The 82,977-nt window shown below is 70.9% G+C and carries 73 protein-coding genes, 3 pseudogenes and 2 riboswitches (1 of these 78 only partly in view); of the genes and pseudogenes, 35 read left to right on the top strand and 41 right to left on the bottom strand.

Translation table 11 applies throughout. From position 1 onward, the window contains the following. Positions 1-661: 661 nt before the first annotated feature. Both AB0O15_RS24870 and AB0O15_RS24865 read right to left on the bottom strand, forming a co-directional pair. Positions 662-1,282 (bottom strand): response regulator transcription factor, encoded by a 621-nt coding sequence (locus tag AB0O15_RS24870; protein WP_364322642.1) that lies wholly within the window; start codon positions 1,280-1,282, stop codon positions 662-664. Positions 1,283-1,348: 66 nt separating this feature from the next. Then, entirely contained in the window at positions 1,349-1,666 is a 318-nt protein-coding gene (locus AB0O15_RS24865; RefSeq protein WP_364322640.1) for a hypothetical protein, read from the bottom strand. A gap of 281 nt (positions 1,667-1,947) precedes the next feature. On the opposite strand from AB0O15_RS24865, the gene AB0O15_RS24860 reads away from it, so the two are divergent. The 5 genes from AB0O15_RS24860 to AB0O15_RS24840 all read left to right on the top strand — a co-directional run bounded on the left by AB0O15_RS24860 (position 1,948) and on the right by AB0O15_RS24840 (position 9,514). Further along, entirely contained in the window at positions 1,948-3,036 is a 1,089-nt protein-coding gene (locus AB0O15_RS24860) for an ABC transporter substrate-binding protein (RefSeq protein WP_364322638.1), read from the top strand. A gap of 180 nt (positions 3,037-3,216) precedes the next feature. Next, a complete protein-coding gene (locus tag AB0O15_RS24855) occupies positions 3,217-5,961 on the top strand; it encodes an AbfB domain-containing protein (protein ID WP_364322636.1) in 2,745 nt (914 codons plus the stop codon). A 57-nt stretch (positions 5,962-6,018) separates the two neighbouring features. Beyond that, positions 6,019-7,539 (top strand): sugar ABC transporter ATP-binding protein, encoded by a 1,521-nt coding sequence (locus AB0O15_RS24850; RefSeq protein ID WP_364322634.1) that lies wholly within the window; start codon positions 6,019-6,021, stop codon positions 7,537-7,539. Then, complete coding sequence (locus tag AB0O15_RS24845) at positions 7,536-8,501, top strand: ABC transporter permease (RefSeq protein WP_364322632.1); 966 nt, start codon at positions 7,536-7,538, stop codon at positions 8,499-8,501. Before AB0O15_RS24850 ends, AB0O15_RS24845 begins: the two co-directional genes overlap by 4 nt. Next, positions 8,498-9,514, top strand: a complete 1,017-nt coding sequence (locus tag AB0O15_RS24840; RefSeq protein WP_364322630.1) for an ABC transporter permease — start codon at positions 8,498-8,500, stop codon at positions 9,512-9,514. Before AB0O15_RS24845 ends, AB0O15_RS24840 begins: the two co-directional genes overlap by 4 nt. A gap of 306 nt (positions 9,515-9,820) precedes the next feature. Here the strand turns inward: AB0O15_RS24840 and AB0O15_RS24835 are convergent, their stop codons facing one another. Beyond that, positions 9,821-13,003 carry a DUF6531 domain-containing protein gene (locus tag AB0O15_RS24835; RefSeq protein ID WP_364322628.1) on the bottom strand — a complete coding sequence of 1,061 codons (3,183 nt, stop codon included), beginning with the start codon at positions 13,001-13,003 and terminating at the stop codon, positions 9,821-9,823. 146 nt (positions 13,004-13,149) lie between these two features. Between AB0O15_RS24835 and AB0O15_RS24830 the strand changes: the two genes are divergently transcribed. Next, entirely contained in the window at positions 13,150-13,380 is a 231-nt protein-coding gene (locus AB0O15_RS24830) for a hypothetical protein (protein WP_364322626.1), read from the top strand. Continuing rightward, positions 13,377-13,976 (top strand): hypothetical protein, encoded by a 600-nt coding sequence (locus tag AB0O15_RS24825; protein WP_364322624.1) that lies wholly within the window; start codon positions 13,377-13,379, stop codon positions 13,974-13,976. The genes AB0O15_RS24830 and AB0O15_RS24825 overlap by 4 nt, the downstream gene beginning before the upstream one ends. Before the next feature lie 37 nt (positions 13,977-14,013). On the opposite strand, the gene AB0O15_RS24820 is transcribed toward AB0O15_RS24825, so the two are convergent. Further along, positions 14,014-14,616 carry a response regulator transcription factor gene (locus AB0O15_RS24820; RefSeq protein WP_364322678.1) on the bottom strand — a complete coding sequence of 201 codons (603 nt, stop codon included), beginning with the start codon at positions 14,614-14,616 and terminating at the stop codon, positions 14,014-14,016. A gap of 189 nt (positions 14,617-14,805) precedes the next feature. Between AB0O15_RS24820 and AB0O15_RS24815 the strand changes: the two genes are divergently transcribed. Both AB0O15_RS24815 and AB0O15_RS24810 read left to right on the top strand, forming a co-directional pair. Further along, the gene (locus AB0O15_RS24815) at positions 14,806-18,102 is read left to right on the top strand and encodes a BTAD domain-containing putative transcriptional regulator (RefSeq protein WP_364322622.1); all 3,297 of its coding nucleotides are present in this window, start codon (positions 14,806-14,808) and stop codon (positions 18,100-18,102) included. A gap of 73 nt (positions 18,103-18,175) precedes the next feature. Further along, on the top strand, positions 18,176-21,487 hold the full coding sequence (locus tag AB0O15_RS24810; protein WP_364322620.1) for a BTAD domain-containing putative transcriptional regulator: 3,312 nt from the start codon (positions 18,176-18,178) through the stop codon (positions 21,485-21,487). 10 nt (positions 21,488-21,497) lie between these two features. On the opposite strand, the gene AB0O15_RS24805 is transcribed toward AB0O15_RS24810, so the two are convergent. From AB0O15_RS24805 to AB0O15_RS24795, 3 genes are all read right to left on the bottom strand, one after another. After that, the gene (locus tag AB0O15_RS24805; RefSeq protein WP_364322618.1) at positions 21,498-22,217 is read right to left on the bottom strand and encodes a zf-HC2 domain-containing protein; all 720 of its coding nucleotides are present in this window, start codon (positions 22,215-22,217) and stop codon (positions 21,498-21,500) included. Further along, entirely contained in the window at positions 22,214-22,723 is a 510-nt protein-coding gene (locus AB0O15_RS24800) for a sigma-70 family RNA polymerase sigma factor (protein ID WP_364322616.1), read from the bottom strand. Before AB0O15_RS24800 ends, AB0O15_RS24805 begins: the two co-directional genes overlap by 4 nt. A gap of 186 nt (positions 22,724-22,909) precedes the next feature. Next, entirely contained in the window at positions 22,910-23,938 is a 1,029-nt protein-coding gene (locus tag AB0O15_RS24795) for a neprosin family prolyl endopeptidase (RefSeq protein WP_364322614.1), read from the bottom strand. A gap of 357 nt (positions 23,939-24,295) precedes the next feature. Between AB0O15_RS24795 and AB0O15_RS24790 the strand changes: the two genes are divergently transcribed. The 5 genes from AB0O15_RS24790 to AB0O15_RS24770 all read left to right on the top strand — a co-directional run bounded on the left by AB0O15_RS24790 (position 24,296) and on the right by AB0O15_RS24770 (position 28,147). After that, on the top strand, positions 24,296-25,294 hold the full coding sequence (locus tag AB0O15_RS24790) for a magnesium transporter CorA family protein (RefSeq protein ID WP_364322612.1): 999 nt from the start codon (positions 24,296-24,298) through the stop codon (positions 25,292-25,294). Between the two features lie 40 nt (positions 25,295-25,334). After that, positions 25,335-26,669, top strand: a complete 1,335-nt coding sequence (locus AB0O15_RS24785; protein WP_364322609.1) for a serine/threonine-protein kinase — start codon at positions 25,335-25,337, stop codon at positions 26,667-26,669. Between the two features lie 140 nt (positions 26,670-26,809). After that, positions 26,810-27,280, top strand: coding sequence for a cysteine dioxygenase family protein (locus tag AB0O15_RS24780; RefSeq protein WP_364322607.1), 471 nt, complete (start codon positions 26,810-26,812; stop codon positions 27,278-27,280). Further along, a complete protein-coding gene (locus AB0O15_RS24775; RefSeq protein WP_364322605.1) occupies positions 27,277-27,714 on the top strand; it encodes a rhodanese-like domain-containing protein in 438 nt (145 codons plus the stop codon). Before AB0O15_RS24780 ends, AB0O15_RS24775 begins: the two co-directional genes overlap by 4 nt. Positions 27,715-27,778: 64 nt before the next feature. After that, entirely contained in the window at positions 27,779-28,147 is a 369-nt protein-coding gene (locus tag AB0O15_RS24770; protein WP_364322604.1) for a hypothetical protein, read from the top strand. Here AB0O15_RS24770 and AB0O15_RS24765 read toward each other — a convergent pair. Continuing rightward, entirely contained in the window at positions 28,061-29,722 is a 1,662-nt protein-coding gene (locus AB0O15_RS24765) for an MFS transporter (RefSeq protein WP_364322603.1), read from the bottom strand. The genes AB0O15_RS24770 and AB0O15_RS24765 overlap by 87 nt on opposite strands. Before the next feature lie 51 nt (positions 29,723-29,773). On the opposite strand from AB0O15_RS24765, the gene AB0O15_RS24760 reads away from it, so the two are divergent. After that, positions 29,774-30,508, top strand: coding sequence for a TetR/AcrR family transcriptional regulator (locus tag AB0O15_RS24760; RefSeq protein ID WP_364322602.1), 735 nt, complete (start codon positions 29,774-29,776; stop codon positions 30,506-30,508). On the opposite strand, the gene AB0O15_RS24755 is transcribed toward AB0O15_RS24760, so the two are convergent. Further along, positions 30,480-31,085, bottom strand: a complete 606-nt coding sequence (locus AB0O15_RS24755) for a flavodoxin family protein (protein ID WP_364322601.1) — start codon at positions 31,083-31,085, stop codon at positions 30,480-30,482. The genes AB0O15_RS24760 and AB0O15_RS24755 overlap by 29 nt on opposite strands. A 242-nt stretch (positions 31,086-31,327) precedes the next feature. Here AB0O15_RS24755 and AB0O15_RS24750 point away from each other — a divergent pair, with 242 nt between their 5' ends. Next, positions 31,328-32,902 carry a GGDEF domain-containing protein gene (locus tag AB0O15_RS24750; protein WP_364322600.1) on the top strand — a complete coding sequence of 525 codons (1,575 nt, stop codon included), beginning with the start codon at positions 31,328-31,330 and terminating at the stop codon, positions 32,900-32,902. Between the two features lie 3 nt (positions 32,903-32,905). Here the strand turns inward: AB0O15_RS24750 and AB0O15_RS24745 are convergent, their stop codons facing one another. Further along, complete coding sequence (locus AB0O15_RS24745; protein WP_364322599.1) at positions 32,906-33,487, bottom strand: hypothetical protein; 582 nt, start codon at positions 33,485-33,487, stop codon at positions 32,906-32,908. Positions 33,488-33,518: 31 nt separating this feature from the next. Continuing rightward, a complete protein-coding gene (locus tag AB0O15_RS24740) occupies positions 33,519-33,893 on the bottom strand; it encodes a hypothetical protein (protein WP_364322598.1) in 375 nt (124 codons plus the stop codon). A gap of 112 nt (positions 33,894-34,005) precedes the next feature. Here AB0O15_RS24740 and AB0O15_RS24735 point away from each other — a divergent pair, with 112 nt between their 5' ends. Beyond that, positions 34,006-35,448 (top strand): glycoside hydrolase family 76 protein, encoded by a 1,443-nt coding sequence (locus AB0O15_RS24735; protein ID WP_364322597.1) that lies wholly within the window; start codon positions 34,006-34,008, stop codon positions 35,446-35,448. 117 nt (positions 35,449-35,565) lie between these two features. Here the strand turns inward: AB0O15_RS24735 and AB0O15_RS24730 are convergent, their stop codons facing one another. After that, positions 35,566-36,171 (bottom strand): TetR/AcrR family transcriptional regulator, encoded by a 606-nt coding sequence (locus AB0O15_RS24730; protein WP_364322596.1) that lies wholly within the window; start codon positions 36,169-36,171, stop codon positions 35,566-35,568. Between the two features lie 172 nt (positions 36,172-36,343). Here AB0O15_RS24730 and AB0O15_RS24725 point away from each other — a divergent pair, with 172 nt between their 5' ends. Continuing rightward, a complete protein-coding gene (locus AB0O15_RS24725) occupies positions 36,344-37,243 on the top strand; it encodes an ABC transporter permease (protein WP_364322594.1) in 900 nt (299 codons plus the stop codon). After that, a complete protein-coding gene (locus AB0O15_RS24720; RefSeq protein ID WP_364322592.1) occupies positions 37,236-38,015 on the top strand; it encodes an ABC transporter ATP-binding protein in 780 nt (259 codons plus the stop codon). Before AB0O15_RS24725 ends, AB0O15_RS24720 begins: the two co-directional genes overlap by 8 nt. 30 nt (positions 38,016-38,045) lie before the next feature. Here the strand turns inward: AB0O15_RS24720 and AB0O15_RS24715 are convergent, their stop codons facing one another. Next, entirely contained in the window at positions 38,046-39,089 is a 1,044-nt protein-coding gene (locus AB0O15_RS24715; protein WP_364322590.1) for a hypothetical protein, read from the bottom strand. 2 nt (positions 39,090-39,091) lie between these two features. Next, a riboswitch (cyclic di-AMP (ydaO/yuaA leader) is annotated at positions 39,092-39,232 on the bottom strand. A gap of 263 nt (positions 39,233-39,495) precedes the next feature. Beyond that, positions 39,496-39,635: riboswitch (cyclic di-AMP (ydaO/yuaA leader) on the top strand. Between the two features lie 3 nt (positions 39,636-39,638). Between AB0O15_RS24715 and AB0O15_RS24710 the strand changes: the two genes are divergently transcribed. Then, a complete protein-coding gene (locus AB0O15_RS24710; RefSeq protein ID WP_364322588.1) occupies positions 39,639-40,679 on the top strand; it encodes a hypothetical protein in 1,041 nt (346 codons plus the stop codon). Between the two features lie 53 nt (positions 40,680-40,732). Here AB0O15_RS24710 and AB0O15_RS24705 read toward each other — a convergent pair whose 3' ends face one another. The 7 genes and pseudogenes from AB0O15_RS24705 to AB0O15_RS24675 all read right to left on the bottom strand — a co-directional run bounded on the left by AB0O15_RS24705 (position 40,733) and on the right by AB0O15_RS24675 (position 50,796). Further along, positions 40,733-43,102 carry a glycoside hydrolase family 65 protein gene (locus AB0O15_RS24705; RefSeq protein WP_364322586.1) on the bottom strand — a complete coding sequence of 790 codons (2,370 nt, stop codon included), beginning with the start codon at positions 43,100-43,102 and terminating at the stop codon, positions 40,733-40,735. Between the two features lie 55 nt (positions 43,103-43,157). Continuing rightward, positions 43,158-43,898, bottom strand: coding sequence for a beta-phosphoglucomutase family hydrolase (locus AB0O15_RS24700; protein ID WP_364322674.1), 741 nt, complete (start codon positions 43,896-43,898; stop codon positions 43,158-43,160). Positions 43,899-43,977: 79 nt separating this feature from the next. Continuing rightward, the gene (locus AB0O15_RS24695) at positions 43,978-44,496 is read right to left on the bottom strand and encodes an ATP-binding protein (protein WP_364322584.1); all 519 of its coding nucleotides are present in this window, start codon (positions 44,494-44,496) and stop codon (positions 43,978-43,980) included. A 46-nt stretch (positions 44,497-44,542) separates the two neighbouring features. Further along, positions 44,543-45,430 (bottom strand): hypothetical protein, encoded by an 888-nt coding sequence (locus tag AB0O15_RS24690; RefSeq protein WP_364322582.1) that lies wholly within the window; start codon positions 45,428-45,430, stop codon positions 44,543-44,545. Between the two features lie 132 nt (positions 45,431-45,562). Then, a complete protein-coding gene (locus AB0O15_RS24685; RefSeq protein ID WP_364322580.1) occupies positions 45,563-47,062 on the bottom strand; it encodes a hypothetical protein in 1,500 nt (499 codons plus the stop codon). A gap of 332 nt (positions 47,063-47,394) precedes the next feature. Further along, positions 47,395-48,693 carry an ATP-binding cassette domain-containing protein gene (locus tag AB0O15_RS24680; protein ID WP_364322578.1) on the bottom strand — a complete coding sequence of 433 codons (1,299 nt, stop codon included), beginning with the start codon at positions 48,691-48,693 and terminating at the stop codon, positions 47,395-47,397. A gap of 122 nt (positions 48,694-48,815) precedes the next feature. After that, positions 48,816-50,796: pseudogene (locus AB0O15_RS24675) on the bottom strand (CDP-glycerol glycerophosphotransferase family protein). Between the two features lie 146 nt (positions 50,797-50,942). On the opposite strand from AB0O15_RS24675, the gene AB0O15_RS24670 reads away from it, so the two are divergent. Then, positions 50,943-51,131: a PspC domain-containing protein gene (locus tag AB0O15_RS24670; RefSeq protein WP_364322576.1), complete on the top strand. Its 189-nt coding sequence runs from the start codon at positions 50,943-50,945 to the stop codon at positions 51,129-51,131. 16 nt (positions 51,132-51,147) lie between these two features. On the opposite strand, the gene AB0O15_RS24665 is transcribed toward AB0O15_RS24670, so the two are convergent. From AB0O15_RS24665 to pdxH, 7 genes are read right to left on the bottom strand one after another with little or no spacing between them, the layout of a single operon-like run. Continuing rightward, positions 51,148-51,864 carry a DUF4230 domain-containing protein gene (locus tag AB0O15_RS24665; protein WP_364322574.1) on the bottom strand — a complete coding sequence of 239 codons (717 nt, stop codon included), beginning with the start codon at positions 51,862-51,864 and terminating at the stop codon, positions 51,148-51,150. 28 nt (positions 51,865-51,892) lie between these two features. Then, positions 51,893-53,062, bottom strand: coding sequence for an acyl-CoA dehydrogenase family protein (locus tag AB0O15_RS24660; RefSeq protein WP_364322572.1), 1,170 nt, complete (start codon positions 53,060-53,062; stop codon positions 51,893-51,895). Beyond that, on the bottom strand, positions 53,059-53,352 hold the full coding sequence (locus AB0O15_RS24655; protein ID WP_364322570.1) for a type II toxin-antitoxin system VapB family antitoxin: 294 nt from the start codon (positions 53,350-53,352) through the stop codon (positions 53,059-53,061). Before AB0O15_RS24655 ends, AB0O15_RS24660 begins: the two co-directional genes overlap by 4 nt. Positions 53,353-53,388: 36 nt before the next feature. Continuing rightward, complete coding sequence (locus AB0O15_RS24650) at positions 53,389-53,994, bottom strand: nitroreductase family protein (protein ID WP_364322569.1); 606 nt, start codon at positions 53,992-53,994, stop codon at positions 53,389-53,391. Beyond that, positions 53,984-54,913, bottom strand: coding sequence for an aldose 1-epimerase family protein (locus tag AB0O15_RS24645; RefSeq protein ID WP_364322567.1), 930 nt, complete (start codon positions 54,911-54,913; stop codon positions 53,984-53,986). The genes AB0O15_RS24650 and AB0O15_RS24645 overlap by 11 nt, the downstream gene beginning before the upstream one ends. Positions 54,914-54,923: 10 nt before the next feature. Next, positions 54,924-56,243: an MFS transporter gene (locus AB0O15_RS24640; protein WP_364322565.1), complete on the bottom strand. Its 1,320-nt coding sequence runs from the start codon at positions 56,241-56,243 to the stop codon at positions 54,924-54,926. Next, entirely contained in the window at positions 56,240-56,863 is a 624-nt protein-coding gene (pdxH, locus tag AB0O15_RS24635; RefSeq protein ID WP_364322672.1) for a pyridoxamine 5'-phosphate oxidase, read from the bottom strand. Before pdxH ends, AB0O15_RS24640 begins: the two co-directional genes overlap by 4 nt. Before the next feature lie 185 nt (positions 56,864-57,048). Here pdxH and AB0O15_RS24630 point away from each other — a divergent pair, with 185 nt between their 5' ends. The 3 genes from AB0O15_RS24630 (at position 57,049) to sepH (ending at position 60,578) form a co-directional block, all read left to right on the top strand. Further along, positions 57,049-58,155, top strand: a complete 1,107-nt coding sequence (locus AB0O15_RS24630; protein ID WP_364322563.1) for a citrate synthase 2 — start codon at positions 57,049-57,051, stop codon at positions 58,153-58,155. 30 nt (positions 58,156-58,185) lie between these two features. Then, on the top strand, positions 58,186-59,307 hold the full coding sequence (gene serC / locus AB0O15_RS24625) for a phosphoserine transaminase (protein WP_364322561.1): 1,122 nt from the start codon (positions 58,186-58,188) through the stop codon (positions 59,305-59,307). 167 nt (positions 59,308-59,474) lie between these two features. Continuing rightward, positions 59,475-60,578 (top strand): septation protein SepH, encoded by a 1,104-nt coding sequence (gene sepH / locus AB0O15_RS24620; protein WP_364322559.1) that lies wholly within the window; start codon positions 59,475-59,477, stop codon positions 60,576-60,578. Positions 60,579-60,600: 22 nt separating this feature from the next. On the opposite strand, the gene thpR is transcribed toward sepH, so the two are convergent. Continuing rightward, complete coding sequence (gene thpR / locus AB0O15_RS24615; protein ID WP_364322557.1) at positions 60,601-61,119, bottom strand: RNA 2',3'-cyclic phosphodiesterase; 519 nt, start codon at positions 61,117-61,119, stop codon at positions 60,601-60,603. Positions 61,120-61,187: 68 nt separating this feature from the next. Between thpR and AB0O15_RS24610 the strand changes: the two genes are divergently transcribed. Continuing rightward, complete coding sequence (locus tag AB0O15_RS24610) at positions 61,188-62,375, top strand: erythromycin esterase family protein (protein WP_364322555.1); 1,188 nt, start codon at positions 61,188-61,190, stop codon at positions 62,373-62,375. Here AB0O15_RS24610 and AB0O15_RS24605 read toward each other — a convergent pair. After that, positions 62,353-63,147 carry a hypothetical protein gene (locus tag AB0O15_RS24605; RefSeq protein ID WP_364322553.1) on the bottom strand — a complete coding sequence of 265 codons (795 nt, stop codon included), beginning with the start codon at positions 63,145-63,147 and terminating at the stop codon, positions 62,353-62,355. The two genes, AB0O15_RS24610 and AB0O15_RS24605, sit on opposite strands and share 23 nt — an antisense overlap. Before the next feature lie 56 nt (positions 63,148-63,203). Between AB0O15_RS24605 and AB0O15_RS24600 the strand changes: the two genes are divergently transcribed. Beyond that, complete coding sequence (locus AB0O15_RS24600) at positions 63,204-63,551, top strand: MerR family transcriptional regulator (RefSeq protein ID WP_364322551.1); 348 nt, start codon at positions 63,204-63,206, stop codon at positions 63,549-63,551. Here the strand turns inward: AB0O15_RS24600 and AB0O15_RS24595 are convergent. The 4 genes from AB0O15_RS24595 to AB0O15_RS24580 form a co-directional block, all read right to left on the bottom strand. After that, positions 63,548-64,063 carry a hypothetical protein gene (locus tag AB0O15_RS24595; protein ID WP_364322549.1) on the bottom strand — a complete coding sequence of 172 codons (516 nt, stop codon included), beginning with the start codon at positions 64,061-64,063 and terminating at the stop codon, positions 63,548-63,550. The two genes, AB0O15_RS24600 and AB0O15_RS24595, sit on opposite strands and share 4 nt — an antisense overlap. A 160-nt stretch (positions 64,064-64,223) precedes the next feature. Beyond that, the gene (locus AB0O15_RS24590; RefSeq protein WP_364322547.1) at positions 64,224-65,555 is read right to left on the bottom strand and encodes an MFS transporter; all 1,332 of its coding nucleotides are present in this window, start codon (positions 65,553-65,555) and stop codon (positions 64,224-64,226) included. Positions 65,556-65,627: 72 nt separating this feature from the next. After that, the gene (locus AB0O15_RS24585) at positions 65,628-66,074 is read right to left on the bottom strand and encodes a MarR family transcriptional regulator (RefSeq protein ID WP_364322670.1); all 447 of its coding nucleotides are present in this window, start codon (positions 66,072-66,074) and stop codon (positions 65,628-65,630) included. Between the two features lie 117 nt (positions 66,075-66,191). Further along, on the bottom strand, positions 66,192-67,667 hold the full coding sequence (locus AB0O15_RS24580) for an NCS2 family permease (protein WP_364322545.1): 1,476 nt from the start codon (positions 67,665-67,667) through the stop codon (positions 66,192-66,194). Between the two features lie 114 nt (positions 67,668-67,781). Between AB0O15_RS24580 and AB0O15_RS24575 the strand changes: the two genes are divergently transcribed. Continuing rightward, a complete protein-coding gene (locus AB0O15_RS24575) occupies positions 67,782-67,988 on the top strand; it encodes a DUF2530 domain-containing protein (RefSeq protein ID WP_364322668.1) in 207 nt (68 codons plus the stop codon). A gap of 9 nt (positions 67,989-67,997) precedes the next feature. Here AB0O15_RS24575 and AB0O15_RS24570 read toward each other — a convergent pair whose 3' ends face one another. Next, a complete protein-coding gene (locus AB0O15_RS24570; RefSeq protein WP_364322543.1) occupies positions 67,998-68,828 on the bottom strand; it encodes a DUF3027 domain-containing protein in 831 nt (276 codons plus the stop codon). A 95-nt stretch (positions 68,829-68,923) separates the two neighbouring features. Between AB0O15_RS24570 and AB0O15_RS24565 the strand changes: the two genes are divergently transcribed. The 3 genes and pseudogenes from AB0O15_RS24565 (at position 68,924) to AB0O15_RS24555 (ending at position 72,287) form a co-directional block, all read left to right on the top strand. Then, entirely contained in the window at positions 68,924-70,732 is a 1,809-nt protein-coding gene (locus AB0O15_RS24565; RefSeq protein WP_364322541.1) for an MFS transporter, read from the top strand. Continuing rightward, positions 70,729-71,340 carry a futalosine hydrolase gene (locus AB0O15_RS24560; RefSeq protein WP_364322539.1) on the top strand — a complete coding sequence of 204 codons (612 nt, stop codon included), beginning with the start codon at positions 70,729-70,731 and terminating at the stop codon, positions 71,338-71,340. The genes AB0O15_RS24565 and AB0O15_RS24560 overlap by 4 nt, the downstream gene beginning before the upstream one ends. A 73-nt stretch (positions 71,341-71,413) precedes the next feature. Then, positions 71,414-72,287 (top strand): annotated as a pseudogene (locus tag AB0O15_RS24555) (1,4-dihydroxy-6-naphthoate synthase). Positions 72,288-72,430: 143 nt separating this feature from the next. Here AB0O15_RS24555 and AB0O15_RS24550 read toward each other — a convergent pair. The 3 genes and pseudogenes from AB0O15_RS24550 to AB0O15_RS24540 form a co-directional block, all read right to left on the bottom strand. Next, positions 72,431-72,586: pseudogene (locus tag AB0O15_RS24550) on the bottom strand (cold shock domain-containing protein); the annotation flags it as partial. A 57-nt stretch (positions 72,587-72,643) separates the two neighbouring features. Beyond that, positions 72,644-73,279: an HAD hydrolase-like protein gene (locus AB0O15_RS24545; protein ID WP_364322537.1), complete on the bottom strand. Its 636-nt coding sequence runs from the start codon at positions 73,277-73,279 to the stop codon at positions 72,644-72,646. Positions 73,280-73,376: 97 nt separating this feature from the next. Continuing rightward, positions 73,377-73,574, bottom strand: a complete 198-nt coding sequence (locus tag AB0O15_RS24540; RefSeq protein ID WP_364322535.1) for a hypothetical protein — start codon at positions 73,572-73,574, stop codon at positions 73,377-73,379. A gap of 79 nt (positions 73,575-73,653) precedes the next feature. Between AB0O15_RS24540 and AB0O15_RS24535 the strand changes: the two genes are divergently transcribed. Together AB0O15_RS24535 and AB0O15_RS24530 are read left to right on the top strand one after the other, a co-directional pair. Continuing rightward, complete coding sequence (locus tag AB0O15_RS24535) at positions 73,654-76,050, top strand: helicase-associated domain-containing protein (RefSeq protein ID WP_364322533.1); 2,397 nt, start codon at positions 73,654-73,656, stop codon at positions 76,048-76,050. A 95-nt stretch (positions 76,051-76,145) separates the two neighbouring features. Continuing rightward, complete coding sequence (locus AB0O15_RS24530) at positions 76,146-77,807, top strand: DNA repair helicase XPB (RefSeq protein WP_364322531.1); 1,662 nt, start codon at positions 76,146-76,148, stop codon at positions 77,805-77,807. A 3-nt stretch (positions 77,808-77,810) separates the two neighbouring features. Here the strand turns inward: AB0O15_RS24530 and AB0O15_RS24525 are convergent, their stop codons facing one another. From AB0O15_RS24525 to ligD (AB0O15_RS24510), 4 genes are read right to left on the bottom strand one after another with little or no spacing between them, the layout of a single operon-like run. Next, complete coding sequence (locus AB0O15_RS24525; protein WP_364322529.1) at positions 77,811-78,251, bottom strand: hypothetical protein; 441 nt, start codon at positions 78,249-78,251, stop codon at positions 77,811-77,813. Then, positions 78,248-78,589 (bottom strand): PadR family transcriptional regulator, encoded by a 342-nt coding sequence (locus tag AB0O15_RS24520; RefSeq protein WP_364322527.1) that lies wholly within the window; start codon positions 78,587-78,589, stop codon positions 78,248-78,250. Before AB0O15_RS24520 ends, AB0O15_RS24525 begins: the two co-directional genes overlap by 4 nt. Before the next feature lie 33 nt (positions 78,590-78,622). Then, positions 78,623-79,537 carry a non-homologous end-joining DNA ligase gene (ligD, locus tag AB0O15_RS24515; protein WP_364322525.1) on the bottom strand — a complete coding sequence of 305 codons (915 nt, stop codon included), beginning with the start codon at positions 79,535-79,537 and terminating at the stop codon, positions 78,623-78,625. Further along, complete coding sequence (ligD, locus tag AB0O15_RS24510; RefSeq protein ID WP_364322666.1) at positions 79,527-80,456, bottom strand: non-homologous end-joining DNA ligase; 930 nt, start codon at positions 80,454-80,456, stop codon at positions 79,527-79,529. The genes ligD (AB0O15_RS24515) and ligD (AB0O15_RS24510) overlap by 11 nt, the downstream gene beginning before the upstream one ends. Positions 80,457-80,558: 102 nt before the next feature. On the opposite strand from ligD (AB0O15_RS24510), the gene AB0O15_RS24505 reads away from it, so the two are divergent. The 3 genes in view from AB0O15_RS24505 to AB0O15_RS24495 are tightly spaced (at most 12 nt apart) and all read left to right on the top strand, a layout consistent with a single transcriptional unit that may run on beyond the window. After that, positions 80,559-81,437, top strand: coding sequence for a Ku protein (locus AB0O15_RS24505; protein WP_364322523.1), 879 nt, complete (start codon positions 80,559-80,561; stop codon positions 81,435-81,437). Between the two features lie 9 nt (positions 81,438-81,446). Further along, the gene (locus AB0O15_RS24500; protein ID WP_364322521.1) at positions 81,447-81,935 is read left to right on the top strand and encodes an NUDIX domain-containing protein; all 489 of its coding nucleotides are present in this window, start codon (positions 81,447-81,449) and stop codon (positions 81,933-81,935) included. Positions 81,936-81,947: 12 nt separating this feature from the next. Continuing rightward, positions 81,948-82,977, top strand: partial view of an MFS transporter gene (locus AB0O15_RS24495; protein WP_364322519.1) — the 5' portion only. Its footprint extends 239 nt past the window's final position; 1,030 of the gene's 1,269 nt are visible here — the first part of the coding sequence; it begins with the start codon at positions 81,948-81,950; the stop codon falls past the right edge of the window.

The raw sequence follows: 82,977 nt of genomic DNA, 5'->3' as shown, positions 1-82,977 counted from the left end.
CACGCTCACGCAGCTCATCGGGGTACTTCTTCGGTGCCGGCATAGCTGAATCTTCTCCCAGGTTTCGATGTCTCCATCAAACCCGGGGCGGAACAGACATTCACTCGAAAGCATGTGCGAAGTCCGGGTCTAGCCCGCAGGCGACCGGCCCATCCGGGCCGGCGAGAGCGCGAACACGGTCGACGCGGCCCAGCTCAGAATCGTGCACGCGCCCACCGTCCGATGTGGCCCGGCCGACGTGCGGTCGCCGAGGCCACATCAGGCCGTCATTCCGGAGCCGTCCACCTGATGGTTGGCACGAGTTCGCCGGCCATGAAGAGTGGCTCCATGACCTGCATCGTCGGGATCACGGATGGGCGGACCGTGACCATTGGTGGGGACTCGGCCGGAAGCGACGGGTGGCACGTCGCCGTGCGGTCGGATTCCAAGGTGTTCCAGGTGCGGCCGAGCTCACCGAGGGCGTGCGGCCACCCTTCGCCGTGGTGCAGTCGGAGTGACCTCGGGTTCATGCGCGGCTGGATGACGCCGACGCGGAGGGCACAGCCGGCACGGGTGAGTCGATCTTCTCCAGAGCAGGCTCGCTCATGCATGGCAGCGGATCTGCCGGCAAGGCGGCGCTCACGGCCCCGCTTGAGACATTGATCGAAGAATCACCGCGTGGCTAGATCACGCCGGCGCGGAGGGCGTAGGCGACGGCGTGGGAGCGGTTGCGGAGGTTGAGGCGGTGGGTCACGCCGTAGATGACGTTCTTGACGGTGCGCTCGGAGTAGCAGAGTTTGCCGGCGATCTCGTTGGTGTCGAGGCCGTCGGCCATCAGGCGGAGGACGTCGACCTCGCGGGAGGACAGGCCGCCGGCGCCGCCGGTCGGGTTCAGGACCTCGCGCTGCAGGCGCTCGACGTGCTTGATCAGCTCGCCGACCAGGGCCGGCGGCAGCACGCCACCACCGGTGACGGCGGCCTGGACGGCCCGGGTCAGGCGCTCGCCGGAGACCACGGCGCGGGGCAGCACGGCCACGACCCGGCACTCGACGGCGGTGAGCAGATCGGCCTCGGAGACCTCTTCGACGATCAGCACGACCGGCGCGGCGCTGTCGGCGGCGGAACGACGCAGCGCCGCCAGCGACTCGGGGCGCAGCCGCTCGGTCGCCACCACCCGGACGGACGCCTCGGTCCAGCGGTCCGCCGGCAGCAGGGTCAGCTCGGTGCACTCCTGGAGGTGGGTGAGCAGACCGGCGCGGGTGAGCGGGTCGGACGACTGGACGGCGACGCTGATCTTCTCCATGCCGACCAGTCAAAAGCTTGACGCTTCACGAATCCTTCAGAGTCGCTCCATAAATCTGGAGCGGGCCTAGAGGCGCCGCGCCTGGCGTAGAGCCGAGATGTATTTGGGCAGCTCATCGGCCGCCGCTTCGAGCCGGCCGGGCACTGTCTGGTCTTGGAAGACGGCGTCGGCGACCATCTGGGCGGCGGGGCCGGGCAGGCCGTCGAGAGTGGGCGTGTCGAGTTCGCGCCACAGCCGGATCACGCGCAGCCGTTCGCAGACCGCGGCGAGCGTGCACTCGAGCGCGGCCACCAGACGGTCGGCTTCCTCCGCCTCGATCGTCAGCCGGCCGTCGCCGGCGAGATCGAGGAAGACGTCGCCGGCGAAGGGCTGTTCCTCGGACATGACACAAGTTCATCAGTGTTGGACGCGCGGCGCGACCCCGTGATGCGTGGAGTGCCCGCCCGAGCAGGCACGTCTGCCCAAAAGACGCCATGCATCGAGGTCGATCATGCCCGCCCGCCGCAACCCGGCTCTGACCTGCGAGAGAGCGCTCCATCACGGACCCGTAAACGTTTGCGCGTGCGACCTTGACAACAAAAGTTCGATGGTGGGTGAATGTGTTTCCGGGTGATTACCCCCTGATGTCACTCAGTTCGACGAAAGCCCCTCGAAGGAGCTATGTCATGAGCGCTCGTTCCGGCCGCATGCGGCCGGCGATAGTCACTCTCAGCGTTGCCCTGCTGGCGATCAGTGCGTGTGCGAAGTCGGAGGACAACGGCTCCGGCAGCGGACCCACCACCGGATCGTCCGGAGGCGCCCAGGTCGTGGAGTCGGCCGCGCCCGGCGTCGCCAGCTGCACCCTGCAGCAGTACGGCGGCACCAAGGTGGACCTGAAGACCGCGAAGGTCGGCTTCTCCCAGTCCGAGAAGGAGGCCAACCCGTTCCGGACCGCGGAGACCAAGTCCATCCAGGACGAGGCGGCCAAGGTCGGCATCCCGTCCGGCAACCTGACCACCTCGAACGCCAACTCGCAGTTCAACAAGCAGATCAGCGACGTCGAGCAGATGATCGACTCGGGCGTGCAGCTGCTGATCATCGCGCCGCTGAACTCGGACGGCTGGGACTCGGTGTTCGCCAAGGCGGCGGCCAAGAAGGTCCCGATCATCACCATCGACCGCAAGATCAACGCGAAGTCCTGCACCGACTACCTGACCTTCATCGGGTCGGACTTCGAGAAGCAGGGTCAGCGCGCGGCCGACGAGATGGCCAAGGCGCTGGGCAACAAGGGCAAGGTCGCGATCCTGCTCGGCGCCCCGGGCAACAACGTGACCACGCTGCGGACCAAGGGCTTCAAGGACCAGATCGCCAAGGTCGCGCCGGATGTTCAGGTCACCTTCGAGCAGACCGGCAACTTCTCCCGCGAGGAGGGCCAGAAGGTCTCCGAGCAGCTGCTGCAGTCCAACGGCGACATCAACGGCATCTACGCCGAGAACGACGAGATGGCCCTGGGCGCGATCGTCGCGCTGAAGGGCGCCGGCAAGAAGGCCGGCGACGTGAAGATCGTGACGATCGACGGCACCAAGGGCGCCGTGCAGGCGGTCGCGGACGGCTGGGCCTCGGCGGTCATCGAGTCGAACCCGCGCTTCGGCCCGCTGGCCTTCGAGACGGCGACCAAGTTCTTCAACGGTGAGCCGATCCCGGAGGACATCATCATCTCCGACCGGCAGTACGACGCCAGCAACGCCAAGGCGGACCTGAACAGCGCCTACTGATCCGACCACGACGGGCGACGCCGCTTCCAGCACTCGGAGGCGGCGCCGCCGGTCGTGACCACGCCCGGTAAAGAATGTTTCCAGAAAAAGGCCACATAGACCGACGTCTATTGCCAGCGGATGTGTCCGCGGGACACGATGAGTTCCCCCAACAGCGCACTTTCTCGAAGGAGAGAGAACGTGACTGCACATCCCCGCTCTCGACGATGGCTCACCGGCCTGGCCGCGGCACTGATCGCCTCCACCGGGGCGGTCGTCGTGAACGCCGCGCCGGCCGCTGCCTTCGTACCCAAGACACCCCCGCTGACCACGCCCTGGACCGGCCAGGTCTCCACCACCAATCCCCTGCCGGAATATCCCCGCCCGCAGCTGACCCGCCCGGACTGGCAGAGCCTCAACGGCATCTGGCAGTTCGCCCGGGCGAGCAACACCAACACGCCACCGGTGGGCCAGACGCTGGCCGAGGAGGTGCTTGTCCCGTACCCGATTGAAAGCGCTCTCTCGGGGATCATGCGGCACGAGAACTTCATGTACTACCGGAAGAACTTCACCGTCCCGGCCGGCTGGTCGGGGCGCAACGTGCAGCTCAACTTCGGCGCCGTGGACTGGCAGTCGAAGGTCTGGGTCAACGGCACGCTGCTGGGTACGCACGAGGGCGGTTACGACAAGTTCTCGTACGACATCACCAGCGCCCTCCGGGCCGGCTCGAACGAGGTCATCGTCGGCGTCTGGGACCCGGTCGAGGGCCAGGACATCCCGGTCGGCAAGCAGCGCCTCAACCGCGGCGGCATCATGTACACGCCGTCCTCGGGCATCTGGCAGACGGTCTGGCTGGAGCCGACCACGGCCCAGCGCGTCACCCGGCTCGACACCACCCCGAACGTCGCCGCCGGCGGCCTCGACCTGGTCGTGCAGGGCACGCAGGCCGGCGCCGGCGTGACGGCCCAGGTGCTGAACGGCGCCACTGTGGTCGGCACGGCGACCGGCACGGTGGGCAGCAGCTTCCGCGTACCCGTACCCAACGCCCGGTTGTGGACCCCCGACGACCCGTTCCTCTACAACCTCAGGGTGACCATGGCCGGCGGCGACGCCGTCGGCGGCTATTTCGGCATGCGCTCGGTCGGCAAGGCGATGCTCGGCGGCACGCTGCGGCCCACCCTGAACGGCAAGTTCGTGTTTCAGCTGGGCACGCTCGACCAGGGCTTCTGGCCGGACGGCATCTACACCGCGCCGACCGACACCGCGCTCGCCTTCGACCTGGAACAGCAGAAGGCGCTCGGCTTCAACATGGTCCGCAAGCACATCAAGGTGGAGAACGACCGCTGGTTCTACCACGCCGACCGGCTCGGCCTGATGGTCTGGCAGGACATGCCGGCGCTGGCCAGCGGCCGCGAGCCGTCGACCGTCGGCCGGCAGCGGTTCGAGCGTGAGCTGCGCGAGATGATCGACGAGCACAAGGGCATCACCTCGATCGTGCAGTGGGTGCCGTTCAACGAGGGCTGGGGCGAGTACGACGCCGGCCGCATCGCCGACCTGGTGAAGAGCTGGGACCCGACCCGGCTGGTCAACCACAACTCCGGCTCCAACTGCTGTGACTCCGACCCCGACCCGGGCAACGGCGACGTGATCGACGACCACCAGTACGTCGGCCCGGGCATCAGCCGCCCGCCCACAGCCACCCGCATCTCGGTCAACGGCGAGTACGGCGGCCTCGGCCTGCGTACCCCCGGTCACCAGTGGCCGAGCGGCGGCGAGTTCGCGTACGAGTGGTTGCCCGACTCGAACGCCCTGACCAACCGCTACATCCAGATCACCGGCCGGCTGGTTGACCTGATCAACGGCAACGGGCTGTCCGGTTCGGTCTACACCGAACCGACCGACGTGGAGGAGGAGCTCAACGGCTTCTTCACGTACGACCGGCAGATCCGCAAGATGGACTTCGCGCGCGTCCGGGACACCCACCTCCGGGTGCTCGGGGCGGCCAACGGCACCACGCTGTCGCTGAACAAGCCGGCCTCGCTGCGGGTGACCACCACCGGATACACCGACCGCTACCTGCGGCACCGCGACGGCGCCGCGCGCACCGATGTGATCAACGCGAGCAGCGCGGTCGGCGACAAGCAGGACGCCACGTTCTTCGTGAGGGCCGGCCTGTCGAACAGCGCCTGCTATTCGTTCGAGTCCCGCAACTTCCCGGGCCGGTACCTGCGGCACCGGGCGAACCGGGTGTACAGCGAGGCGAACAACGGTGGCACCTTCACCGCCGACGCCACGTTCTGTGCCCGGCCGGGGCTCTCCGGCGGCGGCACCTCGCTCGAGTCGGCCAGCCTGCCCGGCTCCTACCTGCGGCACCGTAGTGAAGAGGTGTGGGTCGAGGCGGGCACGGGTGGCGCGTACGCGCAGGATGCCACCTGGGCGGTCAACTCGGGCTGGTGGCGCAGCGGCGCCGACCTGCCGATCGGGCAGCGGCGGTCGTTCCGGGTCACCACGCCTGGCTTCGACACGCGTTACCTGCGGCACCGGGACGGGCTCGCCCGCACGGACGTGATCACCGCGAGCAGCGCGGCGGCCGACCGGCTGGATGCCACCTTCATCGTCAAGGCCGGCCTGGCCGACAGCAGCTGCTACTCGTTCGAGTCGGCGAACTTCGCGGGCCAGTACCTGCGGCACGCGAACTACCGGGTGCAGAAGGCGTCGAGCGACGGGACGACGGTGTTCCAGCAGGACGCCACGTTCTGTGCCCAGCCGCCGCTGAACGGCGGGTCGGGGAACGTCTCGCTGGAGTCGTTCAACTACCCCGGCTACCACTGGCGGCACTACGGCGAGGCCGTCTACATCGCCGGCAGCGGCGGCGGCAACGCCTGGGACAACCCGTCCAGCTACAACGCCGACACCACGTGGAACAACGCGGCTCCGCTTGGTTAGCGCTAACAAAAATGTCAGACCTTGACGGATTATGTTGAGAAGTGAGTGAATGCGTTCATGCCGCTGTTAGAGGTCGCCGGCGTCACCAAGACGTTCCCGGGCGTCCGCGCTCTGGACGATGTCTCGTTCACGCTGAACCAAGGGGAAGTTCACGCCCTGGTCGGCGAGAACGGCGCCGGTAAGTCCACTTTGATCAAGGTGCTCACCGGCGTCTACCAACCCGACGACGGCGAGGTGCGCTACCGCGACCAGAAGGTCTCCTTCGGTACGCCGATGGACGCCCAGAAGGCCGGGATCTCCACGATCTATCAGGAGGTCAACCTCATCCCCTTGATGAGCGTGGCGCACAACCTCTTCCTCGGCCGCGAGCCGCGCACCAGGTTCGGCACGCTGGACGAGGGGCGGATGAATCGCGAGGCGGCGGACATCCTGCGGCGCTACGGCGTCACCACGGATGTCCGTCGCCAGCTCGGCACGCTCGCGCTCGGCGCACAGCAGATGGTCGCGCTGGCCCGGGCGGTGATGATCGACGCCCGCGTGGTGATCATGGACGAGCCCACCTCGTCCCTGGAGCCGCGCGAGGTCGAGACGCTGTTCGGCGTGATCCGGGACCTGCACGCCCAGGGCATCGGCATCGTGTACGTCAGCCACCGCCTGGACGAGCTCTACCGGATCTGCGACGCGGTGACGATCCTGCGCGACGGCAAGCTGGTGCACACCGGCCGGCTCGAGAACCTGGAGCGGATCAAGCTGGTGTCGCTGATGCTCGGGCGGGAGATGTCCGAGGTGCGACGGGAAGGCGCGACCGCGTTCTCCGGCGAGCACACCGGCTCGGAACAGGCCGCCCCGGTGCTGAAGGCGACCGGCCTGAACAGCCGGCACAAGCTGCACGACATCAGCTTCGACGTGCGGCCCGGCGAGGTGGTCGGGCTGGGCGGCCTGCTCGGCGCCGGGCGCAGCGAGACGATCAAGGCGATCGGCGGGGCATACCCGCTGGACGCCGGCGAGATCGAGGTCGGAGGCAAGCCGTTCAAACGGCCGACCACGATCGGCGCGGTCAAGGCGGGCATCGCCATCCAGCCCGAGGACCGCAAGGCGGAGGGCATCATCGCCGGTCTGTCCGTACGCGAGAACATCGCCCTCGCCATCCTCCCCCGGCTCTCCCGGCTCGGGGTGGTCTCCGAAGCGAAGATCGACAAGGTCGTCGACATCTACATGCGACGGTTGCGGATCAAGGCGTCCAGCCCCGATCAGCGGGTCGGCGACCTGTCCGGCGGCAACCAGCAGAAGGTGCTGCTGGCCCGGCTGCTGGCCACCCAGCCCAAGGTGCTGCTGCTGGACGAGCCGACCCGCGGCATCGACGTCGGCGCCAAGGCCGAGGTGCAGGGCCTGATCGACGAACTGGCGGCCGAGGGCCTCGGCGTGGTGCTGGTCTCGTCGGACGCCGATGAGCTGATCGAGGGCGCCGACCGGGTCGTGGTGCTGCGCGACGGCGTGGTGGTCGGCACCCTCACCGGCGACCAGGTCACCGCCGAGGACCTGCTGGACACCATCGCCACCGCGGGAGGCAACGCATGACGACTCTTTCCTCTCCCGCGCGCGGTCTGGACCTTGCGAAGATCAAGAGCTGGTTGCCCACGTACGGCGTGTACGCCGCGATCGTGCTGCTGATCCTCTTCAACATCATCTTCACCCCGAACTTCCTGACCTGGAGCAACCTGCGCATCCAGCTGATCCAGGTGGCGCCGATCGCGATCGTCGCGCTGGGCATGGCGCTGGTCATCGGAACCGAGGGCATCGACCTGTCGGTCGGCTCGGTGATGGCGCTCGCGGCCGCGCTGATCCCGCTGTACCTCGGCTACGGCGTGGCCGGCGCGATCCTCATCTCACTGGTCGCCGGCCTGGCCGTCGGCCTGGTCAACGGCACCCTGGTCGCCCGGGTCGGGCTGCAACCGATCGTCGCCACGCTCGCGCTCTTCGTCGGCGGCCGCGGCCTGGCCCTGGTCATCTCCGGCGGCCAGCTCAAGGACATCCGCAACGACGACCTCATCTTCCTCGGCTCCGGTGACCTGTTCGGCCTGCCGGTCCTGGTCTGGATCGCCGCGGCGCTCGTGCTGATCGTCGCGTTCGTGGTGCGCCGCACCGTCTTCGGCCGCCGCCTCCTGGCCATCGGCGGCAACCGCAAATCGGCCGAGCTGGCCGGCCTCCCGGTCAAACGAGTCCTGATCACCGTGTACGTGATCTGCTCGGTCCTCGCCTCGATCGCCGGTGTCCTGGCCGTCGCCCGCATCCAGTCCAGTGACGCCTCGGCGGTCGGCCTGCTGATCGAACTCTCCGCGATCACCGCGGTCGTGGTCGGCGGCACCCCGCTCACCGGCGGCAAGGTCCGCGTGCTGGGCACGGTGGCCGGCGCCCTGCTCATGCAACTGGTCGTGGCGACCATGATCAAACACAACCTGCCGGCGTCGACGACCGAGATCGTGCAGGCCGTGATCATCCTGGTCGCCGTCTACGTCGCCCGCGAGAGGAAGACCCGGTGACTCAGTTGGCTACCGAACCCGAGGTTCCCGCGGTCGTCGCGGCGGACGTGCGCCGGGCGGAGCGCACCGACCGGATCGTCGGCCTGGTCCAGCGCCAGGGCGCCCTGGCCGTGCTCGTCGTGGTGGTGATCATCGCGTCGATCACCTGGCCGAACTTCCGCACGTTCGACAACGCCGGCACGATCCTGGTGGCCGCGGCGCCGCCGATGCTGATCGCGCTGGGCATGACCTTCGTGATCATCACGGGCGGGATCGACCTGTCGGTGGGCTCGCTCTACGTGCTCGGCGGGGTCGTCTCGGCGTACGCGTCGCAGTGGGGCGTCGGTGCCGCGTTCCTGGCCCCGCTGCTGGTCTGCGGGCTGATCGGCATCGCGAACGGGCTGCTCATCGCGTACACCAGAATGGCGCCCTTCATCGTCACCCTGGCCGCCCTGCTCGGGGCGCGCGGCCTGATGCGCGCGATCAGCACCGAGGGTTCGGAGACCTACCTGGTCAAGAGCGACGCGTTCCGCTCGTTCGGGACGGGCTCGTTCCTCGGCATCGGCTACCCCGTGTGGCTGGCCGTGGTGCTGGTCGCGATCGGCATCGTGGTGCTGTCCCGCACCCGGTTCGGGCACGCGGTCTACGCGATCGGCGGCAGCGAGGACGCGGCCGGCCTGATGGGCATCGCGGTGCGAAGGACCAAAATCTGGGTGTACGTCCTGAGCGGACTGCTCGCCGGCCTGGCCGGGGCGATCAACGCGGCGAAACTCGGCTCCGGCGTGACCGTGCTGGGCACCGGCATGGAACTCGACGCCATCGCCGCCGTGGTGATCGGCGGAACCCTGCTGACCGGCGGCGCGGGCACCATCGCGGGCACCGTGGCCGGCGTCCTTCTCCTGGGCGTCATCCAGAACATGATCAACCAGGTCGGCAACGTCCAGTCCAGCTACCAGCAGGTGATCAGCGGCGCCTTCCTGGCCGTCGTCGTGGTGGCCCAGACCTACTTGGCCAAACTCCGCCGCGTGACCTGACAACCCGCCGCCTGACCATCTTGGACGTCGCGCGCGCATCGCCGCCATCTCGCCAACCGCCTGCTGATCTTGGCGATTCGGCGCGCGCACCGCCACCTCCCCCACCCCTCTGGGTGGGCGGTGAATGTAGCGCGCGACTACGACCGGATCCGGCGGTTATCCACAGCCCGGGGTGCCCAGCTACCACTGTGCGGAACGGCCGGGTCGCGGCGATCCGAGGGGCCGCGTAGGGCATGCGCCCACCGGCGTCGTCGGCCAGCCCGATATGTAGGGATCCGCCGCAACACGTCTCCGGGTCGTAAGGACCTACCAGTGCGCGGAGAGCGCCGCCCGGGTCGCGGCGATCTGCTGGGCCGCGTAGACCGTGCGGGGCTCCCAGGAATCGTCGGCCGGGCGGGGCACGAGGGGGTCGGCCGCGTAGAGGTACGGGTTGGGGCCCCCGCGCAGGCCTCGGCGGTCGGGGCTCAGGTAACGGGCGGTGCCCGGGTCGTAGTAGCGGCCCCGGTCGTGGTGCAGGCCGGTCTCGGCGTCGCGGTAATGGCCGGGGAAGCGCAGCGGCGTGGCTGAGGTCGGGTCGAGGCCCCACAGGGTGGCCCGGCGCTGCCAGACGCGTTCGCCGGAGGGGTCGATCAGGTCGGTCGGTGTGCCGGCCTCGTCGGTGACCACCACGCCGATTCGGCCGTCCTCGACCTGGGCGACCACGTGGCCGGTAACGGGGTGGTGGACCCAGGCGGTCACCCGGACCGGTCCGTCGCCGACGGTGTGGTGCTGTTCGACCAGGCGGTGGCCGAGCCAGCGGAAGGTGAAGCGCTCGAGGACGCACTCCTTGGCGATGCGCCGGCCCAGGCCGTCGTACCGGTAGGTCCAGCGCACGCCGTCGGGGGTGGTGACCGCGGTCATCCGGTCGGCGTCGTCCCACTCGTGCTCCCAGTGCCGGCCGTCGGCCGCGGCGCGGCGGATCAGCCGGCCGGCCGCGTCGAAGACCTGCTGGTCGCCGGTCGCCGGGGTGATGAGCAGGCCGGTCGGGTCGTACGCGTAGCGCTCGGTGCCGAAGCCGGTCACCCGGCCCAGGGCGTCGCGGTCGATCTCGCGGCGCTCGCGGCGGTCCTCGATCGCGATCACGTCGCCGTGGGCCCGCCGGAACTCGCGTCGCTCCCGGCCGATGACCTGCGCCACGGGGCGGCCGGCGGCGTCCCGGGAGGTGGTCACCACGACGGCGCCGTCGAGCCGGCGGGTGATCTCGGCACCGAACCGGTCGTACTCGAAGGCACCGAACCGGTCCTGCTCGAAGGCACCGAACCGGTCGTACTCGAAGGTGAGCGTGTGGCCGGCGATCCGGGCGACGGCGTCGTGCTCCCATGCGGCCCGGCCGGTGACCACGCCGTCGAGACTCTCGGCGATCACCCGCCCGGCGTCGTCACGCCACACCTCGACGCGGGCGCCGCCGTGGACGGCCGCCCCGGCCAGGCGGCCGTCGGATGTCCAGGAGAAGCGGGTCACCCGGTCGCCGACGCGTTCCTCGGTCAGCCGGCCGGCGTCGTCGTAGGCGTACCCGATCGCGCCGTCCCGGATCAGGCGGCCGTGCCGGTCCCAGGCGAAGGTCCGCTCCCGCCCCTGGAAGTCGGTCTCGCGTGCGGGGCGGCCGGCCGCGTCGTACTCGAACCGCCAGGTCTGGCCGAGCTCGTTGGTGACGGTCAGCGGGCGGTGCTCGGCGTCCCAGCGGTGGATGCGCCGGCCGCCGGTGGCGTCGGTGCGGGTCACCGGGTGCGCGGCCGAGCCGTACTCCCAGGTGGTGCGGCCGCCGCGGGCGTCGGTGTGCGCGATCGGGCGGTGCTGGGCGTCCCACTGGGTGGTGACGGTCACCCCGACCGGGTCGGTGACGGCGATGACCTGCCGGTGGTCGTTCAGCGTGCAGGTGGTGGCGGCGCCGGACGCGTCGGTCACCACGGTGCGCCCGGGCTCGTACGCGAAGGTGCTCTTGCCGGACCGGACGCAGCGGCCCGTCCGGTCGTACCCGAAGCTGTCGGAGCCGCGCCGGACCACCCGCCCGGCCGGGTCGTACTCGTAGGCCGTGCCCCCGCCGCGCACCAACCGCTCGTCGCCGTCGTAACCGAATGCCACCGCGCCGATCGCGACCACCCGGCCGTCCTCGGTCCCGATCGCGATCCGCGCGCCGCAGGTCCGTCGCACCTCGACCGGCACGCCGAGCCCGTTGCGCCGCACGTCGACCCGGTGCCCGCCGAGCGTGATCGCGGTGAGCCACGCCGCCCCCTCGCCGTCGGGCGGGGCGAACCACCACGAACACCCGCTCGCCGGGTCGATGACGACAAAACCGCCGTCGGGGGTACGCGAAAGCGGGCGATCCGTGCCGTGCCGCGGGTGGGCCACCCCGGACGGGCTGGGCGCCGGATAGCTGAACAGCGTCCCGTCCTCGAGCATCAGGTGCAGCCCGTCGTCCTCGACCTGCACCCGCTGGTCCATCGTGGACATCCAGCCCGGCCCGAAGAACCGGCCGGCCTGCTGATCCGAGCGATGCGTGCGGGACAACCGGATCGGCAGCTCGCCGGGCACGTCCAGGTCGGTCTCGGTGATCACGACCCGGCCGGCGCCGACGTCGACGTGGTCACGTAACGCCGCCGGGGCGGCCGAGGCCGGGTGGGCCCGCCGGCCGGTCGCGGTCAGGCTCTTCGTGACGACGACCGCCGCCGGCCCCGGCCGCTCCACCTTCACGCCGGCGAAGTCCGCGGCCACCGGCCGCCATCCGGCCCGCAGCCCGGCCACCGTGGTCATCCCGACCACCCCGGGTAATCCGCCGAGCACCCCGAAGACCAGGCCCAGCCCGTTGCCCCGGCCGGCGGTGAGGTCGGCCAGAGCCACGCCGAGCAGCGGGCCACCGACCGCAGGGGCCAGCCAGGACGCCGGGGCGCAGGCGGCCAGCGCCACCGCGCCGGTGGCCACCGACACCCACTTCGCCGATTCGCAGGTCGCCTCCCACAGCATCTGGAAGCCGTCGGCCAGCTTGTCCCAGAACGACCGCGGCGGGATGCCCGCGGCCGAGGCCACCCGGATCTCCTTGGCGCAGGTGGCGGTGGCGTCCTCGCGGACCTGCCGGGCCTGCTCGGCCAGCACCTTGGCCGCGTCGAGGGCGAGGCCGTCACGGGCTTCGGTCAGGGCCCGGTCGGCGTCGGCCTGCGCGGCGCGGAGCCGGGGGACGTACGCGGAAAGGGCCTCGGCCGCCATCCGGTGCGAGGCGCAGACCTGCCGGATCTGCTCGGGGAAGTCGCCGTACTGGTCGGCGAACCGCTCCGCCGACAGCCCGGTCCAGGCGAGCACCGCCTCGTCGCCCATCGAGCGGACGGCCAGGCCCGCGGCCTCGGCGTCGTCGGCGAACCGCATCAGCCGACCGGCCAGGGCCTCGGCCGCCTCGCAGGATCCCGGCGCCGGGTCCGACTCCAGGTCCAGGACCCACCAGTCGAGCGGGCGAGACATGCGGTCCTCCTCGGGTGTTGCACAACGCTGCAAATGGTGGGCACCCAACTCCCGCGAGGAAACGACTTGGGGCGAACAGACCTCATGTCAGGTCCGTTCATCCCGATCGGCCATGACCGTCGCGGGGGCTTTGGCACAGTGCTCGTGTGGATCACTCGGAGGTCGAAGGGCTGAGCCGCGCCCTTCAGGACGTGTCGGCGGCGATGTGGACCGCCCCGGAGTGGATCACCGGCACGATCGGCGATCCGGCCGTCGACGGCGCCATCCGGCAGTTCGAGTCCGGCTGGGCCGACGGCCGCGTCCAGGTTCAGGAGAACTGCAAGACGCTGGGCGACCTGGCCGACCGGGCGCTACGCCGGTCCGGGGCGGCGGGATGACGGGCGCCGTCGCGCCCACCGGTTTCGCCCTCTCGGTGCCGCCGAGCTGGTACGAGGTCGACCTGCACCCGCAGACCCGGAACGGCTCGATCACCAGCCTGGTGCGCGACCGGGTGACCGAGGTGCCCGCGCTCGAACCGCACCGCCTCGCGCTGACCCACGCCCTGCGCGCCGCCGCCCGGACCGCCCATTCGCATGGTGCGGTCTACTGCGGGGTGCTGGCCGAGGGCTTCGACGCCGCGCTGCTCACCGCCACAGTGACGGTGTCGGTGGTGGCCGCGCCGGGCGAGGTGGCCGCGGTCGGCAAGCACCTGCGCGCCATCCCGGAACGCGGGGCGGACAAGCCGTGGCGGGTCGTCGAGGACGTCGAACTGCCGCACATCGGCCGGGTCACCCGGACCCGGGGTGTCGAGGACGTGCCGATGCCGGACGGCGCCGGCTGGGTGCGGACCGCCCTGCTGCAGACCTTCGTGCCGTTCCCGGGCGCCGGACCGGCCCGCGTCGCGCTGGTCACCGGCAGCAGCCCCGCGCTGCCGCTGGCGGCCGAGATGCACGACCTGTTCGACGCGGTGACGACCACCTTCCGCTTCCTCTGACCGCCGCGACGCGGAAGGTGGCCGGCGCGACCGGGTCCTAGAAGACCCCGGCCCGCATCGCGTAGGCCACGGCGTGCGAGCGGCTCTTCAGGTTGAGCCGGTGCGTCACGCCGTAGAGCACGTTCTTCACGGTCCGCTCCGAGTAGCAGAGCTCGGCCGCGATCTCCGGGGTCTCCTTGCCGTCGGCCAGCAGCCGGAGCACGTCGATCTCCCGGGCGGTCAGGCCCGAGGCGTTCAGCCCGTTCGGGGCGAGCACCTCGCGCTGAAGCCGGTCCACGTGCTTGAGCAGCTCGCCGACCAGGCTGGGCGGGATCACCCCGCCGCCGGCCACGGCGGTACGGATGCAGTGGCGCAGCCGGTCCTCGGTCAGCGCCGACCGGGGCAGCACGGCCACCACCCGGCACTCGACGGCGGTCAGCAGCTCACCCTCGTTGAGCTCGCTGACCACCAGCACCACCGGCTTCCCGGTGGCCTCGGCCGCGCGGCGCAGGCTGGACACCACATCGTGGCGCAGCCGGTCGGCCGCCACCACGGCGACGTCCGACGCGGCCCAGTCCTCCACGATCTCCACACCGGGGTCCTTCTCGATCAACCCGGCCAATCCGGCGTGACTCAGTGGATCCTGCGCCTGCAAGACGATCTTCACGGGGTCTCTCTCCTCACGACCAATCGACACTTCTCAGTCTGGGGAGGGGGGCTCCAGGGATTCTTCACACTTCCTCCATCCGGATCAACAACCGTCTGGTGGGACCCGGAGAACAGTGCTTGTAGAGATGGACGACAATGTCCGGGCCGGGGGGCCGAAACGGGGTGGCGTCGAGGGGGGCGGATGAGCGGAGAATTGCACGCGGAGGTGTTAGGCCAATTACGCGCAGTTGTCGACGGCGCCGACGTGGCCCTCGGCCCCTCCCGCCAGCGTGCTGTCTTCGCCGTACTGGTTTCGCAGGTCGGACGGGCGATGACCCGCGACGAGCTGGTCGACGCGGTCTGGGGGGACAGCGCACCGGCCAGCGCGGGAGGCAGCCTGCACACTTATGTGTCCGGGTTGCGGCGCGTTTTGGGTTCGGCTGCGGAGCGTCTTTCCACGGTTGCCGGCGGTTATCAATTGACGGCGTCGTCGGTCGATGTCGAAAAACTGACACATTGCCGGGGCGAGGCCGGCCGGCGGTTCCAGCAGGGCGATCTGCCCGGCGCCATAGCGGCGCTCGACCAGGGAATCGCGCTTTGGCGCGGCGAGCCGTACGCGGACGTTTCCGGACCGTACGTGGAACAGGAACGACAGCGGCTCGCCGAGATGCGCCTGAGCATGCTGGAACAGCGCGCCCGCGCCGCGCTGGAGCTGGGCCGCGGCGGTGAGGTGGTGACCGAGCTGCAGGGCCTGGTCCGCGATCATCCGCTGCACGAAGCGCTCTACGAGCTGTTGATGCGCGCGCTGGCCACCTCCGGGCGTACCGCCGACGCTCTCGAGGTTTATCAGACCGCGCGCGACACGCTGATCGCCGAACTGGGCATCGAGCCCGGCGCCACCCTGCGCAAACTCCAGAAAGACCTGCTGGCCGGCGACGCCACCGAGACCGCGCCGCCCCCGGCGGCCCGCCCCGAGCCACTCCCCCGGCTCCAGATCGCGCCCGCACACGTCACCCGGGCCCGCTCCGGCGTCCCGTTCGTCGGGCGCCACGACGAACTCAGCCTGCTCAGCGGCCTGGTCGACGACCTGGCCCAGGGGCGGGGCAACGCGGTCTGGCTGGAGGGCGAGGCCGGCATCGGCAAGTCCGAGCTGCTCGCCGCCGCGTTCGCCCGGACCACGGCGGCCGGCTGCCAGGTCGCCTGGAGTGTGGCCGACGAACTGGGCCAGCGGGTGCCGTACCAGGTCTTGATGGAAGCTCTCGGCCTGGAGAGCACGTCCAGCGACCCACGGCTGGCCGCGGTGGCCGAGCGGGTGCAGGGCGAGGGCGACACCGGCCTGCTCGCCTTCGTGCGGGAGGCCTGTCTCCAGGCGCCGCTGCTGCTGATCGTGGACGACATGCACTGGGCCGACGAGTCCAGCGTGCTGGCCTGGGGGCGGCTGGCCGGCGCCGTGCGGCGCCTGCCGCTGCTGCTGGTGGCCGCGACCCGGCCGGACACCCGGCTCGGTCAGCTCCGCCGGGCGCTGATCGGCCGCGAGGCGCACATGCTCGACCTCGAGCCGCTGAGCACGCCCGAGGTCGAGACGCTGATCGGTGGCATCGTCGGTGGCGCGCCCGGCGAAGGACTGCGGTCGCTGGCCGCCCGCGCCGGCGGCAACCCGCTCTACACCCGGGAGATGGCGGCCGACCTGGTCCGGCAGCGGTCGGTCACGGTGATCGACGGCGTCGCCGAGGTCGCCGAGTCGGTGGTGGACAAGATGCCGGCCTCGCTGATCGGCGCGGTCCGGCGCACCCTGGAGTCGCTGTCCCCGGACACCCAGGAGGTGCTCCGGCTGGCGGCGTTGCTGGGCATGGAGTTCGCCGCGGCCGACGTGGTGGCGCTGACCGGCCGGTCGCCGGTGCTGCTGGTGCGTACGTTCGACGAGGCCGTCGCCGCGCACGTGATCGTCGAGTCCGGCCGGTTCCTGACCTTCCGCCACCCCTTCCTGCGCCAGGCGCTGCACGACGCCATCCCGTTCCCGCTCCGGGCCACCTTGCGCCGGCACGCGGCCGAGGCGCTGGCCCAGGCGGGCAGCCCGGTCAACCGGATCGCCGAGCAGCTCGCGGCCGAGCCCATGGTGATCGACACCTGGGTGGTTCGCTGGATCATCGGCAACCTGACCCGGCTCATCGAGCAGGCCCCGCGCATGGTCGCCGACCTGCTCCGCCAGGTGCTGGCCACCGACGTGCCGGCCCGCGACCAGCGCGAGCTGCTGCTCGTGGCGACGACCAAGCTGCTGTTCCGGCTGGACGAGTTCCCGGAGACCGAGGGGCGCGAGGCGTTGAGCGTCGCGACCGATCCGGCCGACCGGGCCGAGATGCGTCAGCTGCTCGCGGCCATGCGATACCGGCGCGGCGACAAGCACAGCGCCATCACCATGCTCAACGAGGCGCTGGAACAGCCCGACGCGCCGGAAATCTGGCGGACCCGGCATCAGGTCCTGCGGGCCCAGTTCAGCCGTGGTGACCTCGGTGACCTGGACAAGGCCGAACATCAGGCGATCGAGACGTTCGAGCTGGCCGATTCCGCGTACGAGGCGGCCTTCGCCCTGCAGACCCGCTGGCTGGTCGATTCGATCCGCCGCGATCACCTGGCCGCCCTGCACCACATCGACACGGCCATCGAGACGCTCGGCGAGCAGGACGCCGCCCTGCTCTACGACCTGATGGACAACCGGGTGTTCTCGCTGCAGAACCTGGACCGGCTCAAGGAGGCCGGCGAGACCATCCGCTCCGGCGCCGACGTGGCCCGGCGCCACGGCCTGCCGGCCACCCTCCAGGTGGCGTCGGCGGTGCAGTTCTACTGGCAGGGCCGCTGGGACGAGGCGCTGACCGAGATCAACGCGGTCACCAGCACCGATCCGGGCATGACCTTCCACGGCACCCGGGAACTGCCGGCGGTCGCCATGCTGCTGCACGGGGTGGCCGCCCTGATCGCCGGCCGGCGTGGCGAGTGGGCCACCGCCCAGGCCCACCTGGACGCCGCCGACGCCCAGCTGCCGACGACCGCCTCCGAGCGGGAGGCCTGTGACTTCCTGCTGATGGCCCGGTCGCTGATGCTCGAGCGGGAGGGCCGGCCCGAGGAGGCGCTGGCCGTGGTGAAGCCGCTCTGGGAGTCCACCTACGCGCCGATGATGCTGCGTCACCAGTGGCTGCCCGACATCGTCCGGCTGGCCGGTGTGGTCGGCGACGACGAGGTGGCCACCAGCGCGGCGGCGACCTGCGCGGACGAGGCGGCGGCCGAGACCGTGCCGGCCCGGGCCTTCACCGCCGCGGCCCGGATCCGCACGCTGCGCACCGGCAACCCGGAACACGCTCGGCAGGCGGCCGAGCACTACCGTTCGGTCGGGCGGGTTCCCGAGCTGGCCGCGGCCCTGGAGGAGGCGGGCGATCCGGCCGCCGCCGAGATCTATCGTTCGCTCGGCGCCGCCTGGGATCTCCGGCGGCTGAAGGGGGCCTGACTTTTAGTTTCAGGGCATCATTCGAGTGGGCGGGGGGCCACGGGAAGAAACGCACAGACGTCGAGGGGGGCGGATGAGCGGTGAATTGCACGCGGAGGTGTTAGGCCAATTACGCGCGGTTGTCGACGGCGCGGACGTGGTCCTCGGCCCCTCCCGCCAGCGTGCTGTCTTCGCCGTACTGGTTTCGCAGGTCGGACGGGCGATGACCCGCGACGAGCTGGTCGACGCGGTCTGGGGGGACAGCGCACCGGCCAGCGCGGGAGGCAGCCTGCACACCTACGTGTCCGGGTTGCGGCGCGTTCTGGGTCCGGCTGCGGAGCGTCTTTCCACGGTCGCGGGCGGTTATCAATTGACCGCGTCGTCGGTCGATGTCGAAAAACTGACACAGGGCCGGAGCGAGGCCCATCGCCGGCTGCGCGAGGGGGATCGCGCGGGGGCGATCGCCGCCCTGGACGCCGGGCTCGCGCTGTGGCGCGGTGAGCCGTACGCGGGTGTCACCGGACCGTATGTGGAACAGGAACGGCGACGGCTGGGCGAGATGCGGCTGGGCATGCTGGAGCAGCGCGCCCGGACCGTGCTGGAGCTGGGCCGCGGTGGCGAGGTGGTGACCGAGCTGCAGGGCCTGGTCCGCGATCATCCGCTGCACGAGGTTCTGTACGAGTTGCTGATGCGCGCGCTGGCGAGCTCCGGGCGTACCGCCGAAGCTCTCGAGGTTTATCAGACCGCGCGCGGTGTCCTGATCGCCGAGCTGGGCATCGAGCCCGGAACGGCGCTGCGGAAGGTGCAACGCGACCTGCTCGCCGGTGAGATCGCCGAGGTCGCGCCGCCGGTCGTCGCGCCGCCGCCACCGCCCGTCCCGGAACCGATCCCGCGGCTGCGGATCGTGCCCGCGCATGTCACCCGGGCCCGTTCCGGCGTCCCGTTCATCGGGCGCCGCGACGAACTGGAGCTGCTCAGCGGCCTGGTCGACGACCTGGCTCAGGGCCGGGGCAACGCGGTCTGGCTCGAGGGCGAGGCCGGCATCGGCAAGTCCGAGCTGCTCACCTCGGCGTTCGCCCGGGCCACCGCGGCCGGCTGCCAGGTCGCCTGGGGCATCGCCGAAGAGCTCGGGCAGCGGGTCCCGTTCCAGGCGCTGATGGAGGCCCTCGGGCTCGAGACCACGTCCAGCGACCCGCGCCTGGCCGCGGCGGCCGAGCGGCTCCAGGGCGAGGGCGACACCGGCCTGCTCGGGTTCATCCGGGAGGCCTGCCTGCGGGCGCCGCTGCTGCTGATCGTGGACGACATGCACTGGGCCGACGAGTCCAGCGTGCTGGTCTGGGGCCGGCTGGCCAGCGCCGTCCGGCGGTTGCCGCTGCTGCTCGTGGCCGCTTCCCGGCCGGACACCCGGCTGGGCCAGCTCCGCCGGGCGCTGATCGGCCGCGAGGCGCACATCCTCGACCTGAAGCCGCTCAGCACGCCCGACGTCGAGACGTTGATCGGCGACATCGTCGGCGGCGCGCCCGGCGAAGGACTGCGGTACCTGGCCGCGCGGACCGGCGGCAACCCGCTCTACACCCGGGAGATGGCGGCCGACCTGGTGCGCCAGCGGTCGGTCACGGTGGTCGACGGCGTCGCCGAGGTCGACGGCACGGTCGCCGACCGGATGCCCGCCTCGCTGATCGGGGCGGTCCGGCGCACCCTGGAATCGCTGTCCCCGGACACCCAGGAGGTCCTGAGGCTGGCCGCGCTGCTCGGCATGGAGTTCGCCGCGGCCGACGTGGTCGCTCTGACCGGCCGATCGCCGGTGCTGCTGGTGCGTACGTTCGACGAGGCCGCCGCCGCGCACGTCATCGTCGAATCCGGACAGTTCCTGACGTTCCGGCATCCGTTCCTCCGGCAGGCGCTGCACGACGCGATCCCGGTCCCGCTTCGGTCCACCTTGCGGCGGCACGCGGCCGAGGCGCTGGCCCGGGCGGGCAGCCCGGTCAACCGGATCGCCGAGCAACTGGCCGCCGAGGTGCTGGTGGTCGACACCTGGGTGGTCGGCTGGATGACCGGCAACCTGACCCGGCTGATCAAGGCCGCGCCACGGGTCGCCGGCGACCTGCTGCGCCAGGTGCTGGCCACCGACGTGCCGACCCGGGAACAACGCGAGACGCTGCTGCTGGCCACGACCAAGCTGCTGTTCCGGCTGGACGAGTTCCCGGAGGCCGAGGCGCGCGAGGCGCTGGGCCTGGCCTCGGCGGTGCCCGCCCGCGAGGAGATGCGCCACCTGCTCGCCACCATGCGGTACCGGCGCGGCGACGAGCACGGCGCGATCGGGCTGCTCAACGAGGCCCTCGAACGGCCCGAGGTGCCCGAGCTCTGGCGGACCCGGCATCGGATCCTGCGCGCCCAGTTCAGCCGGGGCAGCCTCGACGACCTGGACAAGGCCGAACACCGCGCGGTGGAGATGCACGAGCTGGCCGACTCGGCGTACGAGAAGGCCTTCGCCCTGCAGACCCGCTGGCTGATCGACTCGATCCGCCGCGACCACCTCTCCGCCCTGAACCACGTCGACCAGGCCATCGAGACGGTCGGTGACGAGGACGCCGCCCTGCTCTACGACCTGATGGACAACCGGGTGTTCTCGCTGCAGAACCTGGACCGGCTGGACGAGGCGGGCGAGACCATCCGCTCCGGCGCCGACGTGGCCCGGCGGTACGGCCTCCCGGCCAGCCTCCAGGTGGCGGCGGCCGTGCAGTACTACTGGCAGGGCCGGTGGGACGAGGCGCTGACCGAGATCAGCGAGGTCACCGACACCGATCCGGCCATAACGTTTCATGGCACCCGGGAGCCACCGGCGGTGGCCATGCTGCTGCACGGTGTGGCCGCGCTGATCGCCGGTCGGCGGGGCGACCCGGCCACCGCCAAGGCCCACCTGGAGGCGGCCGAGGCGCAACTGCCGGCCACCATCGCCGAGCGGGAGGCCTGCGACTTCCTGCTGATGGCCCGGTCGCTGACCCTGGTGCAGGAGGGCCGGCCGGAGGACGCGCTGGCCGTGCTCGCGCCGCTGTGGGAGCCGACGTACGCCCCGCTGATGCTCCGCCACCAGTGGCTGCCCGACATCGTCCGGCTGGCCCGCTCGGTCGGCAACGAGGAGGTGGCCGCGACCGCGGCGTCGACCTGCGCCGACGAGGCGGCGGCCGAGACCGTGCCGGCGCGGGCGTTCGCGGCGGCGGCCCGGATCCGCACGCTGCGCACCGGCAACCCGGAGCACGCCCGGCAGGCCGCCGAGCACTACCGCGCGGTCGGCCGGCTCCCGGAGCTGGGCGCGGCGCTGGAGGAGGCCGGCGACCCGGCCGCCGCCGACATCTACCGCACCCTGGGCGCCGCCTGGGACCTGCGCCGGGTCAAGGGAGTGTGAGGGCCGGGCCCTATTTGAGGTGGGCGGTGCCCAGCACGTGTCCCTGCCGGTCGGCGATCGCGACCGCGCTGACGTTGGGCAGCTGGATCGAGCTGGCTCCGATCACCTTGGCGCTGCCGCTGGGCGTCGGCCCCCAGACGGCGGCCTGCTCGACCTGCCCGCCGTAGTTGCGGATCTGGCAGATGAACGGGCCCTCGCCCTCGAGCCGGGACACGTCCAGCGACACCGAGACGCCCCAGGTCTTCGGGGTGAGCACGGCCTCGCCGGAGAGGCCGCTGCCCGCCTCCGACTCGAACTGGGCGGTGACCAGCTCGGGGCTGGGCAGCACCTGCGGCTGTCGCTGGCCGCGGTCGGCGGTGATCACGCCGAAGCCGACCGCCACCGCGACCAGCACCACGGCCGCGGCGGCCAGCCAGCGGACCCGGGCCAGCCGCTGGGTGCGGGACTTCTCGGCGCGCATCCGGCGGAGCAGGCCCTCGATGCGTTCCGGGCTGGGCCGGGTGCCGATGGCCAGCGCCGGCCCGGCCGCCTCGGTGCCGCCGTTGGCCCGGACCGTCTCGGGCAGCCGCTGCAACAGCTCGGGCACCGGCGCCAGGATGTCGAGCTCGCCGCGGCAGTCGTCACAGTCGCGCAGGTGGGCGTCCAGACGGTCGGTGTCCGCCTCGTCCAGGCCGCCGAGGAGGTAGCCGCCGAGGAGGCGGCGCAGCTCGTCGTGATCGCTCGTGCTCATCGCAGCACCCCCATCTCCTCGAACGCGGTACGCAGAGCCCGGACGGCGTAGTAGGCCCGCGACTTGACCGTTCCCTCGGGAACGGCGAGCTTGCGGGCGGCGTCGGCCACGCTCTTCCCCTCGTAGTACATGGCGCGGACCACGGCCTGATGCTCGTCCGACAACCGCTCCAGCGCCTCGGCCACCAGCCAGCCCTCGACCAGCTGGTCGACGTTGTCGGCCGAGGGCACCGCGTTCACCGCGGCCTCGTCGGCGACCAGGTGGGGGCGGCGCTGCTCGGCCCGCCAGGCGTTGGTGACCACGTTACGGGCGATGGTCAGCAGGTAGGAGCGGGTCCGTCCCGGGTCGGTGTCCAGGTGGTCGATGTGTTTCCAGGCGCGCAGCAGGGTCTCCTGCACCAGGTCTTCGGCCTTGTGCCGGTCCCGCACATAGCGCGAGATGAAGCTGAGAAGCACCGCGTAATGCTCCGTGTAGAGCGCGGTCATCAGCTCCTCGTCGGGACTCACCCGTCTCTTCATCGCCCGCCTGGTCTCTCCTCGGTGTGCGGTCCGGCCACCTTCTTGTACACCGTGAAGCTGGGTTCGGTTCGACCCGGGTGCGGACACGCGGTCGAGACACCTACAGGGAGATGCCCGGTCCCCCCTCGCCGGGGACCGGGCATCGTCTTGGGACGGACACCGCTCAGGTAGTCGTCAGCAGTCGCCCGGACCGCCGAACTTGAAGGTGCGATCGCTGTAGAAGTCGGTCGGGTACACCGGCGGCTTCTTGGGGTCGGGATCCGGGTCCGGGTGCGGGCTCTTCGACTCGAGCGTGTACGCCACCTTCGGCCCGTTGATCAGCGAGAGGCTGTTGAACCGGTTCGCCGTGTCCTTGCCGGCCAGGGTGCCGTTGCCCATGTCGGTGCAGGGCTCGTACTTGGACGAGGCGACCTCACCGAACCACTGGACCAGTCCGCCCTTGGTGTACCGGTCCTTCCACAGCTTGTTGTCGAAGTACCCGATCCACACCGAGTCGTACGCGATCCACCAGGCGTCGTCGAACTGCTGGATGCCGAACTTCTTGTAGACGCCGGTCGGCAGCGTGTCGCCGGGGACCACGTCCTTGCTGATCTGCGTCCACCCGCACGAGTTCCAGCAGGTCTCCTTGTCGTCCACCCAGTGGTAGACGAACAGGTGCGGGTCGACGTCGCCGTTGACGTTCCGGCTGACCACCCAGCCGACCTCGACCTTCTGCATGCCGTCGGCGGACTGCACGGTCATCTCGGCCAGAGTGTGGTAGTCGCCCTCGGCGAGGTACGGCTTGCTGATCAGCACGTTGGCCGAGGTGCCGTCGGTCTCCGCGTACTGCCAGCCGGAGGCGTAGTGGTACTTGACGTCCTTCGCCTTCTTGGGCTCCGCCTCGCGCAGCGCGCCGACGACCGGCGGCGCGGGAGCGACCGTCGTACGGCCGTGCCGCAGCGTGCGCTTCTTGTTGGTGAAGCCCTTGGGACCGAACTCCGGCACCGGGAGGGTCGACGCCTTGGCGCCGGCCGGCGCGATGTCGGCGCCGGTCGCGGCGAGCGAGTTGCTGGTGGCGCCGGGCGCACCCTTCTTCACCGGCGACGGCTTCTCCCCCCACGGCAACAGCGGCGGCGGCTGGCGTAGGCCGTCATCGGCGGCCGCGGCGGGAGCGGACGATTGCGCGGCGGCGGCCGCGGGCACCTCGTCCGCGTTGGCGTTCACGATCGAGAGGACACCAACGGATCCGGCTACGGCAGCGGCTAGGCCGGCGGCCAATAAACCGCGGCGGGGAATCGACACGTGTCCGTCCTCGTTCATCGGGGGATCGGAGGCTGAGTGTGCGAGGGACCTCCGGCACCGGCTCTTGAGCGGCGACGCCACCATATAGCTTCCTCAATTGCGCAGTCGCGCTCTGAGCTGCTTTTCCGCCTTGACGGTCGGTCGTGTGGACCGATCAGGTGATGGCACGACCATTGCGGTCGACGGAGCGTGTCGGTGTCGTCGCTGAACGCCGACTTCAGCGACCGTTCAGAAAGAGGCAAACTGCAGGGTGGCTCTTTCGGGTCTAGCGTGAGATCCATGTCCGGCGTGCGCGTACTCGCTCTCACCGCGGACGGGGCCGAGGAGCACTCGATCGCCGACGTGGCGGCGCTCCTTATGCGGGAAGAAGTCCTGATCTGGGTGGACATTCCAGAGTGCAGTGACGAGGCCGTCGCTCTGCTCACCGATGTTCTCGAGTTGCATCCCCTTGCTGTCCGCGATTGCCTGCAGCGCAATCGGGTGCCCCGGGTACGGATCTATCAGCATCAACAATTGCTGATCCTGCATGGTCCCGAACGTGGTCCTTCCGGACATGTCCATTACATCGAATTGGACCAGATCATCGGTGAAAAGTATGTGGTCACCGTGCACGGCCCGATCAATCCCGCTGTCGACCCAGACGTCGCTTTGCGCGAGACGAGCGCAGTCCGGCGGCGGATCGAGTCGGGCCGGCTGCGGCCCCGGACGCCGATCGAGCTCTCGTACGCGATCGTCAGCGCCCTGACCCACCGCCTGGAGCAGTTCATCGAGGATCTCACCCGGGACGTGTGGATGCTGGAGCAGCGGGTCACCGGCGGGCACATGGGCAATCCCGAGGAGTTCCTGGAGGAGCTCTTCCAGGCCCGGCACGGCCTGCTCGCGGCCCGCACGATGGGCGCGCTCGGCGCCGAGGTGTACGGCCGGTTGGCCACCCTGGGCAACCGCCTCCCCCACGCCGAGGTCGACCTTCCGCTGGTCAACGACGTGGTGGACCAGCTCAACCGGATCCGCGGCCTGGCCGACGGCGAGCGCGAGTACCTGCAGGGCGTGATCGAGTTCTACCGGGCGCGGGCCGAGACCAAGATGACCATCGCGGCCGAGCGGCTGGCCGTGATCGCCGTGGTCACCCTGCCCATCACGGCGCTCTCCTCGATCTACGGCATGAACATCATCGTCAACGACCGCACCCACGTCAGCGCGCTGATCGGCGTCCTGGCCGTCATGGTGATCATGTCGGTGTTGCTGCTGACCTGGGCCAAACGGCGCGGCTGGTGGTGAGCCGACCCATCCGCCGGCCCCGCGGCTCCGAATCAGGCGTGTGGACGACCTGGTCAACGGCCGCTACCGCCTGCTCGATCTGATCGGCGCGGGCGGGATGGGCCGCGTCTTCCTGGCCCACGACGAGCTGCTCGACCGGCAGGTGGCGATCAAGTCGCTCTACCAGGACGAGGTCATCCGGGAGGCACGGGCGGCCGCGCGCCTCGACCATCCGAACGTGGTCCAGGTCTTCGACGTGATCGACTCGCCCGGCGACTGCTGGATCGTGATGGAGTACGTGCCGTCGCGCTCGCTCCAGCACGCCGCCCCGGTCACCCATCGCGAGGCGGCCCGGATCGGGCTCGGCGTCCTCGACGCGCTGCGCGCCGCGCACACCGCCGGCGTGCTGCACGGTGACGTCAAGCCGCACAACGTGCTGCTCGCCGACGACGGCCGGGTGGTGCTCACCGACTTCGGCCAGGCCACGGTGGACCAGGCCGGGCCCGACCCGGCGATCGGGTCGCCGCAGTACCTGGCGCCGGAGCGCATCCGCGGCGAGCGGTCCGGGCCGGCGGCCGACCTGTGGTCGCTGGGCGTGACGCTGCACGCGGCGGTCGAGGGCCGGTCGCCGTACGCCCGGGACACCGCGCTCGCCTCGCTGCACGCGGTCCTCACCCAGCTGCCGGATCCGCCGGCGAGGCCCGGGCCGCTGACCCCGGTCATCGCGAAGCTGCTGGTGCCGGCCCCGGGCGCCCGGCTGACCGCGGACCGGCTGGAGCCGTTGCTGCGGCGGGTGGCCGACCGGACGATGGGCGTCTTCCCGGTGCCGGCCCGGAAGGCCGGACGACGGCTGGCCCGCAGTACGAAGATCAGCGTCGCGCTGGCCGCGGTGGTGCTGGCCGGAACCGCCGGGACGGCCCTGGCCCGCGAGGCCGTGACCCCTCCATCGGTACGCCCGTCCGCCTCCCCGCCCGCCGCCGACCTCTGCGACGAGGTGTCCGTGGCCGGCTCGTACGTCGATGACGGCCCGGACGCGCCGGGGTATCGGCCGGCCGGCTGGGCCGGGTTCGACGATCCGCTCGGCTTCCGCCTGGCCCTGCCGCCGGGCTGGACCCGCGCGTCCGACGGCCGGGCGGCCTGTTTCCGCGATCCGGGGAGCCGGCGCTCGTTGCGCGTACGGCCCGATCTTGCTCTGGAACCCACCCGGCCAACCCGTACGACCACCTCATGGACCAGATCGTGGCGAGCTTCACCCCGCTCCCACATGGTGGTACCGGCATTGACCCGTCACCTCGTGGCCGATGACCATGGTCGCATGAATCGGCAGGGCCTCCTTCTCACCGCCCGCCTGGCGATCGACCTGGCGCGGTGCGCCAGCGCGCGCTGTCCGCGCTGACCAGCGCCTTCTCTCCCACATTTCCCCCTTGCGCGACCGGATTTCGCACCGGCGGATCCGCGTGTCTGCGCACGCTTGGTCGCCGTATCGCGGTAAACCTATAGAACTGATAGGCAATATATGCAAACGGAGGAGCTCCCGTGACCGCCATCGACCTTCGCCTCGACCACCTCGCCATCGCCCGGCAATACGCCGACGACCCGTCGAGCTGGCCGGTCGCGCCGCGGTTCACCCCGGGTGAACGCTGGTACCAGCGCCTCAACGTCGCCGACGACCACGAGGTCTGGCTGCTCACCTGGCTGCCCGGCCAGGGCACCGACCTGCACGACCACGGCGGTTCGGCCGGCGCCTTCCACGTCTACGCCGGAACGCTCACCGAGGACACCGTGGCCGGCGAGGACGGCCCGCCCCGGATCGCCGCCCGAGAGCTGGGCGAAGGCGCCGGTCGCCGGTTCGGCACCCGGCACATCCACCGGATCACCAACCGGTCGAACCGCCCGGCGATCAGCATCCACGCGTACGGTCCGGCGCTGACCACCATGACCCGCTACCGGATCGCCGAGGGTGGCCTGGCCGTGGAGACCGTCGAGCGGGCGGGAGCGCAGTGGTGACCGCCGTCCTCCGTACCGCGCCCAGCTTCGTCGCGCCGCCGCCGGGCTCGACCGGCATCGACGACCTGCTCGCCGCCGCCCGCACCCGCATCCGCCGGCTGGACCCCCGGGAGACCTTCGTCGCCGTCGAGCGGGGCGCCGTCCTGATCGACATCCGCCCGGCGGCCCAGCGGGCCCTGAACGGCGAGATCCCGGGCGCCCTGATCATCGAACGCAACGTGCTGGAGTGGCGCCTCGACCCCCGGAGCGACGCCCGGCTGGGCTTCGCCACCCGCTACGACCTCGAGGTGATCATCACCTGCCAGGAGGGTTACACCAGTTCCCTGGCCGCCGCCTCACTCCAGGACCTGGGCCTGCACCGGGCGGCCGACCTGGCCGGCGGCTTCGCCGCCTGGAAGGCGGCGGGCCTGCCTACCGTTGGTACTAGGGGATAAGTCAGGGGATCTGGTGGGGTTAGCACCACCCCTCGCGCGGCCGGGCGGCCCTAGGTTTGTCGGCATGAAGCGAATCGGTAGCGCTCTCCTCTGGCTCGCCGGGGTCTACTTCGTCGCTCGCGCCGTGGTCGAGCCGTTCACGATCGACTTCGGCGACCCCTCGACCTATCTGCACGACTGGGGCGGCCCGGGCCTGATCGGCGTGCTGTTCGTGCACTGTGGACTGGGCGTGGTGGCCGCCGCCCTGATGGCCTGGCGGCTGATGCGGAGCTCGTCGCTCCGGCTCCAGGCCGACCGGTCCGCGCCACCGCCGGACGGCGACGCGGACCGGCCACACCGGGTGCTGTCAATGGCCGGCGTCGGGGCGGGCCTGCCGGGGCAGCAGGAACGCGGCGGCGAAGGCGACCAGGATCATCAGGAACGCCACGCCTAGGCTGCGCACGGCCGAGTCGCGGAAGGCGTCCTTGACGACACCCTGCGCGTACTCGCCGACCCGGTCACCGGTCGGGCCCGCGGGGGCGGCCCGGCAGGACGCGGGCTGCACGTCCGGGTCGTCCTCGGCGACCCGGTCGTGCAGGCACGCACGGATCCCGGCCGCGACGCCCGCCTGCTGACCGGCGGGCACGCCCGCCTCGGCCAGCACCGCGGTCAGCTTGGCCGGCGACTGGTCGACGTGCGAGGTGACCGACCCGGGCAGCAGGCCGAAGAAGACCGTGCCGAGCAGCGCGATGCCGAACGCGCCGCCCAGCTGCTGCACCGAGGTGAGCGCGCCGGAGGCCGAACCGGTCTCCTCGTCGTCCACGCCGGCCAGCACGATGTTGAAGAACGGCGCCATGGCCAGGCCCATGCCGACGCCGAGCGGGAGCAGGCCGGCGATCAGGTGCCACGGTTCGAGGTCGGCGCCGGACAGCGCCACGGTGGCGGCCACCACGCCGGTCCCCACCAGCATCACGGCGATGCCGAGCATCAGCAGCCGCCGGCCCAGCCGCTCGGTCAGCCCCGACCCGGCCGCGATGAAGCCGGCGATCATGCCCACCGCCTGCGGCAGCGTGGTCAAACCGGCCTTGATCGGCGAGTAGCCGAGCCCGACCTGCAGGTAGAGCGTGAAGATCAGGCCGACGCCGATCAGCGCCCCGAAGAACACCATGCCGACCGCCAGGCCGCCGGTGAACGCCCGCTTGCCGAACAGGCTCGGGGTGACCAGCGGGTCGAGGCCACGCTTGTCGCGCCGGTTCTCGTAGGCGCCGAACAGCCCGAACACCACCAGGCCGGCGGCCAGCATCACGAAGATCCAGACCGGCCAGTCCAGCTCGCGGCCCTGAACCAGCGGGAAGAGCAGCAGGAAGCCGCCGATCGCGGCGAGGACCACGCCGGCCAGGTCGAGCCGCAGCGGCCGCTCGGACTTGAACTCGGGCAGGAACTTGAGTGCGCCGATGATCGCGAAGAGGCCCAGCGGGAGGTTGATGAAGAAGATCATCCGCCAGCCGGCCCCGAAGTAGTCGGCGTCGACCAGCCAGCCGGCCAGGATCGGGCCGCCCACCGCGCCGAGGCCCATCACCGGCCCGAACGCGCCGAAGGCCTTGGCCTGCTCGGCCGGCGAGAACATCTGCCGGATCATGCCGAGGCCCTGAGGCAGCATGAGCGCGCCGAACAGGCCCTGCACGGCGCGGGCGCCGATCAGCATGCTCGGGCTCCACGACACCGCGCAGAGCATCGAGGCGAGGGTGAAGCCGGCCGCGCCGATCAGGAACATCCGGCGGCGGCCGAAGATGTCGCCGAGCCGGCCGCCGGTCAGCAGGCCGATGGCCATGGCCAGGGTGTACGCGGCGCCGAGCCACTGGATCAGCGAGTACGACCCGCCGATCTCCGCCCTGATCACCGGCCCGGCGATCGACGTGACCAGGGCGTCCAAGAGGTCCATGACCTCGACCGCGAGGATCACGAACAAGGCGGCCCAGCGCCATCGATACGGAGTTTCGGTCTTGTCCAGAACACTGTTCGTCGTCACGAACACCGTTCTACGGCCGAACACTGTTCGCGTCAAGTACATTGTTCGATGATGGACATCCCCCTGCCGCCGTGGCGCCAGCCCTCCCCCACGCGGGCCCGCGCCGCCCGCCCGCCGCTGACCCGTGACCAGATCGTTCGGGCCGCGCTGCGCATCGTCGCCGCCGAGGGGCTCGACGCGGTGAGCATGCGCCGGGTGGCCGCCGAGTTCGACACCGGCGCGTCCAGCCTCTACGCCCACGTGGCCAACAAGGACGAGCTCTATCAGCTGATGTTCGACGAGATCTGCCGGGACATCCCGATCCCGGCGCCCGACCCGGCCCGCTGGCAGGAACAGATCAAGGAACTGGCCCGGTCCGGGTACGAGGCGATGGTGCGCCACGGCGACGTGGCCAAGGCCGCGATGGCGCAGATTCCGACCGGGCCGCACGCGATGCGGGTCTCCGACGCGATGTTCGGCCTGCTGCTGGGTGCCGGGATGGACCCGACGAAGGCCGGCTGGGCGCTCGACCGGATCTTTCTGTACATCGTCGCCGACGCCTACGAGAACTCGCTCTACCTCCAGCGCTTCGGCGACTCACCGGAGCGGGTGCACGAGTACTTCGTCGAGTTCACCGGCCAGTTGCGCGACTACTACGAGTCCCTGCCGGCGTCCCACTATCCCCACCTGCGCGCCCACGGCGAGGCGCTGACCAGCGGCGACGGGCGTCAGCGGTTCGAGTTCGGGCTCGACATGCTGGTCGACGGGCTGGCCCGGCTCATTCCGGCGGCGCCTGCATCGGAGTAGCGGCCAGGGCCCGCGCCACGGTGACCAGGTTCTGGGCCATGGCCCGGCCGGTCTTGTCGGCCCAGTCGTGGCCACGCTGCTCGTCGAGGTAGTCCGGTCCGGCGCCCGGGCCCAGGTGCCAGTAGGTCCAGGACTGCCCGGGAATGGTGTAGCCGATGTCGCCGAGCGCGCCCGCGATCTCGCCGATCACGTGGTGGGCGCCGTCCTCGTTGCCGGTGTTCACCACGCCGGCGACGCGGTTGTAGGCGACCGGGCGACCGCTGTCGTCGGTCTCGGTGATCAGCGCGTCCATCCGCTCGATCACCCGCTGGGCCACCGACGAGGGCTTGCCCACCCAGGTCGGGCTGGCGATCACCAGGATCTCGCTGGCCAGCACCTTCTCGCGGATGGCGGGCCAGGCGTCGCCCGGGCCCATGTCGTTCTCGACGCCGGGCTTGATGTCGTGGTCGACCGCCCGCACCCACTCCACGGTCACGCCGTCCTTCTCCATCGCCTCGGCCACCACGCGCGCGAGGGCCTCGGTGTTCGACGGCTGAGGCGACGGCTTGAGCGTGCAGTTGATGACCAGGGCCCGCATGAGGAAGAACCTTTCCGGTGTACGCCGTGACGATCAGGACGTACCCGACGATGAGCCTTCTACACCCGGCGGCGATTCGAGGCCGTCCCGGCCGCGACCGGCTCCTCCCGGTCGTTCACCAGCGGCTTTCAGCGCTCTGCACGATCAACTTCGGGCCGCGGTGGGAGTTTTCGCGAAACCGAAAAGTCAGGCGTTTCGGTCTGGGCTATTGGCACCAGCAGCAAACTGCCGATACTGGGGTCATGTCGGAGTGGATCGAGCCGCCTGACCGGTTTCCCGTGCCGGTCACCGCTTACGGTCCACTTCATCTGCTCGCGCGCCGGGCCTACGAGCTCGCCACCGGCGGCCACACCCCCGAGGCGATCCGGGCCGCCGAGGCCTACCTGACGATCGCCGAGGCGGTCGACGACCAGCGGACCATCGCCTTCCTCCAGCAGGCGAAGATGTACGCGTTCCTCTACGGCGGCCGGATCGACGACGCCACCGCGGTGGGCGAGCTGCTGCTGGCCACCCACCGGCGCACCGGCAACGTGGTGGCCGAGGCCAAGGTGCTCTGCGACCTCGCACAGATGCGGGTGCTGCAGACCCGCTACGTGGACGGCATGCGTTACCTGGCCCGGGCCGGCATGCTGCTCGACCTCTGCCCGCGGTCCGAGCGCCACCGGTCGGCGATGTGCTCCTTCGCGCACGCCGCGGCCGTGGCCCAGATGTACGAGACCGCGGCCGACGCGTACGAGCGCCTCACCGCCCAGGACGGCGACAGCTCCCGGACCACCACCTTCGACCTGGTCTACTCGCGCACCCTGCTCTACTGGGGCGTCCGCCTCGACCACGTCGGCCGCTTCGACGAGGCGGCCACCCGGCTCCGGCGCACGGCGGCGATCACCCGGCGCTGGCTCGACCAGCACCCCGGCGACCCCTGCATGACCGCGGTCCAGGCCCTGGCCCTGGCCAAGCTCGGTGACACGGCGGTGGCCGAGAAGCTGGCCGAGTCCGCGATCATGCCGTTGCGTGAGGGCGAGAGCTGGGAGTTCGCCCGGATGGCCCATCTCGCGCTGGGCATCAGCAGGCGCGCCTCGGGCCGGCTGTCCGAGTCCCGCCGCGAGTTCCTGGCCGCTCACCAGCTCTGCGACTTCTCCGCGCCCCATCCCGACGAGCGCCCGATCATCCGCTATGAGATGGGCCTGACCGCGGTCGCCCTGGACGGCGGCCAGCCCAGCCGCGACCTGTTCGCCGCGGTCGCCAACCAGGTGCGCGAACTGTGGCAGCTGCGGCTGCAACGGGTCGGCATGCTGCGCCAGGCCCGGCAGCGCGAAGAGGTGGAGGCCGCGCGGGCCGACGCGGAACAGGAGAGCCGCCGCGACGCGCTCACCGGGCTGGGGAACCGGCGCCGCTTCGACCTCCTGCTCGGCCAGGTGGACGCGGGCGAGCTGGGCCGGCCGCTCACCCTGCTGCTGGTCGACCTCGACCACTTCAAGGCGGTCAACGACGCGTACTCGCACAGCGCCGGCGACCGGGTGTTGCGCGAGGTGGCCACGTTGCTGGTGAGCCACTGCCGGCCGGGCGACGAGGCGGTGCGGTACGCCGGCGACGAGTTTGTGCTCTTCCTGCGCGGCGACGCGGCGCACGGCCGGGACGTGGCCGAGCGGATCCGGCAGTCGGTGGCCCGGGCCGAGATCCTGGCCGGGGTGCGGCTGACGGTCAGCGTGGGCATGGCCGAGCTGACCGACGGGATGACCGCCGAGGCGCTGTTCCGCGCGGTCGACGACCGCCTCTACGCGGCCAAGTGGAGCGGGCGCAACACGATCGCCGCCTGACCTTCAGTTCGGATAGACCACGCCGGACTCACCGGCGTACGTGTGCCTCGTGCCGTCCTTCCAGTAACCGGAGGCGGGCGCGTCCAGCCACACCACGTACGGCAGGCCCTTCTTCAGGCCGGAGATGGTGGCGGTGACCGTGCACCCGCCGGCCGGCGCGACGTCCTGCCACACCGGGTCGGGCTGCTTGCCCGACCGCAGCGGCTGCGGCACCGCGGTGATCCGGTAGTTCGAGGCGCGCTGCCGCGGCCAGGACACGGTCAGCGAGCCGGCGCCGGGCGTGATCGTCATCGGGATCAGCACCGGCTCAGCGGTCCGGGCCCTCGGGCAGGACGGGTCCCGCGGCGGGAACGAGACCGGCGGCAGCGAGGCGCCGGCGTACTTGCCGTTGCCCACGGTCGGCGTCGGGCTCGGCGTGGCCTTGCCGGTCTCACCGACGATCCAGCCGGCGTCGCTGACCGGGCCGCCCGCCGAGTCGCTCGCCTCGGTGTTCGGCTTCATCGACATGTCGAAGCCGAGCGCCGCGCAGCCGCTCAGCAGCACCGGCACCAGCAGCGCGACCACACCCACCACCGCTTTACGCATGACCTCACGATCGGCGGCGGCCCGGGATGGCTTAGGCCGGGAACAGCTCGTGGCCGGCCAGCTCGATCAGGCCGTCCTCGGTGACCCGGGCCAGGGTACGCAGCCCGTCGTCGTCGCGCAGCCGCAGGTCGGAGCCGTCGACGGCGTAGGAGCCGTGCGCTTTCCGCTCCCGGCCCTGGACACTCAGCTCGTACGTGAGATCGCCCTGGAGCACCAGCTCCACGGTGCCGTCGGCGCTGCGCCAGGACCCGGCGACGGCCGGCGGCTCGACGGTCCCGGTGACCACGGCGGGCGGCGGCGCGACGGCGAGCGCCTGCACCCCGCCGCCGCCGCTCAGGGCGATGGCGAGCAGGGAGGTGGCACCGAGAACGGTGATGTTGAGGCGGGGGCTACGGCGGTTGCGCATGGCGGTTCTTTCGGCCGATCCGTCCCCCCGGAAAAACCGTCCGACCGTGGCAAACCGGTTGCTTATCCCCCATCCATTGACGTACGCGAATCTTTACGGTTTGTTGACAACTATGTCGAAGCGCAGACTGGCTCGTCTGGCGATCGTCTCCGCCGTGGCGGGCCTTCTCACCGTCCCCTTCATCCCCTCATCCCCCGCGCAGGCCGCAACGGTCTGCAACCGTTACTGCGACGGCCGTGACGCGGCCCTCGCACCCGGCGACCGGCCCACGGTCAGCGCCACGATCTACGGCCGCACCCTTCGCGTGCACGTCAACGACACCGATGCCATGGCGTGGGGCACGGTCGAGGGCGGCCAGGCCACCGACGAGGTCTGGCTGGACCGATCGTTCGACGGCGGCCGCGGCTGGGCCGACGGCAGCCGGCTCGGCGCCACCCGCATCCCCACGGGCGGCACCTCGACCCGCACCACCCAGTTCAACGTCGACGACTGGAACAACGTCGGCGTCGGCGCCCTGCGCGCCTGCGGCAAGGCCGGCGATCGCCCCGAGATCGCCTGCACGCCGTGGACCCGGAGCAACTGGAACGCTTGGGACCGGCGGACCTCGGCGGCGACCGCGCTGATGATGCGCTGGGACCGCGGCACCGGCCTGTTCGACACGAACGGCTGGTGGACCGGCGCCAACGCGCTCACCGCGCTCGAGGAGAACATCCGGGTCAGCGGGATGAACAGCTACCGCTACGCGATCGCCGGCACCTACGACAAGAACGTCAACTCCCGGCTGGGCCAGTTCCGCAACGAGTACCTGGACGACACCGGCTGGTGGGGGATGGCCTGGGTGGCCGCGTACGACCTGACCGGCGACAGCCGCTACCTGAGCACCGCGCGGGCCGACGCCGACCACATGTTCGCCTACTGGGACACCCGGTGCAGTGGCGGCGTCTGGTGGAGCACCGCCAGGACCTACAAGAACGCGATCACCAACAGCCTCTACATCCAGCTCAACGCGGCCCTGTCCCAGCGGATCTCCGGCGACAGCGTCTATCGGCAACGGGCCGTGGCCGGGTGGACCTGGTTCCAGACCACCGGGATGGTGAACGGCCAGAACCTGGTGAACGACGGCGTCAACCTGAGCACCTGCCGGAACAACGGCGACGTCACCTGGACCTACAACCAGGGCGTGCTGATCAACGCGCTGGTCCAGCTCAACCGGCTGACCGGGGACGCGAACGCGCTGACCGTGGCCCGCCGGATCGGTGACGCCATGACCACCAGCACCTATCTCTCCCCCAACGGCATCCTCACCGAGCCGAACGAGTCCGGGTGCAGCGGTGACGGCGCGTCGTTCAAGGGCGCGGCGATCCGGGGCCTGGGCGTGCTGAACTCGGCGACGGGCGGGGCGTACAACGCGTACCTGCGGCGGCAGGCCGATAGCAACTACGCCACCAACCGGGACACCATCGACGCGTACGGCAGCCACTGGGCCGGACCGCGGGTGGCCACCAACCACAGTTGCCAGCACAGCGTCCTGGACTTGCTCAACGTCACTAACTGACTACTTTTCGCGACTCTCGGGTCCGGCCGGGCATTCCGTCTGCCGACCGTGTTGGTGAACGCCAACACGGTCGGCTTCGGCGCGTCCCTGGTCCTGAGCCGCGCCGATGCCGGCCGATCAGCTCTCCGGACCGCTCCGCAACGCGGCCAGCACGGCCGAGGTCAGCTTCTCCAGGTAGTCGTCGCCGAGCTCGGTGCGGGCGACCGCGAGACGCCAGTAGAGCGGGCCGAGGATCAGGTCGACGGCCAGTTCCGGGTCGGCGCCGGCCGGCAGCTCGCCCCGGGCCACGGCCTGGCCGACCAGCTTGTCGCCGACCGCCTGCTGGTGCGTGCGCAGCGCCTTCTGCAGGGTCGCGGCGATCTGCGGGTTGCGCGACGCCTCGGCCATCAGGTCGGGGATGATCTGCGACGCTATCTGGTGCTGGAGCGCCTTGGTCACGATGAACATCAGCAGCTGGAGATCGCCGGCGAAGCTGCCGGTGTCGGGCAACGGGACAGCCCGGCCTGCGACATCGGACACGATCTCGAGGACCATCTCGAGCTTGTTGCCCCATCGGCGGTAGATTGCGGTCTTACCGACGCCGGCCCGGCGGGCCACCGCCTCGATCGACAGGCGGCCGTAACCGACCTCGGCCAGTTCACTCATCACCGCGTTGCGGATCGCCACCGTGATGTCCCCACGGAGGACGGCGGCCCCGGCCGGTGCACGCTTGACTGTCGCCACACGGTGACTATAGCGCTACGACGGAACGGTTGCGTTCCGCCGTTAGGTCGGATAGCGTCATTCGTACGTCGATACGAATGCGTTTCGTCGACGGAAGCTGGTTATCGTGTTGTCGCGCAAATCCCCCTGGTCCCGGAGATCCGCGGGACCGACCAGATCGGAGCGCCACCTCATGCCCCAGACGGCGGTCGCCGATTCCGGCACCGGCATCCCGCTCAAGGAGCTGGCCGCGCGGCACGGCCTGCATTCGGCCGCCGCCCTGCCGAGCCTCCCGGCCTATTTCCGGGAGATCTGGGCGTACCGGCATTTCATCACGGCCTATTCGGCCGCCCGCATCACATCGTCGTTCGGCCAGACCCGGCTCGGCACGTTGTGGCAGGTCATGACGCCGATCCTGAACGCCGCGGTGTACTACCTGATCTTCGGCGTGCTGCTCAACACCAAGGGCGGCGATGTCAGCAACTTCATCGCGTACCTCTGCACCGGGGTCTTCCTCTTCGGCTTCACGCAGACGGTCACCCAGGCGGGCATCAGCTCGATCCACGGCAACCTGGGCCTGATCCGGGCGCTGCACTTCCCCCGGGCCGCGCTGCCGATCTCGATCCTGCTGATCGAGCTGCGCAACATGACCGCCTCGATGACCGTGCTGTTCATCATCGTGCTGGCCACCGGCGAGCCTCTCACGGTGGAGTGGTTGCTGGTCCCGCTGATCCTGGCCTGCCTGGCCACGTTCAACTGCGGGCTGGCCCTCTTCGGCGCCCGGCTTGGCTCCAAGCTGACCGACATCCGCCAGTTGGTCCCGTTCTTCATCCGGGTCTGGATGTACGGCTCGGCGGTGCTCTACCCGGTCCAGAGGTTCACCGACCACCTGCACGGGTGGAAGCTCTGGCTGATCGAGGCCAACCCGATGCTGGTCTACATCGAGCTGATGCGGCACTCGCTGATGGAGAACGTGAAGCTCGCCAGCCCGGTGTCCCAGCTCTGGATCGAGGCCGGGGTCTGGGCGGCGCTCATGTTCAGTGTCGGCATCGTCTACTTCTGGCGCGGAGAGAAGGGCTACGGGCGTGGCTGACCCGACCGAGGAACGCGTACCGACCGTCGTCGTCGACGACGCGCACGTGGTCTACAAGGTGCACGGTTCGCCGGCCTCCGGCACCGGCTCGCCGATCGCCAGCCTCAAGCGGCTGGTGACGCGGACCAAGATGGCGAACATCCGCGAGGTGCACGCGATCAAGGGCATCAGCTTCGTGGCCTACAAGGGCGAGGCGATCGGGCTGGTCGGCAGCAACGGCTCCGGCAAGTCGACGCTGCTGCGGGCGATCGCCGGGCTGATGCCGGCCGAGCGCGGCGCGGTCTACGCCGCCGGGCAGCCCTCGCTGCTGGGCGTGAACGCCGTGCTGATGAACGACCTGTCCGGCGAGCGCAACGTGATGCTCGGCTGCCTGGCCATGGGCATGTCCCCGGCCGACGCGAAGGCCAAGGTGAAGGAGATCGTCGACTTCTCCGGCATCAACGAGCGCGGCGAGTTCAGCACCATGCCGATGCGGACCTACTCCTCCGGCATGGCGGCCCGGCTGCGGTTCTCGATCTCGGCGGCCAAGAAGCACGACGTGCTGCTGATCGACGAGGCGCTGGCCACCGGTGACGCGCGGTTCCGCCGGCGCAGTGAGCAGCGCATCCGCGACCTGCGCGCGGACGCCGGCACGGTGTTCCTGGTCTCGCACAGCGACTCGACCATCCGCGACACCTGTGAGCGGAGCATCTGGCTGGAGTCGGGTGTGATCCGGGCCGACGGCCCGACCGAGGACGTGCTGAAGGAGTACGCGACCTTCATGAGCAAGTAGGTCGCGTACTCCCCTGGTGTCCCGTCCGGCTTACTTCACCGACAGATGCACGTGGTTGGTGTGGTCGGTGGACGGGTCGCCGCCCGCACCGGAGTACGACTTCCACCCGCTGCTGGGCAGCCAGATCCGCCGGAACCAGATGACGTAGAGCACACCCAGCGTCTTCGCGTTGCTGATGAAGTAGTTCGCCAGGTTGTTGCCGTACGTCTTGCTGCTGCCGGTGGCGTCGCCGCCGAAGCCACCCTTGTCGGCGGCGAAGTCGCAGGCGCGGCCCAGCGGATGCTCGCCGCTGTTCTGCTCGCGGAAGCAGTGCACGTAGTGGTTGAACCCGTCAGCCTGCGCCTCCTTCATGGCGTGCAGCAGGCGCGGCGTGATGCAGCCGCCACTGGTCGGGTCGTTGACCGTGCAGCCGCCGTTCAGGTTGCCGCCCGGGCTGGCCTTGGCGCTGCTGCCGCCGCCACCCGGTGACCCGGCGTCCTGACCCTGACCGGCCGCCTTCAGCACGCCCTCGGCCTGCGCCTTGCGCTTGGCCATCACGGTGAGCTGCTTCTGCTGGTCGGCAATCTCGGCGTCGACCGCGGCCTTGGCCCGGAGCTGCTCGTCCCGGGCGTCCTTGAGGTTCCGCAGCGCGGCGTCCTGCTTGACCGCGACGGTCTCCAGGATCTGCACGCGGTCGAGCATCCCGGTCGAGTCGCCGGCCGACGCGTTGATCAGCGCGCCCATCGTCCCGAGCCGCCCGGTGCGGTAGCTCTGCCGGGCGATCTCGTCGAGCTCGGCCTGCCGCGGACCGAGTTCTTTGTCCAGTTCCTTGATCCGGGTGACCAGCTTGGCCTGCCGGACCTTGGAGGTGTCCAGCGCCTCCTTGGCGTCCACGTAGCCCTTGGACGCGGCCTCGACCTGCTGGATCAGCGACTTGGAGCCGCCTTCGCCGTCGTCGCCGTTGTCGCCCGGTGCGGCCAGGGGCCGGGGCGCGGCCAGGGCCGGGCCCGCCACGGTGGTGGCCGCGAGCCCGCCGAACGCGACTGCGATGGCGAGGGCGCACGCCAGTCGCTTCCGGACAGAGTTCTGCCTCATGCCGTTCCTTCCGTCGGCCGCCGACCGGGTTAGCTGACGGGTTCGGGAGGGAAGCGCTCCCTACCGCAACGAGTGCGGATACACCCCACTACCTGGGATTTGGGTCCCCGGCTCGCCGTGTGGCGATTGAGCGGCGATCACCGTTTGATAACGCTGACCGACAGGAACGATACCTACGAATCCGATATTCGCCACCTTCGCACTGAGAGCCACTAAGCATGTGCTATCAGTTATTTCGACTACGGTGAGAATGCGACGACTCACATTGATGTGAGGTCACCAGGTAATGTCACCCAAAGTCGTTGCTCAATAACGCCTTTTGACCGGTTCAGCGGGCTGAAGACGGGCGTTTCGTCAGGTAAGCTGGCCGCCGGTCACTGCCAGGAGGCACTACCCCCAAAGTGCCGGCAGGCCACCACCTAATCGCCCGAAAGGCGAGCCGGGGAACCATGTTCCTCCGGGGTGAATCCGCGGAACCTCGCGGTAGGGAGCGCTTCCCTCCCGAACCCGTCAGCTAACTCGGCCGGTGGTTACACGGAAGGATTGTGCATGACGGCAAGCCCACGCCGGTGGCTGGTCCTCGCCCTGGCACCGCTCGTCGCTGTAACCGTTTCGGTGTTCGCACCCGCGTCACCGGCGAGCGCCGAGCCGGGTGACGGCAAGAACTCCACGAAGAGCGGTTCCGCCGAGGCGCCCGAGGAGGGCAAGCAGGACGCGCTCCTGGAGGATGTGCTCGACTCCACCGGTCGTCGTTACCTGGCCGCCAAGACCGCGGTGCAGAAGTCGACGAAGACCCAGCTCAACCTCTCGGTGCAGGTGAAGCAGGCGGAGGCCAAGCGCGATCTCCTGCTACCCCAGGTCGGCCGGATCGCCGGGCAGCAGTACCGCAACGGCGGCCTGTCCACGGCCAGCTTCCTGCTCGACAGCCCCGGCGCCGGCGGCTTCCTCGACCGGGCGATCTCGCTCGAGGAGCTCAGCGCGCTGAACGACAACAAGCTGCACGAGCTGAACGAGGCGATCGACGAGGTCGCCCGCAACAAGGCCCGCCTCGACCAGGAGGTCAAGGAGCAGAAGGCCAACATGGTGCTGATGCAGAAGCAGAAGGACGCGGCGGACAAGGCGCTGGCCCTGGTCGGCGGCTCGCTGACCGACGGCTTCGTCGACGCGACGTCCAAGGTCGCCGAGCCGGCGCCGCGAGACAAGAACGGCGACTTCGGCCCGCAGAGCTGCAACGTCAAGGACCCGACCACCAGCGGCTGCATCACCGCCCGCACCCTGCACATGTACCAGCAGGTCAAGAAGGCCGGGTTCGACCGGTTCGTCGGCTGCCACCGCAACGGCGGCCCGTTCGAACACCCCAAGGGCCGGGCCTGCGACTGGTCGCTGCAGAAGTCGGGCTTCGCGAAATACCACAACGCCGACACCAAGAAGTACGGCAACGACCTGATGGCGTTCCTGGTCCGTAACGCCGACCGGCTCGGCATCCTCTATGTGATCTGGAACAAACAGATCTGGTTCCCGACCCGCGGCTGGGGCAACTACCACGGCGTCAGCACGCACGAGGACCACGTGCACGTGTCGATGCTCTAGGTGTGACGAAGAAAAACCCCTGCCCTCCGAAACCGGAGAGCAGGGGTTTTTCGTCAGTGGCCGCTGGTCGCGCGCCGGACCGGGGCACGGCCGGCGGGCTGCTGCGGCGGCGGGCCGGTCGGTGTCCCGGGCGGGATCGGCACGGTCATCGACTTGCCCTGCACCACCTCGATCTCCTTGCCGTGGTGCACGAGCTGGAGGCGGGACGAGCCCTGCCCGTTGCGCAGCGAGTAGGTCACCTCGTCGGCGGTCACGTTGACCCGCAGCCGCAGCCCCCGCCAGAGCAGCGAGAACTCCAGCTTGGTGATCCGGCTGGGCAGCCGCGGCGCGAAGGACAGCTGACCGTTGAAGTCACGCATGCCGCCCAGGCCGGCCACGAGCGCGATCCAGGACCCGGCCAGCGACGCCACGTGCACGCCGTCCCGCGCGTTCTGGTGCAGGTCGTGCAGGTCCATCAGGGCGGCCTCGCCCAGATAGTCGTGGGCCAGCTCGAGGAAGCCCACCTCGGCCGCCATCACCGCCTGGATGCAGGCGGACAGCGACGAGTCCCGGACCGTACGCGCGTCGTAGTAGGCGAAGTTGCGCGCCTTCTCCTCCGGCGTGAACGCGTCGCCGCGCACGTACATCGCCATCACCAGGTCGGCCTGCTTGACCACCTGCTTGCGGTACAGGTCGAAGTACGGGTAGTTCAGCAGCAGCGGGTACGCCTCGGGCGCGGTGTTCTCGAAGTCCCACTCCTGGAGCCGGGTGAAGCCCTGCGACTGCTGATGCACGCCCAGCTCACGGTCGTACGGGATGTGCACGGCGGCCGCCGCGTCCCGCCAGGACGCCGTCTCCTCGTCGTCGACCCCGAGCCGGCGGGCCACCTCGGGATGGCGCTTGGCCACCTCGGCGGCCGAGAACATGTTCTGCTGCGCCATCAGGTTGGTGTAGATGTTGTCGTCCACCACGGCGGTGTACTCGTCCGGGCCGGTCACGCCGTCGATGTGGAAGCGGCCGTGCCGGTCGTGGTGGCCCAGCGAGCGCCACAGCCGAGCGGTCTCGACCAGCAGCTCCAGGCCGACCTCGCGCTCGAAGTCGTCGTCGCCGGTGGCCTGCACGTAGCGGCGCACCGCGTCGGCGATGTCGGCCCCGATGTGGAAGCCCGCGGTGCCGGCCGGCCAGTACGCCGAGCACTCCTGACCGCGGATCGTCCGCCACGGGAACGCCGCGCCCTGCAGGCCCAGCGTCTGTGCCCGCTCCCGGGCCAGGTCCAGCGTGGAGTGTCGCCAGCGCAGCACGTCGGCCGCGGCGGACGGCTGGGTGTAGGTCAGCGCCGGGAGCACGAACGTCTCGGCGTCCCAGAACGTGTGGCCGTCGTAGCCCGGTCCGGTGAGCCCCTTGGAGCCGATCGGCCGCTGCTCGGCCCGGGCGCCCGCCTGGAGCGTGTGGAACAGCCCGAAGCGGACCGCCTGCTGCACCTCGGGGTCGCCCTCGACCTGCACGTCGGAGTGGTCCCAGAACGCGTCCAGGTATTCCCGCTGTGCGTCGACCAGCCCCTCCCAGCCGTCCAGCCGGGCACTGGCCAGCGCGCCGCCGACCTGGTCGCGGACGGCGGGCAGCGAGCGGTGGCTGGACCAGCCGTAGGCGGCCAGCTTGACCACCCGCAGCTTCTGACCCGGCTCGAGCTTGCAGGCGACCGTGGTCCGCAGCCAGTCCGGGTGGCCCTCGGTGGTGATGGCGTGCTTGCCCGGCGTCTCGACCAGGTGCTCCATCGCCGCGGCCATCCGCAGGTCGCTGGCCTTGGTGCGGTGCACCAGCAGGCCGCCGGTCTTCTGCTCGAGCATCTCCTCGGCCTGCAGCGGGTGGTCGAGCACGGCCGCCACCCGCGGGTCCTTGCTGGTCGGCGGCAGCTGCTCGTTGGCCACCAGCTCGGACTGCAGGATCAGCCGCGCGCTCTGGTCGAGCGGCTCCACCTCGTACAGGATGGCCACGACGGCACGCTGGGTGAACGACACCAGGCGGACGGTGCGGATGCGGATCGCCTGGCCGGAGGGCGAGACCCACTCGGCCGTCCGCTCCAGGGTGCCGGCCCGCAGATCCAGAACACGTTCGTGCGAGCGCAGGTCGCCGTACCTGACGTCGAACGGCTCGTCGTCGACCAGCAGCCGCATGAGCTTGGCGTTGGTCACGTTGACCATCGTCTGGCCGGACTCCGGGAAGCCGTAGCCGGCCTCGGCGTACGGCAGCGGGCGCAGCTCGTAGAACGAGTTCAGGTACGTGCCGGGCAGGCCGTGCGGCTCGCCCTCGTCCAGGTTGCCGCGTACCCCGATGTGCCCGTTGGCCAGCGCGAATACCGATTCGGACTGGGCCAGGAGATTCAGGTCGAGCCGGGTCTCCCGGATATGCCAAGGGTCGACGGGGTACGCCCGTTCACGGATCACGGTGGTGCCTCTCGATGAACTGAGGAAGGACAAAAGTCTGAGCGAAAGTACGCGCCTAGCGCGTCAGGAGTTCGGACAGATCCTGAACCACGATGTCGGCGCCGTGTGCCTTGAGCGCCTCGGCCTGGTTCACCCGATCGACGCCGATGGTGATCCCGAAACCGCCGGCTCGTCCCGCCTCGACGCCGGCCAGCGCGTCCTCGAAGACGGCACAGTTCTCCTTGGGCACGCCGAGCAGCTCGGCGGCGTAGAGGAACGTGTCCGGCTTCGGCTTGCCCGGCAGGCCGCGCTCGCGGGCCACCACGCCGTCCACCCGGACCTCGAGGAAGTCGGTGATGCCGGCCGCCGCGAGGACGTCCTTGCAGTTGGCGCTGGCCGACACGACGGCACGGCGCAGGCCGGCCTCCTGGGCGGCGCGCAGGTAGTCCACCGATCCGGGGTAGACCTGCACCTTGCCCTCCCGGATCTTCTCCAGGACCAGGATGTTCTTCTTGTTGCCGATGCCGTTGACGGTCTCGGCGTCAGGACCGTCGTCCGGGCTGCCCTCGGGCAGGGTGATGCCTCGCGAGGACAGGAAGGTGCGTACTCCATCGGCGCGCTGCCGGCCGTCGACGTACTGGTGGTAGTCGGCGCCGGAGTCGAACGGCACGTAGGGCTCGCCGCGCTGTGCGTACCAGGTCTCGAGGAACTGGTCGAACGTCTGTTTCCACGCTGCGTTGTGGACGAGGGCGGTCTGCGTGAGCACACCGTCGAGGTCGAAGAGGCAGGCCGTTACGTGAGGAGGAAGACCGAGCACGCGCCCCAATGTAGTCGTCATGCCGTGTGGATACGCCGCAACGGGGCACCCAAGGTTTCCGGCGCGCTGCACTGAGGTTTCAGGCGGTCGACGACCCGCCGTTGACCAGGTCAGACGTGGTGTGAGCAGCCGGGCCGGCCATGCGCAGGCCGATCGTGGTGCCGATCGGACCGGTCGCCATGCTGACCTCGTCGCACAGCCGGTACGCCAGCCAGATGCCCCGGCCGCCCAGATCGAACACGTCCGGCGCCTCGGGCGGGCGTTGGTAGGGAAGCGGAATGCCCGGCCCGGAATCGGTGATTGTGCACCAGACGGACTGACCGGACCGGCTCAGCACGACCCGCCCGCGGCCACCCGCGTGGAGCACGACGTTGGTGATGATCTCGTTGATCGCCAGCACGAAGGCCTGCAGCCGGTCGGGGCCGAAACCCGCGTCGAGCAGCCAGGCCCGGACGCCGTGGCGGATGACGGCGATGTCGTCGACGCCGAAGACACGGTCGTAGAGGTCGGCGGCGACCGCGGCCGTCGCGACCCGCTCGCGCGACGCTGCCGGACGCACTGCGTCCAGGTCACGGCGTCGCCCACGTGTTTCGTCCACCGACGAGCAGCCTACGCGGGTCTGCTCGCCGGTGGCAGATGCGACCTCAGAAGAGATCGGCGATGGTCCGGAAGATCTCCGCGTAGAAGTTGCCGTCGAGCTGCCGGTAGAGGCTGAACTTCATGTCCGGGCTGCCGAAGAACGGCCGCAGCGTCCACGCCAGCTGGGTGCCGACGAAGCCGAAGAGCAGGATCCAGATGTAGAGCAGCGTCATGCTGGGCGGCGCGGCCGGCTTGGGCGGCATCGGCGGCCGGGCGTACGGGTGGTGGGTGCCCGGCGGGAACGGCCGGGCCTGCGGTCCGGGCACCGGGACGGGCTGCTGCGCGGCCGGCGCCTCGGCCGGGGCGAGCGCGGCGACCAGCACCGGCACCGGCGGGCTGACCGGCGCCGCGTTGTCCTTGATCTCGGGCCGGGCCTCGGTCTTCACCTCGGGCGACAGCAGGCCGTGCTCGTTGAGCACCCGCATGCCGCCGGTCAGGAAGCGCAGGCCGACCAGCGCCGACAACGCCAGGATGGCCACGTTGAGCAGCTTGAAGAAGCCGTAGTCGTTCGCCGTGATCAGGAAGAACAGGCTGATCGGGGCGAAGGCCAGGGCGAGCATCGCGGTTACCGTCAGCGCGACCATGACCAGCGACAACGACTGCCGGACACTGAGCCGCGCACCGAAGACCAGATTGAACAGATAGAGCGTGGGCAGACAGATCGCCAGCGTGACGAGGAAGAGCAGCGGCAGCTTCACCGCCGACGTCAGCGCCATCTGCACACTGTGGAACGAGCCGAGGACGGCGCCGTAGACGGCCAGCGCGACCACCGAGCTGACCAGCATCTGGCCGGTCAGCCTGGTGAGATCACGATCCTCGACGACTTGCTGCCAGATGCCTTGCCGGTCCCGGAGGATGCGCTCGATAACCAGCAATCCCGATGTCTTGGCCACGCCGGTTCACCCCTTAACGACAGGTCGCAACGTCATCGTCGATACGGCACCGCACCGACGTGTGCCACGGAGCATAGACCGAAAGGTCAAGGGTTGGTAACAACGACCTTCATTAATCGCCTGAACGAAGACTCAGGAACCCGGGCGAATGACCGCCGGGGTGGTGAGCAGCCACGCCGCGGTGGTCCGTGAGCTGGTCGGGAGCCGGTCATCGGCCCTCACCTCGGCCAGCAGCGTGCGGTGGCCGTCGGTGCCCATGCCGTAGGTGACCCCGTGCAGGATCTGCTCGCCCAGACCGCTCCGGGCGCGCTGCCACGCCTCGAACTGGGTCTGCAGGATGCGCCGCCAGGTGTCCTCGTCGAAGGCGCCGGCGCAGTGCGGGGTGGCCCACGCCGCGGCGTGCCGGGCCGCCTCGCTCGACCCCGGCGCGGTCAGGATCTGCCGGATCAGCGTGCGGTGCTCGGTGGCGCCCAGGATCGTGAGGGTACGCAGCGTCGGCGCCAGCCCGGCCTCACTGCGCCGCCGGAAGTCGGCCACCACGTCCTGCAGCAGCGCCGTCGCGACCGCCGGGGCGTACGGCGTGGCCGCCACGAACATCGCCGCGTGCATCCGGTCGTCCGGGTTCGCGCTGAACAGGGCGTCGTCGACCAGACCGGTCAGCACCGGGTCGGGCCCGTGACCGGGCAGCACCTCGGCCGCCGCCACGATCGCGGCCCGGCGCGCCACCGGCCGGGGCGGGCGCGTGTGGTCCGGCCCGCCGGGCGCGGGACCGCCGGCCAGCGATCGGCCCACCTCGAAGATCAGCGGGCGCAGGTCGCGGGACAGCACCGAGTCGTCCAGCAGCCCGGTCATCGACGCGCCCAGCCGCCCGAGCTCGTCCGGCGTGAAGTGCCCGGCCCGCACCTTGCGGACGCTGGCCAGCAGCGCGCCGTAGAGCGACCGGCCGTCGTCGGCGGCCGCGATGGTCCGGCAGATGTGCCGGTTGGCGTCCGGGTGGGCGGTGGCGTCGAGCAGCGACAGCGGCTCCACCACGACCGGCGTGCTGCGGTCGACGGCCAGGCTGATGCACGCGTCGACCGCGTGCACGCCGGCGTCCGGGTGGCCCAGCAGCCGGCTCATCGCCTCCTGCCGCTGCAGCCAGGCGGTGTCCTCGGCGACCACCAGCTCGCCGAGCAGCCGGTGGGAGACCCGTTCCCACAGCCCCGGCGGGTGCAGCACCAGCCCCGGGCAGGCCTGCACCAGCTCGCTCAGCTCACCCCAGCGCTGCCCGGTCATCGGCTCGCCGGTGGTGGCCCGCTCGAGCAACTCGTGGAAGCGCCGCTGATCGGGCACGGCGCCGGCGGCGATGATCAGCGGGCTCGTCCCGGCCGCCCGGTCGACGGCGTCCTTGAGCGCGGTCAGCGAGTGCGGCGCCAGGCCGAGCAGGTCCTCGTACCGCCGGATGGTCTCGCGCCGCGGCACCACCGTGCCGTCCTCCCACCGGGTGACCTGGGAGGGCGCGAGGGGACGCTCGCCGCCGGCCCGGAACGCGGCCGCGAACTCCTTGCCGGCCCTCAGCCGCGGGTCCCGGGCGAGCCGCCGGTTGACACGCAGCAGCCAGCTGATGCGCTCACGGACCGGCGTGGCTGACACGGGCGCAAAGGTACCGCTCCATGACAGATCCACTCAATGACTCGCAAGTCCAGCATTGGCCGAAAGCGATCTCCGTCCTGGCCGATTGCAGTCCACTGGGAACGCTGCAATTGATCATCCAGCGGAGCGCGCTCAGGCGCTAACGTCCGGAAAGGCTCATCTGGCGGGATGAGCCGGGCCCTGTGCCAGGTGGCGGCGGCACAGGGCCTCAAATCAGGATCAGGCATGAGGTCGTAGCCGGGTGGGTGGTCCCGACCGTCGCTCCCGCCGAGGGTCGCTTCGCTCCACGTGCGTAAACGGTCACCCTTCGGCGCTTCGCGCCAAACCCCTGGCTATCGCCAGCCGACGTCGATGCGGTCGCCCTTGTCGTCGAAGAAATGCAGGGCGTCCATGCGGACGGACACCGCCAAGGGGTGACCGGGTGAGACGGCGGGGTAGGGGGCCAGGCGTACGGCCAGTTCGGCGGGGCGGCGGTGGTGGCGGCCGTTGTCGCCGAGGACGCTGGTCTGCTCCGGGTCCTGTACCGCGGCCACCGCCGTGCCGCGTCCGGTCAGCCGGGACAGCGCGCCGCCGATCTTGCGCAGGGTGCCCGGCTCCTCGGTCGCGTTCTCGTGCGCCGCCTGGCCCATCTCGTCGACCACGATCGCGGTGGCGCCGATGTCCAGGAACGCCAGCGACTCGTGGCCGTGGTGCTCGAGGTAGCGGATCCGCCCGTGCATCACGTCGCCGGGGGCGTCGGGGGCGACCGGCGTGAGGGCCTCGGCCCGCATCCCGACCACGATCCGCTCGCCGTGGTAGCGCGCCACGGCCCGGGCCCGGATGTCGGTCCACGGCAGGTAGAGGGCCTGCCCCCCGAAGTTGAGGGCGATGTACCGGTCGAGGTGGACGTAGACCTGCGCCTCCAGCAGGTTCATCCGGGGCGCGCCGAGGAACGCGGCGACGTACAGGGTCGCGGGCCGGCCGTACACCTCGGTCGGTGTCCCGATGTCCTGCAGGACGCCCTTGCGCAGGATCGCCACCCGGTCGGCCATGGTCAGCGCCTCGGCCTGGTCGTGGGTCACGTACATGGTGGTGACGCCCAGTTCCCGGGTCAGCCCGGTGATCTCCGCCCGCAGTTCGGCCCGCAGCCCGCTGTCCAGGTTGGACAGCGGCTCGTCCATCAGGAAGAGCTCCGGCCGGCGAACGATCGCCCGGCCCATCGCCACCCGCTGCCGCTGCCCGCCGGAGAGCTGGCTGGGCCTGCGGGCCAGCACGTCGCCGATGCCCAGCGCGCTCGCCACGTTGCCGACCTGCTCGCCGCGCTGCTGCGGTTCGATGCCGGAGAGCTTGAGCGGGAAGCCGATGTTGTCGTTCACGCTCATGTGCGGATAGAGCGCGAAGTCCTGAAACACCATCGCGATCTTGCGGTCCCGGGGCGCCACGTCCAGAACCGGTTCGCCGTTCAGCAGGATGTCGCCGGCGGTGGGGTCCTCGAGCCCGGCGATCATCCGCAGAACGGTCGACTTGCCGCATCCGGACGGGCCGAGCAGGACCATGAATTCGCCATGCTTCACGTCGAGGCTGACCCGGTCGACCGCCAGCGTTCCGTCCGGCCAGACTTTGGTGACGTCGTTGATACTGACGGTGGACACCGTCTGCCTCCTGCGGTCCCTGAGCAGCGACCATGACGGTCTGCGATCGCGACCACTGTGACCAGCGATATAGACGTTCAACCATCGGTCGAACGTTCCATTTGCCCAGTGTGATCACTTGACTACGGAGGCATGACCCGCTGAACCACCCGTTCCGCCGCGTGTCCGTCGTCCAGGGCACAGAAGCGCGCACGGAACGCCGCCCTTGCCGCGGTCGCCTCCGGGTCCGAATAGGACTCCGATCGCATAGTCGCCAAAAGTTCCGAATACGTCACTGCGACCGATCCGGGAGGTTGTGCCAGCAGATCGAAATAAACTCCGCGCACCTCGCGATAGGCGGCCCAGTCCGGCGCGAAGATCACCACCGGGCGGTCCAGCACCGCGTAGTCGAACATCGCCGATGAATAGTCCGTTATGAGAACGTCGGCGGCCAGATAGAGGTCCTCCACCACCGGGTACGCCGACACGTCCACCACCCGCCCCGAGGACGACCACACCGAAGCGTGGAAGTAGTGCGACCGCACCAGCAGCACCGTCCCCGGTCCCAGCCGCTCGGCCAGGTCCTCGACGTCCAGGACGGGCGTGCCCGGCGGCTTCCACTCGCGGTGCGTGGGGGCGTACAGCACGACGCGGTCGTCCGCCGCCAGGCCGAGCTTCGCGCGTACCCCCGCGATCTCGCCCGCCGTGACCACCGCCAAGCGATCGTTGCGCGGATAGCCCACCTCGAGGGTCTCGTGCCGGGCCGGATAGGCCCGCGCCCAGGCCGCGGTGGTATGCGCGTTGGCCGAGAGGCTGAAGTCCCAGCGGTCGGCCCGGGCCATCTGCGCCGCGAAGTCGGTGTTCATCGCGCCGGCCGGATGCTCGACCTGGTCCAGGCCCATCTTCTTGAGCGGCGTGCCGTGGTGCGTTCAGCGACGCCACCGCACCCCGGCTGACCACCCAGACGCCGCGGATGTCGGGCCGGAGGCGCTCGGCGGCGGCCGCGATGGCGGCCGGGTTGCAGGCGACCCCGCGGTACCAGTACGCGGCGTACACGGCGAGCCGCGGATCGATCGGCCGCCGCAGGTGGAACCGGTAGTAGCCGCGGTAGACGGCCTGCCGCGCCTTCCCGGCCCGCCCCCGGAGCGCGGCCACCCGGTGTGCCACGGCCGCCATCAGGTCGTACGCCCGATAGGCCGGCCAGTGGCCGCGCGCCACGAGCCGGTGCCGGACGCCCTCGCCACCGCCGGGCCGCGGGTAGCTCCCCTGCCGCACCACCTCGTCGTGGAGCCGGGCGAAGAATCGTCGCCGCGACCGGCGCGGCACCCGCTCGGGGTTGGCCAGCACGACCAGGCCGTGCCAGACCATCCGGCGGACCAGCCGCCCCCGCAGGTCCGGGCCGGCGTGCTCGGACACCGCGGCCAGCGCGTCGGCCCACTGGTCGAAGACCTGGAAGTGGCGATCGTCCAGGGTCCGGGTGATCGCCCCGGTCCGCCGCTGCCGGTAGTGCACGCACACCCGCGGCAGCACGCTGATCCGCTCGGCCACGGCCAGCAGCGGGTAGGTGAACGAGACGTCCTCGTACCAGCCCGGCGCGAACCGGATCTCCCGCTTGACCAGCAGCTCCCGCCGCACCACCTTGTTCCAGGCCACGTGCAGAACGTCGAGGATCTCGGGGTACGCCTCGGCGGTGAAGCCCTCCGGCGCCGCCGCCAGGACGTCCCGCCCCGACCCCGGCTCGACCCGTCCGTCCCAGTGCACCCGGTCGAACCCGACGAAGAGCACGTCGGGGTCGGCGTCCCGGAGCCGGCGGGCGATCGCGCCCAGCGCGCCGGGCGCCACCCGGTCGTCGCTGTCCACGAACCACACGTAGTCGCCGAGGGCCGCGTCCAGCCCGGTGTTGCGGGCCCGGCCCAGGCCGACGTTGGCCGGCAGGGTCAGCACCCGGACCCGGGGATCACGCCCGGCGTAGGTGGCGAGGATGGCGCCGCTGCCGTCCGGCGAGCCGTCGTCGACCGCGACGATCTCCAGGTCGGCGCCGGCTGGGCCGAGCAGCGAGTCGAGGCATTCGGCCAGATAGCCCTGCACTCTGTGTACTGGAAGCACCACGCTGAGCAGCGTCATCGGAGCCGAGGTTAGCAAGTCCGCACATCAGGGAACCCCCGTGTCCAGATCTACGGGGTTCACCCGAGGCGGGACGCGCCCGGGATTCCTACCGTGGAAGGAGGTCGCGGCACCGCGCCGCGGCCGATCCGAAGGAGTGAGTTGCCGTGACGACCCGCCGCCTGTCCCGCCCCCGGAACGACCGCTGGATCGCCGGTGTGTGCTCCGGCCTGGCCCGCCGCTTCGGCATCTCCAGCAACATCATGCGCCTGATCTTCGTGCTCTCCTGCCTGCTTCCCGGCCCGCAGATCCTGATCTACATCATCCTCTGGGTCATGCTGCCGCAGGAGGTCTGACGCCGGCGGCCGGCCGTCAGGGGCTGCCGAAGGTGACCGTGACCGAGGTGTAGCCGAGCCGGGTGAGGAGAGACTCCAGCATCTTCTGGGTGTTCTCCCTCGCCCGCTCGTCCAGTTCGCTGCCCCGGGCGGCCTCGGTGATCCGCTTCTGCGCCTCCTGGTAGACCCGCTGCTGCTTGTTCGGGTCGGCCTTGAAGGCGTCGCCGATCCGGTTGAGCAGACCACGCTCCTCGGCCACCACATAGCTGCGTTCCATGTCGAGCGCCGCCTGCGACAACTGCGGCGGCGGCAGCGTGATCCGCACGGACTTGTTCTTCTCGTCCACGACCAGCGCGCCGTCGGCCAGCGTGCCGAAGTCCACGTAGGCCTCGACCGTGCCCGACCCGACGAACAGCGTGCGCTGGTTGATCAGGAAGTCCGGGATGTTCTCCTTGTTCTGCTGCAGGTCGACGATGACCTGGAAGGTGCCGTCGGCGGCCACGTACCGGCTCAGGTCGCGCATCGACTGGAGCAGCACCGGCTGGCTGCGGTCGGTCTCCTGGTCGTCGAACGGGTTGTCGAAACCGGGCAGCACGTTGAGCGCCCGCATCCCGAAACACAGCCCGATGAGCACGGCGAAGACCACGCCGGTGAAGGCGAGAACACGCAGGCCGCCGCGCCGGCGCTCGACCGGCGTCGGGTCCGGCGGCTCGACGGGCGGAAACTCGCGGGTGGTTTCCTCTACCTCAGCCATGTCTTCACGGTAAGGCCGATCGGGCCATTTAGCCCGCGAACGCGTTCAGACCCGTCAATGCCTGGCCGATCACCAGCTGGTGGATCTCCGAGGTTCCCTCGTACGTGAGCACGCTCTCGAGGTTGTTGGCGTGCCGCATCACCGGGTATTCGCCGGAGATCCCGTTGCCGCCGAGGATCGTCCGGCACTGCCGCGCGATCGCGATCGCCTCGCGGACGTTGTTGAGCTTGCCCACGCTCACCTGCTCGGGGCGCAGGGCCCCGGCCGCGTCCCGGCGCCGGCCCAGGTGGAGCGCCAGCAGGAAGCCCTTCTGCAGCTCAACGGCCATGTCGGCCAGCTTGGCCTGGGTCAGCTGGAAGCCGGCGATCGGCCGGCCGAACTGCTCGCGGCTCGTCGCATAGTCGATGGCCGTGTGCAGGCAGTCACGAGCCGCGCCCAGAGCGCCCCAGATGATGCCGAATCGCGCCTCGGTCAGGCAGGAGAGCGGCGCCTTCAGGCCGCGCGCCCCGGGCAGGCGGGCCGACTCGGGCAGGCGTACCTCGTCGAGGGTGATCTCGCCGGTGCTGGACGCACGCAGCGACATCTTGTGCCGGATCTCGCGGGCGGCGAACCCGGGCGTGTCGGCCGGCACCGCGAAGCCGTACACACCCTCGTCGGCCCGGGCCCAGATCACCGCCACGTCGGCCACCGGCGCGTTGGTGATCCACATCTTGCCGCCGGTGAGGACCCAGTCGTCGCCGTCGCGGCGGGCCCGGGTGGACATGTTGGCCGGGTCGGAACCGTGGTCGGGCTCGGTCAGCCCGAAGCAGCCGATCAGCTCGCCGGCCGCCATGCCGGGCAGCCACCGCTGCTTCTGCTCGTCCGATCCATAGGCGTGAAGAGCGAACATCGCCAGCGAGCCCTGCACGCTGACCAGCGAACGCACGCCGGAGTCGGCCGCCTCGAGCTCCATGCAGGCCAGGCCGTACTGCACGGCCGAGGCGCCGGCGCAGCCGTACCCCTCCAGATGCATGCCGAGCAGGCCGAGCTTGCCGAACTCGCGGGCCAGGTCGCGGACCGGAGCCGTGCCCTGCTCGTACCACTCGGCGACCTGCGGGCGGACCCGGTCGTCGGCGACCCGGCGGACCAGGTCGCGGATGTCGCGCTCCTCGTCGCTGAGCAGCTCGCTCAGGTCGAGAAGATCGAGCGGGGCGGTCATGGCACGACCAGCACCCGGGCGTGGATCTGGTTGCGCTGCTGGAGCGCCGCCCGGAGGGCCCGGTGCAGGCCGTCCTCCAGGTAGAGCGAGCCGCGGTACTCCACGACGTGTGGGAACAGGTCACCGTAGAACGTCGAGTCCTCAGCCAGCAGCTTGTCCAGCGCGAGCTCGCGTTTCGTGGTGATCAGGTCGGCCAGACGGATGGGTCGGGGCGGGATCTCGGCCCAGTCCTTCAGCGTCGTGTTGTGGTCGGGGTACGGAGCTCCGTCCCGGACGCCTTTGAAGATCACGACGGCACGCTCCCTTCCGACCCTGCCTTTCCGGCCTTACCCAGTCCACCGGCCATGATGCACCACTTCGTCGACCGGGCGGTGACCCCGGCGTAGTGACGGTGACCTCTTGTCGGCCGCGCGGTAGCCGACAGTGAGCGCGCCGATCGGCGTGAACTCGGCCGGCACGCCGAACGCCTCCCGGAACGCCGGGTGCGATCCGGCCGGCAGACCGATGAAACAGGAGGCCAGACCCTGGTCGACCGCGCTCAGGTGGATCAGCAGCGCGGCGAACCCGGTGTCGATGTCCCAGTAGGGCACCGGCCAGTGGGCCTCGTCACGATCGGTCCAGCCCTTGTCCGACTGGGCGTACCGATCGAGATAGACCGACTTGTTGGACATCGGCACGATGATCAGCGGCGCCCGGCTCATCCGGGTCAGCCAGTCGTCCGGGAGATCTTCGTCCCACCGGGTGACCGACCAGTAGAGTTCACGGTCGGCCGGCTCCTCCAGCACCAGGAAACCCCAGCCCTGGGAGAAGCCCGCCGACGGCGCCCGGAGCGCGTGCGCCAGCAGCTTGTCGCGTACCCCGGCCGGGATCGGGCGGTCCGGGTCGTAGTTGCGGACCATCCTGCGCCGGCGGAGGACCTCGTCAAACTCCATGCGGCCGGATGCCCCAGGTCGCCGACCAGGTCTGGCCCGGCGCGAGCACGATCAGGTCGCGGCCCGAGCGGAACGCGTCCGGCGGGCAGGTCATCGGCTCGATCGCCAGCGACCGGCGGAACCGCTCGCCGGTCAGGGTGTCCCCGGAGAACACCTGCCACCACTTGAAGTTCTCGTCGGCCCAGACCTCGACCGAGGCCGAACCGTCCGGCGCCGCGATGGTCACCGCCGAGCCGCCGTCCGGACCGTGGTCGATGTCGCCGAAGGTGGTGTCCAGCACCACGTCGCCGACCCGGCGGGGCTCGGTGAAGTCGTACTCGCTGCCGGTCACCTTGACCGCGCCGATCGGCAGCAGCCGCTGGTCGGCCAGCACCCGGGTGTGGCCCGGCACGTGCAGCAGGATGTCGTCGACCGCGACGCCGGCCAGCTGCAGGTAGGGGTGCACCGAGTAGCCCCACGGCGCGTCCGCGTCGCCGGTGTTCCGCACCTCCTGCTCGCACCGCAGGCCGTCGGCGCTCACGCTCCAGCGGGTGCGCAGCAGCAGCGACCAGGGGTAACCGACCTGGGGCGGAAGGTCGAACTCCAGCGTGACGGCGCCGGCCGACTGCTCGGCGACATGCCACCGCGACCAGTTGGTCAGGCCGTGGATCGCCACGTTGCGGGGCGGCTCGGTGATCGCGAGCTGGTGGCTGGTCCCCTGGAACGAGTAGTGCCCGTCGCGGATCCGGTTGGGCCAGGGGGCCAGGATCTGCCCGGCCGAGGCCGGCGAGATCTCGTCCGGGCCGAAGCCGTCGAGCACCTCGCGGTCACCGGCGCGGTACACCCGCAGCACGCCACCGACCTCGGCGAGCACGGCCTGGTGACCGTCCGCCTCGATGGTCCACTGGGTGCCCGATCTCGCCCGTACGACGCTTGTCATGGGTTGGACATTAGCGGGTCGCCTGGCCGGTATCGTCGCGTCCCTCGTCCTCGGCCGGAGGCCGGTAGCGCAGCAGCGCCGGGAAGGCCAGGGCCAGCGCGATCGCCACGCCCGCGGCCGCGAATCCGCCACCCGCCCAGGACGCGGTCGGACCGGTCAGATCGGCGGTGGCGCCCGACCTCAGGTCGCCCAGCCGGGGCCCGCCGGCCACCACGACCGTGAACACCCCCTGCAACCGCCCACGCAGCCGGTCGGGCGCGAAGACCTGCAGGATCGACTGCCGGTAGACCGCGCTGACCAGATCGGCCGCGCCGCCCACGGCGAGGAGCAGCACCATCAGCCAGAGCTGCCGGGCGAACCCGGCGAAGCCGACCGCCACGCCCCAGCCGACCACGGCGATGACCAGCGCCACCCCCTGCCGCCGGACCTTGCTGATCCAGCCCGAGGTGAGCCCGCCGATCACCGAGCCGATCGCGATCGCGGCGAACAGCCAGCCGACCGCCGACCCGCCGCCGAACCGGTCCTCGGCGATCTCCGGGAACAGCGCCCGCGGCATGGCCAGCACCATCGCCACGATGTCGACCGCGAAGGAGAGCAGCAGCACCGGCTGGGTGGCCAGGAACCGGAGCCCGGTGGCGATGCCGCGCAGCCCGGCGTTCGGCTTCTCCTCGCCCTCGACGTGTTCGACCGGTGGGATCGGTGGCAGCCGCCAGGTGGCCCAGAACGTCACCGTGAACAGCAGCGCGTCCACCGCGTAGGCCAGGACCACGCCGCGGTCGGTCGAGTACGCCCCGAAGATCAGCCCCGCCGCCAGCGGCCCGAGCACCCCGCCGGCCGTGGTCGTCGTGTAGCCCAGCGTGTTCGCGGCCGGCACCAGATGGACCGGGACGATCCGCGGGATGATCGCCTGCCGGGCCGGCGAGCTGATCGCGAACCCGGCCGACTGCACCGCCATCAGCACCAGCAGCACGACCGGGCTGTGCACCCGCATGACCGCCTGGAGCAGGAAGCCCAGCGTGGACAGCCAGGTCAGCGCCGAGCTGGCGAGCAGCAGCTTGCGGCGGTCGACCACGTCGGCCGCCGCGCCGCCCCACAGCCCGAAGATCAGCAGCGGCACCAGGCCGGCCACCCCGAGCAGGCCGACCCAGGCCGACGACCGGGTGATGTCGAACATCTCGACCGGCACCGCGACCGAGGTGAACTGGAAACCGAAGAAGCTGGCGCCGTTGCCGATCCACATCCGGCGGTACGCCAGCCCGCGCAGCGGCCGCGTGTCGATCACCCAGCTGCGGGTCGCCCGTTCGGTGGCCTCGACGGGCTCCTGAGTCACGGTGCGAGCCGTTCGATCACCCAGGTCGCGCCGTCCCGCCGGTAACGCAAGCGGTCGTGCAGCCGGCTCGTCCGGCCCTGCCAGAACTCGACGGTGTCCGGAACGACCCGCAGGCCACCCCAGTGCGGCGGCGGGGGCACCGGGCTGTCGGCGAAGCGCTCGGCCGCCTCCTCGTACCCCTCATCGACCCGAGCCCTTGAATCGAGCACCTGGGACTGCGGGCTGGCCCAGGCGCCGAGTTGCGAGCCGCGCGGCCGGGACGCGAAATAGGTCTCGGTCTCGGACCGGCTCACCCGCTCGACCGCCCCCGCGACCAGCACCTGCCGCTGCATCGGAAACCACGGAAAGACCAGGCTGGCGTACGGGTTGACGGCCGCCTCGGTGCCCTTGCGCGACTCGTAGTTGGTGTAGAACACGAAGCCGCGCTCGTCGTAGCCCTTGAGCAGGACCGTCCGGGCGCTCGGCCGGGCCCCGGCGTCGGCGGTGGCGACGATCATCGCGTTCGGCTCGGGCAGACCCCACGCGCGGGCCTCGGCGAACCAGGCCGCGAACTGCGCCGGCCAGCCGTCGGCGAGGTCGTCCTCGAGCAGTTCGCCGTGCTCGGTGTAGTCACGACGCATCCCGGCCGGTTCCGCGGTCACCCTCTGGCCCCTCTCGATAATCACTTATGAACCTAAGTCGCCACCCGTGATCCGTCAGGTCCGTCAGGATGGATGTCGCGGAGAGCACATTCGCGCCGGGTCGCCCGCCGGTTACCCAGCGGGCAAGATGAATCACTTACGGGTCCCAAGCTCCGGGAGGCGACGTGACCGACTTCAAGCCTGGCCTCGAGGGTGTGGTCGCCTTCGAGACCGAGATCGCGGAACCCGACAAGGCCGGTGGCTCGCTGCGCTACCGCGGCGTCGACATCGAAGACCTGATCGGCCAGGTGTCCTTCGGCAACGTCTGGGCGCTGCTGGTCGACGGCCGGTTCGGTCCGGGGCTACCGCCGGCCGAGCCGTTCCCGGTGCCGGTGCACTCCGGCGACATCCGGGTCGACGTGCAGTCCGCGGTGGCCATGCTGGCGCCGTACTGGGGGCTCAGCCAGCTCCTCGACATCACCGACGACCAGGCCCGCTCCGACCTGGCCCGGGTGTCGGTCACCGCGCTGTCGTTCGTGGCCCAGGCGGCGCGCGGGCTGGGTCTTCCGGCCGTGCCCCAGAAAGACATCGACAAGGCGCAGACCGTGGTCGAGCGGTTCATGCGGCGCTGGCGCGGCGAGCCCGACCCGCGTCACGTCAAGGCCGTCGACGCCTACTTCATCTCGGCCGCCGAACACGGCATGAACGCGTCCACGTTCACCGCGCGGGTGGTCGCCTCGACCGGCGCCGACGTGGCCGCGTGCATCTCCTCCGGCATCGGCGCGCTCTCCGGCCCGCTGCACGGCGGCGCGCCGTCCCGCGTGCTGCACATGATCGAGGGCGTCGAACGCAGCGGCGACGCCGAGGGGTACGTGCGGGGTGTGCTCGACCGCGGCGAGCGGCTGATGGGCTTCGGCCACCGGGTCTACCGCGCCGAGGACCCACGCGCCCGGGTGCTCCGGCGCACGGCCAAGGAACTGGGCGCGCCGCGCTTCGAGGTGGCCGAGGCGCTCGAGCGGGCCGCCCTGGCCGAGCTCAAGGCCCGCAAGCCCGACCGGGTGCTGGCGACCAACGTGGAGTTCTGGTCGGCCGTGGTGCTCGACTTCGCCGAGGTGCCGTCCCACATGTTCACGTCGATGTTCACCTGCGCCCGGGTGGCCGGCTGGAGCGCGCACATCATGGAGCAGAAGAAGCTCGGCCGCCTGGTCCGCCCCTCGGCCCTCTACGTGGGACCGGCCACCCGCAAGCCGCAGGACGTGGAGGGGTGGGACCGGGTCCCGCATAATGCATAGCGGCCATCCCCCCGCCGGAAGGATCCCCAGGTGACCGACGCGATCCGCATTCCCGACGACCTCAGGCCGGTCGACGGACGGTTCGGCTCCGGGCCGAGCAAGGTCCGTCCCGAGGGGGTCGAGGCGCTGGCCGCGGTCTCGCGCACCTACCTGGGCACCTCACACCGGCAGCGCACGGTCAAGGACCAGGTGGCCCGGCTGCGCCGGTCGATCGCCGAGTTCTTCACCGCGCCGGCCGGCTACGAGGTGGTCCTCTCCAACGGCGGGACCAGCGCGTTCTGGGAAACCGCGGCGTTCGGGCTGATCCGCGACCGGGCCCAGCTGGCCGAGTTCGGCGAGTTCGGCGGCAAGTTCCGCAAGGCCGTCGCGGACGCGCCGTTCCTGGCCGCGCCGTCGGTCCGGCAGGCGCCCGGCGGGCAGGCCGCGTTCCTGGCGGCGGAGCCGGGGGTGGACACGTACGCGAGCGTCCACAACGAGACCTCGACCGGCGTGGCCGTGCCGGTGCGGCGGCCGGCCGGGGCCGACCCGGGCGCGCTGGTGCTGACCGACGCCACCTCGGGCGCGGGCGGCCTCGACGTCGACCTCACCCAGACCGATGCCTACTACTTCGCGCCGCAGAAGGCGTTCGGCTCGGACGGCGGGCTGTGGATCGCGCTGCTGTCGCCGGCCGCGCTCGACCGGGCGGCCGAGATCAAGGCGTCCGGGCGCTACATCCCCCAGTTCCTCGACCTGGTCACGGCCATCGAGCAGAGCCGGCTCGACCAGACGTACAACACGCCCGCGCTGGCCACCGTCTTCCTGGCCGCCGAGCAGACCGAGTGGATGAACGCGCAGGGCGGTCTGGCCTGGTCGGCCAAGCGCAGCGCGGAGAGCGCGGCGGCGATCTACGGCTGGGCCGACCGGTCCGAGTTCGCCACGCCGTTCGTCACCGACCCGGCCGTGCGCTCGAACGTCGTCGCCACCATCGACTTCGCCGACGGGGTCGACGCCGCGGCGATCGCCAAGGTCCTGCGGGCGAACGGCATCGTGGACACCGAGCCCTACCGCAAGCTCGGCCGCAACCAGCTCCGGGTGGCCCTCTACCCCACGGTCGACCCCGCCGACGTCGAGGCGCTCACCAGGTGCGTCGACTATGTTGTCGAACGGCTCTGAATTTCCGCCACGGACTACCACGAAGATCATCTCTGCTGCTCAACGACTCGCCCGGCGTGGCTTACCCCCATCGGGTGACCGGGGCGCGTAGCGTGTTCCTCAAATGCGCCCGGGTGACCGAGTCTCGGGAGGCAGCAGGCCAGCGAGCGACGAGACGGAGGCAACGCATGCGGCCGGTACGCTTCGTCGCTCTCTCCGAGGACGGCCAGGCGCTGGTGCTCGCCGACGAGGTCGGCCGGCTCCTCGCCCTGCCGATCGACGACCGCATCAACGGTGCCATCGTCGAGGGCCCACACCCCCACCCGACCTCGGGCGCCGGTTCGGCCGTCGCCCTGGCCACAACCGAACACTCGATGGCGGTGCTGTCCCCGCGCGACATCCAGTCCCGCATCCGGTCCGGTGAGTCGGCCGAAGACGTCGCCCGCATCGCCGGTGTGCCGGTCGACCGGGTACTCCGCTACGCCGGCCCGGTGCTGCAGGAGCGGGCCATGCTCGCCCAGCACGCCCGCCGCACCCGGCTGAAGACCTCCGACACGGGCGCCCCGCTGGCCGAGGTCGTCGACAGCCGGCTGGCCCAGCACGGCATCGACGCCGAGAAGATCTCCTGGGACGCCTACCGCCGCGACGACGGCACCTGGCGGATCATCGCCACCTGGCCGTCCGGCAAGGCCACCGCCCAGGCGGTGTGGGACCTCGACAAGGCTCGCCAGGTCGTGTCGCCCCACGACGACATGGCGCAATACCTGTGCGCCGAGCGGCCGACCCAGATCCTCGGTCAAGAGCCGGCCCCCGAGCGCAGTGCCGACCGCGGCCACGGCCTGCCCGGCCCGACCCGCTCGGTCGAGCCCGCCCGCGGCGGCCACGGCCTGCCCTCGTCGGGCAACGAGCCCTCGCGCCCCTCACGCGACCCGATCCGCGCCGGCCGCGACGCCCTGCTGGCCTCCCTCGACCGCCCGCTCAACCCGGCCACCGGCCGCGGCCTCGACGCGGTCCCGTCCGACACGCCCCGCCGCCCGGTCGCCGGTGGCGCCGCGGCGCTGCTCGGCAGCGGCGCCGGTTCCGCCTTCGACGAAGACTCCGACCTGCCCAAGGAGGTGCCGGCCGTGCCGTCCCTGGCGGTGCTGCGGCCTCGCCGCACGGTGGGCCAGGGCGGTCAGCAGCAGAACTCGGCCACCACCGACGAGTCCGGCGAGCAGAAGCCCCGCAAGCGCCTGCCAAGCTGGGACGACGTCCTCTTCGGCGGCGGCCCGGCCGCCCGCGAGTCAAGCTAGCGCAACCCGCCCTGCGCGCGGGTCAAGCCTGAGCGACCCGCCCATCGCACGGGTCAGGCTGGAGCGGCCAGGCGCTGACCCGGTCGTAGCCGAGCCCTTCGGCATGCCGGCTGTGTACCAGCACCAGCTCGCTGGCGGTCCAGGGTGGCCCCGCGTAGGCGTTCAGCGCCGCCCGCACCTCGGCGTGATCCCGGTAGGACACGGTCAGATGGGGCGTGAACGGTCCGTTGCCGAGCGGCAACCGGGCGCGGAGCCGGAAGAGCGCCGGCAGGTCGCCGTCCACCCCGGCCCAGAGCGCGGTTCCGAAGTTCCCGCCGCCCGCCAGCCGCAGCCGGATCGGCCCGCCGCCGGCCGCCGCCGCACCGACCGCCTGCGAGATCTCGGGCAGTTCCTCGTCGGGATTCTCGCCGAGGAACGCCATCGTGATGTGCCACCGTTCGACCGCGGTCAGCCGGACCGGCCTGGTCATCGCGTCGCGCAGGTGCCGACGCAACTCGTCGCGGACATCTTCGGGCGGGAACAGGGCAACAAACAGTCGCACGAGCGTGACCCTAACCCGGTAATCTTCGCGGCGTTCCACCCGGGACGTCGGCCCTTCAGGAGGGTTCGTTGCATTCGCTCGACCTGACGTCCTTCCGCGACCTGGTGGGCGACGCCCGGATCGTCGGCCTTGGCGAGTCTTCCCACTATGTCCGGGAATACACCGTGGTGCGCCACGAGATGACCCGGCTCCTGGTCGAAGACCTGGGCTTCACGCTGGTCACGGTCGAGTCCGGGTTCAGTGAGGGCCTGCTCGTCAACCGCTGGACCCATGGCGGCGAGGCGCCGGTGGCCGAGGTGGCCGCCGAGGGCATGACCTACCGCTTCGGCGAGTACCCCGAGATGCACGACTTCCTGACCTGGATGCGCGACGTCAACGAGGGCGGCGGCAGCGTCACGTACGCCGGTCTCGATCTGCCCGCCGATCTGGCGTCGCTGCTCCCGCCGCTGGACAGCCTGGACGGCTACCTGTTCGACGTGGACCCGGACGGGTCGGCGCTGATCGGTCAGGCCCGGCGGCTGGCCGAGCGGTTCGCCGGACCGCACACGATGGCCGCCTTCGCCGCGTACCGGGCCATGGAGTCGGCCGACCGCAACCACCTGACCCTGCTGCTGGCCGGGCTGAGCGCCCGCTTCGACGCGATGCGCCCGCTCTATGTCCGCCGCACCGGCGCCGACCGGTACGAGACCACGCGGCACGAGCTGCGGCTGGCCGTGCGGCTCGACCAGATGCTGCGTACGCAGACCGAGGCCGCCGAGGCCGGCATCCCCACCGTGGTGAACGTCCGTGATGCCGCCATGGCCGACACCGCCCTGCGCCTGCTCGACCGCGCGGGCGGGCGGATGGTCCTGCTGGCCGCCAACACTCACCTCCAGCGCGTCCCGATGCGCCTCGACCAGTACGAGCTGCCGGTGGCCGGCGTCCATCTGGCCGACGCCCTGGGTGACGCCTACGTGGCCGTGGCCCTGACCTGCGACGGCGGGAGCACCCCGAGCCGCCGCGCCAACCCCGACTCGCCGGGTGGCGTCGACCTGGTCAGCGTCGACCTCCCCGACCCGGCCGAGGGCAGCGTCGAGGCCTATCTGCGTACGCTGCCGCACGGCGACCGGGTGACCGACCTGCGCCCGTTGCGCCGGGCGGCCGGCTTCGGCCCCCAGCGTCTCCGCGTGATGGATGGGTACCTGGACGTTCCCGTGGCGCACGCCTTCGACCTGATCGCCGCCCTCCCCAAGATCACCCCAGCAACGCGCTCCTGACCAGGTCTGCGGCGTTGACGTCGTGGTTCGTCGGGCCGAGGATGCGGGGCGCGTCGGCCGGGCCGGGGACGGTGTGCCCGGCCCCGTGCAGGGTGTAGAGCACGACCGAGGGCCATTCCGCGCGCTCCACCGACGTCCCCGGCAGCGTCGTGGTGACCGGTTCGCCGGCGACGCCGTTGCGTTCCGCGAAGTAGCGCGCCGTCTCCGGCATCGACCGCATCGGCCCGCCGACCCGGAAGAACTTGCGCAGCAGCCATCTCATCTCGCCGCCCTCGTACGCGACGATCGGGTCCTTGGTGCCGTGGATGAGCAGCATCGGCACGGGCGCCGGCGCCGTTCCCGGCAGGAGGAAGTTCGCGGGCGCCGGCATGGTCGCCCCGATGACGGCGGCGCCGGAGAGCAGCGAGGGCGTCTCGTGGAGGAGCCGCATCACCATCTGCCCGCCGTTGGAGTAGCCGACCCCGAAGACCCGGCTCGCTCCCAGCTGATCGATCACGGCCCGGGTGAACCCGACGTCGTCGATGTTCGCGAGCCGGGCCGGGAAGGAGCTCTCCCGCCGGGCGTCGTTCCAGTTGCCGCGGTAGCCATCGAGGTAGGCGACCGCGGTCCCGTCGCCGGCGAGCGCGTCGTAGATCCCGCCGGTGAACGCCCGATGCTTGGCGCCGGTCTGCTTGGACCCGTGGAAGACCAGGATCAGGTCGGCCGCTCCGGGCGCCCCCACCAGGGTGAAGGTGCGCTTCCGGCCGGCCACCTCGACGCTGTCAACGATCATGGGACGACGCTAAACTTTGACATCGTGTCAAGGTCAAGCGTTGAGGACGGCCGCCGATGATGATCAGCCAGCTGAGCGCGAAGACCGGCGTCAGCCCCCGTTCCCTGCGCTATTACGAACAGCAGGGCCTGATCACGGCGGTACGCCGGCCCAACGGCTACCGCGACTACGACGACGGGTCGGTGATCACCGTGCTGACCATCCGCTCGCTGCTCGACCTCGGGTTCCCGAGCGACCTGATCCGCACGGTGCTGCCCTGCACCACCGGCGGGAAGGTCGACCAGGCCGTCTGCCAGGGCGTGGTCGAGCGCGTCGCCGGCATCCGCGACGACGTTGCCGCCCGTGTCATTCACCTGGAGCGGACCAGGGACGCGCTGACCAGCTTTTTGAACGAGAACGTCTAGCTGGGCCGGATCGGCGGCAGGCCGGCCGCCACCAGCTCGGCCTCGACCCGGACGCGTTCGATCTCGCGGTCCAGGCTGTCGGTCAGGCAGGACAGGTGGTGTGAGACCGACAGGTAGGTGCAGGCGACCTGGAGCCAGCGGTCGTAGGCGCCGACCACCGCCTGCGCCCACTGCTCGGACTGTTGCGTCACCCCGCCCAGCCGCTGGCGGTCGAGGCGCCGCAGCTCGCCCAGCATCTGGTCGAAGGCCGGCAGCGGGTTGAACGACGACACCGGGCCACATCGGCAGGACGGGCCACCGGCGGCGTCCAGGCCGGCGCACTCGGCCTCGGCGAGGGCCATGAAGCCTCGCTCGAGCCGGTTCAGCCGGGCGCGGTCCCATCGGGCACGCTGCGCCCAGGCCCGGCGGAGGGCCTGGCCCTCGGCGGAGCGGATCATCTTGAACAGTGCACACGTCAGACCAAACAACGCGGTCAGCGCTGCCATGAGCACCACGGTGTGCGGAGTCATCACCAAGCGACGCTATGTTCCCGCCGCCGCTGACACTTCGACTGTTCGGCCGAGCCGCCGTGCCATCCCATTCTCCGTCCCACTCTGCGAACAACCACAGAGGACGGTGAAAGCCCGATGAACGTCAGGTGACCAGCGCATTCACCGCCGCTCGGGCCGTGACTCAGGCGGCGGGGCGGACCTCGGTAATCGGCTCGGGCTTCAGCACGGCCGTGGCGGCGGTGGGCATCGGCACCAGCGAGAGCGACGGCCGTGGGCGTACCCGGAACCGCAGCCGGTCCCCGCTGGAGCGCAACTGCCAGACCAGCGCGCCCACCCCGGCGACCGCGCACACCGCGCCGGCCCCCCAGATGCTCGACGGCACCCCGTAGTGCTCGCCCCACCAGCCGGCCAGCGACGCCCCGATCGGCGTGGTGCCGAGGAAGACCAGCACGTAGAGGGCCATCACCCGGCCCCGGTAGGCCGAGTCGACGCCCATCTGCACCCGGTGGTTGGCCGCCTGGGCCAGGTAGATCGAGCAGAACCCGGTCGGCACCAGCAAGATCATCGCCACGATGAAGCTGGGCGCGAACCCGACCGCGATCTCGAACAGGCCGAAGCCGATCGCCGCCCAGACCACCAGGTACGGCCCGGGCCGGGCCCGCCGTCCGCTGCCGGCCAGCGCGCCGCAGAGCGAACCGAGCGCCAGCGCGGTGGTGAGCAGCCCGAACGTGGACGGACCGGCCTTGAAGTCGATCTTCGCCAGCGAGGCCAGGGTGACCGGGAAGTTGAAGCCGATCATTCCGATCACGGCCATCAGCACGATCGGCAGCACCAGGTCGGGCCGCCGGCGCACGTAGCGCAGGCCGTCCTTGATGCTGGTGTCGGCGCCCTTGTCCGGGCGTTCCGCCGAGAACAGTTCGGTCACCCGCATCGCGCCGTAGCTGAACGTCGGGGCGATGCAGAGCACGGTGGCGATCACGAAGACCGGGCCGGTGCCGAACAGGGCCAGGGCCACACCGGCCAGCGCCGGTCCGCCGATCCGGGCGGTGTTGAAGGTGGCCGCGGAGAGGGCCAGGGCATTCGGCAGCAGCCGCATCTCGACCAGTTCGGAGACGAACGCCTGCCGGACCGGGGTCTCGATGGCGCTGGCCGTGCCGAGCAGGCCGGCGAAGAGGAAGACGTGCCACAGCTCCACGACGCCGGAGGCGACCAGGATCGCGAAGACGATCGCGGTGACCGCGAACACGGCGTTGGCCGCCACGAGCAGCTTGCGCTTGTCGTACCGGTCGGCCAGCTTGCCGCCCCACAGGGTGAGCAGCAGCACCGGGGTGAACTGCAGGGCGGTGACCAGGCCGAGCGCCTTCGGTGAGTTGCCGGACAGGTCGAGCACGAGCCAGTCCTGGGCGGTGAACATCATCCAGGTGCCCAGCAGCTTGATCAGCTGCCCGGTGGCGAAGAGCCGGTAGTTGCGAACCTGCAGGGACCGGAATGTCGTGCCTAGCACTGCCCGCACTCGGGTTGCGCCTCCTCAACGGTCGTACGCGTCATCGTCGTGTGACGGAACGACCGGAGGCTGGCCCGACGATCAGGCCTTGGCCACCTGGTGCATGATCTCAGCCGCGCGGGCGAGGGTGTCGCGGTCGGAAGGACTGAGGTCGGCCAGGTGCCGGGCCAGCCATTCGTTGCGCGCTCGCTCGAACTGTGCGTACACCGCACGCCCCTGTTCGGTGGGCGCCAGGATCACCTGGCGTCCGTCGCTGGGGTGGGGCGTACGCACAACGAGTCCTTGTTCTTCCAGCTTGCCCACGATCTTGGTCATCGTGGGCGGCTGGACCCGCTCGACGTCGGCCAGCTCACGAGGAGTCAGCGCGCCGGCCAGCTGAAGGCTGGTCAGCGCGGACAGCTGACTGAACGTGAGGTCGCCGACCGGGCGGGCCTGGCGGACCCGTCGGTTGAGCCGGGTGATCGCGTCACGCAGTGTCGCAGCCAGATCATCGGCTGTAGCGCGCTCCGTGGTCACCGACCGCTCCATCACGTTGTTTAGCCTAGCTAATGAGCTTGGCTAACGACATCCGTTGTGCGGTGACCTAGGACATGTTCCACATTCAGTCCCAGTCGTCCCGCCCCGAAAGCGAATGTGGAACATGACCTAGAGCACCAAGCTCTCCAGCGGGCCGCGGAGGAAGTACAGGACGAAGATAGCGGCCACGCCGTAGAGCAGCGGATGCACCTCCCGCGCCTTGCCCACGGCGAGCTTGATCACCACGTACGAGATGATCCCGGCCCCGATCCCGTTGGAGATCGAGTACGTGAACGGCATCAGCGTGATGGCCAGGAAGGCCGGGATCGCGATCTCGTAGTCGGTCCAGTCGATCTGCCGCACCGCGGTGATCATCAGGAAGCCGACCAGCACCAGCGCCGTCGACGCGGCCTCGAACGGCACCACCGAGACCAGCGGCGCGAAGAACATCGCCAGCAGGAACAGGCCGCCGGTGACCAAGCTCGCGACGCCGGTGCGGGCGCCCTCGGCCACACCGGCGGCGCTCTCGATGTACGAGGTGTTGCTGGACACGCCGGCCGCGCCACCGGCGGCCGCGGCCACCGAGTCGACGAGCAGGATCTCGCGGGTACGCGGCGGCATGCCCTCGGCGTCGAGCAGCCCGCCCTCCTGGCCGACCGCGACCATCGTGCCCATCGTGTCGAAGAAGTCGGTGATCAGCAGCGTGAAGACGAACATGATCACGACCAGGAAGCCGGCCCGGCTCCACGAGTCGAAGACGTTGAAGTTGCCCAGCAGCGACAGGTCGGGCAGGTCGACGATCTTGTCGGGCAGCGCCGGCACGTTCAGCGACCAGCCACCCGGGTTCGGCTTGCCGTCCACGAAGGACGGGCCGGCGTGGGCGATCGCCTCGACGACGATGGCCAGCCCGGTGGTGCCGAGGATGCCGATCAGGATCGCGCCGCGCACCTTCCGGACGAACAGCACGATGGTGAGCAGCAGACCCAGCACGAAGACGAACAGCGGCCAGGTGGTCAGCTTGCCGCCGAGGCCCAGCTCGACCGGCACCGTGGTGTTGGCGGCGTCCGGGATGCGGCGGACGAACCCGGCGTCGACCAGCCCGATGATCATCAGGAACAGGCCGATGCCCACCCCGATCGCGGTCTTGAGCTGGGTCGGCACCGCCTTGAAGACCATCGTCCGCAGCCCGGTGAGCACCAGGATGGCGATCAGCACGCCCTCGATGACCACCAGGCCCATCGCGTCGGCCCAGGTCATCTCGGGCGCGATCTCGAACGCCACCAGCGCGTTCACGCCCAGCCCGGCGGCCAACGCGAGCGGGAACCGGCCCACCACGCCCATCAGGATGGTCACCACGCCGGCCACCAGCGCGGTCGCCGCGGCCAGCGCCGGAATCGCCAGCGAGTTGCCGTCCGCGTCCACACCGCCGCCCAGGATCAGCGGGTTCAGCACGACGATGTAGGCCATCGTGAAGAACGTCGCCAGCCCGCCGCGCACCTCCCGGCCCACCGTGGATCCGCGCGCGGAGATGTCGAAATACCGATCAAAACCGCTCTTCGGCGTACGCGATGCCGGCGCTTCTGATTCGGGCGTGCTCGTGGCCATGGGCGCATCGTGTCAGAACGTCTGTGACGGAGGAAGATCACCGATGTTACGAACCGGCCACCGCGTACCCTGGTCGCCGTGACCAAGCCCCGCCCTGAGCCCCTGGACCCGCCGATGGTGCCGTTCGCGCTGGGCGGCATGGCCCTGTTCGCGATCGCCCTGCTCGTGGTCTGGCTGGCCGGCGCGCCCGGCTACTGGCTGTGGACCTGCGTGGCCGGCTTCATCTGGGGCATCCCCGGCCTGCTCACGATGTTGCGCCACGACGCCAACCGGCGGCGCCGGCGGGCCCTGTCACACCCGCAGTTCGAGGTGCACTCGTAACGACGCGGGTCAGGAGTGGCCGTAGTCCTCGGCCGGCTCCGACTCTTCGACCGAGCCGTGCGGGCGGCTGACCGCGACCGCCTCCACCTCGGAGTCGTCGTAGATCGTGGGCAGTTCCTCGACCGGCGCCTCGGCGTTGCCCAGCATCGTCTCGGAGTGTGCGCCGCAGCCGTGGTCGGCGCTGACCGCCCGGGCGTCATCCGGCGCGTAGAGATTGCCGCAGACCCCGAACATGCCGCGCATCGACCCGGCCAGCGGCATGTAGAAGCCGCAGGTGCCGCAGCGGGCGTTGCGTGGCGCCGCGGTCGAGATCGCCGCCTCGGGGCCGGACTCGCCGTCGTACCAGCGCTGGGCGGTCTCCATCCGCCCTTCCTGGGACATCACCCGGGACCGGCCCAGGCCGAGTTCCCAGGAGACCTCCTCGACCGCGGGGTCGTCGCTCAGCACGTACCCCTGAGCGAGCCTGTCGTCGTCCGGCGCGGTCGGCATCAGGTCGCCGACGCCCAGGTCGCCGGGCTGGAGCCGCTCGTTCCAGGGCAGCCAGCCGGGCGCCAGCAGCGCGTCGGGCCCGGGCAGCAGGACGGTCTCGCACACGGTCACGTGCCGGCTGCGCGGCACCCGGGTCACGGTCACCGCCCACCGCCAGCCCCGGTAGCCGGCCAGATGGCTGTCGAAGAAGTGGGTCACCACGCGGTCGCCCTCGGCGATCGCCTCCAGGTGGTCACCGATGTCCTCGGCATCGACCTCGGTGATCGCTCCCCTGGCCACGCCGATGGCATCGGCGCAGACCTGGTCGAGCTTCGCGGCACGGGCGGTGGTCCTGGTGGTCACGTGGCCCATTGTCCCCTACCGGGACTCTCCCCACGCACCGACTCCCCCGGATTCGATGTGCGGGGGGCGCGACTCTCTCGCTTCGATCAGTCAGGATGGTTCACATGCCGTTGCTTCCCACGCTCGGGCAGACCTTCGCAACCGGGGTCCGCGCCGTCCGCGCGCTGGTGCGTGGGTCGGTGCGGGGCGGGGCGTGGGCGACCCGCCGGGTGGGCGACGCCCGGGCCCGGGGCGCCAACAACGAGGCGGGCATGGTCCGGCTCTTCGACCTGCACGCGCTGTCCGTCGCCGGCGACACCCTGATCGCCATCGGCCTGGCCGGAACCATCTTCTTCGACGTGCCGCTCGGCGAGGCCCGCAGCAAGGTCGCCCTCTACCTGCTCATCACCATGGTGCCGTTCACGCTGCTGGCCCCGGTGGTCGGCCCGCTGCTCGACCACTTCCGGCACGGCCGCCGGTACGCCCTGGCCACGACCATGCTGGGCCGGGCCTTCCTGGCCTATGTGATCTCCGACAACCTGCTCGGCTTCGGCCTCTACCCCGCCGCCTTCGGCGTGCTGGCCCTGTCCCGCGCCTACGGCGTGGCGAGATCCGCGGCCGTCCCCCGCCTGCTGCCCGCCGGGGTCGGCTTGTCGCAGGTCGGGGCCAGAGCGAGTGTCTACGGTACATTCGCCGGCGCCATCGTGGCACCGATCGGCCTGGCCGCGTTCTGGTTCGGCCCGCAGTGGTCGCTGCGCGTGGCCAGCGTCATCTTCGTCGTCGGCATGGTCATCGCCCTGCGCCTGCCGGCCAAGGCCGACTCCGACCCGCCCGAAGAGATGCCCCGCCCGCTGCGTACGGTCCTCCGCCTCCGCCGCGGCTCGGACCGCCCGCTGTCCGGCGCCCTGGTCATCAACGCCCTGATCGGCAGCGCCTGCCTGCGGCTGCTGTACGGCTTCCTGCTGCTCTACTTCGCCTTCGCCATCAAGGCCGGCCAGCTCGGCACCACCCTGCTCGGCCGCGACATCGGCGACGCCGCCGCCGTGGCCCTGGTCGGCGGCGCCCTGGTGACGGGCACCTTCCTGTCCACCGCGATCGGCACCCGGCTGCAGATCCGCCGGCCGGCCGCGCTCCAGTCGGCCGGCCTGACCATCACGGCCGGCACCGCGGTGATCGCCCTGGTCTTCTACAACCTGGCCCTGGTCGCCCTGCTGGCCCTGGTGGCGGCCACCTTCAGCGGCATCTCGAAGCTGGCGATCGACGCCAGCATCCAGGAACGGGTCCCCGAGCGCCTCCGCGCCAGCGCCTTCGGCCACTCCGAGACCGTCCTGATGATCGCCTGGGTCATCGGCGGCGCCATCGGCATCATCCCGCTGACCGGCCGCCTGGGCGTGGCCCTGGCCGCCGCCATCGCCACCGCCGCCGCCATCCGGGCCGCCTTCGTAGCCACCCGCCTGCGCCACGAACGCCTGCACGGCCGCCCCGACGCCACCCCCGAGCCACCGACGGACCCGTCCGCCCCGCCCCACCCGACGGCCCGCCCCAGCACGGGCAACCTCCCCGCCGACCCCTGGCCCACCGCCCCCACGGTCACTCCACGCCAGGACGCCATGCCCCCCTTCCCCAGAACCGCCGAGAGAACCCCCGCCCGTCCTCAGCACGGCGACGAGACAACCGTGCGCCACCACCCCCGCCGCCCCGAGCCCGACACCGAGCTCAACCCCACCCTGGTCGACCAGCCCGAGGCCAAGAAACGCCGCCCCTGGCAACGCAAGGACAAGGACAAGGCAAAAGCAACCCCACCCCCGCCGCCTCCGCCCCCACCGCCTCCGGCCAAGCCCGATCCGGCCCTCGCCCCGCCCGGCTTCCACGTCTACCGCCCCAGCTCAGCCGACCGCCCCAACGGCAACGGCGCCAACCACGACGACCGATGACCCTGCTGATCATCACGGCCGTGGAGCCCGAGGCGGCCGCCATCCGCGCCGGCCTGTCCCGAGCCGACGTGGCCGCGGTAGGCGCCGGCCCAGCCGCCGCAGCCGCGGGAACAGCCCGCCGGTTGGCCCTCAAGCCGTACGAGGCAGTCCTGTCCGCCGGCATAGCCGGCGCCTTCCCAGGCCGCGCCGCACTGGCCGCCACCATCCTCGGCGCCCGCACCATCGCCGCCGACCTGGGCGCCGAGTCCCCAGAAGGATTCCTGCCCATCGACACCTTGGGCTTCGGCACCAGCACCCAGCCGGCCGACCCGGCCCTCCTCAAGACCTTGCAGAACGCCCTGCCCCAGGCCTTGACCGGCGACATCCTCACCCTGACCACAGTGACCGGAACCGCCGAAACAACCGAAAGGCTGGCCGGCGCACATCCCGAGGCGCTGGCCGAGGCGATGGAAGGCCACGGCGTGGCCACAGCGGCCGCCCAGGCCGGCGTGCCATTCGCCGAGCTACGCACCATCTCCAACCTGATCGGCCCCCGAGACCGCAAAGCCTGGCGCCTGCCGGAGGCCCTGACCGCCCTCTCTCAAGCCGCAGCCAACCTCCCCTGGTAGACCCACCCACCAAGAGTGTGGCGTTGCAGACAGACCCAGGAGACCCAGGAAAAACAGGACTACGGTCGCGAACGTGGCCCTCTCCTTGGCAGTCTCCCCCTGTCCGAACGACACGTTCGTCTTCCACGCACTGGTCCACGGCAGAGTCCAGGGCGCCCCACCCATCGACCTCACCTTCGCCGACGTCGACGTCACCAACACCGCCGCCGAGAAGGGCGAATACGACCTGGTCAAGGTCAGCTACGCCGCGCTGCCATGGCTGCTCGACGACTACCAGCTGCTCCCCTGCGGCGGCGCGCTGGGCCGGGGCTGTGGCCCGCTCGTGCTGACGAACGGCCGTGAAGACCTGGCCGGCGCCACGGTGGCCGTGCCCGGCGACCGGACCACGGCCTACCTGCTGTTCCGCCTCTGGTCGGCCGGCCGCCCGCCCGCGAACATCGAGGTCGTCCCGTTCCACGAGATCATGCCCGGCGTGGCCGACGGCACCTACGACGCCGGCCTGGTCATCCACGAGGCCCGGTTCACCTACCCGCGCTTCGGCCTGACCGCCATCCAAGACCTGGGCGAGTGGTGGGAACGTGACACCGGCCTGCCCATTCCGCTGGGCGCCATCCTGGCCAAGCGTGGCGTCGTCGATCCGGCCGAGGCCACCGAGTGGATCCGCCGGTCGGTGAGCATGGCCTGGGCCGACCCGACCGCGAGCGAAGAGTTCGTGCTGGCCAATGCCCAGGAGATGGAGCCCGAGGTGGTCAAGCAGCACATCGACCTGTATGTGAACGAGTTCACGCTGGACCTGGGCCAGGAGGGTTTGGCCGCCGCCGACGCCCTGCTGGGGCGTGCGGCGGCGGCGGGAATCACGCCCGCGACCCGGGGCCTAGCCCTCTAGTTCCTTGGCCACCGCGTGGACGAGCTGCGCGATCTTCTGGGCCGACCGCTTGTCCGGGTAACGCCCACGGCGCAGGTCGGGCTGCACCTTCGCCTCGAGGATCTTGATCATGTCCTCGACCATGCCGTGCAGTTCGTCGACCGGCCGGCGCCGCAGCTCGGCCATGGACGGCGGCGCGTCCAACACCTTCAGGCCCAGCGCCTGGGCGCCCTTTCGGCTGTCGACCACGCCGAACTCGACCCGCTGACCGGTCCTCAACTCTTCGGTTCCGGCCGGGAGCGCGCCCTTGGGCAGGAACACGTCGCCGCCCTCATCGCTGGTGACGAACCCGAATCCCTTCGCCGCGTCGTACCACTTCACTCGACCCGTGGGCACCGCTGACCTCAACTCACATCAAGAATTTCGCCGGGGGGAGAACTACGTCTCCAGGCTATCCAAGGTGTCGGTCCGACTCCCAACCGTTATCTCGTCCAGGAGGGCGGGGAAACCGGTCAGGTCGGGGAGCACGTAGGTGGCCCCGGCGGCCCGGAGATCAGCGGCGGAGCACGGTCCGGTCGCCACGCCGATGCCCGGAATGCCCGCTGTGCGGGCGGCGACCATGTCACCCGTGTGGTCACCCACATACCACCGGACCCCGTGCTCGGTGAGCGCCGCGGCCTTTCCCTCGGCGAAGAGGTCGCCGGCCAGTTCGTCGTAGGCCAGGCCGAGGTGGTCGAGGTGCAGCTCGGCCAGCCGGCCCAGCTTGGAGGTGACCACGACCACGCGCAGGCCGTGGGCGCGCACGGCGTTCAGCGCGGCGGCGGCGCCGGGGGTGGGCAGGGCCGGTTCGATCGCGTACGCCGGGTAGAGCGCGCGGTAGGTGGTGACCGCCTCTTCCACCTGCTCGGGCGGGAACCACTCGCGCAGCTCGGTGCGCAGCGGCGGCCCGAGCCGGGTGACCGCGAGGTCGGCGTCGACGTGGACACCGGTCTTCGCGCTCAGCGCCCGGTAGGCCGCCGCGATGCCGGGCCGGGAGTCGATCAGGGTCATGTCCAGGTCGAACCCGACTGTCATGACCGACTGCACCGAGCGGCACTCAGCCGCACCTCACAACGGCCTCGCAGGCGAGGGCCAGAAGGGCATGACGAAAGCAGCTCAGCTTCCCGTTGGCTCACGGAGTCAGGGTCGGGGTGTAGGTCAGCTGGTCGACCGGCAGGGGGAAGGTCTGGTCGTCACCGAACGGCGAGGGCGCCGCCGGCTTGTCGGCCGTGATCTCGGAGATGGCCAGGTGGCCTTCCTTCGGCGACCGGGCGCGGCTCGGACCGCCCTCCCGCACCTCGGTGCCCGGCACCTTCGGATGTGCTTCCACGCCACTGCCCCCTCGAGGATCGACATCGGGCCCACGCTGGACCCGCCACCATCGTCCCATGGCCAGTAACGTGGAAGGGATGGCCACGACATTCGCCGATCAACTCCGGTCCCTGCCCGATGAGGCCCTGGGCGCGCTGATCCAGCTGCGCCCCGACCTCGTCGTGCCGGTGCCTTCGGACGTGTCCGCACTGGCCGTGCGCGCACAATCCCGGGGTTCGGTGGCACGCTGCCTGGACTCGCTGGACGAGTTCACCCTGACCATCCTCGATGCCGCGCGCCTCAGCCGGGCGCCGGAAACCGCGCTGACCTCGACGGATGCGATCGTCGAGCTGGCCGCGTCGGCGCCGCCGGACGACGTTCGGGTGGCCATCGGCCGGCTCCGGGCCCGCTTCCTGCTGCACGGGCCAGAAGACGCGCTGCAGATCGTCGGCGCCGTGGACGAGGTGACGTCGCCGTACCCGGCGGGCCTGGGCCGGCCGGCCGACTACCTCGATCCGTCGGCGGCCGGGCTCTGCCTCGACCGGGCCAAGCTGCGCCGCACCGTGATGGAGGCCACGCCGGACGCCCGCAAGGTGCTCGACCGGCTGGCCGCGGGCCCCCCGATCGGCGCGCTGGGCGGCCGCAGCGCCCATGACGGCGTGGTGTCCGAGCCGGTGCGCTGGCTGATCGATCACCACCTGCTGGTTCGGGTGTCCGAGGCGGGCCGGTCGCCGCGGCCGGACGGCGAGCTGGTCGAGCTGCCTCGCGAGGTGGGCATGCTGCTGCGCCGCGAGACCGGGCCGCTGGGGCTGCTCCGGCCCTGTCCGCCGGCGCCCGAGACCCCGGTGCGGGACGGCAAGGCGGTGGACGCGGCCGGCGCGGGGCAGGCCCTCGAGGCGGTACGCACGACCGAGAACCTGCTGGAGGCGCTGGCCGCCGATCCGGCGCCGGTGCTCAAGGCGGGCGGGCTGGGCGTCCGTGACCTGAAGCGGCTGGTCCGCGAGGTGAACGTCGACGAGCCGACCGCGGCCCTGATGCTCGAGGTGGCCCACGCGACCGGTCTGCTCGGCGAGGCCGACCGCAGCGGCAACGGCCGGTCCCTGGCCGGCGGCGGCGACGAGATCTTCCTGCCCACCGGCGCCTACGACCTGTGGAAGGCGCAGAGCATCGCCCAGCGCTGGACCGCCCTGGCCCGCGCGTGGCTGATGATGACCCGGCAGTCCGGTCTGGTCGGGCAGCGCGACGAACGCGACCGCCCGATCACCGCGCTCTCCCCCGAGGCCGAGCGGCCGGCGGCGCCACAGGCCCGGCGAGAGGCCCTGATGGCTCTGGCCGCGCTGCCCACCGGCACCGCGCCGCCGGTCGAGGACGTGCTGGGACTACTGTTCTGGCAGGCGCCACGCCGGGCCCGGGGCCGCGAGGCGGTGCACCGGGACGCCCTGGACAACGCCGCCCTGCTCGGGGTGACCGGGCGGAACGCGCTCACCTCGTACGCCCGCCTGCTTCTCGACCCCGAGGACGGCGACCCGCTGGGCGCGGAACCGGCCACCGACACCGTCCGCGCGCTCGACGGTCTGCTGCCCGCCCCGGTCGACCACGTGCTGGTGCAGGCCGACCTGTCGGTCGTGGTTCCCGGCCCGCCCGAGCCCGAGCTGGCCACCGAGCTCGACGTGCTGACCGAGAAGGAGTCGGCGGCGATGCGCCGGGTGACCGCGGCCAGCGTGCGGCGGGCGCTCGACGTCGGGTATTCCGCCACCGACGTGCACGCGCTGTTCCGGCGCCGGTCGCGGACGCCGGTGCCGCAGGCGCTGACCTATCTGATCGACGACGCCGCCCGCAAGCACGGCGGTCTGCGGGCCGGTTCGGCCGGCGGCTACCTGCGCAGCGACGACGAGGCGTTGGTGGCCGAGGTGCTGGCCGACAAGCGGCTGAGCACGCTGGGCCTGCGCCGGCTGGCGCCGACCGTGCTGGTCAGCCCCCATCAGGTGAGCCGGCTGCTGGGCGCGTTGCGAGATGCCGGTTACGCGCCGGTCGCCGAGGACGCGGGCGGGTCGGCGGTGCTCAGCCGGCCGAAGGTTCGGCGCGCTCCGTCGCGTACCCCCTTCTCGGTGAGGCTGGCCGACCACCAGGCCGGCGCCCCGCAGCTGGCCGGGCCCCGCCTGGCCGGGGTGGTCGAACAGATCCGCAAGGGCGACATCGCGACCCGCGCGGCCCGCCGCGCGCCGGTGAGCGTGCGCGCCTCGACCGGGGCGGGGGTGCCCGGCCTGACCGCGGTGCAGGCTCACAGCCAGGCGATGGCGATGCTCGAGAAGGCGGTGCGTGAGAAGACGCGGGTCTGGGTCGGGTACGTCGACTCGCACGGCGCGACGCTGTCCAGGCTGGTCCGTCCGGTGTCGGTGAGCGCGGGCTATCTGCGCGCCGAGGACGACCGGACCGAGACGCTGCACACGTTCGCCCTGCATCGCATCACCGCAGCCGTACCCGAGGAGCAATAAAAATGTTTTTGGTCCGGTCTATGGGCGGCGGCGGGGCCGAGGACGGCGTGTCAGACTGGAGGGTCTTTTTCAACACCCAGTGGAGAGGCTGCTAAGTGAGCGGCGGACCATTGATCGTCCAGTCCGACAAGACCCTGCTCCTCGAGGTCGACCACCCGGATGCCCAGGCCTGCCGGATGGCCATCGCGCCGTTCGCCGAGCTGGAGCGCAGCCCGGAGCACGTGCACACCTACCGCCTGACCCCGCTCGGCCTGTGGAACGCGCGGGCCGCCGGGCACGACGCCGAGGGCGTGGTCGACGCGCTGATCAAGTTCTCGCGCTACCCGGTGCCCCACGCCCTGCTGGTCGACGTGGCCGAGACGATGGACCGGTACGGCCGGCTCCAGCTGGTCAACGACCCCGGGCACGGCCTGGTGCTCCGCGGCCTCGATAAGATCGTGCTGATCGAGGTGGCGAAGAGCAAGAAGCTGGCCGGCATGCTCGGCGCCCGGATCGACGACGAGACGATCATGGTGCACGCCTCCGAGCGGGGCCGCCTCAAGCAGGCGCTGCTCAAGCTGGGCTGGCCGGCCGAAGACCTGGCCGGGTATGTGGACGGCGAGGCCCACGAGATCGCGCTGGCCGAAAACGGCTGGACCCTGCGGTCGTACCAGCAGGAGGCCGTCGACGGCTTCTGGGCCGGCGGCTCCGGCGTGGTCGTGCTGCCCTGTGGCGCCGGCAAGACGCTGGTGGGCGCGGCGGCGATGGCGACCGCCAAGGCGACCACGCTGATTCTGGTCACCAACACGGTGGCCGGCCGGCAGTGGAAGCGTGAGCTGGTCGCCCGCACGTCGCTGACCGAGGACGAGATCGGTGAGTACAGCGGCGAGCGCAAGGAGATCCGCCCGGTCACCATCGCGACGTACCAGGTGCTCACCTCGCGGCGTGGCGGCGCGTTCACCCACCTCGACCTGTTCGGCGCCCGCGACTGGGGCCTGGTCATCTACGACGAGGTGCATCTGCTCCCGGCGCCGATCTTCCGGTTCACCGCCGACCTGCAGGCCCGCCGCCGGCTCGGGCTGACCGCGACGCTGGTGCGCGAGGACGGCCGCGAGGGCGACGTGTTCTCGCTGATCGGCCCGAAGCGCTACGACGCGCCGTGGAAGGACATCGAGGCGCAGGGCTGGATCGCGCCCGCCCTGTGCACCGAGGTGCGGGTCACGTTGACCGAGGCCGAGCGGATGGCGTACGCGGTGACCGACGCCGAGGAGCGCTACCGGGTGGCGGCCACCGCCCGCACCAAGCTGCCCGTGGTCCGCGCCCTGGTCAATCGACACCCGGACGAGCAGGTGCTGGTCATCGGCGGCTTCCTCGACCAACTGCACCAGCTCGGCGAATACCTCGACGCCCCGATCATCCAGGGCTCGACCACGAACAAGGAGCGGGAGCGGCTGTTCGACGCGTTCCGCTCCGGTGAGCTGCGCACGCTGGTGCTGTCGAAGGTCGGCAACTTCTCCATCGACCTGCCCGAGGCGGCGGTGGCGATCCAGGTGTCCGGCACGTTCGGGTCACGCCAGGAGGAGGCGCAGCGGCTCGGCCGGGTATTGCGGCCCAAGGCGGACGGGCGGCAGGCGCATTTCTACACCGTGGTGTCCCGGGACACCATCGACACCGAGTACGCCGCACACCGGCAGCGGTTCCTGGCCGAGCAGGGTTACGCGTACACCATTGTGGACGCCGACGACGTGCTCGGCCCGCCGCTGCCGCAGATCGACTGACCGCTAGCGGGTCGGCAGCGGGTCCGGCTTGACCGGGGCCTGCTCCACCATGTCCTGGGCGGGCGCGGGCGCGTCGCTCACCCGGACCATGGCCACCGCCGCGCCAAGTCCCAGCAGGAAGACCACGAAGATCCCGGTGATCATGAAGATCACCCAGGGGGGAACGCCGCCTCGTGGCACCGGCGGCGGCGGTGTGGGCGTCGCCCGCGGCGGCTGCGGCCCCGCCTCCCAGTAGGCGGCGGCCGCGATCGCCTCGGGGCTGCCCAGCCGCTGGAGCACCTCGATCATCTCGCTGTCCGAATACGCGCCCCGCTCACGGGCGGTCTCGATGTGCGCCGAGAGGTCGGCCAGCAGCTCGTGGCGCTGCAGCAGCGGCAGCCCGCTCAGCCGCAGCTCGACCTCACGCAGGTATTCGCCCACCACATCGGTCTTCTGAATGCTCATGCCCCACCGGTCCCTACGAGTCGGTCGACGGTCTGCCGGAACGACGTCCACTCGGCGCGGAAGGCGCTCAGCGCCGCCCGCCCGCTGTCGGTGAGCGAGTAGTACCGCCGGGGCGGCCCGGCCGGCGACTCGCTCCACTTGCTGTTCAGCCAGCCCACCCGGCGCAGCCGGGACAGCAGCGGGTAGATCGTGCCCTCGGTGCTGGCGAGGCTGCGCTCCTCACCGAGCCGGCGGACGATCTCGGTGCCGTAGATGTCTTCCCGCTCGACCATGGCCAGGACGCAGAACTCCAGGGTTCCGCGGCGCAGACTGCTGGCGAGCTGGGCGACGTCGGTCATGCGTGACACGGTACCTTGCGACGCAAGGTACGCCTAGGGCAGCTGTGGGCCACGCTCCAGCAGCGGCGCGAGCAGGTCGCCGAACTCGTCGACCCGCTCCAGCACCTCATCCGCCTCGAACTGGCGCGCCTCCGCGTCACCCGTACCCATCGCCTCGACCTCTTCCCAGGTCAGCGGCGTCGACACGGTGGGCGCGGGCTGGGCCCGCAGCGAGTAGGGCGCGACCGTGGTCTTGGCCGCGGCGTTCTGGCTCCAGTCGATGAAGATCTTGCCCGGCCGCAGGTTCTTGGCCATCTTCGCGGTGATCGACCTGGGCACCATCGCGGCCAGCTCCTCGGCCACCTTCTTGGCGTAGAGCGAGACCTCCTCGGCGTCCTGCTCACCGGAGATCGGGCAGCACAACTGCATGCCCTTCTTGCCCGAGGTCTTCGGGTACGCGGCCACCCCGTCCGCCTCCAGCCGGTCGCGCATCAGCACCGCCACCCCGCAGCACTCCTGCAGCCCGGCCGGCGCGCCCGGGTCGAGGTCGACCACCATCAGGTCCGGGTTCTCGCCGACCCGCCACTGCGGCGTGTGCAGCTCCAGCGACGCCAGGTTGGCCACCCAGACCAGGGTCGCGAGGTCGTCCACCACGACGAAGTCGATCGTCTCCCGGGACTTGGTCGACCCGGGCACCGGCAGACGCTCGGTGTGCACCCAGTCCGGCGTACCCCCCGGCTTGTTCTTCTCGAAGAAATGCGCGCCGTCCACGCCGTTGGGGAAGCGGATCCGGGTCAGCGCCCGGCCCTCCAGGTGCGGCAGCAGGAGCGGGGCCAGCCGCGTGTAGTAGTCGATGACCTCACCCTTGGTGAACCCGGCGGCCGGATACATCACCTTGTCCAGGTTGGACAGCTCCAGGTCCCGGCCCTCGATCGTGACCGGGTACGTCTTGCGCTGCTCAGGAGCCATCGTCATCCTCCTCGTAGCAGTCGGCCGGACCCTTGTCCGGGCGCAGCCGCAGGAATCGAGGGAACCGCAGCCGGCCGTCCGGCGTGCGGTTGCCGTAGCGGACCTCGACCACCAGATCGGGACGTACCCAGTGCGCGCCGCGCGCATCCTCCCGTGGCACCGCCCCGGCCGGGAACGGCGACTTCTCGGCGGCGATCGGGGCGAGCACCTCGAGCAGTTCCCGCTCCGACGCGCCGCTGATCCCGCCGCCGACCCGGCCGCGATAGCGCAGCCGGCCGTCCGGCCCGGGCGAGCCGACCAGCAGGCCGCCCAGCCGCCGCGCCCCGGTCCGCCACCCGCCGATCACGTAGTCGCCGGTGTGCTCGAACTTCACCTTGACCCAGTCCGGCGACCGCAGCCCCGGCGTGTACGGCGTGCCCACCCGCTTGGCAACCACGCCCTCCAGCCGGTACTCCCGGGCCGCGGCCGAGGTCGCCTCGCCGTCGGTGAAGACCGGCGGGACCATCCAGTTCCGGCCGGCCAGGTCCAGATCCTCGAGCAGTTCGCGGCGGACCGCGTACGGCTGCTTCTTGAGGTCCTCGCCGTTCAGCCGGAGCAGGTCGAAGATCATGTACGTGACCGGCAGCGTCGCCGCCAGCGAGGCCGCCTTGTTCCGGTCCCGGACGTGCATCCGCTCGGCCAGCGCGGTGAACGACGGCACGCCACGCGCGTCCATCACCACCATCTCGCCGTCCAGAAGCGTGTCCGGCGGCAGCCGTAAAGATGCTATTTCCGGATATGCGATGGTCACCGTGGTGCCCGACCGCGCGTACAGCCGGGGCGGCTCCTGCCCGCAGGCCGCGATCACCCGGACGCCGTCCCACTTGAACTCGTAGCTCCAGCCGGGCCCGCGCGGCAGCGGGCCCGGCGTCGCGAGCATCGGGGACAGCGGGGCCGGCACCTGATCACCATAAGCACTTACGTCAGCTTCGGCGGGCTGCCATCCTTGATCCGAGCAGCGCAAACAGGTTAGGTGGCAGACATGCGTGCGATCTGGAAAGGCGCGGTCTCGTTCGGCCTGGTGTCGATCGCCGTGAAGCTCTATTCCGCGACCGAGGAGAAGGACATCCGGTTCCATCAGGTGCACCGCACCGATGGCGGCCGGATCAAGTACAAGCGCACCTGCTCGGTCGACGGCGAGGAGGTGACCTACGACGACATCGCCAAGGGCTACGACATCGGCGGCGGCGAGATGGTCATTCTCACCGACGACGACTTCGCCGACCTGCCGCTGACCACGTCCCGGGCGATCGACGTGCTGCAGTTCGTGCCGGCCGACGAGATCGACCCGATCATGTTCGCCAAGGCGTACTACCTCGAGCCCGAGGGCCAGGCGGCCAAGCCGTACGTGCTGCTCCGCGACGCCCTCCAGGACGCCGACCGGGTGGCCATCGTGAAGATCGCCATCCGCCAGCGGGAACAGCTCGCCACCCTCCGGGTCCGCGACGACGTGCTGGTCCTCAACACGATGCTCTGGCCCGACGAGGTCCGCGGCGTCGACTTCGGCTTCCTCGACGAAGACATCGAGACCCGGCCGGCCGAGCTGGCCATGGCGAGCTCGCTGATCGACTCGATGGCCGGCAGCTTCAAGCCCGAGGAGTTCACCGACAACTACCGGGCCGCGCTCCAGGAGGTCATCGACGCCAAGGTCGAGGGCCGCGAGGTGGTCGCGCCCGAGGAGGCCGACGAGGAGCCGGCCGCCGCGGTCGACCTGATGGCCGCGCTCAAGGCCAGCGTCGAGCGGGCCAAGGCGGCCCGCGGTGAAGCTCCGAAGGCCGCTCCGGCGAAAAAGACCGCGGCCAAGAAGACCGCCGCCAAGAAGGCCGCTCCGGCCAAGCGCGCCGCCAAGAAGTCCGCTTAATCTTGCGGCGTGGGATTGTCTTGGGCTGAGTCATACCTGGGCCGTCAGCGGGCCTTCGCCGGCGACGACGAGCGGCTGCTCTTCGTCGCCTCACGCGGTGTCATCATCGACGACCAGAACCGTCTGTTGCTGATCCAGCGCTCCGACAACCATCGCTGGGCCATCCCGGCCGGCGCGATGGAGCTGGGCGAGAGCATGGAGGAGTGCGCGATCCGCGAGACCTGGGAGGAGACCGGTCTCACCGCGACGTCGCTGACCCCGTTCGCCTTCTACTCGCGGGCGCAGTTCGTCAACGACTACGGGCACGCGTACCAGCAGATCCTGATGGCCTTCCGGATCCACACCTGGGAGGGTGAGCTGCTCAAGGCGACCGACGAGACGATCGACGCCGGCTTCTTCCCGCTGGACGCGCTGCCCGGCGAACGGTCGTTCATCATCGAGGAGACCCTGGCCGACCTGGCCACGTTCGAGTCGACCGGCCGGCTGGTGCTCAAGTAGCCCATGCTGGGAATGGATCTCTCGCCCCTCCGCACGTCCCGCGACTTCCGGCTGATGTTCACGGCCGGCGCGGTGTCGGGTTTCGGGTCGTTCATCACCTACGTCACGATCCCGTTCCAGGTCGCCGCGATCACCAACGACCCGCTGATGGTCGGCCTGCTCGGCGTCTGCGAGCTGGTCCCGCTGATCGTGATGAGCTTCGTCGGCGGGGCGCTGGCCGACTTCGTGGACCGCAAGCTGCTGGTCCGGCTGGCCGAGATCGCCCAGACCGCCCTGTGCGGCGTGCTCCTGCTCAACGCCCTGTCCGACGAGCCCCACCTCTGGCTGCTGTACGTGGTGGCCGCGCTCGCCGCGACGTTCGGCGGGCTGGCCCGGCCCGCCCTGGACGCGATGATCCCCCGGCTGGTCGAGCCCGAGCAGATCCCGGCCACCATGTCGCTCCAGTCGCTGCAGTACAACGTGGCCCAGCTGGCCGGCCCGGCGCTGGCCGGCATCCTGATCGCCACCATCGACCTGGCCTGGGTGTACGCGTTCGACCTGCTCACCTTCGCGGTGTCGCTGGTCTGCATCACGCTGGTCCGGGCGGTGCCGCCGCCCGGCGACGCCGACCGCCCGTCGCTGCGTTCGGTGGCCACCGGCCTGCGTTACGCCCGGAGCCGCCCCGAGCTGCTCGGCACCTACCTGATCGACGTCAACGCGATGTTCTTCGGCATGCCGCAGGCGCTCTACCCGTTCCTGGCCAACCAGCTCGGCGGGCCCAAGATCCTCGGTCTGCTGTACGCCGCCCCGGCCGCCGGGTCGATGCTGGCCACGCTCACCTCACGCTGGTCGGGCCGGGTGCACCGGCACGGACTGATGGTGGTCGTCGCGGCCGCCTGCTGGGGCCTCGGCATCGTCGGCGCGGGCCTGTCCGACTGGCTCTGGCTCACCCTGTTCTGCCTGGCCTTCGCCGGTGCGTCCGACATGATCTCGGGCATCTTCCGGGCGATCATCTGGAGTCAGACCATCCCCGACCACCTGCGCGGGCGGCTGGCCGGCATCG

It is taken from the genome of Actinoplanes sp. NPDC089786 (assembly GCF_040684855.1).
In the GTDB taxonomy this organism is placed as follows: Bacteria; Actinomycetota; Actinomycetes; order Mycobacteriales; family Micromonosporaceae; genus Actinoplanes.
The sequence above is the reverse complement of the archived record's forward strand: the minus strand, read 5'-3'. Positions and strand labels throughout refer to the sequence as shown.

Excerpts from the sequence above, each read along its gene's own strand:
- AB0O15_RS24870 (WP_364322642.1), bottom strand. The coding sequence starts at position 1,282 with ATGGAGAAGATCAGCGTCGCCGTCCAGTCGTCCGACCCGCTCACCCGC.
- AB0O15_RS24865 (WP_364322640.1), bottom strand. The coding sequence starts at position 1,666 with ATGTCCGAGGAACAGCCCTTCGCCGGCGACGTCTTCCTCGATCTCGCC.
- AB0O15_RS24860 (WP_364322638.1), top strand. The coding sequence starts at position 1,948 with ATGAGCGCTCGTTCCGGCCGCATGCGGCCGGCGATAGTCACTCTCAGC.
- AB0O15_RS24850 (WP_364322634.1), top strand. The coding sequence starts at position 6,019 with ATGCCGCTGTTAGAGGTCGCCGGCGTCACCAAGACGTTCCCGGGCGTC.
- AB0O15_RS24845 (WP_364322632.1), top strand. The coding sequence starts at position 7,536 with ATGACGACTCTTTCCTCTCCCGCGCGCGGTCTGGACCTTGCGAAGATC.
- AB0O15_RS24835 (WP_364322628.1), bottom strand. The coding sequence starts at position 13,003 with ATGTCTCGCCCGCTCGACTGGTGGGTCCTGGACCTGGAGTCGGACCCG.
- AB0O15_RS24825 (WP_364322624.1), top strand. The coding sequence starts at position 13,377 with ATGACGGGCGCCGTCGCGCCCACCGGTTTCGCCCTCTCGGTGCCGCCG.
- AB0O15_RS24815 (WP_364322622.1), top strand. The coding sequence starts at position 14,806 with ATGAGCGGAGAATTGCACGCGGAGGTGTTAGGCCAATTACGCGCAGTT.
- AB0O15_RS24810 (WP_364322620.1), top strand. The coding sequence starts at position 18,176 with ATGAGCGGTGAATTGCACGCGGAGGTGTTAGGCCAATTACGCGCGGTT.
- AB0O15_RS24805 (WP_364322618.1), bottom strand. The coding sequence starts at position 22,217 with ATGAGCACGAGCGATCACGACGAGCTGCGCCGCCTCCTCGGCGGCTAC.
- AB0O15_RS24790 (WP_364322612.1), top strand. The coding sequence starts at position 24,296 with ATGTCCGGCGTGCGCGTACTCGCTCTCACCGCGGACGGGGCCGAGGAG.
- AB0O15_RS24770 (WP_364322604.1), top strand. The coding sequence starts at position 27,779 with ATGAAGCGAATCGGTAGCGCTCTCCTCTGGCTCGCCGGGGTCTACTTC.
- AB0O15_RS24760 (WP_364322602.1), top strand. The coding sequence starts at position 29,774 with ATGGACATCCCCCTGCCGCCGTGGCGCCAGCCCTCCCCCACGCGGGCC.
- AB0O15_RS24755 (WP_364322601.1), bottom strand. The coding sequence starts at position 31,085 with ATGCGGGCCCTGGTCATCAACTGCACGCTCAAGCCGTCGCCTCAGCCG.
- AB0O15_RS24750 (WP_364322600.1), top strand. The coding sequence starts at position 31,328 with ATGTCGGAGTGGATCGAGCCGCCTGACCGGTTTCCCGTGCCGGTCACC.
- AB0O15_RS24745 (WP_364322599.1), bottom strand. The coding sequence starts at position 33,487 with ATGCGTAAAGCGGTGGTGGGTGTGGTCGCGCTGCTGGTGCCGGTGCTG.
- AB0O15_RS24740 (WP_364322598.1), bottom strand. The coding sequence starts at position 33,893 with ATGCGCAACCGCCGTAGCCCCCGCCTCAACATCACCGTTCTCGGTGCC.
- AB0O15_RS24735 (WP_364322597.1), top strand. The coding sequence starts at position 34,006 with ATGTCGAAGCGCAGACTGGCTCGTCTGGCGATCGTCTCCGCCGTGGCG.
- AB0O15_RS24725 (WP_364322594.1), top strand. The coding sequence starts at position 36,344 with ATGCCCCAGACGGCGGTCGCCGATTCCGGCACCGGCATCCCGCTCAAG.
- AB0O15_RS24715 (WP_364322590.1), bottom strand. The coding sequence starts at position 39,089 with ATGAGGCAGAACTCTGTCCGGAAGCGACTGGCGTGCGCCCTCGCCATC.
- AB0O15_RS24710 (WP_364322588.1), top strand. The coding sequence starts at position 39,639 with ATGACGGCAAGCCCACGCCGGTGGCTGGTCCTCGCCCTGGCACCGCTC.
- AB0O15_RS24665 (WP_364322574.1), bottom strand. The coding sequence starts at position 51,864 with ATGGCTGAGGTAGAGGAAACCACCCGCGAGTTTCCGCCCGTCGAGCCG.
- AB0O15_RS24660 (WP_364322572.1), bottom strand. The coding sequence starts at position 53,062 with ATGACCGCCCCGCTCGATCTTCTCGACCTGAGCGAGCTGCTCAGCGAC.
- AB0O15_RS24650 (WP_364322569.1), bottom strand. The coding sequence starts at position 53,994 with ATGGAGTTTGACGAGGTCCTCCGCCGGCGCAGGATGGTCCGCAACTAC.
- AB0O15_RS24645 (WP_364322567.1), bottom strand. The coding sequence starts at position 54,913 with ATGACAAGCGTCGTACGGGCGAGATCGGGCACCCAGTGGACCATCGAG.
- pdxH (WP_364322672.1), bottom strand. The coding sequence starts at position 56,863 with ATGCGTCGTGACTACACCGAGCACGGCGAACTGCTCGAGGACGACCTC.
- sepH (WP_364322559.1), top strand. The coding sequence starts at position 59,475 with ATGCGGCCGGTACGCTTCGTCGCTCTCTCCGAGGACGGCCAGGCGCTG.
- AB0O15_RS24605 (WP_364322553.1), bottom strand. The coding sequence starts at position 63,147 with ATGATCGTTGACAGCGTCGAGGTGGCCGGCCGGAAGCGCACCTTCACC.
- AB0O15_RS24600 (WP_364322551.1), top strand. The coding sequence starts at position 63,204 with ATGATGATCAGCCAGCTGAGCGCGAAGACCGGCGTCAGCCCCCGTTCC.
- AB0O15_RS24585 (WP_364322670.1), bottom strand. The coding sequence starts at position 66,074 with ATGGAGCGGTCGGTGACCACGGAGCGCGCTACAGCCGATGATCTGGCT.
- AB0O15_RS24580 (WP_364322545.1), bottom strand. The coding sequence starts at position 67,667 with ATGGCCACGAGCACGCCCGAATCAGAAGCGCCGGCATCGCGTACGCCG.
- AB0O15_RS24575 (WP_364322668.1), top strand. The coding sequence starts at position 67,782 with ATGGTGCCGTTCGCGCTGGGCGGCATGGCCCTGTTCGCGATCGCCCTG.
- AB0O15_RS24570 (WP_364322543.1), bottom strand. The coding sequence starts at position 68,828 with ATGGGCCACGTGACCACCAGGACCACCGCCCGTGCCGCGAAGCTCGAC.
- AB0O15_RS24565 (WP_364322541.1), top strand. The coding sequence starts at position 68,924 with ATGCCGTTGCTTCCCACGCTCGGGCAGACCTTCGCAACCGGGGTCCGC.
- AB0O15_RS24560 (WP_364322539.1), top strand. The coding sequence starts at position 70,729 with ATGACCCTGCTGATCATCACGGCCGTGGAGCCCGAGGCGGCCGCCATC.
- AB0O15_RS24545 (WP_364322537.1), bottom strand. The coding sequence starts at position 73,279 with ATGACAGTCGGGTTCGACCTGGACATGACCCTGATCGACTCCCGGCCC.
- AB0O15_RS24535 (WP_364322533.1), top strand. The coding sequence starts at position 73,654 with ATGGCCACGACATTCGCCGATCAACTCCGGTCCCTGCCCGATGAGGCC.
- AB0O15_RS24525 (WP_364322529.1), bottom strand. The coding sequence starts at position 78,251 with ATGAGCATTCAGAAGACCGATGTGGTGGGCGAATACCTGCGTGAGGTC.
- AB0O15_RS24520 (WP_364322527.1), bottom strand. The coding sequence starts at position 78,589 with ATGACCGACGTCGCCCAGCTCGCCAGCAGTCTGCGCCGCGGAACCCTG.
- ligD (WP_364322525.1), bottom strand. The coding sequence starts at position 79,537 with ATGGCTCCTGAGCAGCGCAAGACGTACCCGGTCACGATCGAGGGCCGG.
- ligD (WP_364322666.1), bottom strand. The coding sequence starts at position 80,456 with ATGCTCGCGACGCCGGGCCCGCTGCCGCGCGGGCCCGGCTGGAGCTAC.
- AB0O15_RS24505 (WP_364322523.1), top strand. The coding sequence starts at position 80,559 with ATGCGTGCGATCTGGAAAGGCGCGGTCTCGTTCGGCCTGGTGTCGATC.